The following is a 95,504-nucleotide window of genomic DNA, read 5'->3' as shown; positions in this document are numbered from 1 at the left end:
TTTTTGTTACAGAAGGAGTTTATCCAGATATTCAGGGATAAAACGATATTGCTGATTCTGTTTTTGATCACAACAATTTTGTTGTTTATCCTTCCTCCAGCAATCCGAGTGAAATCTTCTACTACTTATTTAAGTGTAGTGGATCATGACCGCACGGGTACTTCTGCTAATTTTCTGCGGAAGTTGACGAGTTCGAACCAATTCCAGGTCGGGAGATACGTGGATACTTACACGGATGGATTGTTTTTTTTGGCAAAGAATAAGGTATCAGGTGTTCTAGAAATACCGAAAGGATTCGAGAAGGGTATTGTGGAGGGGCGAAAAGTTCCGCTCATGTTGGAAATTGATGCCGTGAACGGTGTGACGGCAGGGGTGTCTTCGTTTTATTTTTTACAAATATTGAAACTGTATGTGGAAGAGTATGCGTTAGGGAGCGGGGTACAACCGGGATTCCGGATGGAATCGGGGACAGAGATGTTAAAACAGGTGAAAGAGGAGATGGCTATACCTGTATTTGAGCGAATTAATTTGACTGTGAATCATCGTTATAATCCGGACGGGAAATCCAGTCTGTTTCAGATACCTTCGATATTGGCGATTTTGGTGTGTATTATCGGAACGGTGGTGGCGGCATTAAATATCGTGACAGAAAAAGAAAATAGTACGATAGAGCAAATGAACGTGAGCCCGGTGAAGCGGAGTACTTTTATATTTTCAAAAATTATTCCCTCATGGGTGATCGGGATGGCAATTTTAACGCTTGGATTGTTTATCGTGTGGATGATGTACGGAATCGTGCCGCAGAGTAGTTATTGGAGTATTTATTTTGTTTCATTTTTTTTCGTGGTGTCGATGGTTGGTCTCGGAGTGCTGATTTCCACGGTTTGTCAGAATCAGCAGCAAGTGATGTTACTTTGTTTCTTCTTCTTGCTGATTATTTGTTTGATGTGTGGGATATGGACACCAATAGACAGTATGCCAACATGGGCAAGAGTGATAGCGGATATTAATCCGTTGCGCTATTATGTAGAAGTAATGCATCGTTTTTTTGCTTATGGCAGTGAGTTAAGACATACGTTACCCCAAATAGGTGTCTTATGTATTTTTATTGTTGTATTTAATGGTTGGGCAATCTGGAATTTTCGGAAAGACAGATGAACAATGATACAGCGAATGACTTCAAAATCATTCGCTGTAGGTATTGATATTTGTCATAGATGGAGCGTGGTATAGCTCTCGATACAAGTGGTTTCGTGTGTCCAGTTAGAGAATAAGGAGGCGTCTGTCTATACTAATGACTATCAGTTCTTACGACTCTGAAACCGACATTGATGTAGCCTTGTGTGCCATTTCTCACGTCATCAGATTTCTCGCTGCGGCAATTGTCACGTTTAGAGTCCCAACTGCCGCCTTTGACGATATGCAGTCCGTTTGTATCGGTTGTTGAAGTCCACTCCCAGCAATTACCCCAGAAGTCAACGCCTCCGCAAGCACCAGTCGACTGATTGTAAGCGTCCACCGCTGTCAATCCGGATTCTATATGGTCGGAGTTCATGGCGACATCCTTGGGCATGTGCCCGGCTCCTAGAATCCACTCTTCTTCACTTGGCAGACGGTAGATGTGTTTTTCGTCATGCGCCGTGAGCCAGTCACAATAGGCTTTGGCATCGTCGATTGTAATATTCACAACCGGATAGTTTTCTTTTCCTCTGTCATAGGCAAAGCCCGTTTTGAAGGCGGCATATTCGGCATTGGTGACAGGCGCATAGCCGATATAGGCGTTCGGAGCGGATGCGCCGCGCAGCACCATCCAGGCATCCTTCAGGTTCTCGTCCTTTCGGGGGTCGATGAACCGGAGGAATTGTTGTTGAACCCGGATGTCGCGGTTTTGAACCATCTCATTCACGATGCCCTGCATATGTTCTACGATGCTGTAAATTCTTGCCTCACGCTCCAGTTCGCGGAGTTTGTTTTTCTTTCTTGCTACCACCTTGTCGTAGCGAATGCCCATTTGCTCCAGCAACGCTTGTCTGTTGGCATCCGTTGGTTTTCTTTGATATTGAATGAAAAGATTGTGTGTCTTGGAATCCATCTTGGGGCGTCCCTCCTCGACAAGCGGAGTACCGGGCTTGTCGAATTTCAACTCGTTTTCCAACAGATCATCGGGGCTTATAAATGTCCCCGGCTCCACCGTCTGATGCACCCCGAAATAATGTGCCACAAGTCCATCGCGGTAGATGGATAATCGATATCCTCCATAGAGGTCACAAGGCAAGGTGGAGATGTAATAATCCTTTCCGGGCGTAAAGCCTGACTTGTCGGAAGTGTTGAACGCAATAATAGTACTCGCATTTTCTATGCTATCCACCATCGGTTTCCCCTGAATGTCCTTTTTGATACTCGCTGTACCTGCCAAAGGATTGCCATCAACACTTTCTATCTCTACTTTTGTCACACCCGAAAGTCGGATATTGAACTTGATGCCGCAGCGAATCGTGGAATCTCCATCGTATCCGCCGTTTTTGTCTGTTTGAATGGTCGAAACCACCACTATATTCTCTTTACCATTCTCTTGTGCCGACACTGCAGTGACCGTCACGATGGCAACAACCATTGTTAGAAGTAACTTTTTCATCTTTGAATATTGCTTTAAGGATTAATTTTTGTCAGTTCTTACCACCCGAAAACCGACATTGGCATAGCCATGTAAACCATTTCTCACTACATCTGATTTCTCACTACGACAATCGTCACGCTCAGAGTCCCAACTACCGCCTTTGACAATATATGAACCGTTAACGTCTGTTGTTAAAGTCCATTCCCAACAGTTTCCCCAGAAGTCAATGCCTCCGCAAGCTCCTGTTGTCTGGCTATAAGCGTCCACGGCTGTCAGTCCTGATTCTGTATGGTCAGAGTTCATGGTAACATCCTTGGGCATATGGCCGGCACCGAGAATCCACTCCTCATCGGTTGGAAGACGGTATATGTGCGTGTCGTCCTGTGCCGTAAGCCAGTCACAATAAGCCATGGCTTCTGCAATCGTAACATTTACTACCGGGTAGTTTTCCTCTCCTGTGTCATAGTCTACATTGTCTTTGAAAGAAGCGTATTCGGCATTTGTCACTGGCGCATAACCTATGTAGGCATTTGGTGCGTCTGCGCCGCGCAGCACCATCCAAACGTCATTCGGGTCATCATCAGTTCGGGGGTCAATGAGTCGAAGAAACTGCTGTTCTAACCGGATGTCTCGGTTTTCTACCATCTCATCCACAATCTCCTGCATTTCCTCTATCAAGCCGGGAGTCAAAGCCTCCCTCTCCAGTTCGCGGAGTTTGGCTTTCTTTCGTGCCACGACTTTATCATAACGAATACCCATTTGATCCAACAACGCCAGTTTGTTTTCTTCCGTCTGGTTTTGCTGATATCGGCGGAGAAGAGCGGTTGTGGTGGCATCCAATTCCGGACGTTCTTCTTCCACAAGCGGTGCATCCGGGGTGTCAAACTCCAATCCGCTTTCCATAAAGTCGTTCGGAGTTATATAATCGGCTCGTTCCACCGTTTGATGCACACCGAAATAATGAGCGACTAGCCCGTCTTTGTAGATGGAAAGCCGGTATCCTCCGTAGAGGTCGCAAGGTAAGGTGGAAATGTAGTAGTCTTTGCCGGGAGTGAAGCCGGATTCATCTGAAGCACTGAAAACCAGAATGTAATTGGCGTTTTCTATTTCATCGACGATAGGTACTCCCTGATTATCCCATTTTATATTGGCTGCGCCGGAGAGAGTATAGCCATCAACACTTTCCAACTCGACCTTTGTCACGCCTGGCATTTGGAAGTTAAGCTTTATTCCCCCACAAACAGTATGAAAATTCAGAGAATTAGAGACAGTACGGGCTACTGCCACTGCGGTCTTTGCATCATATCCGTTGCCGCCGTCCGTTTGAATGGCAGGAACGGTTACAGTTATACTTTCGTAATCAGAAGATACCATTCCGTCTGTTGAAAAAATGCCATACAAAGGGTTGTCATCCGTGAAAGAGCCTTCGACAGAGCTGGAAAGTCTTGATATGCTACCGGATTCCCGTGCTTCCACGGTAATTGTTTGCCCGTCGTGAACTAACATTATCATATCACCTGCTTTCCAGTTGGCGTAAAGTCCATCAACGAGGACCGCGGACAGATCTGTCTGACTCGTTTCCGTTTTTTGCCCGCCGGAGGATACTGTATCTCCTGTCTCTTCATCTCTATCCGAACATGAAGCAAGAACGAGCCATGTCATAAGACAATAAAGGATTTTATTTTTCATATTTCATTGTTTTTATTATTTCGCTATAATTTGCAGATAGGATTATGGACGGATATTTCCCATTCGCATAAATGTTTTCCTAAATACAAGCCTCATGTTCTTTTTTTCATTATATATACTTTCTTTTTTCCTCTTACGACAGCTATAACCGACTTGTCCTTGTCCGCGACAAAAGCGTCAAGTTCCGCTTCCGCGGCCATTTTTGACAATCCCGTCATTTTTGCATATTTCTTCACGGTAAGATGGTCGTGATTCTTCAGATATGCCATAGCCATCTTGAAGCGTTCTTTTTGGTTGAGATGGTTGTTGACATGGATGGTTACGGCCGGTTTGGAAACAACGGTCACCACATTGTACGGACGGTAATATCTATGCCAGTGGTGCCTGTGTGGTCTTGCGATGGAATTAGCCATTGTGTTTTTTGCTGTTGCGGATTTATCCGATGCGTTTGCAACTTGAGATGCTCCGATGAAGAGCAATGACATGAGAATTAACATTAACTTTTTCATATTTCTATAGTTTTAATTGGTTTTCACGTGTAAAAGTAAATTTTCATCATATACGAAAAATAAGTATGGTTCAATGTGGTGGTGAACAACACGAAAGTGTGGACAAACAGCAAATTTTTGTTTTTGTAAGTCATCCGGACTTCGTATCTTTGCACAAATCAAGAAGAAAAAAGTATGATACAAACAAACAGGCGTTTGCCTTTGTATATAGACTTGGTATTTTGCTTTGTCTTGCTTCCTTTTATGATCTGGCTGTTGCCGGTAAACCGGTGGCTGAATAATAACGCACCATTTGTCTTTCTATTCGTGGGGTGGTTGTATGTCGTCTATCTCATAAGTCGACGTTATGTGATACCATGGATGTTCCGGGAGCGAAGATATCTGATCAGTGCCTTGGCAATTATCGTTGGCTCCGTGTTGATCACGTATTTGATTTCATGCTACCGGTTTGAAATATCGCAACCGATTCTCCGCAGGGCTCGCCATTTGCCTGAAACCGTCGATTTGCAGCCTCGTGTGGAAATGATACTCCACCAACGGGCAGTGTGGTTTCTGTATGTTGTTGTTGTGGCATTCAGTTTTGCAGTAGGGGTTCTCGCGGAACTGTACAGGCAAATCATGGAGCGACAAGCTGCTGAGTATGAAAAGAAAAAAGCCGAATTGGCTCTTTATAAGGTTCAGATTAACCCGCATTTCCTGTTCAATACCCTTAACACGCTTTACGGGCTGATGTTGACCGATTCCGGAAGGGCGGAAACGGCGTTTATACAATTCATGGATATGACAAAATATATGTATGTAAATGCCGAGAAGGATAAAGTTCCTCTTCGGGCTGAGATTGACTACATCCGTCAGTATATTGAATTGCAGAAGAATCGAGTGAACGAGCATACTCGTGTACATTTTTCGCTTGAAAGCCGGAATGAGAATCCCGATACCATGATAGCCCCGATGATTTTGATTACTTTCGTGGAAAATGTCTTTAAATATGGAGTTTCTTCTCATAAGGACAGTGATATATACATAACCACCACGATAGACGGTAATCTTTTGTGTTTTACAACACAAAATCCGGTTATCGTGTATCCGGAAAAAGAAAAGAGCGGTTATGGTATTGCCAATTGCCGCAAAAGGTTGGATTTGCTTTATCCGGGCAAACATCAATTGGAAATAAAGGAGCAAGCGGACAATTATCATGTGACACTTATTCTAAATCTGTGAATCGAGATGAAATGTATTGCTATAGATGATGAACCGGTTGCCTTGAGTGTTCTGCGTCAATATTGCCAGCGAATCGGTGAAGTGGATTTGAAAACTTATTCTGATCCAGTTGTCGGGATGCAAGAAGTGAAACGCCTTAAGCCTGATTTGCTGTTTTTGGATATACGAATGGGGGAGGTCAGTGGTGTTGAATTGGCACGGGAAATACCCCAAGGCACTTTTTTGGTTTTTACGACGGCGTACGCGCAATATGCTGTTGACGGGTTTGACCTTAATGCCGTAGATTTTCTGCACAAACCATTTTCATTCGGTCGTTTTTGTCAAGCGTTTGAGAAAGCACAACAGTTGCGAACGCTTCGGGAACTCTCTCTAGATCCTGTATTGACTGATGAGGAGATTATTATTAAGGTCGAATACAAGAATATGAAAATACGACTTGCGGATATTATTTATATCGAGGCTATGGACAATTATATTCGTATCCATTTATTACACGTGCGTCCGGTGCTCTCGCAGATGAGTTTAAAAAATTTGCAGGAGTTGTTACCTGAAAAGTTCGTGCGCATTCATAAATCTTTTATTGTGCCGTTGTATCGTGTTGCGTCTTATACACGTACAGCTCTGACTCTCTATAATGCTGATATTACACTTCCGATCGGTAGAGCTTTCTATGCGGATTTTATCAAAAATATGCAATGATTATTAGATTGATAACTAATGTTTTGGTGGGTTATGAAGTGATTTTTTCTAAAATAAAACAGTCAATATATATAAGAACAAAATTAGTGTAAAAAGGCGGAACTTCGCTGTTTTAATTTACGTATTTAACAGTGTTTACGTTACCATTTTCTCTAAATAAATGAAAATTGGTCTGAAAGTTATAGATTTTTATTTAAGAGGGGTGTTTGGTTTCGTTTTGTAAGTAAAATAATTAATTCATGTTAAATATTAAGTTAAAATCGAGTTTTGAGTCACCCTTTTTGCTCTTTTAGGTGTTATAAGGGTGTAAGTTGAAATTAATGTATCAAGCAGTATGTTGAAAATTGTATTAATCGTAGGAGTATTATTATTCAATCTTGTTGGAGTGGAAGCTCACGAGAAGGAGATGGATTCATTGGATAATTTAGTGAAGAGGTTCGAAGCGAATCCTGCGGACCCACAGACCACCATCAAGTTGTTGAAGGAGTTGAAGAGTCAAGGCAAACCTAGTGGTGATGTCGTGAACAAGTATTTTCAGACGCAGCAGGAAGCTGATTATCTGAAAGATTATAACTGGTCGATTATCCGTGATTTTGTGGATGACGTGAATGCACCACAAATTAAATACGTGTTTAACAATCAATCCAAGTTCATACAGCGTTTTTCTAAAGACGATGTGTTCCAGAAATTGGATAACGTGTTCGTGGGACACTTGGAGCGGTATTATAACTCGAACCGGACGGAGTATAACAAGTACTTGGATTTCCTGAGAAATACGGGGTACGAGCATTACGACGTGGTTTCGGATTATTTTTACATCAAGCAGTTGCGCGCGGAACGGAAGTCTGAGGACTATTTCTACAAGGCTCGTAAGTTGTTCCGTTATTTCCCGGAAAACCGGAAAATGATCAAGGAGATCACCGATGGTGCGTTGGAGATCATGAATGACGTTTCCCGTTTGAAGGTTATCCAATTGTGGGCAGGCAAGACCGTAGAATCCAAAAAAGATTTTGACGCGCTTTATAATTATGTGCTGATTTCTAACAAATGCGGATTCGGTGATGTGGCCAAGAAATATGCCCAAATCGCGACTTCTGTTGCCGAGCAGTCATCTAACCAGATGTTGCTGGAGAAAGCGAAGAAATTGAATCAGTTGATTAACTAGGTATAAATTGAATCGAATAGCAGGCGGGGGGTGTCAAAACACCCCCCGCCTGCTATTTCAGAAAAAAATGTTATCTTTGTATGAAATCAAAAAGGGATGCTTATGAAAAAAATTCTACTATTAGCAGTTTACTTGCTGACGTTGGGGAGTTTGACGGGATTGAAAGCACAAGCAAAAGAGACGTTGGTGAAAGTAGGGGATGATGTTCCGGAGTTCGTGGTTGAGATGTTTGACGGGAAGAAAATCGATATCAAGGATTTGAAAGGGAAGATCGTGTTGATTAATTTTTGGGCGACTTGGTGTCCGCCTTGTCAGGAAGAGTTGAAGCGGGTTCAGAAAGAAATTATAGACAAGTTTAAAGGGAAGGATTTCGTGTTTTTAGCGATTTCACGGGAGGAAACGAAGGAACAGGTAGCTAAATTCCGGGAGAAGAACGGGTATACTTTTCCCATGGGATTAGATCCGGAACGTAAGATTTTCGAGAAGTTTGCCACGGCATCAATCCCGCGCAGTTTTCTTGTTGACAAGAAGGGAAAGATTGTGGCTATCGAAATCGGTTACTCGGAGAAGTCTTTTAATGAGTTAATCAAGAAGATCGAAAAGTTACTGGAAAAGGAATAACGAACAAGAAAGAGGATTTTTGAGGGTGTGTTTCAACACACCCTCTCGTCTATAAAGTCTGAAAGTTCACAAGGTCGTAAGGTCAAATGTGTAGAAATTGATAATCACGAGAGTAATAGGTCTTCGGAAAAATATAATATCTTTGTGTTGCAAGATATGAATAAAGGATCGTTTATTAATTGTGTTGCCCCTAAGATGGGAGGAATGTGTATAATTCTTATATCTAAGTAATTACATTTTTTGAAATATAATAATGCATTCATAATACACTAATTTTATGGGTGTTTTTAAACGATCGTTTATTTATATATAATGTTGGGTGATAAGAAAATAAATATACGTCAAAAAGAGGTGTTTGATAAATGCTTTCGTGTTTATTATCAAACACTTTGTTATTTCGCGTATAATTATTTAAAGGGGCAAGAAGAGGCGGAAGATGTTGTACAAGAAGTTTTTATTAAATTGCTTGATGCAACAGAAAGCTTTGATAATGAGGAACACTTGAAACATTACCTTTATAAAGCGGTTCGGAATGCCTGTTTGAATCAAATAAAACTCTCGGGAATTCGGTCTGAAATCTTGAATAATATAGCAAAAAATAGTCCTCAAGATGAAAATGATTTTTTTGTCCATGTCGTTCGAGCAGAGGTCTATAGGGAAATTATGGCTGCTGTTAATGAATTACCGAACGAGTGTGGACGTGTTTTCAAGTTGGCATACGTGGATGGTTTTAGTAACGAGGAAGTCGCCGAGCAATTGTCTATCAGCGTGAACACGGTAAAATCCCAGAAGAATAAGGCAAAGATTCAATTGCGGGAGAAATTGAAAGGGTTGTATCCGGTATTGTTGTTTTTTTTGAATATATAGATTTTTTTTCTTGGGTTATTTTCTTGAAAAATAGTTGTTTATAAAAAAAGATTACTTTTTCAAGAAAAAAAATGAGTTTTGCGTAATCCTTTTTTTCGAGTTATTTGTATTAGGGCAAATTTGAAGAAAGAGATGAAGAATCCATTTAAGTTTGCAAAGGAATTATTACGGCATAGCCGGGGGGAACTTTCAGGACGAGAGAGGGAAGAGATGGAGAATGTGCTAGAGGAAATGGAGGGATTGGATGAATTGGTGCGGGAGTTGGGGGATAAGGAACGTATCGGGGAGGAGTTGAGGGTAATCCGGACTTTTGACACGGAAAAAGCGTTGACAGAAATAAATTGGAAGCGTGGAAAAGGACGGCGTTTATTTATACCGTGGGTGGCAGCGGCTTCTGTCGTGGTTGTTGCCGGAATAACAGCCTTGTTTTTGTTGAATCGTGTTCCGGAGAAGGCAGCGAGCGTACCTGTTGTGGCAAGAGTGGAACCCGGGAAAGCGAAGGTTACTTTTGAAATGGCTTCTGGGGCTAGATTTGTGTTGGATACATTGACCTCGACGATTCGTAATGATAGGGCTAACGTGGCTTTTGAAAACAGTGACGGTACTCTTCGGGTTGAAGAGCAGGTCGATACCGTGGGCGATAATGTTCCCGAGGTAGGGAGGAATAAGATATTAGTTCCTTATGGTGGTACTTATTCATTAATTCTGGCAGATGGAACGAAGGTATATTTGAATTCGGGGACGGAGTTGGAGTTCCCCTCTCGTTTTAGTAAAGAAAAACGGCAGGTAATTTTGAAAGGTGAGGCTTATTTTGAAGTGGCCAGAAATGAGAATAAACCTTTCATAGTGCAGGTAAACGAGATGGCGGTAAAGGTGTTGGGCACATCTTTTAACGTGAAGTCTTACGTTGACGAGCCGGGTGTATACACGACGTTGGTAGAGGGTAGTGTTGCTATTGTTTGCGATGGGCAACCGGACAAAGTGATCGTTCCGGGCGAACAGGCTTACTATAACAAGGGCGTTGGAACATTGAGTGTTAACCCGGTAGACGTGGCTGAATTTATTGCTTGGAAGGATGGTTTCTTCTTGTTTAAGGATCTGCCTTTAGAGGAAATCCTGCGTATCGTGTCGAGGTGGTATGACGTGGAGGTGTTTTACGTGAATCAGGGAGCGAGAAGCGTGGTGTACAGTGGTAAATTGCCGATGTATTCTTCTATCGAAGACGTGTTGAGGAAGTTCGAAATCTCGGGAGAGGTTCGGTTTGACTTAAAAGGAAGAGTTTTAATGGTTTATGACAAATAACAAACGGGATTGGGCAATCCCGTTTGCGATTACTCACTCGTTGGGCAACGAGTAGAATAAATGTTTAATTTAAATGTGATACAAATCTATGAAAAAAAATTGGGACTTGTTGCCAATAATATGGCAATACAGGAAAACTAAATTCTTTTTGTGTATGAGAATCTTGATGATTTTATTGCTGATCGGGTCTTTGCACCTCTCGGCAAACAGCTTTTCGCAGACAAGGGTGTCTTTAAACATGAAAGACGCTACGGTGCAGGAGGTCTTTTCCAACTTGGAGAAGATGACGGATTACACGTTCCTGTACAAGTTGGATTTGGTAGGCAAGTGTGGAAAAGTGAACGTGGAAGCCACGAATAAAGATTTTAGCCTGTTGTTGGAGGATTTATTAAAACCGCTCGGGTTGTCTTTCAAGATTGATGACAAGGTGGTTGTAATCACTGTAGCGCAGGCTAAAGATGAAAAGAAAATGATCACGATTAAGGGGCGTGCGTTTATGGCAGACAGTACAGGTGTTGCCGGGGCGACTGTCATACTGAAAGGTACTACTACCGGAGTGATCACGAATATGGCGGGAGAGTTTACCATAACTATCCCGGAGATGGATTCTCCTGTGCTGATTTTTTCCTTTTTAGGGATGAAAACGCAGGAAGTGAAGTATACCGGTCAGAAGATGATGATGGTATTGATGGAGGAGGACTCGAAGGCAATGGATGAGGTGATTGTTACCGGGTATCAGCGGATCCGTAAATCTGATATGGTGGGCTCTACAAATACAGTGAAGAGAGAAGATTTGTTTTATAACGGAACAAATTCTATAGAACAAATGTTACAAGGGAAATTACCGGGAATGTTGGTTATGAACACGAGTGGTTTGGTCGGGAAACGGCAGAAAGTACGCGTGCGGGGAACTTCCACGTTGTTAGGAAATCAAGAACCTGTGTGGGTTGTAGATGGGATTATCCAAGAGGATCCATTGCCTTTCTCTTCTCGTGATTTTGATGCCTTAGGAGGAGGGTTTGATATGATAAAAGATTTTGTCGGGAATGCAATTTCTTGGTTAAATCCTAATGATATTGAAGATATTACAGTGTTGAAAGATGCTTCGGCAACGGTGATGTATGGTGTGAAAGCAGCTAACGGGGTAATATTGATTCAAACTAAACGGGGTAAAGCCGGGAGTATGTCTGTTAACTATAGTGGGAATTTTTCAATTACCCCTCGTTTGACTTATAAGAAAATGAATTTAATGAACTCTAAAGAAAGGATAGAGGTGTCCAGAGAGGCTTATCAAAGAGGATTGGTTGGTGATCGGGATTTGGAAAATATAGGGTATGAAGGTGTGTTGAAACGTTATTTGGCAAAAGAGATTTCTTATGATGCATTCAATGATGAGGTGAAACGATTGGAAGCGACGAATACGGATTGGTTTGATATATTGTTTCGTAATAGTGTGAGTATGAATCATAGTTTGAGTTTATCTGGAGGAACGGATAAAATTAGTTACTACGGTTCTATTAGCGTTACTGATAATAAAGGTACTTCTATTGGAAATGAGTCAACGACATACGGGGCTTCTGTTGGTTTAAATGCGAAATTTGGAGAGAAAGTCAATGTAAGTTTGAAAGTAAATGGTTCAACAGAAGAAACGAAAGGATATTATCAAGTAGATCCTTATGGGTATGCATCAAAAACAAGTAGAGCTATACCTTGTTTCGACGAAAATGGAGAAAAGTTTTTTTATCGACAAGATGATGGTTATTTGTATAATATTTTGCACGAAATTTCTATGACGGGGAATAAGAATACTCAACGTAGCATGGGAGTTTCTGCTAGTTTTCGTTGGGATATCTTGAAAGGATTACAATTTGAAAGTACTTTTGGATTAAGCACGTCTAATGTAGTCGGAGAATCGTTTGCGGATGAGCAAAGTTATTATATCTCCAAAAAGCGAGGATATGAATTTGGTACAATGCGTCCTGCGGATGAGCTATATCAAAGGTCAAAATTACCTCATGGTGGAGAATTGAATACCACGGAAGATCGAAACTTTAATTATACATGGAGGAATGTATTGTCATATAATTATGTCCTTGCTGAAAAACATCGTTTTAGTTTAATGGTGGGGCAGGAGTGTCGTAGTAATAAATATGATGGAGTTGCTTCTACTGTCTATGGATATTTTCCGGGACGAGGAAAATCTGTATCATTGCCCCCGACAATTATTAAGGATAATACAGGAAAAGATGTACGGAATGATTTACTAGATAAATATAGTACCGTTGTAACAGATCGTAAGTCAAATTATGTGGGATATTTTGGGAGTTTTACTTATGGATTTAATGAAAGATATGTGTTAACGGCTAGTATACGTTCAGATGCTTCTAACCGATTTGGGCAGGATACTCGTAATCGCTTTCTGCCGGTATGGTCGCTTGGAGGACGTTGGAATGTACATTATGAACCATGGATGCAGAATCAAAATGTAATTAGTGATTTGAATTTTAGAATTAGTTACGGTTGGCAAGGAAATGTGGCAGAAAATTATGGTCCGGATTTGATTGCTCGAATGGGGGGAGGAAATGAAACGATAGATCAAAATCGGACGGGCGAGTATATGATGTTTATAAAATCTTTACCATACGGAAATTTACGTTGGGAAAAAACGAAGACAATAAATTTGGGTACAGATTTTGGATTATTCCAGAACAAGGTTACTTGGACTATCGAGTATTACTACAAAAAAACAGAGGATATGATTGTAGAAAAAGAAGTTCCTTATGCTTATGGAGTAGTTTCAATGCCTATAAATGGGGGAAATATGGTAAATCGAGGATTGGAGATATCAGCCGGTTTTACACCTATTCGTACAGATAATTTTGCATGGAATGTATCTATAAATACATCTAAGAATTTCAATAAAGTTAAATCTTCTATGAATGAAAATGCCGGGTGGGAAGCGGCTGCTAGCGGAACTTTAAACAAGGAGGGATATGCTGTATCTTCTTTTTGGGCATTTGAATTTAAAGGTTTAAATCCGGAAACCGGTTCCGCGGAATTTGATATTCCTTCTTTGGAAGAAAATCCGGATGGATTATTGGATGCGACGACTTTTATGAAATACATGGGAACAATGGAACCCGATTTTTCCGGAGGGATCTCTATGTCTTTCCGATATAAGAGTTTGTCATTGTCTACTTCGTTTAATGTACAACTTGGTGGGAAAAAATTCTTGTATCATGTATTTGATGATACAGCCATACAGTCAATCGCAAGCGCTTATAGTAATTTACCAAAAGAGATGGTAAAAAGATGGAGAAAGCCCGGGGATGAGAAGTTTACAAATATTCCGTCATTACCTTCAAAAGATGCTTCGTATTACAAGCTTCCTAATAACTCTTCGGGGTATACACCGCGAATGTATAATTATTCTGATGCACGTGTGGTAAATGCTTCATTTTTACGTTGCAATGGGTTGGCATTGAATTATACACTTCCTGAAAAATGGGTGAAGAAAATGTATTTGAAGAATTTGTCCTTTAGTGCATCTTTAAGTAATCCTTTTATGATTGTTAGTAAAGAATTCAAGGGAATGGATCCGGAGGTTGCAACTGGTTCGCAACCCATATCTCGTACAGTTTCGTTAGGTATTAATATTAGTTTATAATGATAGACAATATGAAAAGTTTTTTTTATTATTTGATGATTAGTATTCTTGGAATAGGAATGATTGGATGTGGTGATTTCTTGGAAGAAACTAGTCAAGATGAAGTTCGTCCTAGTACTGTAGATGATTTGGAACAATTGTTACTAGGAGAAGGGTATTTGCGAAATGATGTATTGTTTCCTTATTTGGAGTTGTTGACAGATAATGTTCAAAGTAATTATAGCAGTGATGAAAGCATGACGACTTCATTACAACAAGGAGCTTTTGTGTTTACTTGGAGTTATGATATGTTTGATCGGTTAGAAGAAGCTGGTGTACGAAATGTAAATACTTGGGAGTTTTTGTACTCGAAAATAAAGGGTTGCAATGTTGTGTTAGATATGTTAGATAAAGTTACGGGGACTGAAGAAAGTAAATTGAACCAAAAAGGACAGGCCTTGGCTCTGAGGGCATATTATTATTTTCTGTTGGTAAATACTTATGCAGAACCTTATAATAAAGATGGAATAGATCTAAATTCAGCCTTGGGAGTACCTTTAATATTGAGTTCTGCCGTAAAAGACGAATTTCCTGCAAGAGAAAGTCTTGCAAAGGTGTACGGACAGATTGAAGAAGATTTGTTAGAAGCTGTAGGCTTATTAGATAAATATGGGCGAAATAATGTAAAGTATAAAGTAACTCCATTATTCGCTTATAATTTGTTATCTCGATTGTATCTTTATAAAGAGGAATGGACAAAAGCTGCAGATTATGCTTCTGTTGTGATTGAAAGAAATCCACAGTTACTTCAGTTTTTATCAGATCATGTTCGTTTTGAGCCCTTCATATTAGGAGGAGGAACTTATGCTGTAGATAAGGCTAATGGAGGTGTATACAATTATAGTAGTCCGGAATTAATATGGGGATACGGGGATACTAGAACTGATGAACAATTTTTTCCAGAACCATTTATGTCAATAGATCCGAATCCTATTTTTACGACGTCTAATAAACTTTTAACATTATATAATGAAGATGACTTAAGACCTTATTTATTTGGTAAAACATATGCGGTGAGTCTTATACCCATGGTTACTAAATTATTTTTGCGTGGGGAAAAGGCTGATCCTAATAGTTCTTCGAATTCTTTCCGAGGAATGCGTGTTGCAGAATCTTATTTGAATCGTGCAGAGGCAAATATAAGGTTATTTATGGAAAATGGAAATGAAGAATTGCGAGCTAGTGCTTTGAAAGATTTGAATTATTTAAGGGAGCATAGGTATCGACAACCTTATGAAGAAGTTACAGATGTAGAAAATTTGTTGGAATTCTGTTTGGAGGAACGTCGTAAAGAGTTAGTATTTGAGGATCATCGTTGGTTTGATTTAAGACGTTGTGGGATGCCGGAAATAGTTCATGAACTTACTCTTACTCAGGGACAGCCGAGAGAATATCGATTGGAAAAAGGAAGTAATAGTTATGTATTACCAATTCCTAGGAAAGTTTTGGAGAAGAATCCTGCTTTAATACAAAATCCACGATAGTAATGTTGAACGAATAAATTGGGAAGTTATGAAAAATATGTTATGGTTATTTTTAGGATGTTGCTTGTTGGCAAGTTGTTGGGATGAAGGGGAATTGACGCCTACGCCAGAACCTGAATTGATTTATGGTAAATATACATTACCTCAAGGAGATCATGATTATGATGATGATATTGTTGAATTTTATAAACAATATACTTCTTTGATATTGTATAAATTTACAGCTAAAGATTTCGGTTGGTCGCCTGCATGGAATGCCGCATATGATGTGTCAAAAGATACGGCACAAGATATAGAATCAAATGTTTCTAAATATTATGCGCCTGCTGCAGATGAACAATATGTAGGAGAACAATTACAGTTATTGTATAATAAATTATTTGATTATTTATCAGATGAATTAATGCATTTATTACCGCAAAAGATATTGTTATGTTCTACGATAGAACAGGTACCAGTGGGTTTGGGATATGATCCGACACCAGAAGAGCGTACTTTTTTGAATGTGTATTCCGGTTATTATCATATTGCAATTAGTTGGGGAAGCGCTAAAATTCTTGCAATGACGGCAGAAGAACGGAATCAATTTAAAGTTGACTTATGTACTACTTATTTTGAAGTTATTTCAAGCGCTTTGGAAAGACCTCAAGATTTTTTTCTGATATCCACTTATACGAACGATATGGCTGAAGGTGATATTTATGCAGAGGGTATATTAGATTATAATAACCGGAATAGTGTGGATAAAGATTGGTTTGACTATATAAAGTTAGCTATAGAAAACTCAATAGAGGACTTAGAGGCAGAAGGAGGAGTATTGAATCCAGCAGTAGATGTGAATAATAAGATTCGTGAAAAATACACGATTATGACGAATTTCTTTAAGGATAGATATAAGTTTGATATCCAGGCTATAGGAAATGATGTTGAGCGTTAAAAATTAAATGAGAGTGTGTTAAGCCACACTCTCGTAAATAGGATGATATGAAAATCACATATAGTAGTATCGGGGTATTATTGCTGTTGTTTGTAAATATTTATGCGTTATCGGCACAAAGTAAATTGGAGATATCCGGAAAGGTTCGGGTGTTGAAACCAGTGGAAATGAGGTTGGAGAATATCGAAGGAAAAGTATTGCAAAAGACTACGATAGAAAATAATGTTCCATTTTCTCTACCAGCTTGCGAGATCGTGCCGGATGTTTACCTGATTTGTTTCGGGGAAACAAGTCAGCCGATTTATTTGACGAATACCGAGGTGACGATAAAAGGATTTTACGATTGTCAGAACGTGGGGAATAGTTCGTTGGATTTCACGGGGATTGACAAGTATTATGAATTGTTGAAGTGGTTGCCGAGGGAGAAGTTCGCGCAAGATAAGACGATAGATATGGGTGTGAAGGGGAAGTTGGAGGGGAATATGTATAGTGCCTTGGCGTATATTGCGGATATGTCAACTTATGAGCCGAATAAGTTGTTGTTGGACTGTATGGCGGGGAGAGTGTTGGAAACGGCTTCCGGGAAGTGGTTGAAGCATCGGGCGGATAGTTTGTATCATTATTCGATAGGTGCCCCGGCGTACGATTTCACATTTCAGGATGCTAACGGGAAAAAGGTGAGGTTGAGTGATTTTTGCGGAAAGTTTGTTCTCGTGGATTTTTGGGCTTCATGGTGCGGACCGTGTCGTGGGGAGATGAAGAAATTGGTACCGATATACAACGAGTTGAAGGGGGATGATTTGGAATTTATCAGTATATCGTTGGACTCGAAAGAGAAGAATTGGAGAAAGGCATTGGAAGAGGAGAAATTGCCTTGGGTGACGTTGTGGGATGAAGAAGGTTTTGTTATAGGTAACAAGCCGAACACGATTCAACGGGCGTATGGTTTTTATAGTATTCCGTTCATTGTTTTGATTGACAAGGAAGGACGTTTGCTGGCAAAGGATTTGAGGGGAGAGCGGGTGAAAGAGGAGATTCTGAAGGCCAGAAGGGGGTGGTAATTTTAGATTTGTGATTTACGATTTTAAATTTTAGATTTTAGATTTACGATTAGAGGTTTTGATTTTGGATTAACGATTGGTGAGAACGAGTCGTATTGATATTGTATTGTAAAAAAGTAAAACTGTAAGAGATGAAAAAGTATTTTCTGTTATTAATGGCAAGTGCATGTATCAGTGTTGCTGATGCACAGTTGGTGAAACAGAATGATCAGGGTGAAAAGAAGCAGGCTGATCTGGATTGGTATAATTGTTCGTTTGAAAAGGACGGGGTGTACGGTGCGGAAATAAACAAGGCGTACGATTTTTTGAAAGGGAAAAAGATTAAAAAAAGACCGGTGGTTGCTTTGATTGGGACGGGAATGGATGTGGAACATGAAGATTTGAAGCAGGCGATTTGGTTTAACCCGAAAGAAAAGGCTAATGGAAAGGATAACGATAAAAACGGTCTGGTAGGGGATATCAATGGTTGGAATTTCTTGGGCGGTAAAGACGGTCAAGTGATGGAGAGTACGATGCGGGAAGGTGACCGGGAGTTTTTACGGTTGAAAGATAAGTATGCTGATTATATATTCGACGGGAAGGATTATTACAAGATTATTAATGAGAAGATGACGAAGGTGGCTGCCCCGGAAAATATAGAAGAATATAATTATTTCCGTAATAAGGTGTTACCGGAATCTCCGATGGCAGGTAGTTATGCCGGGTGGCAATTGACTTATTTGATAAGGGATTATGCTGCTAAGTTTGACCGGATGATGAAAGAGCGTTTTCCGGGAAAAGAGTTGACCCAAGAAGAATTCGGGATTTGTTATGACCCGAAAGCACCTCGCGATTCTTTGTCTGAAGTGGCGTTTATGATGTGTGCTAATGCTTTTAGTGTTTATCAGTCAGATAAATGGGAAGATGTTTATAAAGGGATAAAAAGTGGTGCCCAGATTGAATTGTCTGGAAAAGAATACAGGGAGAAAGTTGAACGTTTCGGGTCGGATGGGCGTGCTGAGATCATAGGAGATAATTATCTGGATATAAATGATAATAAATACGGGAATAATGTATTGTTGACGACAGATGCTGCGCTCGGTACTATGGTTGCCGGTATTGTTGCTGGGAAGAGAGATAATGGTTTGGGGGGAAACGGTATTATGGATGAGGCTGAGATTATGGCGTTGCGAGTTATGGCAGAGGGAGAACCTTATTTGAAAGATATCGCGTTGGCCATTCGTTATGCCGTGGACCACAACGCTGATGTTATCATGTTGCCGGTTCAGAACACGCTTTACCCTGAGGAACAGAAAAAATGGGTTTGTGATGCTTTGGAATACGCGGAGAGTAAAGGTGTTTTCGTTGTTTCTCAAGTGTGGGATGCGGCGCAGGATTTGGCAGAGGAAACTTATTTCCCGAATCGTTGGATGACGGGTAAAAAGGAATTGACGAATTTGATGATAGTTGCTTCTTCTGATAAAGCGGGGAATCCGTCCATGAATTCGAATTATGGAGCCAAAGAGGTGGATTTGTTTGCCCCGGGTAGAGATATTTATTCTACCTACACGGGAGATACTTATCAAACTGGAAACGCTATCGGGTTTGCTGCCGCAACCACGGTGGGGGTCGCTGCTTTGATGAAAGCGTATTACCCGGAGTTGACCGGAACGCAGATTCGAAATATCTTGTTAGAGTCCGTAACATCCAGAAAAGACGCAGAGGTTGAAAAGGCTATTGTCGTGAATGGGCAACATACACAAGATTTATTCTTGTTTGGAGATTTGTGCCTTTCCGGTGGGATTATTAATGCTTATCAGGCAGTAGTGGCTGCTGATAAGGTGTCTAAATAATGAGTTATGAGAATAGGAATTAAGATTATTCTCGGATTGTTGTTGTGTTTGATTGTTGTGCCGCTTTCGGCACAACAAGTCAAAAGCGTGATACCGTACCGGATGGTGGGGGGAAAGATGATTGTGGATATGAGTGTGAATGGCAAGGTGCGTTCGTTTATATTCGATACGGGGGGACAGATGGCTTTGACCGGGGAGCTTTGTGAAGAGTTGAATATTCCGGTGGTGGATTCGGTGAAGGTGACGGATGTAAACGGAAAAGAGGTGGGACTTCCCCGGGTGCTAGTGTCTAGCCTGTTGACCCCGGATGAGCGAATTAATTTCTCCGGAGTTCCGGCAATGAAGTTATCAACACCTTCTCCTTTCGAATGCTTCCATGCGGACGGATTGATTGGGAGTGATTTGCTTAAGAATCTGATTGTCGAGATTGATGGTAAAACTAAAACGATAACGGTAACTTCTGCCGAGAAAGCATCGACCGTTTCTTTGCGTAAAATGCTTCCGTTTTCGGGGAAAGGATATATGCCGATTATCACGTTGCAAGCCGGGGCGGGAAATAGTTTGGTTGCCTTATTTGACACGGGGTGTCCTAGTTTTTTGTCCTTGAAGGACACGGACTACGAGGAGCTGAGTGCTAAAAGTGCTTTTGAGGTGAAGAGTAAAGGAGTCGGGGGAGGCTCTATAGGTGTCGGGGGGATGACAGAGTCAAAGGTTGCGTATCGAGTGGAGTTGCCGCTTTTGTCGGTGGGAGCGACTAAATTCAAGAATGTGACGGCGGAGACTTCAACGCCGCCTTACACGTTGTTGGGGGTGAAGTTGTTGGAATACGGTAAGGTAACGATTGATTATTCTCGTAAACGCTGGTATTTTGAGCCTTACGAGCAAGAGTTTGACATGGCAAGTAAGCATTATAACGTGAATTTGCAAGTGAAGGATGGAGATTTAGTGGTTGCCACGGTATGGACGGCTATGGAAGGAGTGGTAGAACCCGGTGATAAAGTGCTAAAGATAAATGGCAAACCCACGGGGAAATATGATTTTTGCGAGAGTATTATCATGGGAATACCGGAATTGAAAGCGAAGAAAAAGACGAAATTGACAATTCTCACGAAGGAGGGGGAGAAGGTGATAGTGTATCAAAAAGAATGAGGGGATTTGCTATTTATGATTTACGATTTATGATTATGAGGAAATTGGCGATAATAGTCGGGATGTGTCTGTTGGGGATGACTACATGGGCACAATCGACGAAACGGGTGTGTGACACGATACATTACGAGTTCGTGCAGAATAAGATCATTATTCCGGTGACGGTGAACGGGGTGGCAGTGAAATATATCGTGGACACGGGAGGGCAGACCGGAACGGATTGGGAGAACGTGCAGAAGATGGAAGGTGTTGCCACGGGAGCCTCGAATCCTATTTCCGATTTGAACGGGATGAAACAATTGTATCAGGTGGCGGAAGTGAAAGATGTGCAGTTGAGCCCGAATTATAAGTTGTCAAAGATGAAAACCATGGTTTTCCCCGTGGGCGGATTGTTTCAGGCGTTGGGGGTAGCCGGAATCCTTGGAGGAGATGCGTTTGCCCAGTCGGTGGTGACGTTTGATGCGAGGGAGCAAATTATGGTGATCAATTACCCGTATCGTCCCGAGCGTTTGAAAATCACGGATGGGGTGGAAATGTATGGAGGGACGACTCACCACTCTATCGTGAAAATGGAGTTGGGGGGAGTAGAAAAAGAAGTGTTGTTTGACACGGGTGCGGATGGCTTCTTGTTGTTGAATGCTGCTGTTTTTAAAGAGATTGAGGAGAATGGAAATGGGGAAAGAGTGGCACGAGGTTGCGGAATTAATGGAATAGGATTGGAAGGATTGTGCGACCCGGTGGAGATAGAGAAAGTCAACGTGAAAGAAATGATTGTTTTAGGGAAGAAATTCACGAATGTCGGGAGCGTGATTTCAGAACGTAACTCTACCCTTGTTGGGGTTGATTTGTTGAAATACGGGAAAGTGGTGATTGATTATATGCGGAATCGCTTGTATTTTTTCCCTTTCGATTCAGGAGCTTCGGATATGGGCGGTGCGCCTAAAACATGGAACGTGGGTATTTTGCCCGCTAACGAGCGTTTCGAGATTACCACGATATGGGATAGCATGAAAGATGTGGTGACTTTGGGTGAGCAAGTGATCGATATTAACGGTACGGATATCACGGGATTCCCGATGAGTCAGCCGGTGATTGATGACTTGATGAATGCTATCGTGGAGGATACTGCTTATATTATTGTGTTGCGGGACGGAAAGAAGGAAAAGATAGAGATTAGAAGGGAGTGATTTTATTTATGATTTTGGATTTACGATTTATGATTATGAGAAAGTTAATGATGATATTGGGGTTGAGTTTGTTGAGTATGACGATATGGGCTCAATCGAAGAATACGTCCGTGGAGGTAAAGGATTACCGGGAGGTGGACGGAAAGATTATTTTGGAAATGGTGGTGAACGGGGTGATGGCTGATTTCGTTCTGGATTTGGCGGGGCATAATGCAATATTGCCGGAATACGTGGAAAAGTTGAATATCGATGCGAACGTGAAGGGAGATTTCCGTTACGATACATTTCAATACAAACGGGTTCCGGTGGAGAAATCGGTAAATATAGAAGCTATTTCCTTTGGGAATAGCGTGTTCGGTAACGGGGTTGCGGCATTTGTGTTGAAAGATGAACCATATTTGCGAAAATTGGGTGTCGCTGGTATTGTCGGGGGAACGTTGTTTCGGAATGTCGTGTTGACGATAGATTCGAGAAGAAAGAAAATCACGATGAGTAATCCTTATCGTCCTGCTTATATGAAATTGGACCATCGTTCTAATATTGAAGTGGTCACGGCTTCCGGGATAGTTTGTCCCGTGGAATTGGATGGGGTATCTTACTCTTTGTTGCTGGATACGTGGAATGATGGAATGATTGTTTTAAACTCGGCTGATTTTGCCGGATTCAACGGGAAAGGCGGGAATGAAATGAAGAAAAGTGTCGGGTATGCCGGTACTGACGTGGTAGCCTCGAGTAAGATTGCCGGGAAGTGTCGTTTCGTGAAAAGCGATTTCACGGATGTGGCTGTTGTCGAGAACGAGTCTTTGCCTCGGTCGGTATTGGGAAACGGTATCTTGAAGCAAGGGTTGGTTTCAATTGATTACGGGAAACAGAAAGTGTATTTCCAACCGTTTGATTTGGCAGAGGTGAAAGATGAAGTGACGGGAAGCAATGAAGTAAAGGTGGAAGCCGGTAAATTGAACCCGATAACACGGGAGTATTTTTTGGAGCATGTTTACGATTACCGGAAGAGCAAGGAGTTTGTGTTCAAGGGGGATAAACCTGTCGTGATTGATTTCTGGGCAACTTGGTGCGGACCGTGTATGCGCTTGATTCCGGAGTTGGAAAAAATGGCGGAAAAGTATAAAGACCAAGTGATATTCCTGAAGGTGAATGCCGATAAAGAGAAGGAGTTGTGCGGTATGTTTAATGTTGTGGCGTTGCCTACTTTGTTCTTTATTCCCGTCGGGGGAAAACCGATTATAGACGTAGGGGCGACTCCGGAAAAGTACGTGGAGATTATCGAGAACCAGTTGTTGAAGAAGTAGAATTAATTGATAGATTATGAAATTAATAGGAATTGTATTCTTGTTGTTTGTGTCTTTGAGCGGGATGGCACAGCAGGCCGAAACGTTGAAAGAATACGTGACGAAGAGATGGGAAGATTTCAAGGTGCCGGAAAAAGAGGCAGCTAAAGCGATTCTGGCTGAACGGGAACAAATAGCAAGATATATAAAAGCGAATGGCGCTTCCATGGAGGCGGTACAAGAGAACGGGGCTCAAGCTATTCGTCGGGTGGCTGATTTGTATGGCGAGGGGAAAGATGCCCGGCTAAAGGCTTCCGTGATTAAAAAAGTATTGAAAGGCGTTGACCTGTCATCCAAGGAATTCGTGAAATGTTCCGGTTTAGAGTTTGTCGTGGAGGATTATTACGGCTTGAAGGCAGTCATGGAAGGAGCCCCGGTAGAAGAGGCTTGGGGAAGCATGTGGTTTAATACCACGGTGGAAACGATAGGGAATGACTATGATTACCAGAGGTATCGTCAGATACTTGAATTGAATAACCCGGAGTTGTCATTGGCTTATTTGTCTTGTTTGAGGTCTGTTTTCAGGTATAACGGGTACACGAAGGGATTGGACGAGCTCCGTCCGTTGTTTGAGAAGAATATGCCGGAAGGGGATTTGAAGGATGAAATCAATAAATTGTACGAGGGGTACGAGCATCTGAAAGAGGGAAATGTTGCTCCGGCATTTACGCTGAAGGACTTTAAAGGGAAAGAACATTCTTTATCGAATTATAAAGGGAAGGTGTTGGTCATTGACGTGTGGGCTACGTGGTGCGGGGGATGTATTGCCAAGTTACCGACATATATGGCTATGAGTCAGAAGTATAAAGAACGGGATGATATTGAATTTATCACGATATCGATAGATGATAAAGGGGCTTTCAATAGTTGGAAGTATGCCTTGCCTCGTTTGAAGTTAATGGGAGTGACTAATTTATTGGCATCCAAGGGAGAGTGTACTTTCCAAAAAGATTATAACATAACAGGTATTCCCCGTTATTTTCTGATTGATAAGGAAGGGAAAATCGTATCGGTTTATGCCCCAACTCCCGGAAAGGCTTTTGAAGCATTGATTGATAAGACATTGGAAAAATACGTAAGAGATTAGTGTATGAAAATAACTGTTTGGTGCGTGCTTTGGTGTATGCTGGCAACCGGGCAACGGGTAAATGCCCAGAGTAAGGTGACGGAACAACAAAAGAGTGAATACGCGAAAGGAAATCAGGACTCGAAGTTTTTAAAGGGGTATATTGATGCCTTGAAGGCTGACGGGCGGACAGACGAGTTGAATGATGCTGTCGACCGTTATCTGATGGTGCTCCCGTTGAATGAACGTTATTCGGGGGAAAACTTGCATTATTTTATAGAGGATATAAATAGTTTGAACGCAAAGTCTTTCACGGGTATTATTGAACATTGGAAAGATATTCCTCTGGCAGCGAATCAGGTGGAAGAGGTCGTGAAGAAGATTAATGACGTGTGTAAGACGACATTTTTTCAGACCTTTTTTCAAGAAGGAGACGCCAAGGGAATGCCGACCGTGGATTGTTCCTCGTTGCTGGCAGCTTTGAAAGGGTCGAAAATTCCGGTGCCGGAAACCCGTCGCCGATTGATAGAGATGTGGCAGAATTGGCGGGAGAAAAAGGTTGATGGTATGATTCATGCTTTTGAACAATTTGTTATCGCATATGCGAACGAGGATAAGGAGGGGGCTTTGCAACTTGACCTGATGTTGGACGGTGTCGTTTTAGGGAATATATTGAATTATATATTGGAAGAATGTAATTTTGAGCAATGTTCGAAGATGTTTGAAGTTATGGAGCATGCCATCGAGAAAAACGGGCGTACCGGACTCTGGGATCTGATTGGAAAGTCAAGAGATAATTTTGAGGGGAAGAAGATGATGTTGGAATTGGGTGAGGAATGATTACGAGGATATATTAAATGAACAAGATATGAGATTATTCATTGCTTTTTTAGTGATTTGTTGTGTCGGATGTACACGATCATCACGTTACGCTTTTACCCTGAAAGGAGATCTGGACGGGATGAAATACGGGAAGGCTTTTTTGATAGCCCCCGGGGATAGTGCAAAGATTCTGTATACGGCAGAGATTGACGGCGGGAAGTTTGAAATCAAGGGTGAGTTGGACGAACCGGGGTCGTATATATTGAAGGTGAATCGCAGGCAGTTCTATTTTTTCATGGATGGAAAGAATATGGAAGTGACAGGTGATTATTCAAAGTTGGGAAATCGTAGCGTGAAAGGTTCTCCTGCCAATGATTTAAACGAGGAATACGATAAGATTGCTCAAGAACAATTCTATACCGTGAGAAACGCACTGATAAACGAGTACAAGGAGGCTTTGGACGCGGGGCAACAAAAGTTGGCGGATGCGAAGATGACGGAAGCGTTGAAAGCGGAAGAGATTCAATACCGTTTGACGAAAGAGTTTGTAGAGAAATACCCGGACAATATGTTTTCCGCTTATATTGCGGATAATGTAAAAGGGGAGAGTCACGAGAAGGGAAAGGCGTTGTACGACTTGCTCTCGGAAAGGAATAAATCGTCCTATTACGGGCGTTTGTTGAAGAAACACACGGATGAATTGGCGGTTTCGGCTTTGGGGGTTCCTTGTCCTAACTTCATGGCAACGGATGAGTCCGGGAATAAGGTATCTTTGGATTCCCAGAAAGGAAATATTCTGATATTGGATTTTTGGGCATCTTGGTGCGGACCGTGTCGGCAGGAGATGAAAAACCTGCGGGAGCAGTACGCTGAATTTAAAGACCAAGGGGTGCGTATCATGAGTATTTCGTTGGATGATTCCGTGGAGAAATGGAAAAAAGCTTGTGAAGAAGAGCAGATACCGTGGATTAGCGTGAGGGATGACAACGGGTGGTCGAAGTCAGAGATACGGAAATTGTTCGGGATACAGGCCATTCCATTTATCGTGTTGTTGGATAAAGACGGGAATATCGTGGCAAAGAATATCCGTCGGAACAGTTTACGGGAGAAGATTGTCGAATTGTTGCAAAAATAGTAGGTTATGAAGGCAAGAAATATTTTACTGGTTTGTATCATCTTGTGTGGTGCTTTTGGCAGTTATGCCCAACAGCAGAAATCGAAGGACGAGGTTTTGCTTGAAAAGATATACGCTATTTATAATCGTATCCCTAGGGGATTGGGTAAAGATGAACTTGTCCGGAAGGTGAATGATGCGGAAAGGGAGGTGCGGCAGGCTATGGATTCTCTTTCCGGCAAGGATGCCAAGCAGAAGGCGGAGTTGCTTTGTTATAACGGGATATTGTGGAGTCTGGGTGCGCAAGCTGTTGAGATGAAAGATAAGGCGTTACAAAATGAAGTCGCGGAACGAGTGAAAGGGCTGGATTTGGATTCTCCGGTATTGGAGGTGTTGACAGACGTGGAGAGAACCAATTTGTTGAACGGGTATTTCCGTGTTTTTATGCCGGAATTGTCTGAATTGGCACGTGCTACTTATATTTTGTATAATATCAAGAGTGAAGAGGTACGCAATCCATACGTGTTGTCCGCTTTGGTTTCCGAGTTGAAGCGACACGGCTACACGGATGAGGTGAAAGGTCTGATGGAGGATATAGAAATTTGTTCCAAGACCGAGTCAACCCGTCAGACGGCGTTGGAATTGAAGGAGAGGTATTATCCCGTGCGCGTGGGGGCTATGGCTCCGGATTTCGAAATGGAAGACGAGAACGGGAAGATGGTAAAACTTTCGGATTTCAAGGGAAAAGCTGTGTTTATTGATGTCTGGGCGACTTGGTGCGGGGGATGCGTGGCAGGATTGCCCGCGTTTATAGAACTCAAAAAGCAATATAAGAATCGGGATGATATTGTATTTCTGACTATTTCCGACGACGGGGTGGAAGCAAAAGCCCGTTGGAAGAACTTTCTGCAAGAGAAAAAGTATTCCGGGATTATGCCGCATCTGATTATTAATAAAGAAAAGGATAATTTCACGGGGGATTATTGTATCACGGGTATTCCCCGGTATATCCTGATTGATAAAAGTGGAAAAATTGTGAATGCATGGCATGTCGGGGCGAATCACGAGTATTTCCCGTTCTTTTTCTCCATGGAACTGGAGGGGATGAATAGGGAATAAAGGGTATTTTTCGGGTAATTTTGGTGTAATTCTAAAGTAATCCTGTTTCAGCTTCTTTATCGTATAAGTGTATTATATATGGTTTATAATTGGAACGAGGTTGTATTATTTTAGAATTCCTTTGAGATTACCCGAAAAATATCTTGTATTGAAAAAAGATGAATGATATGTGAATTTTGTTTGTTTTCTGATTTTTAATACATATTTTTGTTTTTACTTTATAGGTCATTTGTATTATGGAGAAGGCAAACAATAATAATGGCTCATTGTTAGAACGTCTACAACGGGGAGATGAGCAGGCTTTTCAAGTATTATTTGAAGAGTTTTATGCTTCCTTATGTTTGTTTGCAACTCATTACTTGGGAGATCGGGAGGAGGCGGCTGATGTTGTACAAGAAGCATTCGTGAAGTATTGGTATCGGCATGCTGATTTCGATGATTTTCGAAGAATTAAGTCTTTTCTGTACGTGGTGGTGCGCCATGCTTGTTTTAATTTACTTCGGAACAGAAATTTGCGTTTCCGTCTTTCGGATGAGTTGATTCGGGATTCGGAACAAGACTTCCAAAACCGGGTGATGGAGGAAGAGGTGCATCGTGTTTTTAATCGGGCAATAGATGCTCTACCAATGCAAATGCGGACGGTTATTAATTATTCCTTGGACGGATTGAAAAATGCGGAGATTGCTGAGAAGATGCAAATATCCGAAGGTACCGTGCATGCTTATAAAAAAGAAGCTTACAAGAAGTTGAGAGTCAGTTTAAAAGAGTATTATTATCTATTGCCTATTATTTTATTTCTCTCGAGTGAGTGTTAATAAAAATTAAATATTTAAAGTCCAACACTCCCTAAAATAGGCTTTTTGTGTTCTAGTTGAAAATTACAGAAAAACGTATAACTGGAATACAATATGAATGACGATTTCTTTGATATAGCCGAGTTGGTTAGTAAATATCTGACGGGAGATTTGACTGTCACCGAACAGGTATATTTGGATGAATGGTTGAGTCTTGCAGAAGAGAATCAAGAGTGGTTTCGTTTGGTAACCAGTGACGAATTTGTAGTTCGTAAACGACAGGAATTGAAATCGATAGATGTTCAAGCCGGGTGGAGGGCTCTTTCTCGGAAACGAGCCCGGGAGCGTAAGCGATATTTGTGGATTGATTTCTTGAGATATGCTTGTATTTTTATCCTTGTAGTATCTCCGGTGATTTACTTTTTTATGCAACATACAAGGGAGTGCGTGGATATTAATGCTATGCGGGTGGAAATCCAGCCGGGTACTCCTAAAGCCATGTTGCATATGGCAGACGGTACTATCGTGGATTTAGCTACTCGTTCACGTGATACCTTGAAAGAGTTGGATGGTACGTTGATTGGTTTACACGGGGAGAGTATTGTTTATAAAAATACGGGTATGGCTGAAAATATAGATACGGTTGGCAAGGCAAATTTGTACAATGAGCTTGTCGTACCCCACGGAGGTGAGTTCGTGCTGACTCTTTCGGATGGAACTTTAGTATGCTTGAATGCGGGTTCCAAGTTAAAGTTTCCGGTAAGGTTTAATGGGGATACAAGACATGTTGAATTGGAAGGTGAGGGATATTTTCAGGTAGTCCGGAACGAGAAAATGCCTTTTGTTGTAAGGGCTTCCGGTATGGATGTAGCCGTGTTGGGTACGGAATTTAATATATCTAATTATCCGGAAAATGCAGAGGTCCAAGCAACTTTGATTAAAGGAGCTGTGAAAGTAATTAATTTGAAGGATGAAAATAGTTTTGTGTTGAAGCCGGGTGAACAAGCGGTGCTTGACAAGCAAAACGGAAAGATGACAGTGGCAGAAGTAGATGTTTCTTATGCCATAGCCTGGAAGGAAGGATGTCTTCGATTCCGGGATCGTCCCTTGAAGGAGATCATGGATTTTATTGCCCGTTGGTATGATGTTGACGTGGTGTATGAAGATGAAGAGGTGAAAGACTATCTTTTCGGGTGTAATTTTGATCGGCATGAAACGATTGAACCTTTGCTGGGATTCTTTGAACGTACCGGGACGGTACATTTCAGAATCAAAGGTAGGAAAATTGTAGTAAGTAAATAAGTTGAATTACATAAAAATAGCGAAGAATATGCGACTATCCTTCGCTAGTTGATAAGCCTCTTGCCGGAGGCATAACTTAAACTTAAATCAATTTCAAAAGTATGAAAAAAAAACGTAGGTGTACTCATTTATGGGTGACAAAAGTGAAAAATTTGTTGCTTGGTGTGCAAGTAGCAGTTTGCTTATTCCTATCAGGAGGTCGAGTTGCACAAGCAATGACGGATGAGCCGTTGATTAATCTTTCGATGAAAGATGTGTCGGTAAAGGATGTCATTTGGGCAATCGAGAAGCAGTCGAAGCTGGTGTTCGTGTATAACACGAGAGATTTGGATCAAGCGGGTAAAATTGATGTAGAAATCAAGGACAAAACGGTGCGAGAGGCTCTTGATATTTGTTTGAAAGGCACGGGACTGGAGTATGAAATACAACAGAATACAGTGATCGTTAAACGTAAACAGGAGAAAGCCCCGGAGATAGAGAAGCTTGTGGTCAAAGGAAAGGTGGTTGACCGGGATAGCGTTCCTTTGCCGGGGGTAACAATTGTTTTGAAAGGAACTGCTTTGGGCGTTGTTTCTGATAAGGATGGAAAATTTAACTTTGAGATCCCGAAGATGGAACATCCGGTACTTGTTTTTTCGTTTGTCGGGATGCAGATACAGGAACATCAATATACGGGTAAGTCGGAGATTCGGATCGTGATGGTCGAGGATGTAAAAAGTATGGAAGAGGTAGTGGTGACCGGAATCTTTACCCGGAAAGCAGAAAGTTTTACCGGGGCGGCAAAAACATTCCGAAAAGATGAGTTGAAACGGGTAGGGAATACCAATATATTTCAAAGTTTGAAAAACTTGGACCCCTCTCTTAAAATTCTGGACAATAGAACAATGGGGTCCGACCCGAATACTTTGCCGGATATGAGGTTGCGAGGAACTTCATCTTTTCCGGCAGAAGGGAGTGATATTAATCTGAAAGGGAATTATCAGTCGCAGCCCAATCAGCCTTTGTTTATTTTGGATGGTTTTGAAACAACAGTGGAAACCGTGTTTGATTTGGATATGAACCGTGTCGAGAGTATTACGATATTGAAAGATGCTGCTTCTAAAGCAATTTACGGTTCAAAAGCCGCTAATGGAGTGGTGGTTATTGAAACGGTAGGGCTCGGAGTGGAAGGTGTGCGGGTAACTTACACGGGGAATCTGGATTTGGAAATGCCCGATCTGACCAGTTATAATTTGTGTAATGCGGCAGAGAAACTGGAAGCCGAGAGACTTGAGGGGAGTGTATATCAGGATTCGTATAACGGGATGAGCAAGTATTACGAACGATTGAAGCTCGTTAAGGACGGTTTGGACGAGTATTGGCTGTCTAAGCCTTTGCGTGTTGGGGTTGGACAGAAACATGCGCTTACGTTCGAAATGGGGAATAAGGAGATGAAAACGCTTTTTAACGTGGCGTATAGTAACGTGGAAGGTGTCATGAAAGAATCCTATCGTAATACTTTTTCGGGAACGGCACAAATATCTTATCGTAAATCGAATTTTTTGTTTCGGGATATAGCCACAATTACCCGAAATAAAACACAGGATTCTCCTTACGGTACTTTCAGTGAATACGCGAAGGCTAATCCTTATTCCCCGGCATATGATGAAAAGGGTAAACCGATGGAATATTATGCCCGGGGTACTTATTCGGAAAAGTCTCCTTTGTATAATGCTAACACGAATACTAAAGATCAGACTTCTTATTTGAATTTCACGAATAATTTCTATATCGAGTGGACAATTATTGAAGGGCTTAAAGCGACGGGACGTGTGAGTTTTACGACAAAACGGAGTGATGCTGACGAGTATTATCCTTATAATCATACCAGTCAAAGCAATTACAGTCGGGACGTGTATTACAAAAGAGGTGCTTATACTCTGAACACGGGGAAAAGTAACTCGGTATCAAGTGATATTTACTTGAATTTTTCTAGAACATGGGGAAAACATACTTTGTTTGCCAATGTGGGATGGAATATTTCGGAGAATGAATATATGGAAATTGTAAATGAGGCTCAGGGATACAAGACTGACAGTATGGATGAGTATATCTTCGGAATGATGTATAAAGAAGACGGTAAACCTTCCGGCAGCAGTTCTAAAAACAGGAATGTCGGGGTGTTGGGAGTATTTGCCTATACTTATGACGATCGATTTTTATTGGATGCTACTTTGCGTGGAAGTGCGGCGTCTGTGTTTGGGACTGATAATCCTTGGGCTACATTCTGGAGTGTCGGATTAGGCTGGAACTTGCATAACGAGAAGTTTATTCGGGATTGGGGTTTTTTGGAGCAATTTAAAGTAAGAGGTTCTATCGGTTACACGGGTAACCAGAATTTTCAATCCAATAAAGCGGTGGCAACTTATAAATATTATATGAAGGAAAATTACAATTATTATTGGAGTGGTGCTTATTTGAGTAATATGGAGAATCCGGCACTTCAATGGGAGTTGAAAAAAGATTATAACGTGGGGCTTGATTTGAGAATAAAGGGTGTTACGCTGACTTTTGATTGGTATACTTCCAACACGGAAAATCTTGTGTCACAGATCACGATACCTGCCTCAACCGGATTTACTTCTGTCAGCGAGAACCTTGGGCTGGTGCAGAACCGGGGTGTGGAGGTTTCGTTAGGGGTAAATATATTCAATCGTAGGAATTTCTTTTTGAACGTGAATGGTAATATAACAACGAATAATAATAAATTGAAGAAATTGTCAGATGCGATGAATACTTTCAACGAGAATCAGAGGGCTTTGGCTGCAAAGGAGAATAGAGTTACACCGGTGGTGATGTATTATGACGGGATGCACATGAACACGATTTGGGCTGTACCTTCTTTAGGTATTGATCCGTCTGACGGTTACGAAATTTATTTGAACCGGGACGGACAGATGACAAAGCAATGGAAAGCTGAAGATATGGTTGCCGCCGGAGTTTCGGATTCTAAATATAACGGTAATTTTGGTTTGAATGGCGAGTATAAAGGGATTGGTTTGAGTGTCGTGTTCACTTTTCTCGGAGGTGGAGAACTTTACAATCAAACGCTGGTAGATAGAGTTGAAAATGTCAATATTACTTATAATGTGGATAAACGGGTTTTATCGGGGAGATGGAAACAACGGGGAGATCAAACACAATTCCGGAGGATTAAGAATTTAGGTGATACATATATCATGGGAAATATGCAGGAATCGGATTATACGCGGGCAACGACTCGTTTTGTGCAGAAGGATAACGAGTTGAATTTGTCAGCCTTGAGCGTGTATTATGATTTTCCGCGTGCATGGATGAAGCATATCGGATTCGAGAGAGTGAGATTACAAGCAAACATGAATGATGTTTACAAGTGGTCGTCTATCAAGATCGAACGGGGAACATCCTATCCGTTTGCTCGGACGTTGAGTTTTTCTTTAACAGCAACTTTTTAACGGGTAACCTTTATGAAAACGAGATTATTAATTTTATTGACAGTGTTCAGCCTTGTCTTTATTTCTTGCGAGGACTGGTTGAAAGTAGATTCCTCAACAGAAGTATCACAGGATGATATATTTTCTTCGGATGAAGGTTTCCATGCGGCATTAACAGGGGTGTATATCGGAATGACTTCGACGGATTTGTACGGTATGCATTTAAGCTGGCATATGTTGGATTATTTAGCACATTATTATTGTATGATTTCGGGAAGTAATGATATATATCTGCATAGTCACCAATACAAGAATGCCAGGGTGTACCCGTACGTTAAGAATGCGTGGAACGGTTTGTATAATTTGATAGCGAATTGTAATAATATTTTAGCCAAATTAGAAGAGCATAAATCAGAGTTAGACCCGGTTAATTACCAGTTGGTAAAAGGTGAAGCCTTGACACTGAGAGCCTTCTTCCACTTCGATTTGATGCGGATGTTCGGGTACGGCAATTTGAGAAATCGGGATGTGTCCTCTAAGAAGGCAATCCCGTATGTGACTACGTTTAGTAAAAATGTTACGCCTCAATTGTCTTATGCCGAAACGTTTAAGTTGCTCAAAAATGATTTGTTGGAAGCTATTGAGTTACTTTATGGGGAAGATGGGAAAAATTGTTACCGGATTACAGGGGATGATGATTTTTTTGATAACGGTCCGAATGGGGATGACTACGGTTTCTTTAGTTATTTTAGTTACCAAAACTCTCCTCGGGTGGATTATTATGTGGCAAAAGCTCTTTTAGCTCGTGTTTATATGTGGGAAGGAACAGATGAGGGATATGCCAAAGCTGTGGAGATTGCTGAAGAGTGGTTCCTGACAGAGGACGATTCGGGACAGGATGCTTGGGATTGGGTTTCCCGTTCTCGGGTGACGAATTCAAATGTGCTTTATCGGGACAGAACGTTTTCACAGGAACATATTTGGCATCTTGCCGTGAGAAAGCTGAATGATATTATGGGTAAATGGTTGGATGCATCTAACCCGAATGCGACATATGAACGAGTGTTTTTAACTGAGAATGTAGCATTTACTATTTTTGAAGTGGGGCAAGGGAATGATGTTGGCGTGGATGATTATCGTTATTCTTATTTATTGCAACCCCAGGGAAGCGGTTTGAATAATTACGCTACGTTGAAGCTGGATCAATGTGACGGAGAAACGCAGTACGGGGAAATAATACCTCTGATTAGCACTCCGGAAATGTATTATATATGTGCTGAGGTATATGCAGAACAAGGCAACTTGAAAAAAGCTATTGGTTATTTAAATACGGTACGGCAGGCTCGGGGAATTACGCAGGATCTGGATGAAAATTTGGGTTATCTGGAGGTGAAAGATGAAATACTGAAAGAGTACCGAAAAGAATTCGTGAGTTTGGGACAGCTTTTCTATTTCTATAAACGTTGGGGCATGGAGAATATTGTTGGGTATGCTGGTTCGATGGGAGATGCCGAGTATATTTTGCCCTATCCGGATGAAGAAGTGATATCGGGAAATAGAGTACAGTTTTAACATTAAAAACGTATGGTTATGAGATATTCGATAAAACAATATTTAGCCTTATTCGTTATTGCGTGCATAGGAATCTATGGATGCTCCGATAGTGACATTATGTATTACGAGGGAGGGAATGCATTGCATTTTATGAAACTTCGGCAAGGATTGTCGTTCATGACAAATATGGAAGCCGAGAAAGATACGATGTTTATTAAAGTGTTGCTTGTGGGGGATCCTGTGGAGGTCGAACGGGAGTTTGCCGTGGAGGTAGTTAATGATTCTAACACGACGGCTACATCAGATCAGTATCGTATCGTGAAAGCGACGGTGCCGGCAAATGATACCATTGGGATTCTCGCTTTGGAAGTGCGTAATCCGGAATTTCTGAATATTGAAGAGTCTACTTTGATGTTGAAATTGGCTGTGAAAGATAACGAGTATTTTAAAGCTGGGGGATGGTTGAATTATGTCACGATCCAATTGACATGGACCACAGATTTAGTACAACCTGAAACATGGAATGCGATGCGTTTTTTCTTTACATCGAAATACTCTTCGAATGTTTATCGGGCGATTATAGCGTCTACGGGTTTGACGGAATTCTGGTATTACGATCCGGATCCGGAAACAGGTTACAGGTTAGATCAATACGAAGGATGGGTATATGGGAAAAAATTTGCCGATTGGGTTCGGGAATATAATAGAACTCATGATGACGTGTATCGGCATGATGATGGTGCATATAAAGGTGAGGAAATTATACCTATATATTAATCTAAAAAATAGATGGATATGAAAAGATATTTATTATATATGCTGTTGACTCTTTGGAATGTGAGTTTCTTTACAGCGTGCTTTGATGATAAAAGTACGGATGCAGATCATCCGATTCCGGATATTGTGATAGATACTACTGGAATACCGGAAACATTAAAAGTCGTGCAAAATGGTCGTTTGAGTATTCCACCGAAAGTTACACGGGATAATGGGGATAATTCAGATTTGTCATATAAATGGATGTTGAACACTATCGCGGATGATAATCCGAATTCGGGTGCAAAATCTCATTATATATGTATAGGGGAGAAGCAAGCACTGGATACTACCATATTTTTGCCTCCTAACGAAACGTCTTATTTTTTGTGGTACCAAGTTACGGATAATAAAACACAGTATCGGCGGGATATATTGTGGAATGTACTCGTGCAATCTGCTTATAACGAGGGAATATTAATTGTGGAAACGAAAGACGGGAGAAATACAGATTTCTCTTTGATCGAGGGAAAACAATTTACCGAGGGGTGGACTGTAGCGGATAGAATCAGCTATGGTTTATACAGTTCCGTAAACGGTAGTGCTATGGAAGGTTTGGTTAAACAAGTGTGCCATTCGTATAATTCAAATTCTCAAGTGAAATCAAAACGGTTTTATTGTATCGGGGATGATTTTTATACTTTGGTGGATGGTTTGGAATATGAACTTGTGGGACGGAATTTTGAAGTGATTTATGATAATACGCTCACGATGAAACCGGAGCAGGTATTTTATAGTGGTTCTAATGTGGTTTGGGTAAATGATGGAAATATTTATCCTTTTTCGGTTAGTTTGGCTCGAGATTATCCGAATATTCAGATTCCGATGAAGTACGCAGTGCAAGAAGGGGAGGTGCAAGTGACGAAAACTTCCAAGGTGGATAAATGTGTGGCATTTACACACCAATCTACTAATTCCAGTTCGGCTTGGGGTGTGTGGTATGATAAAGAGGGAGGGCGTTTCTTGTGTCAAAAGAGTGCTCCTTATGTAAAAAGTAATATAGAGACTTTAATATCTGATGCAGAAAGACCTTTTGATCCGAATAATGTACCGGGATTGGAAACCGTGTATGCTGCCATTGGAATGGATGATAATTTCTTTATGGTGATGAGAAATACGACCACTGGTGCTTATCAGATTTACGTGATTGAGCGAACTACTTCCAAGGCAAAATATCTCTATGATATTCCGGGAAAGGAGATGGATGATGCTGTGGGCTATGTGGTGAGTGAAGATGGAAACGTGTTATATTTTGCCACATCAACACAGATTTACGCTATTGTGTTGGGTGGAGTGTCACCCAAAGTAAATCCGCTTCACGCGATAACTTCCGGGCAAATTACTCATTTTTCAATGTTCCGGCAGGCATGGTACTTGATGAATCCTCAATTATATGTTTCCGGAGTCGGGTATAAGACGCCGATTAATACGCACGAGCATTTGTTGTTGGTGGGTGTGTGGGACGGTAACGAAGGGACTCTTTATTCGATTCCGATCGTGAGTCCTAGTGGTGGAACGATAGATGTGAATGGTATTAAACCTTATACTGGGTTTGGAAAAATTTTAACGGTCGTTTCTCAACAGTAGAATTTGTAGTGTGTTTGATTTAGAATGAATTCCCGTCGGTGTTGACGGAAGGTGTTTTTGGGACTTTCCCGAAAGACCGGCGGGGTTCTTTATTTATACTCGTATCGGTTTTGATCGATATGATATGGATGTATTGTGTTTGTGAATTACTAAAAAAATTATGGAAAAAGCAATTGTAAAAGTAGAACATTTATCCCATCGCTATAGTGCGCAGTGGGCAATTCGGGACATTAATTTCGAAATTAATCAAAAGGGTGTAGTCGGGCTGTTAGGCTCTAACGGTGCAGGAAAATCGACCACGATGAATATTATTTGTGGCGTGTTGAATCAGACGGAAGGAGAGGTGTATATTAACGGAATCAGCTTGAGTGAACATCCGGTAGAGGCGAAACAAAATATTGGTTTCTTGCCGCAAAAGCCGCCTTTGTACGGGGATCTGAATGTTGATGAATATTTGACTTATTGTGCTAATTTGAGGTTAATGGACGAAAAGCAGGTAAAGACAGCCGTGGAAGAAGCGAAACGAAGATGCGGGATCGCTCATTTTAGTCATCGTTTGATACGTAATTTATCCGGAGGGTATCAGCAACGCGTGGGAATAGCACAGGCTATCGTGCATAATCCTGCCTTTGTTGTGTTGGATGAACCCACGAATGGGTTGGACCCGAATCAGATTGTCGAGATCCGTGAGTTGGTTAAAGAGATAGCGAAAGACCGTTCTGTTTTATTGTCCACGCATATTCTTTCTGAAGTACAGGCGACTTGTGATTATATCCGCATGATTGAGAACGGGCAAGTCGTGTTCAGCGGAACAATAGATGAATTTGATAATTATATCGAACCCGATACGTTTGTGGCAGAGTTTGAAAATAAGCCTATTGCGGAAGAATTAGCTAGAGTGCGGGGAATAATTCAGGTAATTCCATTGACAGAGAGCAGATTCCGGTTTCGCTTTGAAGGGGGGCGTGATGTGATGCAGCGGGTAATTGAAACAAGCGTGGCTAATGGATGGGGATTGAGTGAGATTACCTTGGAGAAGATTTCTTTAGACGAGATTTTTGCCCAGCTTTCCGGAAAAAGAGAAAATAAATAATTTAGAAAGGAAGCGTATGAAAGTAATATTTAAAATAGCCAAGTCGGAATTGAGTATGTTGTTTTATTCTCCAGTGGCTTGGTTGATTCTGGTGATTTTTACTTTTCAGGCCAGTATGGCTTTTTCCAATTTGTTTAGTGATCTGGTGGTAGAGCAGGCTATCGGGAATCGCCTTTGGGATGTGACGGAAAAAGTGTTTTCCAGTTATCGTGGGCTTTTGTCCCAAGTGCAACAATACTTGTATCTTTATATTCCTTTGTTGACGATGGGGTTGATGAGTAAGGAACGTAATAACGGGTCTATTAAACTTTTGTTTTCTTCCCCGATCACGAACACCCAGATTATACTCGGGAAGTATTTTGCCATGATGATTTATGCCTTGGTATTGATTGCAATTTTATTCGTGTACGCCATTTTCGGGATGTGTACGATAAAGGATATGGATGTGCCTTACGTTTTATCCGGTTTATTTGGGCTTTATTTGTTGACTTGTGCTTATGCTGCTATCGGGCTTTTTATGTCGAATCTGACTTCTTATCAGGTTGTGGCGGCAATGTGTACATTAGGGTTATTAGCCGTGTTGAATTTTATCGGAGGGGTAGGACAGGATATTCCTTTCTTGCGGGATGTAACGTATTGGTTGTCTATCCGGGGACGTTCCAATGAATTGATCGGTGGTTTGATTTGTAGTGAAGACGTGCTGTACTTTATTATAGTAGTGGTTCTTTTCTTGATGCTTTCTATATTGAAATTGATGGGGGAGCGGAAAAAGACTTCCCGGAAGATTGCCATCAGCCGTTATGTCGGGGTGGTTGTGTTTGCCATGTTTTTAGGATATTTATCTTCACTTCCGGCATTGATGGGCTTTTATGATGCGACGGTTACAAAACAGAGAACGTTGACGCCTAATAGTCAGGATGTGATGAGGCAATTGAAAGGGGGATTGAAAATAACGACTTATGTCAATTTGCTGGAACCCAATTATGCAACAGGGTTGCCGCAGAATATAAACAAAGATAAACGGCTTTTCCGACAATATCTTCGTTTTAAACCTGAGATGAAGATGAAGTATGTTTATTATTACGATAAAACGGAAAATGAATCTCTGGATCAACGTTATCCTTTATTGAATGACCGGGAAAGAGCCCAAGAGATCGCGAGTGGGTTGGAGTTGAATTTTAAAATGTTTCTATCCCCGGAAGAAATAAAGAAACAGATTGATTTGTCCGAAGAGAGGAATCGTTTTGTTCGTCTTATAGAACATGAAAACGGGCAGAAATCTTTTTTACGGATATTTGACGATATGTCTCGCCAACCGAATGAGAAGGAGATAACTGCCGCCATGAAACGTATGGTGGTTCCGGCGATGCAGGTGGCATTTCTCAGCGGTCACGGGGAAAGGGATATCGACCGGAAAGGCGACCGGGGGTATTATGTGATTTCACAGGATATTACTTATCGGGAAGCGTTGATAAATAATGGTTTTGATAGTTATAAATTATTTTTGAATGACGGGCAGAAGATACCGGAGAACACGGGTATTCTGATTATTGCAGATGTGAGGCAACCCTTCGAGCAAGAGGAGTTAGATGAGATCCAGCGTTATATCGATAGGGGGGGGAATTTGATTATAGCCGGGGAGCCTGATAAACAGGAAATAATGAATCCTTTATTAGCTTCTTTGGGAGTACGGTTCATGCCGGGGCGGTTGGTACAGGAGAGCGAGGATTTCACTCAGAATCTGGTTTTCGGGAAAATTACTCGGGAAGCGGCGGATATATATTCTCGGTTTCGTTGGATGTTGCGCTGGAATTACCGGGTGCCGATGCCTGATGTCGTAGGTTTGGAATACTCTACGGATGCTGGTTTTGACGTGATGCCGATATTGGAAACGGATTCAACCGGGTGTTGGAATGAGTTGGAAACGACTGATTTCACGGAAGGTAAAGCGGTTCTCCATACAGAAGCGGGAGAGAAGGAGCAAACGTATGCTTTGGCTCTTGCGTTGAGCCGGAAAGTAGGAGAAAAGGAACAACGGATATTCGTTATGGGAGATGCAGATTGCTTTAGTAACGGAGAATTTTTCATGAAGCGGAGAGGTGTGAACACGGAAAATCAAATTTTACCGAATTATGTGTTCTTTTGGTTATCCGGTGGAGAATATCCGATAGATACAACTCGTCCCAATTCTCCGGATACGAAAATTTATATGGGATTGGAGGGAATCACTTGGATGAATATCGGACTCATGGGATTGTTCCCGCTTGCGTTGGCAGTTTGTGGTATTGTAATATGGGCAAAAAGAAGGAGAAAATAATATGAAAACAATCTATAAAATAGCGAAGAACGAGCTGAGTATGCTGTTCTGTTCGCCGATAGCTTGGTTGATACTTGTGATCTTTATTTTTCAAGTCGGCATGGAGTATGCGGATGTGTTGACCTCGGACTTACAGGCTAAGGCTACCGGGTATAGTTTGATGGATGAAACAGCCAGTGTATTTTCTGGTATATGGGGGTTGTATTCTAGGGTACAAGGCTATCTTTACTTGTATATTCCTTTACTGACGATGGGTATTATGAGCCGTGAATTTAGCACGGGGTCAATAAAATTGTTGTTTTCTTCGCCTATCACGAATAAACAGATTGTATTGGGAAAGTTTTATGCCTTGATGGTTTATGCTTTATTTTTGATCGGGGGATTGATATTAACGGCACTTTTCAGTTGTATTATTATAAAATCGATTGATTTTCCGTTGGTATTATCCGGGTTGTTAGGATTGTATTTGTTGACTTGTGCCTATATTGCCATTGGGCTTTTCATGTCGAGCTTGACATCTTATCAGGTTGTTGCGGCGATGGGAACGCTTGCCGTGCTCGCTGTGTTGAATTTTATAGGTGGGGTAGGACAGGATATTGCATTGGTGCGGGATATTACCTATTGGTTGTCTATTTCCGGACGTTCAAGGGAAATGATTAACGGTTTGATATGTAGTGAGGATGTTTTATATTTTCTGATCGTGATCGTGTTGTTTATCATGTTGACAATTCTACGATTGCGTTTTGACCGGAAAAAAGGTTCTCACGCCATGCGTGTCGGATGGTATACATTGGTGGTCGGTGGTGCTATGTTACTGGGATACGTGAGTTCTCGTCCGGCTTGTATGACATACTATGATACAACGGCGATGAAGTCGCAGACTTTGACCCCGAATAGTCAAGCGGTTATGGAGAAAATGAAAGGGGGATTAACGATCACGACTTACGTGAATTTGTTAGATGATAATTATTGGAATGCTTTGCCCCGTTCCGTGAATGACGATTTCAAGCGATTTAAGCAATACGTGCGGTTTAAGCCGGAGATAGAGATGAAATACGTTTATTATTACGATAAGACGGATAATCCGACTTTAGATAAACGTTTTCCGGGATTAAGCGATAAGGAACGGGCACAGGAGATTGCCAAAGGAATTAGAATGAAGTTTGATAGATTATTATCACCGGAAGAGGTACGGAAACAGGTGGATTTGTCTTCAGAAGAAAACCGTTTCGTGAGGTTGATAGAAAGAGAGAACGGGCAAAAGACTTTCTTGCGGATTTTTAATGATATGTCAAAACATCCTTCCGAAAGCGAGATTACTGCCGCCTTAAAAAGGTTAGTTGAAGTTTCTCCCAAGGTTGCTTTTTTGATTGGTCATGGCGAACGGGATATTTACCGGGGGGGAGATGCCGATTATTCTACTTTCACGAAAAATCCGGCATTCCGTCATGCGTTGATCAATCAAGGGTTTGACACGGAATCTCTTTCTTTAGCAGATGGCAGAACGATACCCGAGAAGATCAGTATATTGGTTATAGCTGATCCACGGGAAAAATTGACCGAATGGGAAAAGAGCGAAATTAACCGTTATATTGCTTCTGGACGGCATTTGTTAATTGCGGCTAAACCGGGTAGACAAGCGATACTGAATGAAATAACGGAATCGTTTGGTGTTCATTTTACGGACGGCATTTTGGTTCATCCCAGTGAAGATTTTGCACCGGATTTAATACAGGGACGTTTTACTCTTGATGCAGAGAGTTTTTCCGGTAATTTAGCTTATTTGAGCCGGAATAATTATAAAATTACCGCTCCGGGGACGGCGGGGATTGTTTGTCGTCTGCCAGAAGGTTTCGGAATGCTTCCTTTGGTTGCAACTGATAGTGTCGGGAGTTGGAATGAAAAAGAAACAACCGATTTCGTGAATGAGGTTCTTGAATTCAATCCGGAAAAGGGAGATGAGGAATGGAATGGACAACCCATTGTGTTAGCCATGGGGCGCCATATCAGAGGAAAGGAACAGAAAATCATGATATTGGGGAATGCGGATTGTTTGAGTAATGGGGAACTGGTAAGATCAAGAAAAGACGTGAAGTCTGCTAATTTTAATTTGATTCTTGAAACGTTCCGGTGGTTCACGAACGGGGAGTACCCTGTTAATACGAACCGTTCTTACGGAGCGGACAATGATCTTCGCATGGAATACAAGGATTTGATCTGGGTAAAGGTCGGTTTTATGGGAGTATTGCCTTTGTTGCTGGTAGCGGCGGGGATTGTCGTTTGGCTCAGACGTCGGGAAAAATAAAGAAGTATAAGGGATGTATCATATAAATCATGTAAATTTATGAAAGAACCAATCGTGAAAGTCGAGAATCTATCTCATCGCTACAGTATTCAGTGGGCTATACGAGATATAAATTTTGAGATAAATCACCACGGGGTATATGGTTTGCTTGGGTCAAACGGGGCGGGTAAATCAACCACCATGAATATCATGTGTGGTGTGTTGAAACAGACTAGCGGAAATGTTTTCATCAAAGGTATCGATTTGCGGAAAGATCCCGTGAAAGCTAAAATGCACGTGGGATTCCTTCCGCAACAACCGCCTTTGCACACCGATCTAACCGTGGAAGAATATCTGGTGCATTGTGCTTTCTTGCGTCGTCTGTCGGGAAAAGAGGTTGATCATGCCGTGCGGGAGGTCATGGGGAAATGTGGAATCTCCCACTTTAGACGTCGTTTGGTGCGTAACCTTTCCGGGGGATATCAGCAACGTCTTGGAATAGCTCAGGCAATCATTCATAATCCGGATTTTGTCGTGTTGGATGAGCCTACGAATGGGTTGGACCCGAACCAGATTGTGGAGATCCGTCACTTGGTGAAGGAGATTGCGCAAGATCGAACTGTGGTACTGTCGACACATATCTTGCCGGAAGTGCAGGCGACCTGCGATTATATTCAGATGATCGAGGAGGGGCAGATGGTATTTAGCGGAACGGTTGACGATTTTGATAACTATATTACTCCGAATTCTTTGATTGTGTCTTTGGTTGCTCCTCCGGTTTTGGATGAATTGAAGAATATTCCGGGTATTTGTGGGGCGGAAGAGTTAGGAGGACATCGTTTCCGGCTTCAGTTTATTGATGCGCAGGATATTACTGAACGAGTCGTAGAAACCAGTATGGCAAGAGGATGGCGATTGACGGAGATCAATATCGAACGTAGTTCTTTGAATGCCATATTTGCCGAGTTATCCAAAAAGTAGAACTTATAAGAAAAAAATATGAAGATGATATATAGGATTGCCCGGACGGAGATGCAAACTTTGTTTTATTCGCCCGTGGCGTGGTTGATTATTGTGATTTTCACGTTTCAAGTGGGAATGTATTTTTCCGATATATTCGGGGGAATGGTTCGGAATCAGGAATTAGGATATACATTGCGGAGTGTAACGTTGAACGTGTTCTCCGGTCGGTTCGGGCTGTTCACGGAAGTGCAGCAATATCTCTATTTCTATATTCCTTTGTTGACCATGGGGTTGATGAGCCGGGAGTTGGGGAGTGGTTCCATTAAATTACTGTATTCTTCTCCGGTGACGAATATACAAATCATTTTGGGTAAGTTTTTGTCCATGATGTTTTATGGTTTGATATTGATGTTCGTCCTGTTTATTTTTGGTATTTATGGCGTTTTCACGATTAAGATGATAGATTTCCCGGTAGTTCTATCCGGTTTATTGGGATTATATTTGTTGACGTGTGCTTATGCTGCTATCGGGCTTTTTATGTCGAGTTTAACTTCTTATCAAGTCGTTGCGGCAATGGGGACGTTAGCGGTATTAGCTGTGTTGAATTTTGTCGGGGGAATGTGGCAGGAGATGGAGTTCGTGCGTGATATTACTTATTGGCTGTCTATTAACGGTCGTGCGGCGGAATTTATCAATGGGTTGATTTGTAGTGAAGATGTTCTTTACTTTTTAATTGTAATCGCTCTTTTTCTCTCGTTGGCTGTATTGAGATTGAAATCCATTCGTCAAAAAAGTTCTGCAGTTATTTCTTTCGGGAAATATATGGGGGTAATTTGTCTTGCCATGTTTTTTGGGTATTTGAGTTCTCGTCCGAACTTGATGGGATTTTATGATACGACCCGTACTAAGGTGAGAACATTGACGCCTAACAGTCAGGAGATCGTGAATAAAATGGAAGGTGGGTTGACGATCACGACTTATACCAATTTGTTGGATGAGTATTACACGGTTGCTTTACCTCGTTATGTGAATCAAGATCTGGATCGTTTCAAGCAATACCGGAGATTTAAGCCTGAAATTAGAATGAAATACGTGTATTATTACGATAAGGCGAATAACCCGCAATTGGACAGGCGCTTCCCGGAACTGAACGATCGGGAACGGATGGTAAAGACGGCTAATTCATGGGATCTGGATACGAATATGTTTTTAACGCCGGAGCAGATTCGGGAACAAATAGATTTGAGTCCCGAGGGGAATCGGTTCGTGCGTCAGTTGAAGCGGGATAACGGGCAGCAAACTTTCTTGCGGATATTTGATGATATGTATCGCCATCCTTTCGAGAGTGAAATCACGGCTGCTTTCAAGCGGCTAGTGATGCAGCTTCCGGTTGTCGGGTTCATTAAGGGACACGGGGAACGGGATTGTGTTCGGGAAGGTGACAGGGATTATAATCGTTTTGCCCAAGATAAACCGTTCCGGTATTCACTGATTAATCAAGGCTTTGATTTTGAGGAAATAACTCTTGATAAAGATATTCCGGAACATTTGGCGATATTGGTGCTTGCCGATGTAAGGACTCCTTTCTCTGGGGAAGAAATGCAGCGACTGAACCGGTATATCGAGAAAGGTGGTAATATTTTGATTGCAGGGGAACCCCGCAGGCAGGAAATCATGAATCCGATTATCCGGTCACTAGGGGTGCAATTTATGCCGGGACGATTGGTTCACCCGAGTGAAAATTTCCAAGCTGATTTTATTATCGCCAGACCGACTTCCGAGGCGGGAGAGTTGTCTTATATTTTTAAAGATATGATCGATCGGGAAAGAGTGTTGACAATGCCCGGTTGCACGGGCTTGGAATACATGGAGGACAAAGGGTTTCATGTAACACCGCTTTTTGCCAGCGATACCGTGGGGTGTTGGAATGAAGTGGAAACAACGGATTTTGTTGATGACACGGTACGGCTTAATCCTGCTGTTGGAGAAGTGGAACGGACGTACGTCACAGCTTTGGCTCTTTCCCGGAAAGTGGGAGATAAAGAGCAAAAGATTGTCATTCTAGGCGATGCGGATTGTATCAGTAACGGGGAGATCAGTATCAGTCGTAAAAACGTCAGGGCGGCAAATTACTCGTTGGTCAGCGGGTCATTCTTCTGGATGTCCGACGAAGAAGTGCCTATTGATGTCCGGCGCCCGACGGCTCCCGATAATGCTGTGAATATCGGGGATACGGGAATGTATATTTCTAAGATTGGTTTCATGGGATGTTTACCGGTAGCCTTGGCGATCTGGGCTATTTTTATCTGGGTGAGAAGGCGGGGACGCTAGAGTAAACAGAAGCGAAATATTATTGTAGTGTGTTATTAAGTCTAGTGTTGCGTATAGACTTGCTTCTTGATAAGAATCGTATAAATATAAATTATTTATGCGATTCTTTTTTTGCTTATTATCACTTGATGATTTTTTCTATCTTTGTAAGCATATTAGTATTTTATAAAAGGAATATTATGGAGAAATCCTTGAGAGCATTGCAGAATGGTGACGAGAAAGCCTTTCGATTGCTATTCGATGAATTCTATACTGCACTTTGTTTGTTTGCCGAACGTTATCTTGGAGAACGGGAGGCAGCAGCTGATGTGGTACAGGAAGCTTTTGTAAAATACTGGGACCGTCACGCTGATTTTGACAATTACTATAAAATAAAGTCGTTCCTTTACGTGGTCGTTCGTCATGCTTGTTTAAATCAACTTCGAGATAGGCTCGAGAGAGTTGAGATAGAAGAGGGGATGGCTATTGAATCGGATGAATTTTTTCAAGAGCAAATGATGGAGGAAGAGGCGTATAGAGTATTTTATCGTTCTATAGAGGAATTGCCCCCGCAAATGCGGAGTGTCATTCATTATGCTCTGGAAGGATTGAAGAATTCTGAGATTGCTGAAAAAATGGGCGTATCCGGTCATGCCGTTCACGCGTATAAAAAGGAAGCGTATAAAAAACTGAAGGAGAGCATGAAAGGGCATTACTACTTGTTGGAAACCATTTTCTTTATTCTCCTGAATAGTTAATAAATAATAAAATTTCAAAGACCGACATACCCTATATCTTGTTTCTTGTGTTGTAAAGAAAAAGAGTGGGATAAAAATCTTTACACGAGAAATGGATAAAATTTATTTTGATATCGCGATTTTAGTTGGGAAGTATCTGGCAGGAAATTTGACAGAGGAGGAACACGTGCGTTTGAATGATTGGCTGGTTGCTTCCGAGCGGCATAGGAAATGGTTCAGGAAAGTGACTTCAGAGGCTTACAAGCGGGAGAAAGGAAAAGTTTCCCGTGCTATAGACATAGATGCCGGGTGGAAAGGTTTACAAGCGAAACGTTTTTCCGGGCGGCGTAGGATGCGATGGGTTCGTTTGGGGAAATATGCCGCTGTATTGTTACTCCCTCTGCTTGTGATTGGGGTGATGTACTTGCAGCTGCACGAGAGTGGTTCCGGAATGGAGAGCGTGGAAACAATAGCGTCTGGGACTCGCAAAGCTTATTTGATAATGGGCGACGGTACTTCCGTGTCCGTGGAGAATCAGCAGCAACGCCTGTTGGAAGAGAAAGACGGAACTAAAATTAATTTGCAGAAAGAGCATATCACGTATGAAAACGCGATTGATAATAAAAAGAGTGCTCTAATCTATAATGAATTGGTTATCCCGCGGGGAGGGGAGTTTTCATTGACACTGTCTGACGGTACCGTCGTTTATTTAAATGCGGAGTCAAAACTTCGTTTCCCCGTGCAATTTGATGGTAATAATCGAATCGTGGAACTCGAGGGAGAAGGGTACTTTCAAGTAGTTCATGACGAGAATGCCCCGTTTGTCGTGAAAACTGCCGGGATGAATATACAGGTATTAGGAACGGAATTTAATGTTTCCGCTTATACTGAAGATACTGTAATTCAAACTACTCTAGTGAGTGGTTCTGTGCGGGTTTCCTCGAATGATAGTGATAAAACAGTCGTGCTGAAACCGGGAGAACAAGTTGAATGTAGTCGTCAGGGAAATGGTTTACAAGTGAGAGATGTCGACGTGAGTAGCGTGATTGCATGGAAAGACGGGCGGCTTCGTTTTGAAGAAAAACCTTTGTGCGAGGTGATGAAGAGCGTGGCTCGTTGGTATGATGTGGAGGTCGTGTATTTGGATGAAGAGGTAAAATGGTATCCTTTCGGGTGTAATTTTAATCGTCATTCTACCATAGAGCCTTTGCTGAAAGTGTTTGAAGCCACGGGAACGGTGGAAACCCGTGTCGAGGGACGAAAGATATTCATAAAGAAACAAAAATAAAACGGAAGGTGGTGGCACACCTTCCGCTCACGGCACTTCATGTTGAAGTACTGTAATTTAAATAATAAACGTTCAAAGCTATGAAAAAAAATCATTGGTTTCCCTATCCTTGGGGAATAAAAATGAAGTATGTGTTACTATTTTGTCGAGTAACCTTATTTCTATGTTTGTTTTGTCCCGGATTGATAATGGCACAAGAGCAGAAAAGTGTTATTAATCTCTCCATGAAGGATGCGACTTTAAAAGAGGTCATCTGGAATATCGAGAAGCAATCCGGTTTCGTGTTCGCTTACAATGCCAATGATTTGGCAAGAGTGGGCAAAGTGAGTGTGGACATTAAAGAAAAAACTGTACCGGAAGCATTGGATATTTGTTTGAAAGGTACGGGACTGTCTTATGTCGTGCAAGAAAACATCATCGTGATTAAGCAAAAGGAAACGAAGGATGCCAAGATTGAAAAAGTTACGGTTCGAGGAAAGGTCGTGGATAAGGACGGTGCGCCTCTACCCGGGGTGACTATTTTAATCAAGGGTACTACCGTGGGTGTTTCCACGAACGGGGACGGACAATACGCTATAAGTGTCGCGAAACAGGATAGCCTTGTCTTTGTGTTCTCGTTTATCGGGCTGAAGACCAAAGAAGTCAAGTGGAACGGACAGGAAACATTGAATGTGGTGTTGGAGGAAGATTCCCATGTTATGGATGAGGTGGTGGTATCGACGGGGTACAATACTGTCAACCGCAGGGATATGGTCGGTTCCTACACGAGCGTGAAAGCCGCTGATGTTATGATGCCGGCGTATAACTCGATAGACCAGATGTTGCAGGGACAGGTCGCCGGTATGGTGGTGATGAACACGAGTTCTCGGGTGGGAACAACCCCGAAAATCAAATTGAGGGGAACAACGACTATTTTTGGAAACCAAGCCCCGTTATGGGTGGTAGACGGTATTGTACAGAATGACCCTTTGGAGTTGGAAACCGCGGACGTTATGACTCAAGACCTGAAAGACATTGTGGGCAGTCAGATTTCTTGGTTGAACCCGATGGATATAGAAACGATTACCGTGCTGAAAGATGCTTCAGCTACGGCTGTTTACGGTTCAAAGGCTTCTAACGGGGTAATCGTGATTACCACGAAGAAGGGAAAAGCAGGCAGGTTGACCGTGAACTACACGGGCAACATGACTATTAACACCCGCCCTAATTACGGGATGTTCAATTACATGAACTCCAAGGAGCGGGTGCAGTTCTCGCAAGACGTGTATAATGCCGGAGTGTATTACATGGAAGAACCGATAACTCAGCCGTATACTTACGAGGGAGCCATGAAAATGTATTTGGCGGGCGATTTAAGTTATGATGAATTCATGAAAAGAAAGACTTTTTTGTCAACGGTGAATACGGATTGGTTCGATTTGTTAACCCGTTCGGCTGTCAGTCATAGTCATAACGTGAGTTTGGCAGGAGGTACTGAGGCGGTAACTTACAATGTTTCTTTAGGGTATAACAACACGTTGGGACAGGAAATCGGAAACTCCAACGAGAGAATGACGGGTCGGGTAGCGGTGAATATACGTTTACACGAGAAAGTGCGTTTGGATGCCAGCCTAAATGCAACTTCCAGTACAACAAAGGCTTTTGGCGAGGAAGTGAATCCGATGTCGTATGCCACGACAACGAGTCGTTCCATCCCGGCTTATGACGAAGAGGGGAATCCGGTATATTATCAAAAACGGGCAACTTATCTATACAATAGAAGTGTACAGAGTTTGAGTTACAATTTTATCAATGAACGGGATAATAGCGGCTCTACCAACAAAAATTTGCATGTATCTGCCGCCCTTAACTTCAGGTGGAATATATTGGATTGGTTGAGTTATGAATTTACCGGGGGATATACGGCCTCGAACACGAACGGGGAAACTTATAACACGGAGAGAACGTTCCGTGTGGCTTGGAGGTATCGCGGGTATGATTATGGAGCGGCGGAACCGAACAGTTCATTATTTAAAGCGGCACTTTTACCTTTCGGGGGTGTGTTGTTTACCACGGATGCCACGCAACGTGCTTATAATATCCAGAACAAAGTGTTAATATCCAAATCCTTTAACGAGGACCATCGTCTGAATGCCATGCTGGCAATGGAACTTCGTTCCTCTGCTGTTACCAACAATGCTAATAAAGTATGGGGATATATGCCCGACCGGGGAGAAACTCTGGTAAAACCCACGCCGCCGGATGAATTGCGTCCCTTGAGTAGTGCCGTTTCCGGTTGGGGAATATTGGATGAGATTTTCGGGAGCGGGACAGGATGGACGCGCACCAAGAATACGGATAATTACCTTTCTTTCTTCGCGACAGTGGCTTACTCGTTGAAAAATCGTTACGTGTTTAATTTCTCGATGCGAAATGATGAGTCCAATCGTTTCGGGCAGGACGTGAACAATCGGTTTGACCCGACATATTCTTTCGGCTTGTCTTGGAGAGTGATGGATGAGCCGTGGTTAGCGGGAATAAAGAATTGGTTGAACAACTTTAACGTTCGTGCCACCTATGGAATACAGGGAAACGCGATGACTAAATTGGGACCGGATTTGACATTAAGACAATATGGCATTCTTTCGGTTTATAACCAGCATTACTCGAAAATCTCCGGTTTGCCGAACCCGAATCTTTCTTGGGAAAAAACAAAGTCTTGGGATTGGGGTGTGGATATGACCTTGCTTAATATATTTGATGTTGTGGTTGATTATTATAGAAGAAATTCGAACGTTATTGTCACCCAAGATTTGCCTTCCGAATACGGAATGTCGGATATGAAAATGAACGGGGGAAAAATAACGAACGAAGGAGTTGAGTTCACGGTTAGCTTTACCCCGGTAAGGACTAAAGATTGGGCTTTAAGTATCGCGTTGAACTCTTCTAAAAACTGGAATAAAACAGGAAAAGAAGAATACGAAGCCACAAGAGATGAGTTACTTGCCGGGAATAGCGAGAAAATCTTGAAAAAAGGCTATCCGGTGGGAGGTTTTTGGTCTTATTCTTTTGCCGGGTTAAGCAGTGAGGATGGTCGCCCCTTGTTTAATTATTTTGATGTGCCGGAAGCTGAAAGAAATTCCGGGGTAGACCCGACTACTTACTTGGTGTATTCCGGTACGAAAGAACCGAATTTCACCGGGGGATTGAATTTCAGTTTACGTTGGAAGACGTTGACACTTTCATCCGGTTTCTCCCTGTTGTTAGGATGCAAAAAACGTTTGCCTTCTCCATACGCCAATATACCTAATGGAGCGAAAATCCCGGATTCGGATGTGAATTTGAGTAAGGATTTAACCAAACGTTGGAAGAAACCGGGAGATGAAAACTATACGAAAATACCCGGATTGGTAACGACGCTGAGTAGTAATGTTGTTTTACCGAATGGTTCGGAGGAACAGTGGATGAGAGTGTGGGAACAATCTGATGCTTTGGTGGCGGATGCTTCATTCTTGCGTTGCAGACAATTGTCATTGTCTTGGCGGATTGGTGAAGATTGGTGCAGACGGATGGGATTGAAGACGCTTTCCTTGAACGCCACGGTTTCAAATTTATTTGTTATAGCAAGCAAACGCTTTAACGGTTTTGACCCGGAATTGGGGGATAGTGTGCATCCGAAGAATTATTCCGTGGGAATTAATATTGGATTTTAAAAATGTAGGATGATGAAAAAGTTATTGGTAATATTATGCGCGGGTTTATTAGCCGCTTGTTCGGATTTCTTGGAACCCAAATCGCAAAGTGAATATATCCCGAGAGAAGCTGCTGCCTTGAATGAAATGTTATTGGGGAATGCTTATATACAAGCGGCAGGAGGGGACGAGGTTATGAATCTGTTGTTGATGTTCGACGATGATATCATGTGTTCGGATTCGGCAGGTGCGATAAACACGATGGTGATGACGGGAGATAATTTTCTGTTATTGGAGAAACTTTATGCGTGGCAGCCGGACATTTTTATACAGGAAGGTTCTTTGATGTATCAAACCCCTTGGGACTGGTTCTATTCTTATATCTTGGGGGCGAACGCGGCGTTGGATTACATTGATGGTGTTTCGGGAACCGATGATGAAAAAAATATCGTGAAAGCTCAGGCTTTCGCTTTGCGCGGTTACTATTATTTCCAGTTGGTAAACATGTGGGGAGCTCCCTATAACTATGACAAGAAAGCATTGGGGGTACCCTTGAAAGTGACCAGTGCGTTGGAAGCGAAAGAACTTCCTAGGAACACGGTTGAAGAAGTGTTCGCTCAGATTTTGGCGGATTTGAATGAAGCCGAGAAATCATACGAGAAATTGCCCAAGGAACAACAATACCGGAAAGATTACAGAACCAGTTTACCCATGGTGCAATTATTGAAATCCAGAGTTTACCTGTACATGGAGGATTGGAAAAATGCGGCTATTTACGCGCAGAAAGTGATTGATGAGTGGGATTTCATGTTGACAGACCTAAACTCTTTGCCCCAGAAAACGACGGCACAACCGTATTATAATTTTATTTCGCAAGATTGTTCGGAAGTGATTTGGGTGTTCGGGAAGATAGATAAATTTGTGAATTTAGTGAAGCAGGAAATGATATTTCCCGACCCTTATAAACCGGGACAGAACTTAGAAACTAATTTCTTTAATGCTTCTTCCGGGTTGCTTGACGCTTTCAAAGCCGGGGACCTTCGCAAAGAGAATTATATCGTGCGTTCTCCTTACACCGATTCCAAAGATAACCAGCATCTTGGCGGATACGCCCCTTACGGGAAATTCGCGGTGAACTATGCCCATGAACCTATAAGCAACACGAACTTCGCTCACGCGTTTCGGTTGGCGGAAGCCTATTTGAATTTGGCAGAGGCTGCCGCGTTGGATAAGGATGAGAAAACAGCTAAACAAGCATTGGAAACATTGTTGGAGAAGCGTTTTGTGCCGGGCACGGTTTCGGTGACGGAAACGGGAAACGCATTGATTGAACGTGTCCGTTTGGAAAGACGGTTGGAATTATGTTTCGAGGGACATCGTTGGTTTGACCTGCGTCGCTACGGGATGCCGTCCATCACCCACGAGTGGAAGAGTAACGGACAGGTTATCAAGTGTTACACGCTGAAGGAAAAGGACCCGTTCTACACGTGGCCTATCCCGCAGGATGTGATGGAAGATAACAGAAAGTTGGTACAAAATCCGTTACCGGAAGTAAGAAATTAAAGAGAATATGCTATGAAATGGAGATATTATTTATATAGTTTGTTAGGCTGCGTCTTGTTTTTTTCCTGCTATAATGAAGATACATTGACAGACGACGCGAGTGGCGAAGATTTAGTTCGGTTTGAATTCCCTCAAGGCACGAATTCGTGGGATGATGACGTGGTGGCAATCAAAGAGAAATTCAACGTGTGTATTATTTACAAGGATTTTCAAGCGTCTGATTTAAATCGGACGTGGACGGGAAGTATTGGAAGCCAGACCTATTTTGGCGAGGGATTAAAGAGTGACGAACAAGCGGAGTTCATGATTAGTTTCATGAAAAACCATGTTTTTGCCTATCTGAACCCGGCGATTACTCAAAAGGTGTTTCCGATGTATTATTACATGGTTTATGATTGTCATGCTCCATTCGTGTTTGGACCTTACAATTTGAAAGCACCCATGAAAAATATTTTTGACGGGATGGATTACTGGTCGCTTTGTATGTTTTACGGGGAATCGGACCCCACGTCGGATATGTTCTATGGCAGACTTGAAACTCCGGAAACCCCGGAAGATTTTTGGGAGTGGAGAGGAGTTATCTTGTATAAAATTTTAGAGAAAGCCTATGAAAAGGGGAATATAATTATGCCGGAAGAATTTCAAGCAGGGATAGACTATAAAACAGAGGTTGAATCCGACCCGGGAACAGAGGGAAATCCCAATTATTACGCTAAACGAGGTTTCGCCGGTTCATCGGTTTCTTTCTTAAGGCTGGATGCGTTGAAGAAGATTGAATACACCAACCCGAGTAAGAACTTTTTCGCTTACATACATTTGGGTATGAGGTACACTTCGGAAGAACTGGAAGCAAAGCATCCGAAAGCAAATAATCCCTTGTTGTGGGAGAAACGTCAATACGTTCTTAATTACATGAAGACTAAATACGATTTGGATTTGGAGGCGATAGCTAAAATTCCGGCTATGAATTAATTATCAAAAAAAATATTTCAAATAATGGAACTGTCTAACGTTTCTCTTGTTAGACAGTTTCCACTCTAGTATTGATTAAAAAATGTATTGTATGAATTATTGGTATGTAAATTTACTGGGACTACTCTTTTTTATTTTCCCGTGCAGCGGGAATGCTCAATCCCGGACTTCATTGCAAGATGAGGTAATCAAAGAATGGAACAACTACAGTCTTGAGGGAGCCACCGTAGAATCGATTTTAAAGCAGAGAGCGGCTGTGGAGAAAACGATTCTTGCTCGTGACAAGAAAGATGAAATGGCACGTGTTGCCAATCAAGTGAAGGCAATAAATCTGGTTGCCGATTATTATAGACAACACAGGGACGCCGGTGTGAATAAAAGTGCGTTACGGAAAGTATTGAAAGGCGTACGTTTTGATTCGCGGGAGTTTTTGGCACTTCCCAATCTTGAAAGAAACATAAATACTTATTTCAACGTGAAAGCCTTGGCGGACGGTTACGAGGCATCCCGGATTTTAGGCGATAAACGGGATGAATTGGAGTACGAAAAATACAAACAAATACTGGAATCCCGAAATTCCGATTTGATATTGTCTTATTTTGCAGGGATTAGGAGTGATTTTATTCTCAACTACACGGAAGCACTGAAAAAAGCCCGCCCCCTATTCGAACAATATATGCCGGAGGGAGAATTAAGGCAGTTGGTGATGGATTTGTATGCCGCGAAGGAACGTTTGAGTTCGGGAAAGGATGCTCCTCTCTTTACTTTAATAGACTATAAAAGACAAGAGCACTCTCTTCAAGATTTCAGGGGTAAAATATTGATAATCGACGTGTGGGCGACTTGGTGTGGAGGATGTATCCGTAAATTACCTTATTTTATGAAAGTTGCGGAGAAGTATAAAGACCGTGCGGACGTGGAATTTATCACGATATCCATTGACGAGGAGGGCAAATTCAATCATTGGAAGTACTCTTTGCCAAGATACAAATTGTTAGGAGTTAAGAATTTGATTGCCTTCCCGAAATCGACACCCTTTCAGGACGATTATGACATACACGGTATTCCCCGGTATATCATAATAGATAAAGACGGGAAAATAATTGATACCGATGTTCCCGGTCCGGGCTATGGTTTCGAAGAATTTGTGGATAAATTATTAGGTAGTTCAATTTAAGCGTACGAGGTATGAATAATAGTGTAAAGAAAGTCGTTTTGCTAGTCGTTGCTGTTTTTGCTTTCATGAGCGGTTGGGGACAAGCGAACGTGTTGGAACAGCAAAAGAAAGAATTCGAACAGGGAAAACGTGATATCGATTTTTTGGCGTCTTATATCGCTAATTTAAAAGAGAGTAAAGAGCGTCAGGCACTGAGTCGGGCATTGGATAGTTATATCGTGCTCTTGCCCGAGGAACAACGGTACGCGGAACAAAGTGTACAGGATTTTATCAGTTACATCGATTATCAGGAAAGTCAGGTTTGTCTGGATTATATCAAGAATTGGGATAAACTCCGTTTGAGTGAAGAACAGGTGAAACAGATGAGTTCCAAGATGGAAGTGATGATTTTATGGCCGGTGTTTCATTGGATGACTTCTCCCGCCGAGAAAAAGCCGGCACAACCCGATTGTGAGGAAATCGTGTTATTATTGGAAAACAACAACGTGGCAGCCGTGTCCCCGACTTGTAAAACTTTGTTGGAAATGTGGCAATTATACAAGCGGAAAGATATTGATAAAATGGTGAAATTATTCGTTGGAATGCTACAATCCGGGGGGACTGTAAGCGGGATAGTAGACATCGGAGTGATAGGTTATTTAGTGAATTATCTGTTGGAGGAAACAAACGTGTCACAGGCACAGGAAATACAATCTGCCTTGGAAAACCTCTTGAAGGACGATTCATTGGAAAGAGCTAAAGCCAGTTTACTGAAAGGATGGAATGATGATTTTACCGGTAAAATCTTGCTAGGAGAAGAATAATGAAAATAGGGATTATTTTTATCATGCTGTTGTGTATCGGGTGTTCCGGTACACAACAATACTCCTTCTCGATTCGGGGAAACGTGGAAGGTGCCAAATACGGCAAAGCATTCTTGTTGACACCCAAGGAAGAAGTCATTTGTTCCACGAAAATCGATGGAGGTGATTTTGAATTGCGGGGAACTTTGGAAGAACCCGGGCAATATGTATTGAGAGTGAACCGGCAACAATTCATGTTCTTCATGGATGGAAAGAAAATGCGAATAGAGTGCCCCTATCGTTCTTTCTCGTCCAAGTACTTGAAAGGAGCTCCGGCAAACGATTTGTCCATAGAGTATGGCAAACTCCAAGAAGACTATACAGCAAAGCAAGAGCGTTTTTTAAAAGAATATAAAAAAGCAATGGATACCGGGAATCAAAAAGCGGCAGACGAGGCGATGACTCAAGTGCTGTTAGTTGGAGAATCGGAATTTGTCCTCACGAAAGAGTTCGTGCGTGAGCATCCTGATAATATCTTTTCGGCTTACATTTCGGAGAAAGCGGGGAGAGAGAATTACACGAAGGCAAAAGAGTTGTACGAGTTGCTGACTCCCCGGGCACAACAATGTTCATGGGGACGTCTGTTGAAACAGCATCTTGACGGTTTGGCAGCGTCCGCCGAAGGACTCGTGTGTCCGGAATTTACCGTGTCGGATGAGGATGGTAATCTGGTTACAATGAGTTCCTTGAAGGGAGATATTCTTGTTCTCGACTTTTGGGCATCTTGGTGTGGTCCGTGCCGTCAGGAGATGAAAAGTTTGAGAGAACAATACAAGGAGTTCAAGGACAAAGGCGTACGTTTCGTGAGCATCTCTCTGGATGCCTCTTCGGAAAAATGGAAAGAAGCGTGCAAGGAAGAGAACATTCCTTGGCTCAGTACTTTGGCGGATGGCGGATGGGATGATTCCGAGGTGCGAAAACTGTTCGGCATACAATCTATCCCTCACATCATACTGGTTGGCAAAGACGGGAAAATCGTGGGTAAGAACTTGCGTCGCAATCTTTTGCGGGATAAAATCATCGAGTTGTTGAACAAGTAAATGGTACTCTAAATGGGAAAAAAATTATTGATACAATTTATGATTGTATGGGGAGTTTGTGTGTCCGCTTATGCACGGGAACAACAAGCTTCTGACACGAGTACGGTCGTGAAAATGAATCTCGACACCCCGGATTTGGAATCGTTGCGGGAACCCGAAATCATTCGCCTCGTGAATAGAGTCTTGGCTCTCAAGGAACCCAAGTTGGACGTGATGGGGTGTGCCACGTGGGTATTATATAACATCCGGAGCGAGCGAGTGAGAGAATGTTACGTCATGTGGGCATTAGCTGAAAAATTGGATCGAGGGGATAACACGTTTATCGAGCATATTTTCACGGATATGGATTTGTGTTCCGTGTCTGAAAAATTGATAAATAGAGCCCGGGAATTGGTAGCCTTGTACGAACCTTTGCAACCCGGAAAGGATGCCCCGGACTTTGAACTTGAGGCGAGCGACGGGAAAAACGTTCGTTTGCACGATTTGCAAGGGAAACCGTTATATATAGAGGTGTGGAAACTTGATTCCGCGAATTGCCGGAAAGATTTGGCACGTTTGGAAGAATTGAAGTCGGAACATAAAAATGTTCAGTTCGTGACGGTGGTCGTTGAACCTCTGGGTAAGAAAGAAGCTTGGAAACAATTTTTGAGGGACAACGGACACGAGGGCAAAGGTATTCATCTCTTTGCCGACGAGAACGCTGCTTTCTGCAAGGCATATCGTATTAAGTCCATCCCCCGCTGTATATTGTTTGACGCGAAAGGGAAATTCCTAATCCCGTGGAGTGTATCACCGGGGAACGAGTATTTCCCCTATTTCCTTTCTATGTTGAAACAGCAACAGGGGGATAAAATGAAGTAATTAATGTATTAAATAATTAATGTATTAAATAAATAGAGTGATGAAAATAAAGAAATTATTCGGGAGCGTGTTGTTCATGTGTGCCGTGTTAGTGGCAGAAGCACAAACTCCTGTCGATTGGCACTTGTTGTCGCCTGCCAAAGACAAAGTTTACGGGGCAGGTATTTTAGAAGCTTACCGCGAGCTGGAGAATACTACTCCAAAGCGAAAAGTGGTAGTGGCGTTAATTGACGCAGGCTTTGACGTGCAACACGAGGCTTTGGCTAACGTCTTGTGGCGAAACAAGAAAGAAGTTGCCGGGAATGGAAAAGACGACGATAAAAACGGGTATCGTGACGACCTGCATGGTTGGAATTTTCTAGCGTCCCCTGACGGTAAGTTAATCGAGAGGACTTCCGATGAAGCTTTCCGGCAGTTCTTGAAAGTGAAGGAGCGTTTCGATGAACTTCACGGGAAGGAAAGAAGTGATGAAGAAAGCAACGAATACATCGGGTATCTTAAATTTGCAAAGAACAGTCAGTTAGTATCTTTGTACATAGGAGCAAGTTTTAATTACAATATAGCTAAAGGCGTCGAAGAATTAGATCGGCTGTTACGGGAAAAATGTCCCGATCGTGAACCTACATTGGAAGATTTTGCAGCCTTGAACCCGATAGTGCAACAATCCGGTGATACGCTTCAGAAAATCGCCTACAATACTTATAGTATAATATGGAGCTTCGGGAATCAAAATAGGAAATGGGATGCCCTGTATCGAAATCGCTACAGAAGCAGTGAGGCACAGCGTCAGGAGTGTGAAAAAGCGTGGGCGGCGCTGGTCGACGAGAGGAGTTTGGCGAACGATGATTTCAATACCCTGTCAAACAAATATTACGGGAACCACGACTTCCTTTCTGCTGCAGCCGACGAGGGAACAGCCGTGGCGGGCATCATTGCCGCCACACCCGGTGTCGCCAAGGGGATAAAGGGAATTTCCGATCAAGTGGAATTGATGCTTATCCGTGCCGTCCCCTCCTCCGGTGATGCGTATGATAAGGACATAGCTTTAGCCATTCGTTATGCGGTAGAACAAGGAGCGGATATCATCAACATCAGTTTCGGGAAATACATGTTGGACAACCCGAAATGGATAGATGACGCTATTGCCTATGCCGAGAAACACGATGTATTGATTGTGCATTCCGCCGGCGATAACTATCGTGACACGGAGAAAGACCCGTATTTCCCGGTGGCACAAGGTCAGGGGCGTAAACATGCGTTCTCCAATATAATCACGGTCGGAGCCTCCGATATGGAGGGAAATCCTTATATCAACAGTAATTACGGGGCAAGCAGTGTCGATGTTTTCGCTCCCGGCGTGCAATTGTACACAACGGTTCGCGGGGATAACTATCGTAAAGTGACGGGTACGAAAATAGCAGCTCCGGTAGTCACCGGTATCGCCGCCATGTTGAAATCTTATTACCCATCGCTCAAAGCCTCACGAATAAAGGATATTCTAGTGCGTACCGCCCGGCAGACGCCCTCTGCCACGGTTCCCTTCCCACACGACCCCACTCAAGGCGGTGTGCCGACCGGGAGCTATGACCAATTATGTGTATCGGGAGGTATAGTTAATGCCGTTGCCGCTGTTCAACTGGCACGTGAGATTTGTAAGGGAAAGTAATTAAAAATATTCAGTATGAAATTCAAACAATTATATATTAGTCTGTTGGTCGTGAGTCTTGCTTTTTCGTGTTTCACGACCAAGGCAGAAACTCCTGCCTTTTATGTAGAAGTGCCTTACACGACCATCAACGGAAAGATTATCATTGAAGCGCGGGCAGAAGGCGTCCCGGGAAAATTTATTTTTGACACGGGTGCACCTACTTATATCACCTATTCTCTGGCTCGGCGTCTTTCTTTAGACGCCACAAGCACGCAAAATATTCTGGATGCTCACAATCAGTCGATGACTTTGGAGAAGACACAATTGAAAAGTTTGTCCATGGGGATAAAGCCGGGAATTAATATAGAAGAAATTCCGGTCACGATTATGCCTGAAGGTCATCTTATCGAACAATTCGGCGTGGATGGAATGATTGGTTGCGAGTTATTTCCGGGGGCAGTCGTGCGTATAGATTCTCGTCAGAAAAAGATAATTATAACCGATAACATTTCCCCTTTCCGTATTAATTTGAGGAATCGTTTGCCGTTGCTCCACGTGCAAGGGCAGATACCGTTTATAGAATTGAACGTGGGAGCGGGGGTGATAGAAACGGTTATGTTCGATAGCGGTTCGGGAGCTTTCTATGAAATGACCACGGCGACCGCATCGGAAGCTCTTCGGGAGAATGCCGCTGCTTTGCAATCCAAGGGATACGGTAGTAGTGGTATCGGTATGGCGGGGGCTGCCTCTGCCGGCGAACATAATTTGATTCGTTTATTTGAGTTGCGTGTCAGCACGGGACGTTTCCGGAATATTGTCACGGAATCGATGGATGCACCGTGTTCCCGTTTGGGTTCACAATTATTGGACTACGGTACGGTGACGATTGATTACGCCTCGAGCGCTTTTTATTTTGAGCCTTTTGAATCGGCACCTCAAGATTTGTACAAGAAAAGATGGAACGTGGATTTCACCGTGGCGAATGGTCACGTCGTGATTGCTTGCGTTTGGGGAGAATTGGTAGAGAAGATTTCTCCGGGAGAACGTGTTTTGAAGATAGACGGGGAACCCGTCGGGGAGGTAAATGTCGCCGATGCCTTGCAATCTTCGATAGTGAAAATTAAGAACGAGAAAGCTGTTATCACGGTTTTACGACAAGATGGAACGGAAGTTGATGTCGTTATTGAAAAGAAGTAAATAGTAGATATATTTTTAAGGGGCCGCATGAATGTTTTTTAATGCGGTCTCTTTTTTTTGTACTAATTGAATCTTTTTTCTCATGACTTTCAGTAGAGATAAGTTAAATAATTATAATTAATGATGTATATTAATTATAGTTTATTGGTATCATCTCCCATTCAACTCCTATTCAACCCCTATTTTAAAGGTCAAAAAATAGGATTTAAATTAAAATTGAATAATATTTACATTGTAGATAATTCCTGTGATATACATGATTGATAACCTTAAAATAACTGAATTGGGGAGTAATAATATTTTAACGGGAACTCAAACCTAATAGACGTTTTGATTTGGTTGAAAATTTTATTCAATCATTAAATTATTTCGCTACTTTTGAAACCTTGTGTAACGTGTATTATTATTTGTATGAGGAAAGTAGTTTGTAGTATTTTGTTTATCTGGCTATTCGTGAGTACTTATGGTCAGCGTACGGAGGATATCCGGTGGAACCCGTCGAACGGGATGAACTTCGTGGAGTTTCTGGAAATGTGGAAACCGGGAATGCCTGTTAGTGAGGATGATAATTTTTTCATTTCACGTGTGAAACTGAAGGAGCGTTTCGAGAACGTGAAGACGCAGGTGCATCCGGAATTGAGTATGGAACGGCAGTTGTGCTGGTGGACACCCATGGGGGACGGTAAGAAACAATGGAAATCGTTTCCCCGCAACCAGTTCGAGGCGGATAATTTCAGTATGTGGCAGTACGTGGATATACACGGGAATTGGGGGGACGGTTGGTTCCGGGTTCCGGGGGTATTCAATGATGCGGCACATAAAAACGGGGTGCGTACGGGATGCGTGTTGTTTATCAACTGGGGAGAATCGGTTCGGAGGCCGGGTAACCGGGTGTACGATCTCTTCGTTAAATTGACGGAGAAAGATGAATACGGGCGTTTCAGATACGCGGAGAGGTTGATTCTGTTTTTGAAGTATTACGGGATTGACGGTATCGGTATCAATCCGGAAGGAATGTGGAGTGCCGATATCGCTTCGGAGGTACAGGATTTCTTCGCGGAATTGCATGTGCAGGCGAGAGTGCAGGGATTGAAGGGTTTTCATATTGATTGGTATGATAGCAACGATAATAACGGACGTTTGGGTTTTGGTCAAAACGCTTTGCAGAACCGTAACCGGGATTGGTTCCAGAAAGGGAATCGTGTGGTGTCGAATATGTTTATGCTGAATTATAATATTGATAGTTACGGAGGTAATAGGGACCCGATGGGTGAATCAGCTCGCAATGCCGTTGCCTACGGGAGAAGTTCGTATGACGTGTACGCCGGGTTCTACCTGAGAGGACGGGGACTTTCCAGTTATGATGTTGAACCTCGTGAAGGAAAGGGATGGGAAGTGTTGAAAGACAAACCCGTGTCCGTCTGCCTATGGGGGGAGCACGAGAGGAATAATATTCATAATGCTTCCTACGAGTACGGGGAAGATTCGCTTACCGTGCAACAGACTTATTTGCGTAAACTGGAATACTTTTTCACGGGCGGGACAAGAAATCCGGTGAATGCGCCTGCCGTGACCAATACAATTACGACGGTGAACGAGAAGGATATGCAACGTTTCCATGGGATATCGACTTTCTTTCCGGCACGAAGTGCGATACGGGAACTCCCTTTCGTGACTCGTTTTAACTTGGGGAACGGGTTTTTCTTTAACAAGGAAGGGAAGACGGTCAATACATTGGCTTGGTACAACATCGGGATGCAGGATTGGATGCCTTCTTGGCGTTGGTGGGTAACGGGACGGGACGAGCGTGTCCCGGGGGATGCCGTGCGATGTGATTTCGTGTTCGAGGATGCTTGGTTCGGGGGCTCGTGCTTGAAATTGCACGGGGCGACGGGGTATTCCAAAGTTCGTTTGTTCAAGACGGATATACCGGTTGACGGGCATGTAGAATTGGCTTTTACTTGTAAAGTGAAGGGAAGTGACGATAGTCACTTGAAGGTGATTCTTTCGAGGGTAGGGACGGAGGCGGAGTTTATTGAAATTCCGGTAAGGCAAGAAGTGAAGCCGGGGCAATGGCAGACGATAAGATGTAAGTTAGGAGATTACGGGATACAGGCGGGGGAAAGAATCGCTTGTATTGGTCTGGTGGTAGAGAATACGTCGGAAGACTACGAGGTTTTTATCGGAGAGTTGTCTTTAATCGACCCGCGGGTCAAGTATAATCCTGTACGTCCGGATATTTCGGCAACGAAGGTTATTCGGGAATACAATGATTCTCTGGATTTTAAACTGGCATGGGATGTAATTCCCCTTGTGAACCGCGAGAAGGATATGCCCGTGATGAACGAGGCGGTGGACACATGGTATTATGAGGTGTACGTGAGGGAATCGCCGCGTGGGAAGGCTCGGTTGGTGGCGACGACTACTTCGTGGGCGGCGTACGTGTGTGGCGTGCCTGTTTTGCTCGGTGGCAAAGGACTTTGGCTGGGAGTACGGGCAGTGGCACCCGACGGGAAACGAGCGTCTAAGATTACATGGGAGAGAGTAAAATAGGAATCGTGTATCGATTTTAACGTAAATTTAACCTATCCTGCGGAGCAAGGAGGGGGATAGATGTTTATATTTGGAAATTAATTATTTTGTGTTTTATATATTATTTATTGCGAGATGAAACAAATTTACCAATTATCAATTTTATTGTGTTTGATGATTTCGGTGATTCCGTCATTTGCCCAGAAGAAAAAGGGGGGCGGTAATACCCGAAACGAGTATGTTGTGTTGGCATCCAAAGACGTGCAGAATGATGCAGCTTGGATGCAGGTTGTGGATGCTTTGAAAAACAAGCATAAAGCGGAGGTTTTCTTTTACGAGAAAGCTCCCCGGGAGAATCTGGCAGATCTTCAACGGGTGCGTCCCCGTTACGTGGCAATCGTGGAGAAACCGGAGAACTTGGGACGTGATTACGTGATAGATATGCATCAAGTGAGCCGGGAAGTCGACAATGATATTTTTGCCGATTTCTTGTGGGGTATTATCACGGGCTATGATGCGGATGCGGCAATGAAAATGGTGAACAACAGTACGGAACCTTTGTTGGTGAAAGATGCTGTTGCCACGATCATGGAGTTGAATAGTGCGAAATGGTTTGATAATTACGCTTGGGTTGACGATCATAGCCGCGGGCTTTGGGGCGAGAAGAAAGGTAGAGACGCGAAAGTGCAGACCGCCCAGATAGACCCGAAGACCGTCTTGAAGAAATTCACGGATATTTACGCCGAGTATAATCCGGATTTGGTAGTGACTGCGGCTCATGCCACGGAGAGAAATTTGGAAATGCCTTACTCGCTTGGAAATATTTTGGCGAAGAATGGTAAATTGTATGCGCGGGATCATTTTGCCAATACCACGTGGGATTTGAAAGAAAGTGGGAAGCGTAAGGTATATTTTGCCGTGGGTAACTGTTTGATAGGGAACGTGAACAACACGAAGGAGAGTATGGCTATCGCTTGGATGAATAGCGGTAACGCCGCTACCATGATCGGCTACGTGGTAACTACTTGGCACGGTCGTAACGGTTGGGGTGGTCTGAAATATTGGGTTACCAACCCGGGACGCTATACTTTGGCTGAGGCAATATACATGAACCAGCAGGATTTCCTGTACCAGCAAAACGAGTGGTATCCTTCTTTGATCAAGGAGAACTATAACTTTGAAGGGAGTGAATTTGCGATTGGCAAGAGAAGAATCAAAGAGGTGATGGGTCAGAGGCCGACAATGGATCAGATCGGTTTTTGGCATGACCGCGATGTGTTGGCGTATTATGGCGATCCGAAGTGGGAGGTACGTTTGCAGGAAGTTCCGGGAGAAACGGATTTCACGGTAACTTCCAAGGTAAAAGGAAAGAAATGTATTATCAAGATCAAGACAAACGAGAATTTCAGTCTGGAACGCATGAAGGGGGATAAGTTCAAACAGGAACACGTGTTGGATTTACCCTTCAACTATTTCTTCCCGGCGCGTTTGAACAATCCTCGTCTGGCTGCCGGACAGGACTGGAAGGCTGTCGTGGACGAGAATTTTCTGATTATTTATGACCCGGATTTCAAACCGAATTCGACTTACGAAGTGGTGTTGGATATAGATAAATAAGGATTAGAGATAATTTTGTAAATGTATGGAGTGGCAAAAAATAGACCTTTTTGCCACTTCTCTTTTTAAGGGAACCGTGTCTTGTTCCTGAAGGTCGGGAATCCCTTTTCCGCGATATATACCCCGCAGATAATCAACAAGGCACCCCCGATGGCGATAAACGTGACATGCTCGTGCAAGATGACGGCGGAGGCGATGAGTGTGACAAGCGGGGTAAGATAGATGTAATTGTTTGCCCGGATACCTCCCAGTACTTTCACGGTTTTATTCCATGCGATGAAGCAGATAAAGGAGGCGACGATACCTAAGAATAGAAGGTTGCCCCACACTTGCGGTGTAGTAAACACTTCCGCATTCCAGTGTAACGGGTAGAAGTGGAACATGGGTAGTAACGTGACCAGCCCGTAGAAAAACACTTTACGGGTGATAAACACTGTCGGGTAAGTGTCTAGTTTTTTCAGTATAATCGTGTAGAACGCCCAGCACAACGCGGCGGCAAGTGTGAGTAAATCCCCGATCGGTTTTACTTGCAGCACGATGCTCCCGTTGAAAACGACAAGCACCACTCCCGCGAGAGCCACGAGGGACCCCCATGCGAATGATTTCTTCAGCTTTTCCCCCCGGATAAACATGCGTGACAGTAAGGCGGTCAGGATCGGTGCCGTGCATAGTATGATTGACACGTTGGATGCCAGCGTGTAGTCGATGGCGATATTCTCTGTCACGAAATAGAGTGAACCGCCTGTGATACCGGAAGCTATGAATAATAATTCATCTTTCACGCTGTTTGCCCACAAACGGCGATGTTCCAGCACGCAAAGAAGAATGTACGCGATGGCGAAGCGGTATAGCATAATTTCAACCGGTGTCAGTCCGTTATTTAACAGTACTTTCGTGGACACGAACGTGACTCCCCAGATGGAGATGATAAGGAAAGCGGATATATGATATAGCGTGTTAGATGTGGGTTTCATTTATTGCATAAATATTTGTATTAAATGGATGCAAATGTATAAAAGAATATTGATTTCCCGTAATATGTGCGAAAAAATATGATGCTACTCTTTTTTGTTGTCTACATGGGGTAGTTGTAATATATTGAAAACGTGAAAAAGAATCGGATTGAGCGTTCGTGTGTGAAAAATGTTGCATCCACGGAACTTTTTCTTAACTTTGAAATGTTAAATAGAAATACCATGAAACAAATTGTTGTCGTTTGCCTGTTCACGTTGCTGGTGTGCGCTTGTGAGAGGGAAGAACATTTTATAACCGATGCCGTCTACCGTGAAATGGTAGAGGTTGATTTTCAACAGAAAAAAGCCGTGTTCGGGGAGGCTGACACGGTACTGTTCGACGTGTTTAATACCGAAATGACTCTCGCGGAGCGGGAGGCGTTGACTTTCCTCTACGCTTATTCGCCGCTCGTTGATATTTCCTTGTCGGGCGGGGAGTTCTTGCTTGACAACGTGCGTCTGGCATTCCGGGCACGTGAAGAGATGCCGTGGGGAGAAAAGATACCGGAACATATTTTCCGGCATTTCGTGCTTCCGGTGCGGGGAGGTAAAGAGAATCTTGACACGGCGAGAGCGGTGTTTTTCAATGAATTGAAAGAACGGGTTGCCGCTTGCGGGAACATGGAGCGGGCGGCGTTGGAGGTGAATCACTGGTGTCACGAGAACGTGATTTATCGACCGACGAATGCGCGCACGTCTTCGCCTCTTGCCACGAGGCAGCGGGCTTACGGGCGGTGCGGGGAAGAGTCCGTGTTCGCTCTGGCGGCATTGCGTGCAGTGGGGATTCCCGCGCGGCAGATATACACGCCCCGTTGGGCGCATTGCGATGATAATCACGCGTGGATAGAGGTTTGGATAGACGGGGAATGGAAGTACTTGGGGGCATGCGAGCCGGAACCGAGGCTGAATATCGCGTGGTTTACCTTGCCCGTGCAGCGAGCGATGTACGTGGAGGCGGAAGTGTTCGGGAAATACGAGGGGGAGGAGGAGATCGTGTCAACGAATGAGAACAGTTCGGCTGTAAACGTGACTTCCCGTTACACCCGTGCGGCGAGAACCGTGGTGCAGGTGAAAGACACGGCGGGGAATCCCGTGGAAAACGCTAAAGTGGAATACAAGATATTTAATTACGGGGAGTTCTATCCAGTGGTGACGCTCCATTCCGATGCGCGGGGAGAAACGCACCTGACGTTGGGAGAGGGGGATGTCGTGGTTTGGGCAAGTCGGGGCGCTCGCTTCGGGGTGGTGCGGTTCCCCGTGAACGAACGGGACACGCTCGTGGTGACGTTGGATAAGCGGGAGGGAGAACTCTTCTCCGCTGAATTTGAGTTGGTTCCGCCCGTGCAGCGGGATATCGAGGCGTTGACTTCGGCGGGGGAGAGAGCCGAAAACGATTGTCGTTTCGTGCGCGAGGATTCTATCCGGGATGCTTATGTTGCCGCTTTTATGACACCCGGAGAGGCGCACCGCGTGGCGACGGAATTGGGCGTCGACACCGCTCGTTTTGCCCGGTATATAAATGTTGCGCGAGGCAATTATCGGGAGATAGAACGCTTGTTCCGCTTGTCGGGGGATAAGGAACGGGCGATGGCGCTGCTGGATGTCGTGGCGGAGAAAGATTTGCAGGATACCCCCGCTGACGTGTGGCTCGACCATTTGGAAGGGACGAGGGATTTCGAGGAGGATGCCCTTTTCCGGGACTACGTGTTGAACCCGCGGGTTCAGAATGAATTGATAACGGCTTTCCGGCAACCGATTCGGGCGGCGTTGGCACGTGAAGGGGTACTCTCGGGCGGGGATACTCTCGGGCGGCGTGCTATGGCGGAACGGTTGTTGCGATATATCGAGCGAACGCGAATCGTGAACTATCCGGCCAAGGTGGCTACCCCGCCTGTCGGGGTTTTGAGGGCGGGAGTGACTGATGGGCTTTCCCGGGATATTTTCTTCGTGGCGCTTTGCCGTACAGTGGGGATTCCGGCTAGATTGGGGGCAGTTTCCGGTAAGGCGGAATGTTGTTTGGACGATATGTGGTACACGGTGAATTTTGCCTCGGACCAAGCCATGCCGAAAGGGAAATTTATGCTCCATTACTCCGGAGCCCCGGTCGGGGACCCGAAATATTTCTTGAACTTCACGATCGGGAAGCTCGAGAACGGCGGGGTACGCGTGATTGACTTGGGAAGTAATGCCGATGTCGATATGGGGGCAGGCGCTTCTTACAGTAAGATATTCGCCGCTCCCGTGGAACTGGAAGCGGGTTATTACACGCTCTCTACCGGTAATAGACGGAGTGACGGGGCGGTGATGGCGGGATTGACAACCTTTCGCGTGGAAGCGGGTGAACAGACTGATGTCGAGTTGCGGATTCTTCCCGTGATGGAACGGGTGGAATTGGCGGGACACGTTGCGTTGCCCTTGGCGTTCACGCCGGAGGGGGCAATGTCACCGGGGGACATATCTTTGCCCCGGCAAGGCTACACGGCTATTGCGGTGGTGGAAGCCGATAAGGAACCGACCAATCATCTGTTGCGTGACATGGGCAGTATAAAGGACGAGTTGGAACGGTTGGGTGTCCCGCTCTATGTCGTGTTTAAAGATAAGGATAATTTGCAAAAATTCCGTCCTTCCGATTTCCGTCCGTTCCCCGCGGTGATACGCTGGGGGCATGACAGCGACGGGAAGTTGCTCCGGCGTCTGGCAGAAGGATTGCAACTCCGTGACACGGGCAATCTCCCGTTGGTAGTTCTCGTGAATGACAAGGGGGAAGTGGCTTTCATGTCAAGAGGGTATCGCGTGGGATTGGGTACACAGATTATGAACGTGATGAACCGGAAATGATGCAGATAAATATACGCGCTTTTGATGTAGAGGACGCGGAAGCGGTGTCCCGTTTAATTAGGAAAAATCTCGTGGAGGTGAATAGCCGGGATTATGACGGTGCGGTGATTGATTACATGTGTCGTTTGTTTTCTCCGGCGTACCTGCGGGAGTTGACCGCCGGACGTGTCATGTTCGTGGCGGAGGTGAATGGTGTCGTGTCGGGTACTGTTGGGTTGGTGGGAGATGAGGTATGTGCCCTTTACGTGGCGCCGGATGCTCACGGGCAGGGGATTGGCGAGCGGTTGATGCGACACGCGGAAGAGGTCGCCTTGGAGCGGAATATTCACGTGCTGCATTTGTCGGCAAGTCTTACGGCGGTCGGTTTTTACGAGAAGATGGGATATGTCGCCCGGGAAAGGGAGGAGTCCGAGTATTTCGGCCCCGCTTATATCATGACGAAATTAATTGAAAATTGAAAACGAGAAAACGTTATCTCTTTTCGAGGTTCTCTTGTTTCAACTTTCAATTGAATTCCGTACATTAGACGCCTCTTTTGTGGAATTTTGTATGTGTTAATTTATATATTATGAAAGAAAAGTCTGTTAGTGTAAAGGCTTTATTGCCTGTGTTATTCGGATTCTTCATCATGGGATTTTGTGACGTGGTGGGAATTTCCGTCGGTTTTGTAAAGAAAGATTTTCAATTGAGTGAGACGGTGGCGAACTTTCTCCCCTCTATGGTGTTCCTGTGGTTTTTGTTGCTGGCTGTCCCTGCGGCAATACTGATGAACCGTATCGGGCGGAAACGAACCGTGTTGGTGAGTATGTTTATTACTATCGTGGGAATGTTGATTCCTTTCGTCGATTACAACATGATTACCTGTTTCGTGGCGTTTGCCCTTTTGGGAATCGGTAACACGATCCTGCAAGTGTCGTTAAACCCGCTTTTGACAAATGTCGTTAAAGGTAACGTGCTTGCCAGTTCGCTCACGGCGGGACAAGTACTTAAAGCGGTTTCCTCGTTCTGTGGACCCTTTATCGCTGCTTTTGCCGCTTCCGTACTGGGGAATTGGCAGTATCTGTTCCCGATATTCGCGGGATTGACACTCTTGTCGACGTTCTGGCTTATGGCGGTGCATATCCGGGAAGAGGCTCCGGAACAAGCGTCTTCATGGGGTGCGACGTTCGGGTTGTTGAAGGACAGGACGATTTTCCTGCTATTCCTCGGAATCGTGTTCGTGGTAGGTGTCGATGTGGGTACGAATATGGTTGCTCCCAAGTTATTGATGGAACGATGCGGTTTTACCGAGATCGAGTCCGCGGTGGGGCCGAGCACTTATTTTGCGTTCCGTACTATCGGTGCGTTTATCGGTACGTTCTTGTTGGCACGCGTGGCGGGTAACAAGTATTTCCGGGTGAATATCCTCGTGGCTATTGCCGGATTGCTCGTGTTATTCTTTGTCAGCGGACAATACGCTATCCTCGCTTTGATCGCCTTGATAGGTTTCACCTGTTCCAGTATATTCTCGCTCGTGTTCTCCATGGCTATTCAAGCACGTCCGGAGAAAGCGAACGAAATATCGGGTCTTATGGTTACCGGAATCTTCGGGGGTGCCGTGGTGCCGCCGCTTATGGGATATCTTACCGACCTGCTCGGTAGTCAGGCAGGGTCGCTTTTCGTGATCCTCGGTTGCCTCTGTTACCTGCTTTACTGCTCGTTTGGGATAAAAACTAAATAATTTTTGATTGATGATTTATGATTTTCGATTCTCATGTTGTAGTCATAAATCGTCAGTCTTAAATCATAAATATAGAAAGTTATGTACCAGTTTGATAAAAGAATAGTGATGACGTTGGATGCCGGGGGTACGAATTTCGTGTTCTCTGCCATACAGTCCAACGCGGAAATCGTGACGCCGCTCACGTTGCCTTCCAACGGGGGGGATTTGGATAAATGCCTCGCGACGATGGTCACGGGGTTCGCCGCGATCAAGGAAAAGCTACCGGAAGCCCCCGTGGCAATCAGCTTCGCTTTTCCCGGTCCGGCGGATTACGTGAACGGGATTATCGGTGATTTGAAAAACTTGCCGGCGTTTCAAGGGGGAGTGGCGTTGAAAGCCTTTTTGGAACGGGAGTTCGGTATACCCGTGTTTATTAATAATGACGGTGATCTTTTCGCTTACGGGGAGGCGTTGGCGGGAGCCTTGCCGGAGGTGAACCGGATATTGCAGGAAGTGGGCAAAAACAAGGTGTACAAGAATCTGATCGGCATCACGCTGGGAACCGGGTTCGGGGGTGGTGTCGTGCGGGATCGGGAACTGTTTCTCGGGGATAATGGTGCTGCCGCCGAGGTATGGGTACTGCGTGACAAGCGGGAACCCCGTTACGGTGTGGAAGAGGGTATCTCTATACGGGCTATTCGGCGGGGATACGCTCGTTTGTCGGGTGACACACGTGATTTGACACCGAAAGATATATTCGATATTGCCGAGGGTACGCTTGACGGGGACGCGGAGGCGGCACGTGAGGCTTTCGCCCGTTCCGGGGAAGTGCTCGGGGAAGCTATCGCCTCGATGAACGCCGTGATTGACGGTATTGTCGTGATCGGTGGCGGTATTATCGCGGCTCATAAGTATCTGATGCCTGCCGTCATGCGGGAGTTGAACGGAAGCTTGTGCATGTATGACGGCTCCCCGGTCGATCGCATGGAAATGAAGGCTTTCTTCTTGGATGACCCGGCGGATCGTGAGGCATTCCTTGCCCCGACTACCCGGCAGATTATCATTCCGGGTACGACGGAAACGGTGGATTACGATCCTGTGAAACGTGCTGCCGTGGTGATAACGAGATTGGGTACAAGCAAGGCAATCGCTTTCGGGGCGTATGCCTTTGCGTTGAATGAACTGGATAAATGAGTTTATAATGTTTATAAAGTTCATAAGGTTAATAAAGTTTATAACATGACATAAGCTTGTAAATCTTATGAACTTTATAAACTTTTTCGTATATTTGGAACGAACAAGAATTGTAAACTAGAAGAGAGTACATGAACCCTGATTACTTTTTCTGACGTTACTTCCCGGGTAAAGTTGTCGTGATCCCGCGACCGCTCTTTTTATTTTTTATTCTGAATTTTAATTTCTAAATTATATATTTATGAACCCTGATTACTCGTTGAACCCGCACGTTCTGGCGCGGTATCTACAAAAAGAACCGAAGAATTTTACCAAGGAGGACATCATTCGTTACGTGAGAGAGAATGATATAGAGATGATAAACTTCCGCTACCCCGGGGCGGACGGACGATTGAAGACATTAAACTTTATTATTAACAGTATCGAGCATCTTGATAATATCCTTACTTGTGGCGAACGAGTGGACGGATCGAGTCTTTTCCCTTATATAGAGGCGGGTTCGAGCGACCTCTACGTGTTGCCCCGCTATCGCACGGCGTTCCTCAACCCTTTCAGCCAGATCCCGGCGGTAGATATTCTTTGCAGTTTTTACACGAAGGACGGCAAACCTCTCGAAATGTCGCCCGAGTACGCCATGCGCAAGGCTCACGAAGCGTTACGGCAGGTAACGGGTATGGAATACGAGGTGATGGGAGAGTTGGAATACTACGTGGTAACCGAGGTGGAGAGTTATTTCGATATACCCGACCAGCGCGGGTATCACGAGTCGATGCCTTTCTGCAAAGGTCAGGAGTTGCGCGAGTTGGCAATGAAGTACATCGCTTCTACCGGGGGATTGATCAAGTACGGGCATTCCGAGGTGGGTAATTTCACGCTTGATTGCCAGTCGTACGAACAGAACGAGATAGAGTTCCTGCCTACCCGTATGGAAGACGCCGCCGATCAGTTGATGATTGCCAAATGGATACTCCGCACGCTGGCACACGAGTACGGGGTAGACTTGACATTTGCCCCGAAAATTACCGTGGGTAAAGCCGGTAGCGGTTTGCACATCCACACCCGTTTGAGCAAGGACGGCAAAAATGCCATGGTAGAAAACGGTAAGTTGACGGACAATGCCTTGAAGGCGATTGCCGGGTATCTTGATCTCGCACCTTCGTTGACCGCTTTCGGGAACACGAACCCGACATCGTATCTTCGGCTAGTGCCTCATCAAGAGGCGCCCACGAATATCTGCTGGGGAGATCGCAATCGTTCCGTGCTCGTGCGCGTACCGCTCGGTTGGACTAGCGGGGCGACACACATGATGCGTGATGCCAACCCGCTGGAACGCGTGGAAGAACATGATTACAGTAACAAACAAACGGTGGAATTTCGTTGTCCGGACGGTTCGGCAGACGTTTATCTTTTGATTGCCGGACTCGCCGTTGCCGCCCGCCACGGTTTCGAGATGAAAAATGCTTTACAATATGCCCGTGAGCGTTACGTGGACGTGAATATTTTCGACGATGCCAACAAGGCGATAGCCGATAGGTTGAGCCATTTACCTACTTCTTGTCACGAGTCGGCACTCTGTCTTGAACAACAGCGCACCGTTTACGAGGAATATGGCGTGTTCGCTCCCGCTCTGATTGATGGTCTGATCGCCTCGCTTCGAAAATTCAACGATGCTGATCTCCGTGAACAACTCAAAAACGAGGATATCTCCGTGGAGGAATTGGTAGAGAAATATTATTATTGCGGGTAGAGGAGGAAAGGTAAAAACTAAAAGCTAAAAGTTGAGAATAGGAATATACTTTTAGCTTTTAGTTTTTATCTTTTAACTTAATTCAGTCCGCTACGTTCCAGCAAAGCATCAACCGTCGGTTCTTGACCGCGGAAACGCTTGTAGAGTGTCATCGGGTTCTCGGAAGCACCTTTTTCCAGTACTTCACGGCGGAACGATTCGGCAGTGGCACGGTCGAAAATACCGTGTTGTTTGAAATGTGCGAACGCGTCGGCATCAAGTACCTCTGCCCATTTGTAACCGTAGTAACCGGCAGCGTATCCACCGGCAAAGATATGGCCGAAGGCGGGACAGAATGCGGTACCTTTCACGATAGGCATAATCTCCGTGCGTCCCATGGCACGTTGCTCGAAGTCAACGAGAGGCTCGGTAACAGGAGCGGTGATCGTGTGCCATGCCATATCCACCATACCGAAACTCAACTGGCGTTCGCTGGCGTATCCCGACTGGAAATTGGACGAACGTTTGATCTTGTCGATATATTCCTGCGGGATGGTTTCCCCGGTCTGGTAGTGGGTTGCCCACGTGTCTAGCCACTCTTTTTCAAGTGCGTAGTTTTCCATGAATTGCGAGGGCAATTCCACGAAGTCACGGGATACCCCGTCCATGGAAGTCGAACCGTAAGTACATTTGCCGAAGATGCCGTGTAAGGCATGTCCGAACTCGTGGAGGAAAGTGGTTACCTCGTTGAAGGTCAAGAGTGACGGCAGCGTGTCAGTGGGTTGCGTGAAGTTCATCACGAGTGACACGAGGGGACGCTGGTCTTTGCCGTCTACCATCTTTTGCCCGCGGAAAGCGGTCATCCATGCACCGCCGCCCTTGCTTGCCCGCGGGAAAAAGTCCGTGTAAAGCACGGCGAGGAACGAGCCGTCATTATCGTAAACCTCGTAAGTCTTCACCTCGGGGTGGTAGAGCGGAATATTAGTCACTTCCTTGAACGTGATACCGTAAAGACGGGTAGCGAGGTCGAATACACCCCGTTGCACGTTTTCCAGTTTGAAATAGGGGCGCAACATCTCGTCATCGAGAGCGTATTTCTCTTGCATCAATTTATTGGAATAGTATGCCCAATCCCAACGTTGCAGTTCACCTTTCAACCCCTTGGCGCGGGCGTAAGCTTCCACTTCCGCTTTATCTTGCAGCGCGTGGCGGTGCGATGCCTCGTGCAATTGATCGATAAAGTTATTCACGATAGACGGGGTATTTGCCATCCGGTCGGTGAGGGCATAGTCGGCATAGGTCGGGTATCCCAGCAATTTCGCTTTTTCCAGTCGTAGCGCTGCGATACGTTTTACCACTTCCTCGTTGTTATGCTCGTTGTTGCGGTATGCACGGGAGGCGTTGGCACGGTACATCTTCTCGCGCAGGTTGCGATTGTCGGCGTATTTCATGAAAGGTCCCATGCTCGGGTAATGGAGGGTAAATATCCAGCCTTCTTTGCCGCGCTGTTTGGCGGTCATGGCTGCCATTTCCTTCACTCCGTCGGGAAGTCCCGCGAGGTCTTTCGCGTCGGTCACGTGCAACTCGAAATCATTGGTTTCCGCCAGTTCGTTTTTATCGAACGTGAGGCTTAGTTTCGACAGTTCCACGGATATTTCCTTGAACCGTTCTTTGGCATCGCCTTCGAGATTTGCGCCACCGTCGATAAACGCTTTCCACGTGTTCTCCAGCAAGGTCGTTTGTTCCGTGTTAAGATTCAACTTCTCTTTCTGTTCGTGTACTTGTTTCACGCGGGCGAAAAGAGCGGGGTTCATGTATATGGCGTTGCCGTGAGCGGTGAGTTTGGGCGATACGTTCTGTGCGATATCCTGCATCACGCTGTCCGTCAGGCAGGCGTTCAGGTTGAAAAATATACCTGCCACGTCACCCAACCGCTTGCCGGCACCGTCCAGTGCCACGATGGTATTTTCGAATGTCGGCGCTTCTTTCGAGTTGGCGATGCGGTCGATATCCCGTTGTGCTTCCTCGATGGCAGCGTCAAAAGCGGGTTCGTAATGCTCCGCTTTGATCTTGTCAAAAGGGGGCGTCTGGTGGGGTGTGGCGAAGTCCGCCAACAGCGGGTTATCGTTCGTCTTTCCGCAAGATGCCACAAGTAAAATAATTGCAGCCATAGATAATGTTTTTCTCATGTTATATTATATTTGTTATTACTCGAATTTCGGGCACGAAGTTACGAAATAATTGAAAATTGAAAATGGAGAATTGAAAATGATTTACAATGTTTCCAGAACTACCCCAAAAAAGAGGTTTAGAGTTTAGATTGAAGACTTTATATATTTAATCATTCAATCTAAAATAGAGCCTTGGCTCGCGGGAGGCTTCATCATAGACTATTTTTTCCGTGTTTCCTTTTGAAGTGAAGTTTTCACCGAACGAGAAAATAACAGGTCTCGTGCCTGTATAAGTATAAAAAATGTATATTTGCCATATAACAACTAAAAAGAGAAGGTTATGTCAGCTTTTGTCAATCTTTTTATTCACTTTCTTGTATAATTTCCTTGCATATCCGGCGGTCAATTATGGATAAATCTTATCCGGATATGTAGGGAATCACGGGATCGGCAATCTGGTTATTTTCCCCTTGAATACTATTTTAGGCTCCACGACGAAGGGGATGATAGAAACTGTAATATCTAGGGCAAGACTATCGTTCTTGATAGTTCCTTCATGCGTGTAGGACATTTTGCGAGAACCGACGCTGACGTTGCCATTTCCCTTTAAGCTAAAGATGCCGTTGGTAGAGGTAATGGTTGCCGTTGCCGCGTCTACCGTGATGCCGCGCACGGGCATAGTGAAGTCTACCAGCTTGAGGGCGAGCGTTTCGTTCGTGTCCGCCTGTATCTCGATACCGCAGGGAATGGGGCCTTCCGGTATCATGTCTTTGGCTTCAGGGGGTACCATCGCTTTCACGTGGTCGGGTAGCACGATGGTTGCTTCGCCGCGGTACACCCCGGGTAGCTTATCGATATCACCGGTACGGCGGTCGGAACAGCTATTGCAGGAAGTAAATAAAACGGGCACCGACACGAAAACAACCAGCAAGATAGTAAAGAAAATGTTCTTGTTCATGAACTATGGATTTATTTTTGTATTTTCGAGCGCTAAAAATAGAAACTTTTAGACGAAAAACCATCAGGATTATGAAATTTATAGGACAACTTATTCTCGTTTTGTTTGTTACCGCCGGGATGGCAGGTGTTGTATCAGCGGGAGCCAAGGACAAAAAAGATCACGGGGCAGCCGTTGCCGGAACGTACGACGGGAAGGCATACATCGAGATCATGCAGCGGGAATTGCCGTTGAAATTGGAATTGAAACGGATACACCGCGATAGCGTGATCGTCGAGGTGACGGACTTCGTGCTTCCCACGGGACAGAAGTTCAGCTATCGTTCCGCGGGAGTGTCCGTGAAACCGGAAGTGAAAGACGGCAAAACGGTGTACAAGTTGAACATTTCTTTTACCTATAATTATAATAGTATGCCGATGCGTGTAACCGCCACGGGAACGATCACCGACGGGGAACTGAATTCAACGGTGAAAGCGGTTATCATGGACGCCATGGAAACGAAAGTAACCTATAAAGCGAAGTGTACGACAAAGTAGTAAAAAGGCATGCGTACTGGATTTAGGGGATACGGCTAATGATACATCAGGAGGAAAAGATAATTCGTTACTTGAAAGAAAAAAACGCGGAATACGTGAAGATGATATTTGATAATTAAGTATTGTGCTTGTTCGCTTTGCGTTTCGTGCATTCCAAGGGTACGAAAGTTCGTTTCGTGAGTATCTCGACAGATAAAGACAAAGCGAAATGGGAAGAAACTGTGAAGGGCGAGAAATTAGGTGGGATATAACTTCACACGGGAGGTGATGAAGCGTTCACGAGTGCTTTCTGCGTGAAAGGGATTCCTCATTTCATCTTGATTGACCCAGAAGGAAGGATTCTTGAAGCGAACATGAGCCGTCCCTCCGAATCGAAGACGGTTGAGTATTTGAGCATGTACGCTGAACCCGAGGAATAGTTTTTCGTGTATTATATAGTGTGTGTTAAGGGTATTTCTAGTAAAAAGAAATATCCTTTATTTGTGAAATAAAAATTTAATAATATATTTGTATTACTATTGGAATGGATATACATGGTAAGTGACAGACAGATTATCGAATTACTAAAGGCGGGAAAACGTGAAGGCATGGGAGCCTTGTTTGACCGCTATTATAAACCGTTGGTCGTGTTTGCTGACGGGTTGTTGCATGATTTGTCTGCGGCGGAGGATGTTGTCCAAGAACAATTGGTGAAACTATGGGAAGAAGCTCTTTACGAGCGGATACATGAACGGGCATTGAGTACTTTTCTTTTCACTATGGTTAAAAATACTTGTACCAATCAGTTGCTTCGGCGGGGTATAAAGACTGAACTGCTTGCTTTGCCTCATTATCAGATAGCTCAGGAGGAAGCCCATGAACTTGATCCTGAGGTCATCCGTGTGGTTCGGAAAGCGTTGGATACTTTGCCGGAGAAGACTCGTGGCGTGGTGGAGTGCGTCATGCTGAGGGGACGTATGTATAAAGAAGCGGCGGAGGAATTGGGTGTGTCGGTCAATACTGTGAAAACACTATTAAAAGTTGGGTTAAAAGAATTGCGTATATTATTGAAAGAGCAACGGGAAATGATATTTTTATTTATTTCTCGTTTAAATAAGGTTTTTTCCCGTTAGTATTACAATGTCGGAAAGAAATCACCCAATATTATCATTAATTGCTATAGAACAAGTATTTACATTACAAAAGATATGTGAGATAAATGACTATAAATTTATTTTACATGGGGAAAATGTCATTTTAGTGAAAAAAAGTATGTTTTTATTCACCCATGAAAGTAAAAATCTTGTTTAACTAATAAATATAAACAAGAAAGTGCATGAAGATGGTTGATGATATATTCCAAGATATTCAGGCTTGCTGGGGTGGAAACGCCACGGATGAGCAGGTGAAGCGGGTGCGGGAATGGATGGAAGCGGGCGTGGAGAATCGGCAGGAATACGAGCGTTTGTCTCGGCTTTATTACCGGTTGGGGTACACGAGGCGTTGGGATGAAATTGATGAACAAACAGAGAGGAGTCGTTTGATGGGGCGTTTGTCAAAGTTGAGAATGCGGCGAATGGGGCGTTACATTTGGAATGGAGTTGCGGTAGCTTGTGTGGTGGTTGGTGTGACGGTTTTCTTGTGGACAAGGGAAACTACTCCGATAAAATTGCCTTCTTTGAATTTGGCGAAGGTGCTGTCCGGTAGTTCCAAGGCGACGTTGGTGCTGGATGACGGACGGATGATCCCGTTGACGGCGGATACTTCTTTTCGGATACAGGTCGCGGGGGCGATGGTGAAAGAAGATCTAGTTGCGGGATTAAAATATGAGATTTCGGATAGTTTGAGAGAAGTGTTGAAGCGTCAGCCCGTTGGGTATAATAAATTGGTTGTTCCTCGTGGTGGGGAATACATCATGACTCTTGCCGACGGTACACGGGTGTGGTTGAATGCTGAAACGGAGATGAAATACCCGGTTGTTTTCGGGAAAGATACGCGGGAGGTTTACGTGAAAGGTGAGGCTTATTTCGAGGTGGCAAAGGATACTGCGTGTCCTTTTATCGTGTACGCTTCGGGTGTGGCAACCCGGGTGTTGGGAACTTCTTTTAACGTGATGGCTTATGAGGGGGAAGAGCGGGTGGAGGTTACTCTTGTGACCGGAAAAGTCGAGGTTGAGAATGTGGATGGTAAATGTTCTTTAGCTTCCGGGTGGCAGGCGGTAGTCGAACAGGGAACGCACCGGATTACCCGAAGGGAAGTAAATGTGGCGGCATATACCTCGTGGCGGAACGGGTTGTTTGATTTCAGGGAAATGACGTTGGAAGAGTTGGTCATGAAGTTGAGTCGTTGGTATGACGTGGATTTCGTTTTCGAGAATGATGATGCACGGGACAAACGTTTCACGGGAGCCGTGAAGAGAAATAACACTCTGGAATTTATGCTTCATTTTATAGAGAAAACTTCAAACGTGTACTTTAAGGTGGATAAAGGAATAATTCGAATTTACGAGAAATAAAAAAAAGACCGTCAGGTGTTCGTACCACCTTTCGGTCTGAATCAAGTTTGGTAACTTAAAAAACAAATGTATGAAAAAAAATCCATTAATGGGGTTCGTTTTGTGGAAAAACGAACGCTGGAAATTATTTTTGGTTATGCGATTAGTTATTGTATTTCTGTTTTGTTTCATGTTAGGAGGGTATGCTAACAGCAATGCGCAATACCGTCTGAACGTGAAAATGGGGGAAACGACTTTTGACGAGTTGTTTCAGGAGATTCGTAAGCAAACCGGTTGCATCGTGATGTATAACAGTGATGTGCTGGATAAGAACGCTAAGGTTGAGGCGAATTTTGGGGGAATCGAATTGACCGAGTTGTTGAATAAGGTACTAACCGGCAAGGGATTGACTTTCGAGATCAACAAGGAGTTCGTGATTTTGATGAAAGTCCCACAGAAAACCGAGGAACAGAAGAGAATCACGATCACCGGAATCGTGAAAGATAAACGGGGTGATCGGTTGACTGGGGTTACGGTGTTGGTCAAGGGAACGTCTATCGGGGTGGTGACGGATACGTTGGGAAAATACAAGATCACCCTGCCCGAACGCAAAGATCTCGTGTTGGTGTATTCCTTTATCGGTATGCAGAGCCAGGAGGTGAAGATAACCGACCAAAGGGAGGTAAACGTGGTACTGGAAGAAGAGAAGGTGAACTTGGAGGATGTCGTGGTAACGGGGTATGCCACGGTGAAAAAATCCAGCTTTACCGGTAATTCGGTGAAAGTGAATAAGGAAGATTTATTGAAGGTAGCTTCCAGTAATGTCGTGGATGTTTTGCAGGTGTTCGACCCTTCCTTGCGAATCATGCGTAATAACGAGATGGGGTCAGACCCGAACACATTGCCGGAGTTTTATATCCGCGGGCGTTCCGGTATCGGTGTAATGGAGTTGGATAAGGGTGATGTGTCGAAGTCGGCTTTGTCGAATAACCCGAATGCTCCTGTGTTTATCATGGACGGTTTCGAGGTGACGATCGAGAAAGTGTATGACCTAGACCCGAATCGTATCGAGAGTATCACGATATTGAAAGATGCGGCTGCCACGGCGATGTATGGCTCACGGGGAGCGAACGGGGTGATCGTGATCGAAACAATAGCACCTAAAGCGGGAAGACTGCAAGTGGATTATAGTTTCAACGGGGCGTTGACGGTTCCCGACTTGTCGGACTATAACCTGATGAATGCTTCGGAGAAACTGGAAGCCGAGCGTTTGGCGGGGTTATTCGAGAGCGATGATGTGGATAAATATTATACGCTACAAAGCGAGTATCTCACGAAGTTGAACAACGTGCTGAAAGGTGTGGATACCGATTGGATTTCGCAACCCTTGCGCAACGAGGTTAACCACAAGCATAGCCTCTACGTGGTGGGAGGAAACGAGAATATTCGTTTCGGCGTAGACCTGAGGTATGATAATCAGAACGGGGTGATGAAGGGGTCCGTGAGAAACCGGAAAGGAGCGGGGCTTTCGTTGGATTACCGGATAGGCGGTTTTCAGATCCGGAATTATATCACTTATGATGTGGTGAAGGCGAAAAATTCTCCTTACGGGGTGTTCAGCGATTACACGAAGAAATTGCCGTATGATCCAATGAAGGACGAGAATGGCAATTGGTTGAAATCAACTAAGTTTTGGCATTCCGCCGCACAGAATTATGACAATCCGTTGTATGAAGCTGAATTATTGAAGAGTTTTGACAAGAACGGGTATGACGAGTTGACGAATAATTTTAGTCTGAATTGGTATGGGGATAGCGGTTTGCAGGTGAAGGGACAGTTCTCCGTGACCAAACGGGATTACTGGACGAAAACTTTTGTTGACCCGTTGTCGGCTAAATTCGGTGACGAGAGCGAAACGTTGAGGGGATCGCTGACCGAAACGACCACGAAAGAATTGTCGATGAACTTGAATCTATTGCTTACTTACGTGAAGACAATCGATAAGCATAGTATGAATCTGACTTTGGGATTGAACACGGTGGAGAATAAGCATAGCTATTTCAGTGCTTCCTATCTGGGTTTCCCCTCGGGTACGTTGAACACACCGAGTTATGCGGAACAAATCGTGACGAAACCCGGCGTATCGGACAATCATACCCGTTTGTTCGGTTCGTTCGCCACGTTGAATTACACCTATAATAATGTTTATCTTCTCGATGCCTCTTTTCGTTTGGATGGTTCTTCCGAGTTCGGTACGGACAAAAAATACGCACCTTTCTATTCTATTGGGGTGGGTATGAACATTCATAATTACGAATTCATGAAGAATCAAAATATCGTGAGCCAGCTACGCCTGACGGCAACTCACGGGCAATTGGGAAAGACGAACTTCCCTCCATATGCAGCCAAACATACTTACAGGATTTCTGATAACTACTATATCACGGGTAACGGGATTTATCTCTATTACATGGGAAATGACAAGTTGAAATGGGAGAAGACGATCTCTAACGAGGTGAAGATGGATTTGGGATTTGTCAATGATGCTATTTTGTTGAAAGCAGCGTGGTATGACAAGAAGACGGTCGACTTGATTACCGACGTGACCTTACCGGCTTCTACCGGGTTTATCGTGTACAAGGATAATTTGGGTGAGGTGAGGAACCGGGGGATAGAACTTGATGTGAAGGCGGTTCTGTACAGGAGTAAAGACGTGTACGTTTCGGTATTCGGTAATTTGGCGCACAATAAGAACAAGATCCTAAAAATTTCCGAGTCGCTGAAAGCCTATAATGATCGGGTAGACCAGAAATATGAAGGGTATGACGAGAGTGTATTCAGCCAACAAGATCCGCAGTATAGTAAACCGTTTATGAAATACGTGGAGGGTGGTTCTTTGACTTCTATTTTCGGGATGAAGTCTTTCGGCATCAACCCGAGTGACGGGCAGGAACTTTACGTGAAACGGGATGGGACGGTGACTTCGGAATGGGAGTCGCGGGAACAAGTGATTCTTGGTGACACGGAGGCGGATGCGCAGGGGGCTTTCGGGCTGAATGTACAATATAAATCGTTCTCTTTATTTACCTCTTTTCTCTACGAATTCGGGGGACAGGCATACAATTCCACACTAGTGGAGAAAGTGGAAAATGTGGATATTTACAATATGAATGCAGACAAACGCGTGTTGACCGAGCGCTGGCAGAAGCCGGGAGATGTGACTCGTCTGAAGGCGATTCAGGATCGTGCGTTGACTACTCGTCCAACTTCCCGTTTCGTGCAAAACTATAACGTGTTGAACTTTAATTCACTGACAGTACAATATGATTTCAACACGTCGCTGGTTAGCAAGATCGGGCTTAGTATGTTGCGTTTGTCATTCAACATGAAGGATATTGCTAACTTTTCCAGCGTGAAACAGGAGCGTGGATTGAGTTATCCCTACGCGAGGACGTTTAACTTTACCTTAAATGCAAGTTTTTAAAATAGGTGATTATGAAAAAAGTAAGTTATATATTATGGACATTACTGTTGGCAGCGTTATTGTCGGGCTGTAACAAGTGGTTGGATATCGAGCCGGAAAATCAAGCAAATGATAATAAAGTCTTCAAGGATTACGTGGGATTTCGCAATGCTTTGAACGGGATATACGAGATGTTGTCACAGCAGGAATTGTACGGGCGGGAGATGACATGGGGGTTCGTGAGTGCTTTGGCTCAGACGTATGACGACACAGATTTGCAGAAGTCTTATCCGGGATTGGAAACTTATAACTATGGAATGGAAAAGAACAAGTCTGTGATTTCCACGATATGGTCGAAAAGTTATAACGCAATTGCGAATTGTAACAAGTTGATTGCGGAGATTGAACCGAAAGATTCCACTTTTTTCCCAAACGGGAGGATTGAAAAAAACATGATTCTCGGGGAAGCTCTGGCATTACGTGGATTCCTTCATTTCGATATGTTACGATTGTTTGCTCCCGCACCTTCTACCGGGGATGATGGGGCGTATATCCCTTATTTCAAGGTATATCCATCGAAGTACGAGGAAAAGAAGAAAACAAGCGAAATATTGGCATTGGCGGAGGCTGATCTGAAACAAGCCCAACACTTGGTGGCGGAACTCGACACGCTGAAGAATGCGCTTGCCATGAGGGGAACGGTACGGTTCAGTCTTTCCACTTCTGCTAGTATTGTAGACCGGTTCTTCGGGTATCGGGGATGCCGTATGAATTATCTTGCGGTGACGGGAGTGTTGGCTCGCCTTTATATGTATGGCGGGAAAACGACGGATGCGATTCGGGAAGCCTCTATTGTCTACCGTTTTGCCACGCAAAAGAGTTTTGTTGCGTTCACGGATAGTTGGTATTTCTTCGCTCCGTACACGTACACGAAGTCTTGGGATGACATTCTTTTCGCGTTCCACGATCCTGAATTGATTGATAAGGTAGCAAAGTTCCGTTTGGGTGTGGGGCCCAAGATGTTGTTGAAAGGGGTGGATGCCATGTACGATGACAGGCAGGATGGCGACGATTATCGTAAGGGATTGATCGTGAGTGGTGACGGGGGACAGATCTCGCAAAAATGGCTCGATGTGGGTGTGATAGCCGATTATGCCCGGCAGTATCCGTTGATCCCGGTGATACGGTTGAGCGAAATGTGTTATATTTTAAGTGAAGCGTATCTGGAAAATAACGATAAAACGAATGCCATCTCCATGTTGAATTACGTGAGGGGCAAGCGGGGTGCCAAACGGCAGATTGCTGCGGACGTGAACGAGGAGAACAGTGAGGCTTTCAAGGCTAGAATCCGGACGGATTTGATGTGGGAGGGAATGAAAGAATACTTGACCGAGGGACAAACTTTCTTTATGTTCAAGCGGATGAACAGCCCGATATTGAACGGTGCGCAAGTGATCGAGATGGGAGGGAAATTTGTACTCCCGTTGCCGGAGAATGAAGATATACATTAAAATCATGAGGAATATGAAAAATATTATACTATACCTGAGCATACTTTTCTTTTTCACAGCTTGTGATCGGGAGGATATTCCGACTTATGAAGCGGAGAACTATGTGCAATTCGTGTCGGCTTACTCCGATTCGGTAGAGATCTCTTTCTTTTTTTACCCGGGACAATTGAGTTTGGATATTCCTTTGGAACTTAAATTGTTGGGGCAGTTGCTGCCGGAAGAATCCGATTTCAGGATAGAGGTCGTGAAAGAAGCGACTACTGCCGCTCCGGAGTACTATACTTTGCCAGAAAACCTAGTGTTTGTTAAAAACAGCGTGTATGATGAGAAAAAGTTAGTCATACATCATCCCGGGGATCAGAATCTGCGTTTGGTGGTGGAAATCAAGGGCGGAAGTCGTTTGCTTCCGGGACAGACGATCTATACGAGGAAAGTGATTCGTTTTTCCAACGAGGTATCTCGTCCGAAATGGTGGGATCAGGCGGTGGAAGAATCTTTCCTAGGTCCGTATACAAGGACTAAATTCGAGAAACTGATAGAGGTGACCGGTGTGGGGGATTGGACGGATCTTACGGCAGACCAGCGGTTGTCACAAGCTCGTAAATTGTTATATCATTTGCGGGAAATGGAAACGGCGGGAACACCCGTGAAGGACGAAAACCAGTTGAATATGACCGTCACTGTGATGGGATAGTAACTTAAAATAGCAATGCGATGAAAAAGATATATATATTTATAGTGCTGTTGACGATGGTGGGATTGTATTCTTGCCTGGACGATAAAGGTAATTACGATTACAAGGAATCACGTAAGATCACGATTTCCCTACCAACCCAAACAGTGTACCTGGGTGATGAGGTGACGTTTTCCCCGGCCATTCGTTACGAGGAAGGTGCCGATACGCTGGATTATTCTTTTGAATGGAAGTTGGACAAAAAGACAGTGTCGAAAGAGAGAGAGTTGAAGGTAATAGCGGAGAAGATCGGGGGGAGTAAGTTTCAGCTTATCGTGACGGATGATCGCAGCGGCGAAACATACACGCAGATTACCACAATGACCGTCAATTCTCGGTTCCGATCGGGATTTGCCGTGTTGTACGAGAAGAACGGCAAATCGTGTATCGCGCATATAAATCACAAAGAACCGGTGGATGCCGACACGGAATTTACCACGTATTACGAGTTGTACAAGGAAATGAACGGGGAAGACCTTGGCGAGAAACCCGTGAAGATGATAGAACATTTTTATTTCGGAGGTTCTCCCGGTGAGATTCTGGTTATCCAGCGCGGAGGACAGGGAACGGTGGAAATCGACGGGAATAGCATGAAGAAAGCCATGTTGACTCGGGACGAGTTTCTTGACGGCAAAGCTCCTGAAAATTTGGACGTGAAGACGGTTTCCTACCCGCAGTACACGAACGTGTTGTTGAATGGTGACGGGAAAATTTACACCCGCTTTTTCCGGGATCCTAATAAAACGGGATTCCACTCGGCGGCTTATAATAGCGATCCGGTAGTATTGCCCGGGAAGCCGGACTACAAGATTGCGGCGATTATCGAATCGGCATGGCAATACGCCAAACATATATTGCTATATGACGAACTGAACGGTAGGATGATTCACTTGCACTGTAATTATTACAACAACACGGAAGATTATAACGTGCTATGGAGTGAGTCAGACTACCCGAAAGGTTTCGTGCCCTTGCACGACATGGGTGACATGAAACTGGTGTACGGTTCATCGTTCAGCAACCAGTATCAAGGAAGTTGCCAGCATATGTTGCTGTTGAAAAATGATGCGGGCGACTATGTTTACCAAACTTTCACGGTTCCTTCCCCGATTTATCCGGAGGATAGGGGAAAAGTAACCATCAGTTCCAGTGACGGTGTTTTCGGTTTCACGGGAGGGCAATACATCACGGAAAAGAGTAAATTTTGGTTATTGAAGAGTTACGCCGGGCGTTATTTGTTTTTCACGGGAGGTGCTAATAATGATAAACTTTATTACCATGACCGTAGTACCGGGGCGGTAAAGGTGTACGCCGATTTTGAAGGTCGTCCGATAGCAGCCCTCCATCCGATAAAAAATAATCAGCAGATGGGATTGGGCATGGAAGATGGGGAGTTTCTATTGTATGACGTGACGGACGCCACGTTCATATCCGGACAGCCTAAATTGATTAAAAGTATTACCGGATTCGGTGACCGTATCGTGGATGTGATCTATCGTTACGGTGCTAGCAGTTGGGATATGTAAAATAATGGAAAACTTACTAATTTTAGATTTAGAGATTTTAAATTGAATGATTGGACTACCCCCTCTAACTCCTCCTTGCACAGGGGGAGGAGAAGTTAGTCTTTGTTTTCAGGAATCCTTGCGTTATGCCTCTTCCCCTGTGTAAGGGGGAGTCGGAGGGGGCTGTCTAATCTGAAATTTGAAATCGGTAAGTTTCCCATTTTCAATTGTTTTGTATTGTAAAGAACTAAAATGAAGTGTATGAGAAGAAAATTATTTTTCTGTGTGATTATGATGTTGCTTGTGCCCTTGACGATGATGGCAAGAAAGAAAAAGACAACATCCGAGAATAAAGAAGTTAAAAAAGAAACGGCTTACGAGAAGTTGCTAAAAGGCAAGGTGTGCGAGACGAAAGAGGGGATGATTACCTTGCACAAGATTGATGGAAAGGTGTATTTTGAGGTCCCTTTGTCGCTATTGGGAAAAGAGATGCTTATCGGGTCCACGATAACTGCTATTACTGATAATAATTTCGGTAGTGTGGGAGAGAAGCCCAAGAACCCGTTGCATGTGACCTTCATGAAAACGGATTCCGTCGTTAGTCTGTGCGAGTTGTCTGCGGGGTATTATACGCCGGATGCGAAGATTGCTAAACGCTTGGAGGAAAGCCATCGCCCGGCTATCATACAGGTATTTCCGGTGAAGGCGTACTCGGCGGATAGTAGCGCCGTGGTGATCGACATGACGGATTATCTGCTTAGCGACGAGGAACGGTTGAATCCATTTTCCTATTGGGCACCTGCGACAGCTTATCCCCGGCAGCTGCAAAAAGTATTTCAGAAGAATAATTCACAGATCGAGGGAGTGAAGGCTTTTGATGACAATATAAGCGTGCAGTCGGCATTGACCTATACGGTGTCGGTAAAAGATCAGGTACGATATTATTATAATCAAATGCCTTTTACTGTTGTGATGACCCGGAGTTTTATTTTATTGCCAGAGGAAAAGATGCGTCCTCGTTTGGCCGATCCCCGGATTTCGATTTTCTATCAGGAGAAAATGGAGTTTGACACCCGGAACCGGGGAATGGAGGGGCGTTATTATGCGCAGAGATGGCGTTTGGAACCGATAGATGAGGTGGCTTATCGGCAAGGGAAACTCGTGGATGTGAAAGAGCCGATCGTTTTTTATGTGGACGACGCCTTTCCCGAGAACTGGAAACAAGCGATAAAAGAAGGGGTGGAAGTGTGGCAGGATGCTTTCGAGAAGATCGGCTTGAAAAACGCTATCGTGGCAAAAGATTTCCCGAAAGATGAACCGGGCTTCGATCCCGATAATCTGAAATATTCCTGCATCCGTTATTCCCCCTCGTGGATCGCGAACGCAATGGGACCCTCATGGACAGACCCTAGAACCGGGGAGATTATCAACGCTTCCGTGTATCTGTATCATAACCTCGTGAAATTGGTGCAGGATTGGCGTTTTATTCATACGGCAGCGGCAGATCCGGACGTCCGGCGTAAAGTGCTTGATCCGGAAACATTGCACGATTGCATCCGGTACGTTGTTTCGCACGAGGTAGGGCATTGCCTGAGTTTCATGCACAATATGTCGGCATCGGCGGCGATCCCGGTTGATTCGCTGCGTTCCCCTTCTTTTACGCGAGAGTACGGGACTACTTATTCTATCATGGACTATGCCCGTAACAATTACGTGGCTCAACCCGGTGACAAGGAGCGGGGTGTACGTCTGACTCCGCCTCGCCTCGGGGTGTACGATTATTACACGATAAAGTGGTTGTACACCCCGCTTTTGGATGCACGGTCTTCGGAAGAGGAAGTGCCCACGCTTGATCGTTGGATCAGCGAGAAAGCGGGTGACCCGGTTTATCGTTACGGGATGCAGCAATTCAGCGGGCGACTGGACCCGAGTTCGTTCGAGGAAGATTTGGGGGATGATGCCATGAAAGCGGCAACATACGGAATAAAAAATCTGAAATACATTTTGGCAAACCTGAATGAATGGGTGGCGGCGGAAGATAAGGATTATTCGTTTCGTCAAAATATATACAACGAATTGATATACCAGTATTTTCGTTATCTGAATCACGTCATATACAATATTGGCGGGATATATATCAATCAACGTTATGACGGTGATCCCCTGCCGTTTTACGAACCTGTTTCCCGGGATAAGCAGGAAAGGGCATTACGTTTTATGTTGGCACAACTGAAGGATATGGATTGGCTGGATGCTCCGGGAATGCAAAAGACTTTACCCTTGATGAAAAACATCTCGGGTGATCTGGAAGATGCTATATTTCAAGGCGTGATGTCACGAGTCGGCGCTTTATTCCTGTGTATGGAGAAAACAGATCGGGATCATTATACTCCCGGAATGTACATGAATCAGATATTTGATTTTGTTTTCGCGCCGACAAGACAGGGAAAATCCTTGACAGGAACGGATATGCGTTTGCAAACCAAGTACCTGTCCCATCTGATTACGGGTTCTAAAGTTACCGTCAAAGGTATGGGGGGACAGTCCATGGCATTCGCGAACGGTCTGGCTTTGGAAGTACCCGAGTATATAAAAGAGAAAAGTCGGGAGGTATATGGTATCTTACCGGAGAGTAGTGTGGGAATCTTCACCAATCGGGAGATGTTTGGGGAAATTCCGTTGCCGGAAAAAATTCAAGGATTCGGGTCGGCTTACACAACGGGACCTATGCAGGCTTCCATGGAGGCAATTTATTTCGATATACTGAAGAAAGCCCGTGCTTTGCTGAAAAGCAAAATGAACACGGGGGCGGAAGAAACCCGTGTGCATTATAAATTGTTGATTCATAAACTGGATCAGGCTTTGGAATCATAAATTTTAAGTTGTATAGCATGAGAAAAATAGCTTATATATTGTGCTTGCTGCCTATTCTTGTGGGGGTGATGGAGGAGCTTTATGCGGGGGAACGAAAGAAAAAAGAAAAGGTACAGGTGAAAGAAGAAGTAAAGTCCGAATATCAAAAATTCTTCGAGAATAAAGGTGCGGAAACGGTGGAGGGATTGATGGTTGTTCATAAAATGAATGGCAAAGTGTACGTGGAATTTCCGCTTCGCCTCTTGAACCGAGAGATGTTGTTGGCATCGTCTATTGCGGACATCAGCGATAACGGGGAGGGGGTAGTCGGGCAGTTTGCGGCAGCCCCCCAGACCGTGGTGTTTACCCGTAACGGGGACGTGATAAATGCCCGGATGATTAAAGTAGCGAAAGTGGAGAATCTGCAAGAGTGGGAGCCCGTAAAGAAAGCAATTGAACAATCTGCTATGCCGGGTATCACGCATAGTTTTAAAATAGAGGTTTTTACACCGGATAGTAGTGCTGTTGTCTTGGACATGACCCCGTTCTTTATGGAGCATACCGTGTACACGAATCCTTTTTCTTCCTATGCGGCAAACTCGAAATGGGGTTTTGTTTACCGTGATCATAAATATCGCCCGGAGAGGGGAATGGTGCGGGGAGTCAAGGCAAATAACAATAGTATTGCTGTTACCTGTCAATTGGGGTATGACGTGGATTATATTATCATTGGGATGTTCTTGGGCTCCCGGGATCTGAAGGTTTCTGCCACGATTGATAAGATGTTATTTCTGTTGCCGGAAGAACCGATGATGCCTCGTCTGGCTGATTCCCGCATGGGGGTAAGTTTTATACCAAGGGTAAGTTTTGAAGACGGGCAGCAAGGATTACAGCCGTTGTACCTGACCAAGCGTTGGCGTCTGGAACCGGATGACAGGAACAAGTACGCTAAAGGCGAACTCGTTTCCCCAAAGAAACCGATCGTGTTTTATATCGATTCACTTATGCCAGATAAATGGAAAAAATATATTCGGGAAGGTGTGGAAGAATGGAATAAGGCTTTCGAACGGATCGGGTTTAGAAATGCCGTTCAAGCGAAAGAATTTCCGAAAGATTCAGCCTTCGATGCGCTGGATATAAATCATTCCGTGATTCGATATGCACCCACTTCTTCATGGATGTATAGTCCGCAGAATTCCATGCATATCGATATACGCACGGGGGAGATATTGAATGCCTCTATTTATATGCACCACAATATATTAAGTACTTTTTACAGGCTTCGAGTCATTGCCACGATGGCAACCGATCCCGAAGTACGGTCAAAGGAACTGCCTGCTCATGTTATGGGAGAGATGATCCGGAATTACATCACCCGAGAAGTGGGTGTTTGTCTGGGGTTAGCCAATAATTATAAAGCATCGTCGGCCTACCCGGTGGATTCTTTGCGTTCGGCATCGTTTACCCGGAAACACGGGTTAAGCCCTTCGGTTATGGATGATGTGCCGTGTAATTATATCGCCCAGCCGGCTGACGTGCGTGATGGAGTGTGTCTGACTCAAAAAGGGATTGGCGAATATGATTATTTCTTGATTAAATGGTTATATCAGCCGATCATGGATGCCAAAACATCACGGGACGAATGTGTGACTTTGGATCGCTGGGTGAAAGAATCTCGTGAGAATCCTTATTGCCGCTTCGGGCGTGCCCCGTTTGTCATTGCGGACGTTGATCCCGGCATTCTTCAAGGGGATTTGGGGGATGATCAGGTGAAAGCCATGAAGTATAAGATAGCGAATCTGAAAATCGCTTACGCTAATTTCGACAAATGGTTCGCGGAAGATGACAGGAATCTTGATTTGCGTAGTTATCTGTACAACTTGTTGTCCGTTAGTCTTTCTGGGCAAGGCTTGAAGAGTTTGGGTGCGTATATCGGGGGATTTTACGTGAACGAGGCGATGGCAGACGAGAACCTTCCCGCCTATAGGGTTGTGCCTAAGGCTAAACAGCAGGAAGTGATCCGTTTCTTGTTGGAGCAGGCGAAAGACTTGTCATGGATAGAGCGAAAGGATTTTATACGTCAGATTCCGATGCGGTCGCCACAAGTGAATGAGGTGCGGGTTGATATCATAAATACATTATTCTCCCGGCTTAATATGGTTGCCTTGAGCGCAGAAAAGTCGAAAGAAGGCTATCGCCCGGAAGAATACATGGATGAGTTGTATAAGATCGTGTGGGAAGGAACACTGAAAAAACGCCCGTTGGATAAGATGGAGCGTGATTTGCAGATAGTGTTCCTTGCTTCGGTGATGGCGACTTCAACGGTGGCGGATGCACCCTCCGTGCTTGATCCGTCAGCAAAAGCAGGGGCGCTGGTGGCTATCGACGGGGAAAGATTGAACCGTATGTTGGACGAAAGGAAAGAGATTATGTCCCCGGGGGCTTTCGATAAAGATGGGGCGCAAGCTCCCGTGGAGGGCTTTTATGCGCAATATGGTTTTACTGCCAAACCTTATCCACAGGGACATCTGTTCTATCGGATGTTATTGAAAATAGAAACTTTATTGAAAGAATCCGTGGTTTCCAGTTCCGGGGATACCCGCTTGCATTATGAGTACTTGCTCTACAAGATTAAAAGCTCAAAGAAATTCCGATAATGTGTATTTATTTCGTGTTTTAGAGTAAAAAGAGCTGGCAGATATTTGCCAGCTCTTTTTTACTATTTTATCGCAAGTCAATTACTTCTACTTCTGGGTGGGCTTCCTTATCGAATCGGAAGAATTTCACGTCAAGCTCCATGTCCGGTTTTTTCAAGCTCTTTATCGTGATGATTACATCGTTGCCGTCTTTCCCGAAGGAGGTAACCTTTTCCACCATATTCGTTTTGGTGTTGATCCATACGCCTATTTTGGTAATCTGTTTGTGTTCCTTTTTCGGGGTTAATTCGATATAGGCTGTTCCGTCTTTCTCCTCGACGAGTTTCTGGTTGAATTTCTGGTTGTGAATGTCGAAAAGGATAGAGGGATTCAACATTTCTTCCTCGTTATCATCGGGGTTTTTGATGTTTACTTCTTCCTGTTCCGGCATATAAGTGTAGATCACTTCTCCGTCAAAATAATTGATCACGTCCATGACATCAATCCGGTACATTTTGTCCTTCATGTACGCCTTCCCGTGATGCGTTTCCTTGATATCTTCCTCTTTATTGATCATCGAGAGCTCGAAAACGACTTCCACCGCGGGGTATGACTTGATGTGTTCTACTGTCTTGTCGAGAATCGTTTTCGCTTTTCCGTCTGTCTGCGCGGACGCGTATATGCCGGAGAGGGCAAGGAGCATAAGTGTTAATATGTACTTCATACTATTCATATTTTCGTGTGTTATTAATTGTCTCGCGAATATATAGAAAAAAATGCTACCTTCGTGCCGCTTTTTGAAAAACAGGAGATGGATAAGATAAAAGGGATCATATTCGCGGCATTATCCGCGGCTACTTTCGGCTTAATTCCGTTGTACGCCAATCAGGCGATAATCGACGGGGTGAACAATGAAACTATATTGGTGTATCGTTACGGGATAGCGGGTATAATCTATGCTATTTATTTACTTCTCCGGCGTGTGAACATGAGATTGTCCCGCGCAGAGATAAAAGAGGTTATTCTGGCGGGAGTCGGAGGTTACGGGATAACGGCATTTTTTCTGATGTGGTCTTATCATTATATGCCCACGGGAGTGGCGACAGCGATACATTTCTTTTATCCCGTGGTAGTGGCTATCCTTATGATGATCTTTTACAAGGAGCGACTTTCTCTCGAGGTGAGAGCGGGTATCGTGTTGGCGATATGCGGAGTCTATCTTTTATCGTGGGCGCCGGGAGAGGTGAAGTGGTGGGGATTGTTTTTCGTCCTTATGTCCACGGTAACATACGGTTGTTACATCACGGCGTTGAACCGTCCCGTGCTCAAGGCAATTAATCCGGACGTGTTGACTTGCTACGTGTTATTATTCACGGCTATTTTTTACGTGGCGGTGGCTCTTCCGCAGGGGAAGCTTGAGTTTGTGACTCGCCCTCGTTTTTTGTTGGACATGGCACAGTTGGCAATATTCAGCACGATCGTATCCGCCCGTCTACTTGTTGCCGCGGTGAAGCTGATCGGCTCTGTTCCCAGTTCCGTGCTTGGAACTTTGGAACCGATTACGGCGATAGTCGTGGGGGTGATTTATTTCAAAGAAGAATTAACTTACGTGAATTATATCGGCTTGTTTATCGTGATTGCTGCCGTCCTTGTTGTTGTCTGTCGGATGAAAAAGTGAGAACAGGAGAAACTTTATGAACTCGAGTGATGGTTTCTTTTGTATTTTGGTTAAATTTGCCGATGAAATTGACTTTTTAAGAATATAGATATGTTTTTTCATCTGAGTTTATCTGACATAGCCGATATATTACTAGTCGCTTTTATATTTTATCAGGTGTATAAACTGGTGAAAGGTACTGTCGCTATAAATATATTTGCCGGAATTTTTACATTTTACGTGGCTTGGTTACTGGTAAAGGCCTTGAACATGGAATTAATGTCCGATATTTTGGGACAATTCATCGGGATGGGAGTGATCGCCTTGCTTATCGTGTTTCAGCAAGAAGTACGGCGTTTCCTGCTTTTGATAGGTAGTAAGTATAATTTGCAGAATATATTTAATTTCGAAAGACTCTTTTCCAAACCTTCGATCAAGGACGAGGTGGCGGAGGCTATTGTACGGGCTTGTGACTATTTCGCGAAGACCAAAACCGGAGCATTGATCGTGTTATCCCAAAATTCGGAGTTATTTAATTATGCCCAGACAGGGGTATTGCTTCGTTCTATCGTGACGGAGGAATTGCTTGAAAACATCTTCTTTAAAAACTCCCCGTTGCATGATGGGGCTGTTATCATTGCCGATAATAAAATACTTGCCGCGAGATGTATTCTTCCCGTGTCTGATAATAATAATATCCCGGGTAGCTTGGGGCTGCGTCATCGTGCCGCTATCGGGATGAGTGCCGCCACGGATGCCCATATCGTGGTGGTCAGCGAGGAAACGGGAAATATTACATTCGTTAAAGACGGGCATTTTAAAGTCCGAATAACTCCACAGGAGTTAAATAGCTTCCTGCATAATGATTTCACGGGATTTGTCGTGAATAAATGACTTTTTCACGGGGGATATCCGGTGTAGTTCCGTTAATCATCTCGATCATTAACCTGTCACGTTCCTAACATGGTCGTTTCAAAGACGCCCGTGAACGTCTTTGAAACGTCTTTGTATCGAAGGTGAAACGTCTTTGATCCCTTATTACACCCTTATCTCATCGAGTATCCCCCGGGGGTTCCTTGGGTATATTCTTTTCAACGTGCTGCCTTCTAGTTGTTTGTGAAAAAGTTGAAAAATAATGGTGAAAAAATTTGGATAATGGAGACACGTTCGCTTATCTTTGCACCCGCTTTCAAGAGAGAGGGCAGACAAAAAGGTGCTGAAAAAAGGGAGGTTGGAACACTTCGAAAAAAAGTTGAAAAAAACTTTGAAAAAGATTTGGAAGTGGAGAGAAAAAGGTTTTATCTTTGCACCCGCTTTCGCTTCAAAAAAGGGGCGATAGGAAACGATAGAAGAAGAGTTCTTTAAGATATTGAAATGAACAACGTAGCGAGCGTGAATCGAGCCG

General features: G+C 43.9%; 67 protein-coding genes. 60 read left to right on the top strand and 7 right to left on the bottom strand.

What is annotated here, in order from left to right; translation table 11 throughout:
* Positions 1–1,158, top strand: a 1,158-nt coding sequence (locus tag ACK8P8_RS21205) for an ABC transporter permease (protein ID WP_410026304.1), incomplete at its 5' end; no start/stop codon positions are given.
* 133 nt (positions 1,159–1,291) lie between these two features.
* Here ACK8P8_RS21205 and ACK8P8_RS21200 read toward each other — a convergent pair.
* The 3 genes from ACK8P8_RS21200 to ACK8P8_RS21190 form a co-directional block, all read right to left on the bottom strand.
* Positions 1,292–2,635: a formylglycine-generating enzyme family protein gene (locus tag ACK8P8_RS21200; protein WP_369861088.1), complete on the bottom strand. Its 1,344-nt coding sequence runs from the start codon at positions 2,633–2,635 to the stop codon at positions 1,292–1,294.
* A gap of 21 nt (positions 2,636–2,656) precedes the next feature.
* Entirely contained in the window at positions 2,657–4,129 is a 1,473-nt protein-coding gene (locus tag ACK8P8_RS21195) for a formylglycine-generating enzyme family protein (protein ID WP_410026303.1), read from the bottom strand.
* Between the two features lie 269 nt (positions 4,130–4,398).
* Positions 4,399–4,815 carry a hypothetical protein gene (locus tag ACK8P8_RS21190; RefSeq protein ID WP_369861090.1) on the bottom strand — a complete coding sequence of 139 codons (417 nt, stop codon included), beginning with the start codon at positions 4,813–4,815 and terminating at the stop codon, positions 4,399–4,401.
* 174 nt (positions 4,816–4,989) lie between these two features.
* Here ACK8P8_RS21190 and ACK8P8_RS21185 point away from each other — a divergent pair, with 174 nt between their 5' ends.
* The 42 genes from ACK8P8_RS21185 to ACK8P8_RS20980 all read left to right on the top strand — a co-directional run bounded on the left by ACK8P8_RS21185 (position 4,990) and on the right by ACK8P8_RS20980 (position 65,130).
* The gene (locus ACK8P8_RS21185) at positions 4,990–6,036 is read left to right on the top strand and encodes a sensor histidine kinase (RefSeq protein ID WP_369861091.1); all 1,047 of its coding nucleotides are present in this window, start codon (positions 4,990–4,992) and stop codon (positions 6,034–6,036) included.
* Positions 6,037–6,042: 6 nt separating this feature from the next.
* Positions 6,043–6,735, top strand: coding sequence for a LytR/AlgR family response regulator transcription factor (locus ACK8P8_RS21180; RefSeq protein ID WP_369861092.1), 693 nt, complete (start codon positions 6,043–6,045; stop codon positions 6,733–6,735).
* Between the two features lie 334 nt (positions 6,736–7,069).
* Complete coding sequence (locus ACK8P8_RS21175; RefSeq protein ID WP_099290318.1) at positions 7,070–7,900, top strand: hypothetical protein; 831 nt, start codon at positions 7,070–7,072, stop codon at positions 7,898–7,900.
* A 96-nt stretch (positions 7,901–7,996) separates the two neighbouring features.
* Positions 7,997–8,521, top strand: a complete 525-nt coding sequence (locus tag ACK8P8_RS21170) for a TlpA family protein disulfide reductase (protein ID WP_227215335.1) — start codon at positions 7,997–7,999, stop codon at positions 8,519–8,521.
* A gap of 312 nt (positions 8,522–8,833) precedes the next feature.
* Positions 8,834–9,388, top strand: a complete 555-nt coding sequence (locus ACK8P8_RS21165; RefSeq protein ID WP_369861093.1) for an RNA polymerase sigma factor — start codon at positions 8,834–8,836, stop codon at positions 9,386–9,388.
* Positions 9,389–9,520: 132 nt separating this feature from the next.
* A complete protein-coding gene (locus ACK8P8_RS21160; protein WP_369861095.1) occupies positions 9,521–10,690 on the top strand; it encodes a FecR family protein in 1,170 nt (389 codons plus the stop codon).
* A gap of 154 nt (positions 10,691–10,844) precedes the next feature.
* Positions 10,845–14,357 carry a SusC/RagA family TonB-linked outer membrane protein gene (locus ACK8P8_RS21155; RefSeq protein WP_410026302.1) on the top strand — a complete coding sequence of 1,171 codons (3,513 nt, stop codon included), beginning with the start codon at positions 10,845–10,847 and terminating at the stop codon, positions 14,355–14,357.
* Positions 14,357–15,880 (top strand): RagB/SusD family nutrient uptake outer membrane protein, encoded by a 1,524-nt coding sequence (locus ACK8P8_RS21150; protein ID WP_369861098.1) that lies wholly within the window; start codon positions 14,357–14,359, stop codon positions 15,878–15,880. The genes ACK8P8_RS21155 and ACK8P8_RS21150 overlap by 1 nt, the downstream gene beginning before the upstream one ends.
* 28 nt (positions 15,881–15,908) lie before the next feature.
* Positions 15,909–16,817, top strand: coding sequence for a hypothetical protein (locus ACK8P8_RS21145; protein WP_369861099.1), 909 nt, complete (start codon positions 15,909–15,911; stop codon positions 16,815–16,817).
* Positions 16,818–16,864: 47 nt separating this feature from the next.
* A complete protein-coding gene (locus ACK8P8_RS21140; protein WP_369861100.1) occupies positions 16,865–17,878 on the top strand; it encodes a peroxiredoxin family protein in 1,014 nt (337 codons plus the stop codon).
* Positions 17,879–18,009: 131 nt separating this feature from the next.
* Positions 18,010–19,710, top strand: coding sequence for a S8 family serine peptidase (locus ACK8P8_RS21135; RefSeq protein ID WP_369861101.1), 1,701 nt, complete (start codon positions 18,010–18,012; stop codon positions 19,708–19,710).
* A 6-nt stretch (positions 19,711–19,716) separates the two neighbouring features.
* Positions 19,717–20,859: a hypothetical protein gene (locus tag ACK8P8_RS21130; RefSeq protein ID WP_410026301.1), complete on the top strand. Its 1,143-nt coding sequence runs from the start codon at positions 19,717–19,719 to the stop codon at positions 20,857–20,859.
* A gap of 35 nt (positions 20,860–20,894) precedes the next feature.
* A complete protein-coding gene (locus tag ACK8P8_RS21125; RefSeq protein WP_410026308.1) occupies positions 20,895–22,046 on the top strand; it encodes a pepsin/retropepsin-like aspartic protease family protein in 1,152 nt (383 codons plus the stop codon).
* Positions 22,047–22,075: 29 nt separating this feature from the next.
* The gene (locus ACK8P8_RS21120) at positions 22,076–23,353 is read left to right on the top strand and encodes a thioredoxin domain-containing protein (RefSeq protein WP_410026300.1); all 1,278 of its coding nucleotides are present in this window, start codon (positions 22,076–22,078) and stop codon (positions 23,351–23,353) included.
* A 16-nt stretch (positions 23,354–23,369) separates the two neighbouring features.
* Positions 23,370–24,479, top strand: a complete 1,110-nt coding sequence (locus ACK8P8_RS21115) for a TlpA family protein disulfide reductase (protein ID WP_410026299.1) — start codon at positions 23,370–23,372, stop codon at positions 24,477–24,479.
* A gap of 3 nt (positions 24,480–24,482) precedes the next feature.
* A complete protein-coding gene (locus ACK8P8_RS21110) occupies positions 24,483–25,298 on the top strand; it encodes a hypothetical protein (RefSeq protein WP_410026298.1) in 816 nt (271 codons plus the stop codon).
* 28 nt (positions 25,299–25,326) lie between these two features.
* Positions 25,327–26,415: a redoxin domain-containing protein gene (locus ACK8P8_RS21105; RefSeq protein WP_410026297.1), complete on the top strand. Its 1,089-nt coding sequence runs from the start codon at positions 25,327–25,329 to the stop codon at positions 26,413–26,415.
* A 6-nt stretch (positions 26,416–26,421) separates the two neighbouring features.
* Complete coding sequence (locus ACK8P8_RS21100; RefSeq protein WP_410026296.1) at positions 26,422–27,513, top strand: redoxin family protein; 1,092 nt, start codon at positions 26,422–26,424, stop codon at positions 27,511–27,513.
* Between the two features lie 236 nt (positions 27,514–27,749).
* Complete coding sequence (locus tag ACK8P8_RS21095; RefSeq protein ID WP_410026295.1) at positions 27,750–28,328, top strand: RNA polymerase sigma factor; 579 nt, start codon at positions 27,750–27,752, stop codon at positions 28,326–28,328.
* A 93-nt stretch (positions 28,329–28,421) separates the two neighbouring features.
* The gene (locus ACK8P8_RS21090; RefSeq protein ID WP_410026294.1) at positions 28,422–29,609 is read left to right on the top strand and encodes a FecR family protein; all 1,188 of its coding nucleotides are present in this window, start codon (positions 28,422–28,424) and stop codon (positions 29,607–29,609) included.
* 101 nt (positions 29,610–29,710) lie between these two features.
* Positions 29,711–33,082 carry a SusC/RagA family TonB-linked outer membrane protein gene (locus ACK8P8_RS21085; protein ID WP_410026293.1) on the top strand — a complete coding sequence of 1,124 codons (3,372 nt, stop codon included), beginning with the start codon at positions 29,711–29,713 and terminating at the stop codon, positions 33,080–33,082.
* Between the two features lie 12 nt (positions 33,083–33,094).
* Positions 33,095–34,633 carry a RagB/SusD family nutrient uptake outer membrane protein gene (locus tag ACK8P8_RS21080; RefSeq protein WP_227215319.1) on the top strand — a complete coding sequence of 513 codons (1,539 nt, stop codon included), beginning with the start codon at positions 33,095–33,097 and terminating at the stop codon, positions 34,631–34,633.
* An 18-nt stretch (positions 34,634–34,651) separates the two neighbouring features.
* A complete protein-coding gene (locus ACK8P8_RS21075) occupies positions 34,652–35,392 on the top strand; it encodes a DUF4843 domain-containing protein (RefSeq protein WP_176554893.1) in 741 nt (246 codons plus the stop codon).
* An 18-nt stretch (positions 35,393–35,410) separates the two neighbouring features.
* Positions 35,411–37,018, top strand: a complete 1,608-nt coding sequence (locus ACK8P8_RS21070) for a PKD-like family lipoprotein (RefSeq protein ID WP_410026292.1) — start codon at positions 35,411–35,413, stop codon at positions 37,016–37,018.
* A gap of 160 nt (positions 37,019–37,178) precedes the next feature.
* On the top strand, positions 37,179–38,111 hold the full coding sequence (locus tag ACK8P8_RS21065) for an ABC transporter ATP-binding protein (RefSeq protein ID WP_099290340.1): 933 nt from the start codon (positions 37,179–37,181) through the stop codon (positions 38,109–38,111).
* A 16-nt stretch (positions 38,112–38,127) separates the two neighbouring features.
* Positions 38,128–40,428: a Gldg family protein gene (locus ACK8P8_RS21060; RefSeq protein ID WP_410026291.1), complete on the top strand. Its 2,301-nt coding sequence runs from the start codon at positions 38,128–38,130 to the stop codon at positions 40,426–40,428.
* A 1-nt stretch (position 40,429) separates the two neighbouring features.
* Complete coding sequence (locus ACK8P8_RS21055) at positions 40,430–42,733, top strand: Gldg family protein (RefSeq protein ID WP_410026290.1); 2,304 nt, start codon at positions 40,430–40,432, stop codon at positions 42,731–42,733.
* Between the two features lie 39 nt (positions 42,734–42,772).
* A complete protein-coding gene (locus tag ACK8P8_RS21050) occupies positions 42,773–43,693 on the top strand; it encodes an ABC transporter ATP-binding protein (protein WP_099290343.1) in 921 nt (306 codons plus the stop codon).
* 18 nt (positions 43,694–43,711) lie between these two features.
* Complete coding sequence (locus ACK8P8_RS21045; RefSeq protein ID WP_099290344.1) at positions 43,712–46,006, top strand: Gldg family protein; 2,295 nt, start codon at positions 43,712–43,714, stop codon at positions 46,004–46,006.
* A 179-nt stretch (positions 46,007–46,185) separates the two neighbouring features.
* On the top strand, positions 46,186–46,743 hold the full coding sequence (locus ACK8P8_RS21040; RefSeq protein WP_099290345.1) for an RNA polymerase sigma factor: 558 nt from the start codon (positions 46,186–46,188) through the stop codon (positions 46,741–46,743).
* A gap of 91 nt (positions 46,744–46,834) precedes the next feature.
* Positions 46,835–48,010 (top strand): FecR family protein, encoded by a 1,176-nt coding sequence (locus tag ACK8P8_RS21035; RefSeq protein WP_410026289.1) that lies wholly within the window; start codon positions 46,835–46,837, stop codon positions 48,008–48,010.
* A gap of 188 nt (positions 48,011–48,198) precedes the next feature.
* Positions 48,199–51,702 carry a SusC/RagA family TonB-linked outer membrane protein gene (locus ACK8P8_RS21030; protein WP_410026307.1) on the top strand — a complete coding sequence of 1,168 codons (3,504 nt, stop codon included), beginning with the start codon at positions 48,199–48,201 and terminating at the stop codon, positions 51,700–51,702.
* Positions 51,703–51,714: 12 nt separating this feature from the next.
* Positions 51,715–53,244, top strand: coding sequence for a RagB/SusD family nutrient uptake outer membrane protein (locus ACK8P8_RS21025; protein WP_410026306.1), 1,530 nt, complete (start codon positions 51,715–51,717; stop codon positions 53,242–53,244).
* Between the two features lie 12 nt (positions 53,245–53,256).
* Positions 53,257–54,216, top strand: a complete 960-nt coding sequence (locus ACK8P8_RS21020) for a hypothetical protein (protein ID WP_410026288.1) — start codon at positions 53,257–53,259, stop codon at positions 54,214–54,216.
* Between the two features lie 91 nt (positions 54,217–54,307).
* Entirely contained in the window at positions 54,308–55,393 is a 1,086-nt protein-coding gene (locus ACK8P8_RS21015) for a TlpA family protein disulfide reductase (RefSeq protein WP_410026287.1), read from the top strand.
* Between the two features lie 11 nt (positions 55,394–55,404).
* On the top strand, positions 55,405–56,196 hold the full coding sequence (locus ACK8P8_RS21010) for a hypothetical protein (RefSeq protein ID WP_410026286.1): 792 nt from the start codon (positions 55,405–55,407) through the stop codon (positions 56,194–56,196).
* Entirely contained in the window at positions 56,196–57,275 is a 1,080-nt protein-coding gene (locus tag ACK8P8_RS21005; RefSeq protein WP_410026285.1) for a redoxin family protein, read from the top strand. Before ACK8P8_RS21010 ends, ACK8P8_RS21005 begins: the two co-directional genes overlap by 1 nt.
* A 12-nt stretch (positions 57,276–57,287) precedes the next feature.
* A complete protein-coding gene (locus ACK8P8_RS21000; RefSeq protein ID WP_410026284.1) occupies positions 57,288–58,136 on the top strand; it encodes a TlpA family protein disulfide reductase in 849 nt (282 codons plus the stop codon).
* Between the two features lie 40 nt (positions 58,137–58,176).
* On the top strand, positions 58,177–59,802 hold the full coding sequence (locus ACK8P8_RS20995; RefSeq protein ID WP_410026283.1) for a S8 family serine peptidase: 1,626 nt from the start codon (positions 58,177–58,179) through the stop codon (positions 59,800–59,802).
* A 15-nt stretch (positions 59,803–59,817) separates the two neighbouring features.
* Complete coding sequence (locus tag ACK8P8_RS20990; protein ID WP_410026282.1) at positions 59,818–60,981, top strand: retropepsin-like aspartic protease; 1,164 nt, start codon at positions 59,818–59,820, stop codon at positions 60,979–60,981.
* A gap of 411 nt (positions 60,982–61,392) precedes the next feature.
* On the top strand, positions 61,393–63,534 hold the full coding sequence (locus ACK8P8_RS20985) for an endo-beta-N-acetylglucosaminidase (protein WP_410026281.1): 2,142 nt from the start codon (positions 61,393–61,395) through the stop codon (positions 63,532–63,534).
* A 114-nt stretch (positions 63,535–63,648) separates the two neighbouring features.
* Positions 63,649–65,130: a hypothetical protein gene (locus tag ACK8P8_RS20980; protein ID WP_410026280.1), complete on the top strand. Its 1,482-nt coding sequence runs from the start codon at positions 63,649–63,651 to the stop codon at positions 65,128–65,130.
* Positions 65,131–65,195: 65 nt separating this feature from the next.
* On the opposite strand, the gene ACK8P8_RS20975 is transcribed toward ACK8P8_RS20980, so the two are convergent.
* Positions 65,196–66,104: a DMT family transporter gene (locus tag ACK8P8_RS20975; RefSeq protein ID WP_410026279.1), complete on the bottom strand. Its 909-nt coding sequence runs from the start codon at positions 66,102–66,104 to the stop codon at positions 65,196–65,198.
* Positions 66,105–66,326: 222 nt separating this feature from the next.
* On the opposite strand from ACK8P8_RS20975, the gene ACK8P8_RS20970 reads away from it, so the two are divergent.
* The 5 genes from ACK8P8_RS20970 (at position 66,327) to ACK8P8_RS20950 (ending at position 73,624) form a co-directional block, all read left to right on the top strand.
* Positions 66,327–68,981 (top strand): transglutaminase domain-containing protein, encoded by a 2,655-nt coding sequence (locus ACK8P8_RS20970; RefSeq protein ID WP_410026278.1) that lies wholly within the window; start codon positions 66,327–66,329, stop codon positions 68,979–68,981.
* A complete protein-coding gene (locus tag ACK8P8_RS20965; RefSeq protein ID WP_410026277.1) occupies positions 68,978–69,439 on the top strand; it encodes a GNAT family N-acetyltransferase in 462 nt (153 codons plus the stop codon). The genes ACK8P8_RS20970 and ACK8P8_RS20965 overlap by 4 nt, the downstream gene beginning before the upstream one ends.
* A 110-nt stretch (positions 69,440–69,549) precedes the next feature.
* Positions 69,550–70,701 carry an MFS transporter gene (locus ACK8P8_RS20960; protein WP_227215301.1) on the top strand — a complete coding sequence of 384 codons (1,152 nt, stop codon included), beginning with the start codon at positions 69,550–69,552 and terminating at the stop codon, positions 70,699–70,701.
* 81 nt (positions 70,702–70,782) lie between these two features.
* On the top strand, positions 70,783–71,877 hold the full coding sequence (locus ACK8P8_RS20955; protein ID WP_227215300.1) for an ROK family protein: 1,095 nt from the start codon (positions 70,783–70,785) through the stop codon (positions 71,875–71,877).
* 241 nt (positions 71,878–72,118) lie between these two features.
* Entirely contained in the window at positions 72,119–73,624 is a 1,506-nt protein-coding gene (locus tag ACK8P8_RS20950; protein WP_227215299.1) for a glutamine synthetase family protein, read from the top strand.
* Positions 73,625–73,701: 77 nt separating this feature from the next.
* Here the strand turns inward: ACK8P8_RS20950 and ACK8P8_RS20945 are convergent, their stop codons facing one another.
* A complete protein-coding gene (locus tag ACK8P8_RS20945) occupies positions 73,702–75,792 on the bottom strand; it encodes a M3 family metallopeptidase (protein ID WP_410026276.1) in 2,091 nt (696 codons plus the stop codon).
* Positions 75,793–76,213: 421 nt separating this feature from the next.
* On the bottom strand, positions 76,214–76,732 hold the full coding sequence (locus ACK8P8_RS20940; protein ID WP_410026274.1) for a calycin-like domain-containing protein: 519 nt from the start codon (positions 76,730–76,732) through the stop codon (positions 76,214–76,216).
* Between the two features lie 71 nt (positions 76,733–76,803).
* Here ACK8P8_RS20940 and ACK8P8_RS20935 point away from each other — a divergent pair, with 71 nt between their 5' ends.
* The 9 genes from ACK8P8_RS20935 to ACK8P8_RS20895 all read left to right on the top strand — a co-directional run bounded on the left by ACK8P8_RS20935 (position 76,804) and on the right by ACK8P8_RS20895 (position 92,463).
* Positions 76,804–77,268 carry a hypothetical protein gene (locus ACK8P8_RS20935; RefSeq protein WP_099290372.1) on the top strand — a complete coding sequence of 155 codons (465 nt, stop codon included), beginning with the start codon at positions 76,804–76,806 and terminating at the stop codon, positions 77,266–77,268.
* Positions 77,269–77,801: 533 nt separating this feature from the next.
* Positions 77,802–78,380, top strand: a complete 579-nt coding sequence (locus ACK8P8_RS20930; protein ID WP_410026273.1) for an RNA polymerase sigma factor — start codon at positions 77,802–77,804, stop codon at positions 78,378–78,380.
* Positions 78,381–78,583: 203 nt separating this feature from the next.
* A complete protein-coding gene (locus ACK8P8_RS20925; RefSeq protein WP_410026272.1) occupies positions 78,584–79,762 on the top strand; it encodes a FecR family protein in 1,179 nt (392 codons plus the stop codon).
* Between the two features lie 70 nt (positions 79,763–79,832).
* Positions 79,833–83,225 (top strand): SusC/RagA family TonB-linked outer membrane protein, encoded by a 3,393-nt coding sequence (locus tag ACK8P8_RS20920; RefSeq protein WP_444860997.1) that lies wholly within the window; start codon positions 79,833–79,835, stop codon positions 83,223–83,225.
* 11 nt (positions 83,226–83,236) lie between these two features.
* The gene (locus ACK8P8_RS20915) at positions 83,237–84,715 is read left to right on the top strand and encodes a RagB/SusD family nutrient uptake outer membrane protein (RefSeq protein ID WP_227215287.1); all 1,479 of its coding nucleotides are present in this window, start codon (positions 83,237–83,239) and stop codon (positions 84,713–84,715) included.
* 13 nt (positions 84,716–84,728) lie between these two features.
* The gene (locus ACK8P8_RS20910) at positions 84,729–85,409 is read left to right on the top strand and encodes a DUF4843 domain-containing protein (RefSeq protein ID WP_227215286.1); all 681 of its coding nucleotides are present in this window, start codon (positions 84,729–84,731) and stop codon (positions 85,407–85,409) included.
* A 20-nt stretch (positions 85,410–85,429) separates the two neighbouring features.
* Positions 85,430–86,974, top strand: a complete 1,545-nt coding sequence (locus tag ACK8P8_RS20905) for a PKD-like family lipoprotein (protein ID WP_410026271.1) — start codon at positions 85,430–85,432, stop codon at positions 86,972–86,974.
* 240 nt (positions 86,975–87,214) lie between these two features.
* Positions 87,215–89,827: a zinc-dependent metalloprotease gene (locus ACK8P8_RS20900; RefSeq protein WP_410026270.1), complete on the top strand. Its 2,613-nt coding sequence runs from the start codon at positions 87,215–87,217 to the stop codon at positions 89,825–89,827.
* A gap of 17 nt (positions 89,828–89,844) precedes the next feature.
* Positions 89,845–92,463 carry a zinc-dependent metalloprotease gene (locus ACK8P8_RS20895; RefSeq protein ID WP_410026269.1) on the top strand — a complete coding sequence of 873 codons (2,619 nt, stop codon included), beginning with the start codon at positions 89,845–89,847 and terminating at the stop codon, positions 92,461–92,463.
* 67 nt (positions 92,464–92,530) lie between these two features.
* Here the strand turns inward: ACK8P8_RS20895 and lolA1 are convergent, their stop codons facing one another.
* Complete coding sequence (lolA1, locus tag ACK8P8_RS20890) at positions 92,531–93,166, bottom strand: outer membrane lipoprotein periplasmic chaperone LolA1 (protein WP_410026268.1); 636 nt, start codon at positions 93,164–93,166, stop codon at positions 92,531–92,533.
* Positions 93,167–93,253: 87 nt separating this feature from the next.
* Here lolA1 and ACK8P8_RS20885 point away from each other — a divergent pair, with 87 nt between their 5' ends.
* The 3 genes from ACK8P8_RS20885 to ACK8P8_RS20875 all read left to right on the top strand — a co-directional run bounded on the left by ACK8P8_RS20885 (position 93,254) and on the right by ACK8P8_RS20875 (position 95,464).
* On the top strand, positions 93,254–94,120 hold the full coding sequence (locus ACK8P8_RS20885) for a DMT family transporter (protein ID WP_099290383.1): 867 nt from the start codon (positions 93,254–93,256) through the stop codon (positions 94,118–94,120).
* A gap of 90 nt (positions 94,121–94,210) precedes the next feature.
* The gene (gene cdaA / locus ACK8P8_RS20880) at positions 94,211–94,993 is read left to right on the top strand and encodes a diadenylate cyclase CdaA (RefSeq protein WP_099290384.1); all 783 of its coding nucleotides are present in this window, start codon (positions 94,211–94,213) and stop codon (positions 94,991–94,993) included.
* Between the two features lie 261 nt (positions 94,994–95,254).
* On the top strand, positions 95,255–95,464 hold the full coding sequence (locus tag ACK8P8_RS20875) for a hypothetical protein (RefSeq protein WP_410026267.1): 210 nt from the start codon (positions 95,255–95,257) through the stop codon (positions 95,462–95,464).
* Positions 95,465–95,504: the final 40 nt, after the last annotated feature.

It is taken from the genome of Butyricimonas muris (genome assembly GCF_046365375.1).
GTDB lineage: Bacteria > Bacteroidota > Bacteroidia > Bacteroidales > Marinifilaceae > Butyricimonas > Butyricimonas muris.
The sequence above is the reverse complement of the archived record's forward strand: the minus strand, read 5'-3'. Positions and strand labels throughout refer to the sequence as shown.

Coding starts and splice junctions, on each gene's coding strand:
- ACK8P8_RS21200 (WP_369861088.1), bottom strand. CDS start 2,635: ATGAAAAAGTTACTTCTAACAATGGTTGTTGCCATCGTGACGGTCACT.
- ACK8P8_RS21195 (WP_410026303.1), bottom strand. CDS start 4,129: ATGATAATGTTAGTTCACGACGGGCAAACAATTACCGTGGAAGCACGG.
- ACK8P8_RS21190 (WP_369861090.1), bottom strand. CDS start 4,815: ATGAAAAAGTTAATGTTAATTCTCATGTCATTGCTCTTCATCGGAGCA.
- ACK8P8_RS21185 (WP_369861091.1), top strand. CDS start 4,990: ATGATACAAACAAACAGGCGTTTGCCTTTGTATATAGACTTGGTATTT.
- ACK8P8_RS21180 (WP_369861092.1), top strand. CDS start 6,043: ATGAAATGTATTGCTATAGATGATGAACCGGTTGCCTTGAGTGTTCTG.
- ACK8P8_RS21175 (WP_099290318.1), top strand. CDS start 7,070: ATGTTGAAAATTGTATTAATCGTAGGAGTATTATTATTCAATCTTGTT.
- ACK8P8_RS21170 (WP_227215335.1), top strand. CDS start 7,997: ATGCTTATGAAAAAAATTCTACTATTAGCAGTTTACTTGCTGACGTTG.
- ACK8P8_RS21165 (WP_369861093.1), top strand. CDS start 8,834: ATGTTGGGTGATAAGAAAATAAATATACGTCAAAAAGAGGTGTTTGAT.
- ACK8P8_RS21160 (WP_369861095.1), top strand. CDS start 9,521: ATGAAGAATCCATTTAAGTTTGCAAAGGAATTATTACGGCATAGCCGG.
- ACK8P8_RS21155 (WP_410026302.1), top strand. CDS start 10,845: ATGAGAATCTTGATGATTTTATTGCTGATCGGGTCTTTGCACCTCTCG.
- ACK8P8_RS21150 (WP_369861098.1), top strand. CDS start 14,357: ATGATAGACAATATGAAAAGTTTTTTTTATTATTTGATGATTAGTATT.
- ACK8P8_RS21145 (WP_369861099.1), top strand. CDS start 15,909: ATGAAAAATATGTTATGGTTATTTTTAGGATGTTGCTTGTTGGCAAGT.
- ACK8P8_RS21140 (WP_369861100.1), top strand. CDS start 16,865: ATGAAAATCACATATAGTAGTATCGGGGTATTATTGCTGTTGTTTGTA.
- ACK8P8_RS21135 (WP_369861101.1), top strand. CDS start 18,010: ATGAAAAAGTATTTTCTGTTATTAATGGCAAGTGCATGTATCAGTGTT.
- ACK8P8_RS21130 (WP_410026301.1), top strand. CDS start 19,717: ATGAGAATAGGAATTAAGATTATTCTCGGATTGTTGTTGTGTTTGATT.
- ACK8P8_RS21125 (WP_410026308.1), top strand. CDS start 20,895: ATGAGGAAATTGGCGATAATAGTCGGGATGTGTCTGTTGGGGATGACT.
- ACK8P8_RS21120 (WP_410026300.1), top strand. CDS start 22,076: ATGATTATGAGAAAGTTAATGATGATATTGGGGTTGAGTTTGTTGAGT.
- ACK8P8_RS21115 (WP_410026299.1), top strand. CDS start 23,370: ATGAAATTAATAGGAATTGTATTCTTGTTGTTTGTGTCTTTGAGCGGG.
- ACK8P8_RS21110 (WP_410026298.1), top strand. CDS start 24,483: ATGAAAATAACTGTTTGGTGCGTGCTTTGGTGTATGCTGGCAACCGGG.
- ACK8P8_RS21105 (WP_410026297.1), top strand. CDS start 25,327: ATGAGATTATTCATTGCTTTTTTAGTGATTTGTTGTGTCGGATGTACA.
- ACK8P8_RS21100 (WP_410026296.1), top strand. CDS start 26,422: ATGAAGGCAAGAAATATTTTACTGGTTTGTATCATCTTGTGTGGTGCT.
- ACK8P8_RS21095 (WP_410026295.1), top strand. CDS start 27,750: ATGGAGAAGGCAAACAATAATAATGGCTCATTGTTAGAACGTCTACAA.
- ACK8P8_RS21090 (WP_410026294.1), top strand. CDS start 28,422: ATGAATGACGATTTCTTTGATATAGCCGAGTTGGTTAGTAAATATCTG.
- ACK8P8_RS21085 (WP_410026293.1), top strand. CDS start 29,711: ATGAAAAAAAAACGTAGGTGTACTCATTTATGGGTGACAAAAGTGAAA.
- ACK8P8_RS21080 (WP_227215319.1), top strand. CDS start 33,095: ATGAAAACGAGATTATTAATTTTATTGACAGTGTTCAGCCTTGTCTTT.
- ACK8P8_RS21075 (WP_176554893.1), top strand. CDS start 34,652: ATGAGATATTCGATAAAACAATATTTAGCCTTATTCGTTATTGCGTGC.
- ACK8P8_RS21070 (WP_410026292.1), top strand. CDS start 35,411: ATGAAAAGATATTTATTATATATGCTGTTGACTCTTTGGAATGTGAGT.
- ACK8P8_RS21065 (WP_099290340.1), top strand. CDS start 37,179: ATGGAAAAAGCAATTGTAAAAGTAGAACATTTATCCCATCGCTATAGT.
- ACK8P8_RS21060 (WP_410026291.1), top strand. CDS start 38,128: ATGAAAGTAATATTTAAAATAGCCAAGTCGGAATTGAGTATGTTGTTT.
- ACK8P8_RS21055 (WP_410026290.1), top strand. CDS start 40,430: ATGAAAACAATCTATAAAATAGCGAAGAACGAGCTGAGTATGCTGTTC.
- ACK8P8_RS21050 (WP_099290343.1), top strand. CDS start 42,773: ATGAAAGAACCAATCGTGAAAGTCGAGAATCTATCTCATCGCTACAGT.
- ACK8P8_RS21045 (WP_099290344.1), top strand. CDS start 43,712: ATGAAGATGATATATAGGATTGCCCGGACGGAGATGCAAACTTTGTTT.
- ACK8P8_RS21040 (WP_099290345.1), top strand. CDS start 46,186: ATGGAGAAATCCTTGAGAGCATTGCAGAATGGTGACGAGAAAGCCTTT.
- ACK8P8_RS21035 (WP_410026289.1), top strand. CDS start 46,835: ATGGATAAAATTTATTTTGATATCGCGATTTTAGTTGGGAAGTATCTG.
- ACK8P8_RS21030 (WP_410026307.1), top strand. CDS start 48,199: ATGGCACAAGAGCAGAAAAGTGTTATTAATCTCTCCATGAAGGATGCG.
- ACK8P8_RS21025 (WP_410026306.1), top strand. CDS start 51,715: ATGAAAAAGTTATTGGTAATATTATGCGCGGGTTTATTAGCCGCTTGT.
- ACK8P8_RS21020 (WP_410026288.1), top strand. CDS start 53,257: ATGAAATGGAGATATTATTTATATAGTTTGTTAGGCTGCGTCTTGTTT.
- ACK8P8_RS21015 (WP_410026287.1), top strand. CDS start 54,308: ATGAATTATTGGTATGTAAATTTACTGGGACTACTCTTTTTTATTTTC.
- ACK8P8_RS21010 (WP_410026286.1), top strand. CDS start 55,405: ATGAATAATAGTGTAAAGAAAGTCGTTTTGCTAGTCGTTGCTGTTTTT.
- ACK8P8_RS21005 (WP_410026285.1), top strand. CDS start 56,196: ATGAAAATAGGGATTATTTTTATCATGCTGTTGTGTATCGGGTGTTCC.
- ACK8P8_RS21000 (WP_410026284.1), top strand. CDS start 57,288: ATGGGAAAAAAATTATTGATACAATTTATGATTGTATGGGGAGTTTGT.
- ACK8P8_RS20995 (WP_410026283.1), top strand. CDS start 58,177: ATGAAAATAAAGAAATTATTCGGGAGCGTGTTGTTCATGTGTGCCGTG.
- ACK8P8_RS20990 (WP_410026282.1), top strand. CDS start 59,818: ATGAAATTCAAACAATTATATATTAGTCTGTTGGTCGTGAGTCTTGCT.
- ACK8P8_RS20985 (WP_410026281.1), top strand. CDS start 61,393: ATGAGGAAAGTAGTTTGTAGTATTTTGTTTATCTGGCTATTCGTGAGT.
- ACK8P8_RS20980 (WP_410026280.1), top strand. CDS start 63,649: ATGAAACAAATTTACCAATTATCAATTTTATTGTGTTTGATGATTTCG.
- ACK8P8_RS20975 (WP_410026279.1), bottom strand. CDS start 66,104: ATGAAACCCACATCTAACACGCTATATCATATATCCGCTTTCCTTATC.
- ACK8P8_RS20970 (WP_410026278.1), top strand. CDS start 66,327: ATGAAACAAATTGTTGTCGTTTGCCTGTTCACGTTGCTGGTGTGCGCT.
- ACK8P8_RS20965 (WP_410026277.1), top strand. CDS start 68,978: ATGATGCAGATAAATATACGCGCTTTTGATGTAGAGGACGCGGAAGCG.
- ACK8P8_RS20960 (WP_227215301.1), top strand. CDS start 69,550: ATGAAAGAAAAGTCTGTTAGTGTAAAGGCTTTATTGCCTGTGTTATTC.
- ACK8P8_RS20955 (WP_227215300.1), top strand. CDS start 70,783: ATGTACCAGTTTGATAAAAGAATAGTGATGACGTTGGATGCCGGGGGT.
- ACK8P8_RS20950 (WP_227215299.1), top strand. CDS start 72,119: ATGAACCCTGATTACTCGTTGAACCCGCACGTTCTGGCGCGGTATCTA.
- ACK8P8_RS20945 (WP_410026276.1), bottom strand. CDS start 75,792: ATGAGAAAAACATTATCTATGGCTGCAATTATTTTACTTGTGGCATCT.
- ACK8P8_RS20940 (WP_410026274.1), bottom strand. CDS start 76,732: ATGAACAAGAACATTTTCTTTACTATCTTGCTGGTTGTTTTCGTGTCG.
- ACK8P8_RS20935 (WP_099290372.1), top strand. CDS start 76,804: ATGAAATTTATAGGACAACTTATTCTCGTTTTGTTTGTTACCGCCGGG.
- ACK8P8_RS20930 (WP_410026273.1), top strand. CDS start 77,802: ATGGTAAGTGACAGACAGATTATCGAATTACTAAAGGCGGGAAAACGT.
- ACK8P8_RS20925 (WP_410026272.1), top strand. CDS start 78,584: ATGAAGATGGTTGATGATATATTCCAAGATATTCAGGCTTGCTGGGGT.
- ACK8P8_RS20920 (WP_444860997.1), top strand. CDS start 79,833: ATGAAAAAAAATCCATTAATGGGGTTCGTTTTGTGGAAAAACGAACGC.
- ACK8P8_RS20915 (WP_227215287.1), top strand. CDS start 83,237: ATGAAAAAAGTAAGTTATATATTATGGACATTACTGTTGGCAGCGTTA.
- ACK8P8_RS20910 (WP_227215286.1), top strand. CDS start 84,729: ATGAAAAATATTATACTATACCTGAGCATACTTTTCTTTTTCACAGCT.
- ACK8P8_RS20905 (WP_410026271.1), top strand. CDS start 85,430: ATGAAAAAGATATATATATTTATAGTGCTGTTGACGATGGTGGGATTG.
- ACK8P8_RS20900 (WP_410026270.1), top strand. CDS start 87,215: ATGAGAAGAAAATTATTTTTCTGTGTGATTATGATGTTGCTTGTGCCC.
- ACK8P8_RS20895 (WP_410026269.1), top strand. CDS start 89,845: ATGAGAAAAATAGCTTATATATTGTGCTTGCTGCCTATTCTTGTGGGG.
- lolA1 (WP_410026268.1), bottom strand. CDS start 93,166: ATGAAGTACATATTAACACTTATGCTCCTTGCCCTCTCCGGCATATAC.
- ACK8P8_RS20885 (WP_099290383.1), top strand. CDS start 93,254: ATGGATAAGATAAAAGGGATCATATTCGCGGCATTATCCGCGGCTACT.
- cdaA (WP_099290384.1), top strand. CDS start 94,211: ATGTTTTTTCATCTGAGTTTATCTGACATAGCCGATATATTACTAGTC.
- ACK8P8_RS20875 (WP_410026267.1), top strand. CDS start 95,255: ATGGAGACACGTTCGCTTATCTTTGCACCCGCTTTCAAGAGAGAGGGC.